Annotated in this window: 92 protein-coding genes, 1 tRNA gene and 1 pseudogene (1 of these 94 cut by a window edge); 40 read left to right on the top strand and 54 right to left on the bottom strand. The window is 43.5% G+C overall.

Going from position 1 to position 115343, the window contains the following annotated elements; translation table 11 throughout:
• Window positions 1-244, top strand: partial view of a hypothetical protein gene (locus MKX41_RS26110; RefSeq protein WP_042184178.1) — the 3' end only. Its footprint begins 590 nt before the window's first position; 244 of the gene's 834 nt are visible here — the last part of the coding sequence; its start codon lies beyond the left edge, outside the window; the stop codon is at window positions 242-244.
• A gap of 75 nt (window positions 245-319) precedes the next feature.
• On the opposite strand, the gene MKX41_RS26105 is transcribed toward MKX41_RS26110, so the two are convergent.
• The 6 genes from MKX41_RS26105 to MKX41_RS26080 all read right to left on the bottom strand — a co-directional run bounded on the left by MKX41_RS26105 (window position 320) and on the right by MKX41_RS26080 (window position 6241).
• A complete protein-coding gene (locus MKX41_RS26105) occupies window positions 320-775 on the bottom strand; it encodes a hypothetical protein (RefSeq protein ID WP_339268269.1) in 456 nt (151 codons plus the stop codon).
• 34 nt (window positions 776-809) lie between these two features.
• Window positions 810-1730 (bottom strand): ABC transporter ATP-binding protein, encoded by a 921-nt coding sequence (locus tag MKX41_RS26100; RefSeq protein ID WP_143759515.1) that lies wholly within the window; start codon window positions 1728-1730, stop codon window positions 810-812.
• A complete protein-coding gene (locus MKX41_RS26095; RefSeq protein WP_340973768.1) occupies window positions 1720-2739 on the bottom strand; it encodes an ABC transporter ATP-binding protein in 1020 nt (339 codons plus the stop codon). Before MKX41_RS26095 ends, MKX41_RS26100 begins: the two co-directional genes overlap by 11 nt.
• 15 nt (window positions 2740-2754) lie before the next feature.
• Complete coding sequence (locus tag MKX41_RS26090; RefSeq protein WP_042184173.1) at window positions 2755-3600, bottom strand: ABC transporter permease; 846 nt, start codon at window positions 3598-3600, stop codon at window positions 2755-2757.
• A gap of 4 nt (window positions 3601-3604) precedes the next feature.
• A complete protein-coding gene (locus tag MKX41_RS26085; RefSeq protein WP_042123467.1) occupies window positions 3605-4555 on the bottom strand; it encodes an ABC transporter permease in 951 nt (316 codons plus the stop codon).
• 69 nt (window positions 4556-4624) lie between these two features.
• Entirely contained in the window at window positions 4625-6241 is a 1617-nt protein-coding gene (locus tag MKX41_RS26080) for an ABC transporter substrate-binding protein (RefSeq protein WP_076299927.1), read from the bottom strand.
• Between the two features lie 328 nt (window positions 6242-6569).
• Between MKX41_RS26080 and MKX41_RS26075 the strand changes: the two genes are divergently transcribed.
• Window positions 6570-8210 carry a glycosyltransferase family 2 protein gene (locus MKX41_RS26075; protein WP_340973766.1) on the top strand — a complete coding sequence of 547 codons (1641 nt, stop codon included), beginning with the start codon at window positions 6570-6572 and terminating at the stop codon, window positions 8208-8210.
• Between the two features lie 91 nt (window positions 8211-8301).
• On the opposite strand, the gene clpB is transcribed toward MKX41_RS26075, so the two are convergent.
• Entirely contained in the window at window positions 8302-10944 is a 2643-nt protein-coding gene (clpB, locus tag MKX41_RS26070) for an ATP-dependent chaperone ClpB (protein WP_340973764.1), read from the bottom strand.
• Between the two features lie 109 nt (window positions 10945-11053).
• Here clpB and MKX41_RS26065 point away from each other — a divergent pair, with 109 nt between their 5' ends.
• Entirely contained in the window at window positions 11054-11485 is a 432-nt protein-coding gene (locus tag MKX41_RS26065) for a hypothetical protein (RefSeq protein ID WP_340973763.1), read from the top strand.
• Between the two features lie 59 nt (window positions 11486-11544).
• On the opposite strand, the gene MKX41_RS26060 is transcribed toward MKX41_RS26065, so the two are convergent.
• Complete coding sequence (locus MKX41_RS26060; RefSeq protein ID WP_340973762.1) at window positions 11545-12543, bottom strand: J domain-containing protein; 999 nt, start codon at window positions 12541-12543, stop codon at window positions 11545-11547.
• A 175-nt stretch (window positions 12544-12718) separates the two neighbouring features.
• Window positions 12719-13186, bottom strand: coding sequence for an Hsp20/alpha crystallin family protein (locus MKX41_RS26055; protein ID WP_076299931.1), 468 nt, complete (start codon window positions 13184-13186; stop codon window positions 12719-12721).
• Between the two features lie 342 nt (window positions 13187-13528).
• Here MKX41_RS26055 and MKX41_RS26050 point away from each other — a divergent pair, with 342 nt between their 5' ends.
• Together MKX41_RS26050 and MKX41_RS26045 are read left to right on the top strand one after the other, a co-directional pair.
• The gene (locus MKX41_RS26050; protein ID WP_340973760.1) at window positions 13529-15172 is read left to right on the top strand and encodes an SWIM zinc finger family protein; all 1644 of its coding nucleotides are present in this window, start codon (window positions 13529-13531) and stop codon (window positions 15170-15172) included.
• The gene (locus MKX41_RS26045) at window positions 15169-18189 is read left to right on the top strand and encodes a DEAD/DEAH box helicase (protein WP_340973759.1); all 3021 of its coding nucleotides are present in this window, start codon (window positions 15169-15171) and stop codon (window positions 18187-18189) included. The genes MKX41_RS26050 and MKX41_RS26045 overlap by 4 nt, the downstream gene beginning before the upstream one ends.
• Window positions 18190-18291: 102 nt before the next feature.
• Here MKX41_RS26045 and MKX41_RS26040 read toward each other — a convergent pair whose 3' ends face one another.
• Window positions 18292-19095, bottom strand: coding sequence for a hypothetical protein (locus MKX41_RS26040; RefSeq protein WP_340973757.1), 804 nt, complete (start codon window positions 19093-19095; stop codon window positions 18292-18294).
• A 590-nt stretch (window positions 19096-19685) separates the two neighbouring features.
• On the opposite strand from MKX41_RS26040, the gene hflX reads away from it, so the two are divergent.
• On the top strand, window positions 19686-20951 hold the full coding sequence (gene hflX / locus MKX41_RS26035) for a GTPase HflX (protein WP_340973755.1): 1266 nt from the start codon (window positions 19686-19688) through the stop codon (window positions 20949-20951).
• Window positions 20952-21063: 112 nt separating this feature from the next.
• Here the strand turns inward: hflX and MKX41_RS26030 are convergent, their stop codons facing one another.
• The 3 genes from MKX41_RS26030 to MKX41_RS26020 form a co-directional block, all read right to left on the bottom strand.
• A complete protein-coding gene (locus tag MKX41_RS26030) occupies window positions 21064-24861 on the bottom strand; it encodes an S-layer homology domain-containing protein (RefSeq protein WP_340973754.1) in 3798 nt (1265 codons plus the stop codon).
• A 391-nt stretch (window positions 24862-25252) separates the two neighbouring features.
• Window positions 25253-25981 (bottom strand): protein-glutamine gamma-glutamyltransferase, encoded by a 729-nt coding sequence (locus MKX41_RS26025; RefSeq protein WP_340973753.1) that lies wholly within the window; start codon window positions 25979-25981, stop codon window positions 25253-25255.
• Between the two features lie 78 nt (window positions 25982-26059).
• Window positions 26060-27319, bottom strand: a complete 1260-nt coding sequence (locus MKX41_RS26020; RefSeq protein ID WP_340973752.1) for a PucR family transcriptional regulator — start codon at window positions 27317-27319, stop codon at window positions 26060-26062.
• 154 nt (window positions 27320-27473) lie between these two features.
• Here MKX41_RS26020 and MKX41_RS26015 point away from each other — a divergent pair, with 154 nt between their 5' ends.
• Complete coding sequence (locus MKX41_RS26015; protein WP_340973750.1) at window positions 27474-27614, top strand: hypothetical protein; 141 nt, start codon at window positions 27474-27476, stop codon at window positions 27612-27614.
• A 508-nt stretch (window positions 27615-28122) separates the two neighbouring features.
• Here the strand turns inward: MKX41_RS26015 and ald are convergent.
• Window positions 28123-29256, bottom strand: coding sequence for an alanine dehydrogenase (gene ald, locus MKX41_RS26010; protein ID WP_042184149.1), 1134 nt, complete (start codon window positions 29254-29256; stop codon window positions 28123-28125).
• Window positions 29257-29537: 281 nt separating this feature from the next.
• Window positions 29538-30764, bottom strand: coding sequence for a Zn-dependent hydrolase (locus tag MKX41_RS26005; RefSeq protein ID WP_340975085.1), 1227 nt, complete (start codon window positions 30762-30764; stop codon window positions 29538-29540).
• 227 nt (window positions 30765-30991) lie between these two features.
• On the opposite strand from MKX41_RS26005, the gene MKX41_RS26000 reads away from it, so the two are divergent.
• Genes MKX41_RS26000 through MKX41_RS25985 form a run of 4 tightly spaced genes read left to right on the top strand, consistent with a single transcriptional unit; the run spans window position 30992 to window position 36005 of the window.
• Window positions 30992-32023 carry a glycosyltransferase family 2 protein gene (locus tag MKX41_RS26000; RefSeq protein ID WP_340973748.1) on the top strand — a complete coding sequence of 344 codons (1032 nt, stop codon included), beginning with the start codon at window positions 30992-30994 and terminating at the stop codon, window positions 32021-32023.
• Window positions 32020-33147: a polysaccharide pyruvyl transferase family protein gene (locus MKX41_RS25995; protein ID WP_340973747.1), complete on the top strand. Its 1128-nt coding sequence runs from the start codon at window positions 32020-32022 to the stop codon at window positions 33145-33147. Before MKX41_RS26000 ends, MKX41_RS25995 begins: the two co-directional genes overlap by 4 nt.
• The gene (locus MKX41_RS25990) at window positions 33122-34669 is read left to right on the top strand and encodes a sugar isomerase (protein WP_340973746.1); all 1548 of its coding nucleotides are present in this window, start codon (window positions 33122-33124) and stop codon (window positions 34667-34669) included. The genes MKX41_RS25995 and MKX41_RS25990 overlap by 26 nt, the downstream gene beginning before the upstream one ends.
• 19 nt (window positions 34670-34688) lie before the next feature.
• Window positions 34689-36005, top strand: coding sequence for a glycosyltransferase family A protein (locus MKX41_RS25985; protein WP_340973745.1), 1317 nt, complete (start codon window positions 34689-34691; stop codon window positions 36003-36005).
• Here the strand turns inward: MKX41_RS25985 and MKX41_RS25980 are convergent.
• Window positions 35979-37091, bottom strand: coding sequence for a threonine aldolase family protein (locus MKX41_RS25980; RefSeq protein WP_340973744.1), 1113 nt, complete (start codon window positions 37089-37091; stop codon window positions 35979-35981). The genes MKX41_RS25985 and MKX41_RS25980 overlap by 27 nt on opposite strands.
• 157 nt (window positions 37092-37248) lie before the next feature.
• Here MKX41_RS25980 and udk point away from each other — a divergent pair, with 157 nt between their 5' ends.
• From udk to MKX41_RS25950, 6 genes are all read left to right on the top strand, one after another.
• Complete coding sequence (udk, locus tag MKX41_RS25975) at window positions 37249-37875, top strand: uridine kinase (RefSeq protein WP_042123429.1); 627 nt, start codon at window positions 37249-37251, stop codon at window positions 37873-37875.
• 160 nt (window positions 37876-38035) lie between these two features.
• Window positions 38036-39628, top strand: a complete 1593-nt coding sequence (locus MKX41_RS25970; RefSeq protein ID WP_340973743.1) for a spore germination protein — start codon at window positions 38036-38038, stop codon at window positions 39626-39628.
• A 97-nt stretch (window positions 39629-39725) separates the two neighbouring features.
• Complete coding sequence (locus MKX41_RS25965; protein ID WP_340973741.1) at window positions 39726-40838, top strand: GerAB/ArcD/ProY family transporter; 1113 nt, start codon at window positions 39726-39728, stop codon at window positions 40836-40838.
• Between the two features lie 24 nt (window positions 40839-40862).
• Window positions 40863-41093: a hypothetical protein gene (locus MKX41_RS25960; RefSeq protein ID WP_340973739.1), complete on the top strand. Its 231-nt coding sequence runs from the start codon at window positions 40863-40865 to the stop codon at window positions 41091-41093.
• Between the two features lie 44 nt (window positions 41094-41137).
• Window positions 41138-42343 (top strand): Ger(x)C family spore germination protein, encoded by a 1206-nt coding sequence (locus MKX41_RS25955; RefSeq protein WP_076286655.1) that lies wholly within the window; start codon window positions 41138-41140, stop codon window positions 42341-42343.
• A gap of 21 nt (window positions 42344-42364) precedes the next feature.
• Entirely contained in the window at window positions 42365-43477 is a 1113-nt protein-coding gene (locus MKX41_RS25950) for a GerAB/ArcD/ProY family transporter (RefSeq protein ID WP_076286656.1), read from the top strand.
• A gap of 164 nt (window positions 43478-43641) precedes the next feature.
• Here MKX41_RS25950 and MKX41_RS25945 read toward each other — a convergent pair whose 3' ends face one another.
• The 4 genes from MKX41_RS25945 to MKX41_RS25930 all read right to left on the bottom strand — a co-directional run bounded on the left by MKX41_RS25945 (window position 43642) and on the right by MKX41_RS25930 (window position 47988).
• Window positions 43642-44673 carry a LacI family DNA-binding transcriptional regulator gene (locus MKX41_RS25945; RefSeq protein WP_076286657.1) on the bottom strand — a complete coding sequence of 344 codons (1032 nt, stop codon included), beginning with the start codon at window positions 44671-44673 and terminating at the stop codon, window positions 43642-43644.
• Window positions 44674-44773: 100 nt separating this feature from the next.
• Complete coding sequence (locus MKX41_RS25940; RefSeq protein WP_042184128.1) at window positions 44774-45607, bottom strand: carbohydrate ABC transporter permease; 834 nt, start codon at window positions 45605-45607, stop codon at window positions 44774-44776.
• A complete protein-coding gene (locus MKX41_RS25935) occupies window positions 45607-46449 on the bottom strand; it encodes a carbohydrate ABC transporter permease (protein ID WP_042184126.1) in 843 nt (280 codons plus the stop codon). Before MKX41_RS25935 ends, MKX41_RS25940 begins: the two co-directional genes overlap by 1 nt.
• A 156-nt stretch (window positions 46450-46605) precedes the next feature.
• Window positions 46606-47988: an ABC transporter substrate-binding protein gene (locus MKX41_RS25930; protein WP_076286658.1), complete on the bottom strand. Its 1383-nt coding sequence runs from the start codon at window positions 47986-47988 to the stop codon at window positions 46606-46608.
• 286 nt (window positions 47989-48274) lie between these two features.
• Here MKX41_RS25930 and MKX41_RS25925 point away from each other — a divergent pair, with 286 nt between their 5' ends.
• The 3 genes from MKX41_RS25925 (at window position 48275) to MKX41_RS25915 (ending at window position 51403) form a co-directional block, all read left to right on the top strand.
• Window positions 48275-48925: a hypothetical protein gene (locus tag MKX41_RS25925; RefSeq protein ID WP_340973737.1), complete on the top strand. Its 651-nt coding sequence runs from the start codon at window positions 48275-48277 to the stop codon at window positions 48923-48925.
• Window positions 48926-48992: 67 nt separating this feature from the next.
• Complete coding sequence (locus MKX41_RS25920) at window positions 48993-50039, top strand: hypothetical protein (protein ID WP_340973736.1); 1047 nt, start codon at window positions 48993-48995, stop codon at window positions 50037-50039.
• A 14-nt stretch (window positions 50040-50053) separates the two neighbouring features.
• Window positions 50054-51403: a bifunctional folylpolyglutamate synthase/dihydrofolate synthase gene (locus MKX41_RS25915; protein WP_340973735.1), complete on the top strand. Its 1350-nt coding sequence runs from the start codon at window positions 50054-50056 to the stop codon at window positions 51401-51403.
• Here MKX41_RS25915 and MKX41_RS25910 read toward each other — a convergent pair.
• Window positions 51398-52195 (bottom strand): ATP-grasp domain-containing protein, encoded by a 798-nt coding sequence (locus MKX41_RS25910; RefSeq protein ID WP_340973733.1) that lies wholly within the window; start codon window positions 52193-52195, stop codon window positions 51398-51400. The genes MKX41_RS25915 and MKX41_RS25910 overlap by 6 nt on opposite strands.
• 360 nt (window positions 52196-52555) lie before the next feature.
• Here MKX41_RS25910 and MKX41_RS25905 point away from each other — a divergent pair, with 360 nt between their 5' ends.
• From MKX41_RS25905 to MKX41_RS25870, 8 genes are all read left to right on the top strand, one after another.
• Window positions 52556-53449 (top strand): carbohydrate ABC transporter permease, encoded by an 894-nt coding sequence (locus tag MKX41_RS25905; RefSeq protein WP_042184117.1) that lies wholly within the window; start codon window positions 52556-52558, stop codon window positions 53447-53449.
• Window positions 53446-54324, top strand: a complete 879-nt coding sequence (locus MKX41_RS25900) for a carbohydrate ABC transporter permease (protein ID WP_340973732.1) — start codon at window positions 53446-53448, stop codon at window positions 54322-54324. Before MKX41_RS25905 ends, MKX41_RS25900 begins: the two co-directional genes overlap by 4 nt.
• A gap of 53 nt (window positions 54325-54377) precedes the next feature.
• Window positions 54378-55763 (top strand): ABC transporter substrate-binding protein, encoded by a 1386-nt coding sequence (locus tag MKX41_RS25895; protein ID WP_340973730.1) that lies wholly within the window; start codon window positions 54378-54380, stop codon window positions 55761-55763.
• Between the two features lie 133 nt (window positions 55764-55896).
• On the top strand, window positions 55897-56886 hold the full coding sequence (locus tag MKX41_RS25890) for a LacI family DNA-binding transcriptional regulator (RefSeq protein WP_042184112.1): 990 nt from the start codon (window positions 55897-55899) through the stop codon (window positions 56884-56886).
• Between the two features lie 30 nt (window positions 56887-56916).
• A complete protein-coding gene (locus tag MKX41_RS25885; RefSeq protein WP_339268219.1) occupies window positions 56917-57930 on the top strand; it encodes an N-acetylglucosamine kinase in 1014 nt (337 codons plus the stop codon).
• A complete protein-coding gene (locus MKX41_RS25880) occupies window positions 57878-59224 on the top strand; it encodes a 6-phospho-beta-glucosidase (protein WP_042184108.1) in 1347 nt (448 codons plus the stop codon). The genes MKX41_RS25885 and MKX41_RS25880 overlap by 53 nt, the downstream gene beginning before the upstream one ends.
• Before the next feature lie 21 nt (window positions 59225-59245).
• Entirely contained in the window at window positions 59246-60343 is a 1098-nt protein-coding gene (locus MKX41_RS25875; protein WP_340973727.1) for a polysaccharide deacetylase family protein, read from the top strand.
• A gap of 224 nt (window positions 60344-60567) precedes the next feature.
• The gene (locus tag MKX41_RS25870; protein ID WP_262495650.1) at window positions 60568-61542 is read left to right on the top strand and encodes a MerR family transcriptional regulator; all 975 of its coding nucleotides are present in this window, start codon (window positions 60568-60570) and stop codon (window positions 61540-61542) included.
• Here the strand turns inward: MKX41_RS25870 and MKX41_RS25865 are convergent.
• Window positions 61524-63002, bottom strand: coding sequence for an alpha/beta hydrolase (locus MKX41_RS25865; RefSeq protein WP_340973725.1), 1479 nt, complete (start codon window positions 63000-63002; stop codon window positions 61524-61526). The two genes, MKX41_RS25870 and MKX41_RS25865, sit on opposite strands and share 19 nt — an antisense overlap.
• A 230-nt stretch (window positions 63003-63232) precedes the next feature.
• Window positions 63233-64576 (bottom strand): aminotransferase-like domain-containing protein, encoded by a 1344-nt coding sequence (locus MKX41_RS25860; protein WP_339271447.1) that lies wholly within the window; start codon window positions 64574-64576, stop codon window positions 63233-63235.
• 140 nt (window positions 64577-64716) lie between these two features.
• Here MKX41_RS25860 and MKX41_RS25855 point away from each other — a divergent pair, with 140 nt between their 5' ends.
• Complete coding sequence (locus MKX41_RS25855) at window positions 64717-65655, top strand: DMT family transporter (RefSeq protein ID WP_042184104.1); 939 nt, start codon at window positions 64717-64719, stop codon at window positions 65653-65655.
• Between the two features lie 94 nt (window positions 65656-65749).
• Here the strand turns inward: MKX41_RS25855 and MKX41_RS25850 are convergent, their stop codons facing one another.
• A complete protein-coding gene (locus tag MKX41_RS25850; RefSeq protein WP_340973724.1) occupies window positions 65750-66412 on the bottom strand; it encodes a hypothetical protein in 663 nt (220 codons plus the stop codon).
• Window positions 66413-66570: 158 nt separating this feature from the next.
• Here MKX41_RS25850 and MKX41_RS25845 point away from each other — a divergent pair, with 158 nt between their 5' ends.
• The 4 genes from MKX41_RS25845 (at window position 66571) to MKX41_RS25830 (ending at window position 70232) form a co-directional block, all read left to right on the top strand.
• A complete protein-coding gene (locus tag MKX41_RS25845; protein WP_339244313.1) occupies window positions 66571-67311 on the top strand; it encodes a response regulator transcription factor in 741 nt (246 codons plus the stop codon).
• Window positions 67289-68656, top strand: coding sequence for a sensor histidine kinase (locus MKX41_RS25840; RefSeq protein ID WP_340973722.1), 1368 nt, complete (start codon window positions 67289-67291; stop codon window positions 68654-68656). The genes MKX41_RS25845 and MKX41_RS25840 overlap by 23 nt, the downstream gene beginning before the upstream one ends.
• A gap of 234 nt (window positions 68657-68890) precedes the next feature.
• Complete coding sequence (locus tag MKX41_RS25835; RefSeq protein ID WP_340973721.1) at window positions 68891-69727, top strand: FAD-dependent oxidoreductase; 837 nt, start codon at window positions 68891-68893, stop codon at window positions 69725-69727.
• Between the two features lies 1 nt (window position 69728).
• A complete protein-coding gene (locus MKX41_RS25830; protein WP_340973719.1) occupies window positions 69729-70232 on the top strand; it encodes a hypothetical protein in 504 nt (167 codons plus the stop codon).
• A 54-nt stretch (window positions 70233-70286) separates the two neighbouring features.
• Here the strand turns inward: MKX41_RS25830 and MKX41_RS25825 are convergent, their stop codons facing one another.
• The 4 genes from MKX41_RS25825 to MKX41_RS25810 all read right to left on the bottom strand — a co-directional run bounded on the left by MKX41_RS25825 (window position 70287) and on the right by MKX41_RS25810 (window position 76984).
• Window positions 70287-71681 carry an MATE family efflux transporter gene (locus MKX41_RS25825; RefSeq protein WP_042184093.1) on the bottom strand — a complete coding sequence of 465 codons (1395 nt, stop codon included), beginning with the start codon at window positions 71679-71681 and terminating at the stop codon, window positions 70287-70289.
• A gap of 120 nt (window positions 71682-71801) precedes the next feature.
• A tRNA-Leu gene (locus MKX41_RS25820) sits at window positions 71802-71885 on the bottom strand.
• 138 nt (window positions 71886-72023) lie between these two features.
• Window positions 72024-76343, bottom strand: a complete 4320-nt coding sequence (locus tag MKX41_RS25815; RefSeq protein WP_340973717.1) for a bifunctional 2',3'-cyclic-nucleotide 2'-phosphodiesterase/3'-nucleotidase — start codon at window positions 76341-76343, stop codon at window positions 72024-72026.
• Window positions 76344-76606: 263 nt separating this feature from the next.
• A complete protein-coding gene (locus tag MKX41_RS25810) occupies window positions 76607-76984 on the bottom strand; it encodes a hypothetical protein (RefSeq protein WP_339799725.1) in 378 nt (125 codons plus the stop codon).
• A gap of 225 nt (window positions 76985-77209) precedes the next feature.
• Between MKX41_RS25810 and MKX41_RS25805 the strand changes: the two genes are divergently transcribed.
• Window positions 77210-77629: a hypothetical protein gene (locus MKX41_RS25805; protein ID WP_042184087.1), complete on the top strand. Its 420-nt coding sequence runs from the start codon at window positions 77210-77212 to the stop codon at window positions 77627-77629.
• A 37-nt stretch (window positions 77630-77666) separates the two neighbouring features.
• On the opposite strand, the gene MKX41_RS25800 is transcribed toward MKX41_RS25805, so the two are convergent.
• The 8 genes from MKX41_RS25800 to MKX41_RS25765 all read right to left on the bottom strand — a co-directional run bounded on the left by MKX41_RS25800 (window position 77667) and on the right by MKX41_RS25765 (window position 86186).
• The gene (locus MKX41_RS25800; RefSeq protein ID WP_340973714.1) at window positions 77667-78581 is read right to left on the bottom strand and encodes a polysaccharide deacetylase family protein; all 915 of its coding nucleotides are present in this window, start codon (window positions 78579-78581) and stop codon (window positions 77667-77669) included.
• Window positions 78553-79875, bottom strand: a complete 1323-nt coding sequence (locus tag MKX41_RS25795) for an MFS transporter (RefSeq protein ID WP_076286677.1) — start codon at window positions 79873-79875, stop codon at window positions 78553-78555. The genes MKX41_RS25800 and MKX41_RS25795 overlap by 29 nt, the downstream gene beginning before the upstream one ends.
• Window positions 79876-80064: 189 nt before the next feature.
• Window positions 80065-81480, bottom strand: coding sequence for a C4-dicarboxylate transporter DcuC (gene dcuC / locus MKX41_RS25790; RefSeq protein ID WP_340973713.1), 1416 nt, complete (start codon window positions 81478-81480; stop codon window positions 80065-80067).
• A 33-nt stretch (window positions 81481-81513) separates the two neighbouring features.
• Entirely contained in the window at window positions 81514-82434 is a 921-nt protein-coding gene (gene rihC, locus MKX41_RS25785) for a ribonucleoside hydrolase RihC (RefSeq protein ID WP_340973712.1), read from the bottom strand.
• 1 nt (window position 82435) lies between these two features.
• Complete coding sequence (locus MKX41_RS25780; protein ID WP_076286680.1) at window positions 82436-82882, bottom strand: GNAT family N-acetyltransferase; 447 nt, start codon at window positions 82880-82882, stop codon at window positions 82436-82438.
• A gap of 51 nt (window positions 82883-82933) precedes the next feature.
• On the bottom strand, window positions 82934-83278 hold the full coding sequence (locus tag MKX41_RS25775) for a PfkB family carbohydrate kinase (RefSeq protein ID WP_340973710.1): 345 nt from the start codon (window positions 83276-83278) through the stop codon (window positions 82934-82936).
• 99 nt (window positions 83279-83377) lie between these two features.
• Entirely contained in the window at window positions 83378-85759 is a 2382-nt protein-coding gene (locus MKX41_RS25770; protein ID WP_340973708.1) for a phosphoketolase family protein, read from the bottom strand.
• Window positions 85760-85997: 238 nt separating this feature from the next.
• Entirely contained in the window at window positions 85998-86186 is a 189-nt protein-coding gene (locus tag MKX41_RS25765) for a hypothetical protein (RefSeq protein WP_042184077.1), read from the bottom strand.
• 234 nt (window positions 86187-86420) lie between these two features.
• Here MKX41_RS25765 and guaD point away from each other — a divergent pair, with 234 nt between their 5' ends.
• Entirely contained in the window at window positions 86421-87785 is a 1365-nt protein-coding gene (gene guaD / locus MKX41_RS25760; RefSeq protein WP_340973706.1) for a guanine deaminase, read from the top strand.
• A gap of 38 nt (window positions 87786-87823) precedes the next feature.
• On the top strand, window positions 87824-89176 hold the full coding sequence (locus tag MKX41_RS25755) for a uracil-xanthine permease family protein (RefSeq protein ID WP_076286682.1): 1353 nt from the start codon (window positions 87824-87826) through the stop codon (window positions 89174-89176).
• A 52-nt stretch (window positions 89177-89228) separates the two neighbouring features.
• On the opposite strand, the gene MKX41_RS25750 is transcribed toward MKX41_RS25755, so the two are convergent.
• The gene (locus tag MKX41_RS25750; RefSeq protein ID WP_076299956.1) at window positions 89229-89570 is read right to left on the bottom strand and encodes a nitrous oxide-stimulated promoter family protein; all 342 of its coding nucleotides are present in this window, start codon (window positions 89568-89570) and stop codon (window positions 89229-89231) included.
• Between the two features lie 196 nt (window positions 89571-89766).
• Between MKX41_RS25750 and MKX41_RS25745 the strand changes: the two genes are divergently transcribed.
• Both MKX41_RS25745 and MKX41_RS25740 read left to right on the top strand, forming a co-directional pair.
• Window positions 89767-90249 carry an RNA polymerase sigma factor gene (locus MKX41_RS25745; protein WP_042184069.1) on the top strand — a complete coding sequence of 161 codons (483 nt, stop codon included), beginning with the start codon at window positions 89767-89769 and terminating at the stop codon, window positions 90247-90249.
• Window positions 90246-90854, top strand: a complete 609-nt coding sequence (locus MKX41_RS25740) for a zf-HC2 domain-containing protein (RefSeq protein ID WP_340973705.1) — start codon at window positions 90246-90248, stop codon at window positions 90852-90854. Before MKX41_RS25745 ends, MKX41_RS25740 begins: the two co-directional genes overlap by 4 nt.
• A gap of 81 nt (window positions 90855-90935) precedes the next feature.
• Here MKX41_RS25740 and MKX41_RS25735 read toward each other — a convergent pair whose 3' ends face one another.
• The 3 genes from MKX41_RS25735 to MKX41_RS25725 all read right to left on the bottom strand — a co-directional run bounded on the left by MKX41_RS25735 (window position 90936) and on the right by MKX41_RS25725 (window position 94186).
• Window positions 90936-91592, bottom strand: a complete 657-nt coding sequence (locus tag MKX41_RS25735; protein ID WP_445671348.1) for a 2OG-Fe(II) oxygenase — start codon at window positions 91590-91592, stop codon at window positions 90936-90938.
• 104 nt (window positions 91593-91696) lie between these two features.
• The gene (locus MKX41_RS25730) at window positions 91697-92584 is read right to left on the bottom strand and encodes a DMT family transporter (RefSeq protein WP_340973702.1); all 888 of its coding nucleotides are present in this window, start codon (window positions 92582-92584) and stop codon (window positions 91697-91699) included.
• A 213-nt stretch (window positions 92585-92797) separates the two neighbouring features.
• The gene (locus tag MKX41_RS25725; RefSeq protein ID WP_340973700.1) at window positions 92798-94186 is read right to left on the bottom strand and encodes an MFS transporter; all 1389 of its coding nucleotides are present in this window, start codon (window positions 94184-94186) and stop codon (window positions 92798-92800) included.
• 263 nt (window positions 94187-94449) lie between these two features.
• Here MKX41_RS25725 and MKX41_RS25720 point away from each other — a divergent pair, with 263 nt between their 5' ends.
• A complete protein-coding gene (locus tag MKX41_RS25720; protein WP_076286808.1) occupies window positions 94450-94920 on the top strand; it encodes a MarR family winged helix-turn-helix transcriptional regulator in 471 nt (156 codons plus the stop codon).
• A 19-nt stretch (window positions 94921-94939) separates the two neighbouring features.
• Window positions 94940-95242: pseudogene (locus MKX41_RS25715) on the top strand (hypothetical protein); the annotation flags it as partial.
• Between the two features lie 3 nt (window positions 95243-95245).
• On the opposite strand, the gene MKX41_RS25710 reads toward MKX41_RS25715, so the two are convergent.
• The 14 genes from MKX41_RS25710 to MKX41_RS25645 form a co-directional block, all read right to left on the bottom strand.
• Complete coding sequence (locus MKX41_RS25710) at window positions 95246-97066, bottom strand: cyclic nucleotide-binding domain-containing protein (RefSeq protein WP_340973698.1); 1821 nt, start codon at window positions 97064-97066, stop codon at window positions 95246-95248.
• A 12-nt stretch (window positions 97067-97078) separates the two neighbouring features.
• Window positions 97079-97702: a hypothetical protein gene (locus MKX41_RS25705; RefSeq protein WP_340973696.1), complete on the bottom strand. Its 624-nt coding sequence runs from the start codon at window positions 97700-97702 to the stop codon at window positions 97079-97081.
• Window positions 97703-97846: 144 nt separating this feature from the next.
• Complete coding sequence (locus MKX41_RS25700; RefSeq protein WP_042184055.1) at window positions 97847-98530, bottom strand: Crp/Fnr family transcriptional regulator; 684 nt, start codon at window positions 98528-98530, stop codon at window positions 97847-97849.
• A 324-nt stretch (window positions 98531-98854) separates the two neighbouring features.
• Window positions 98855-100396, bottom strand: a complete 1542-nt coding sequence (locus MKX41_RS25695; RefSeq protein WP_339244288.1) for a glycosyltransferase family 39 protein — start codon at window positions 100394-100396, stop codon at window positions 98855-98857.
• Window positions 100397-100425: 29 nt separating this feature from the next.
• The gene (locus MKX41_RS25690) at window positions 100426-102486 is read right to left on the bottom strand and encodes a glycosyltransferase family 2 protein (protein WP_340973695.1); all 2061 of its coding nucleotides are present in this window, start codon (window positions 102484-102486) and stop codon (window positions 100426-100428) included.
• Window positions 102483-103871: a sugar phosphate nucleotidyltransferase gene (locus tag MKX41_RS25685; protein ID WP_340973694.1), complete on the bottom strand. Its 1389-nt coding sequence runs from the start codon at window positions 103869-103871 to the stop codon at window positions 102483-102485. The genes MKX41_RS25690 and MKX41_RS25685 overlap by 4 nt, the downstream gene beginning before the upstream one ends.
• A 425-nt stretch (window positions 103872-104296) precedes the next feature.
• On the bottom strand, window positions 104297-105802 hold the full coding sequence (locus MKX41_RS25680) for a CehA/McbA family metallohydrolase (RefSeq protein WP_340973693.1): 1506 nt from the start codon (window positions 105800-105802) through the stop codon (window positions 104297-104299).
• A gap of 46 nt (window positions 105803-105848) precedes the next feature.
• Window positions 105849-106706, bottom strand: a complete 858-nt coding sequence (locus MKX41_RS25675; protein ID WP_340973691.1) for a DMT family transporter — start codon at window positions 106704-106706, stop codon at window positions 105849-105851.
• Between the two features lie 7 nt (window positions 106707-106713).
• Complete coding sequence (locus tag MKX41_RS25670) at window positions 106714-107859, bottom strand: glycoside hydrolase family 88 protein (RefSeq protein WP_339248371.1); 1146 nt, start codon at window positions 107857-107859, stop codon at window positions 106714-106716.
• Window positions 107860-108091: 232 nt separating this feature from the next.
• Window positions 108092-109849: a glycoside hydrolase family 35 protein gene (locus tag MKX41_RS25665; RefSeq protein WP_340973689.1), complete on the bottom strand. Its 1758-nt coding sequence runs from the start codon at window positions 109847-109849 to the stop codon at window positions 108092-108094.
• 54 nt (window positions 109850-109903) lie between these two features.
• Entirely contained in the window at window positions 109904-111571 is a 1668-nt protein-coding gene (locus MKX41_RS25660; RefSeq protein WP_340975083.1) for a DUF4091 domain-containing protein, read from the bottom strand.
• Window positions 111572-111667: 96 nt separating this feature from the next.
• Window positions 111668-113185, bottom strand: coding sequence for an extracellular solute-binding protein (locus MKX41_RS25655; protein WP_340973687.1), 1518 nt, complete (start codon window positions 113183-113185; stop codon window positions 111668-111670).
• Window positions 113186-113240: 55 nt separating this feature from the next.
• Window positions 113241-114122 carry a carbohydrate ABC transporter permease gene (locus MKX41_RS25650; protein ID WP_339244278.1) on the bottom strand — a complete coding sequence of 294 codons (882 nt, stop codon included), beginning with the start codon at window positions 114120-114122 and terminating at the stop codon, window positions 113241-113243.
• Window positions 114122-115117, bottom strand: coding sequence for an ABC transporter permease (locus tag MKX41_RS25645; protein WP_445253164.1), 996 nt, complete (start codon window positions 115115-115117; stop codon window positions 114122-114124). Before MKX41_RS25645 ends, MKX41_RS25650 begins: the two co-directional genes overlap by 1 nt.
• Window positions 115118-115343 lie beyond the last annotated feature (226 nt).

The following is a 115343-nucleotide window of genomic DNA, read 5'->3' as shown; positions in this document are numbered from 1 at the left end:
CCCAGAACTCTACATCATTGCGCGGGTCTATACATTAGCGGCACATTTACTTCTACGCGCCTGCTTCGTTAGCCTGTTCCCGACACTAATGGATGCTTCATCGTGGTACAATGCAGACGTCATGAACTATTGGGGAATCATCAACTTTATTATGATTGTTCCGTTTGTATTCTGGCATATGTGGCAGCTGCACACCGGCAAAGCAGAAATCAGCTTCCGGCGTGGCCGGATTGAAGTGAACTAACCAAGAACGCCCTTATCCTTTCCATGAGGAAAAGGTAAGGGCGTTCTTTCTTTATTTCTTCTCTGCTTGGAGAGGTTATCGTTGAATCGGCTCGATCCGGTAGCTTGCGTTAGCGCTGGAATCGTCTTCCACGCCGGCTCCACCGTGAATCTGCCAGCCGAATGACAGCACAGATTCCAGCCGGTTCTTCTCGGCTGTCGTCAATACTATTTCTATGGCTTCTTTACCCTCTTCAAGCTCCAACTCTGCCTCTTTACCAAGAACAACCCATATCCAGCTACGAATGCCACGAATCGTGTTGTACTTGATCTGATAGCCTGTCTTCACCGCTTGCTCGAACAATTCTGGCTGCTCCGCTTGTAAAGTGGTCAACTGCTTATAATCAAATTCGTATTCACTCTCGTCAACGGGCAAATCGCCCTCCGCCACTTTACGAAGAATATCCTCATTGGACCAGCCCAAAGCGCGAAGTGATTCTACCAGTAAAGCATCCCACTGGGATAACTTTACCCGGTTCAAATTGTCTGACATCCTGATTCCCCCCATACCTGTATATAGATTCTACTTATTCCGTGAAATCATAAGCAACATAATGACCCGGACTAACTTCCTGCAATGTAGAGGTCTCAGCCCTGCCGTACTCTGCCGAATATCCATCTAAAATAATTCTCTGATTAGCCCGCTTAGGGTCTGTCTCCAAAATCGAAGATAGCAGCGCCTTCGTATAAGGATGAATAGGATTCTCGTATAGTTCGTCACTTTCGGCTACCTCTACGAGACGACCGCCATACATCACGCCAATCCGGTCCGAAATATGCCGTACCATCGACAGATCGTGCGCAACAAAGAGGTAGGTCAACCCAAATTCCGACTGCAAATCCTCCAGCATATTCACTACCTGAGCCTGAACAGATACATCCAGCGCTGAGATTGGTTCATCGCACACTACGAATTCAGGTTTCACAGATAATGCTCGAGCAATCGAAATCCGTTGGCGTTGCCCACCACTGAATTCATGAGGAAAGCGATAAAGATGCTCTCTTTTTAAACCCACCTTATCCAGCAGTGCCGCAACAGCCTCTATACGCTCGTCGCCTTCGTGGATCCCGTGGATTTTCATAGGCTCACTGATCAGATCAAGTACATTCAGGCTTGGATTCAACGAGGAATATGGATCTTGAAAGATCGATTGAATCCGTCTGCGAAAAGGCTTAAGCTGCTTCTCTCCAAGCTTGCTCAGCGGCTGCCCGTCAAAAGACACTTCACCATCTGTATAGTCATACAATCGCAGCAAGCAGCGTCCAACCGTGGACTTGCCGCTCCCCGACTCTCCGACCAGTCCAAAGGTCTCCCCCTGACGAATCTGAAAGCTTACGCCATCTACCGCCTTAAGCACAGATGTATTACGTCCCCATATATCCTTGCCTTTGGAGAAATGTTTCTTCAGATTATTTACGTCCACTAGAATCTTATTATCACTCAACAGAACCGCTCCCTTCAACACCAGCTACGGCTGGAGTCTCCTGCACACCGTCTGCCAGCCAGCACATCGAACGATGGCCAGGCGATAATTCGATGACCGGAGGACGTTCGCTGCAACGGGCAAAAGCATTAGGGCAACGTTCCATAAATGGACAGCCCGAAGGAGGATCCAGCAAATCCGGAGGTGTGCCTTCGATAGGGACAAGGCGTTCCCGCGACTTGCCGTCACGTTTTGGAATCGAGCGAAGCAGACCTTTCGTGTAAGGATGCTGTGGGCGATAAAAGATATCCTCTACCGTGCCCTCCTCCATCACAAGTCCACCATACATTACGATAACCCGTGTACATACCTGTGCTACCACACCCAAGTCATGGGTAATGAGCGCTACAGCTGTACTGGTATTATTTTTCAACTCTTTAAAAAGATCGAGAATTTGCGCCTGTATTGTTACATCGAGCGCAGTTGTCGGCTCATCCGCAATCAATAGCTCTGGCTTACAGGAAAGAGCCATGGCGATCATGACCCGCTGGCGCATCCCGCCGCTGAATTCATGCGGATATTGCTGCAGCCGCTGTTCAGGATTATTAATTCCTACCTGACGCAAGATGCTTGCTGCCTCTTTAAGCGCTTCTTGTTTATTTAAACCCCGATGCCGACGGATGACTTCCGTAAGCTGCTGGCCGATTTTTTTTACAGGATTAAGAGAGGTCATGGGGTCCTGAAACACCATTGCTATACGATTGCCGCGTAGCTTTCTCCACTCTTTTTCCGAAAGGTTCGATAAATTCTTTCCACGAAAATTAATATTTCCACCGATAATTTTACCCGGAGGTGTAATTAACGACATAATCGCCTTGGCAGTTACACTCTTCCCACTACCAGATTCTCCGACGATTCCTACCGTCTCACCAGCATCTATATGAAAGCTAACGCCGCGAACTGCTTGATTCTCTCCGTCCCTTGTATGGAACGAAACCTTCAAATCCTCGACAGACAATAGCCGTTCCGTCATGATGTCTTCACACTCCTATCTTCGGATCAGCTTCGGTTCAAAGCCTACCCGCAAAATATCACCCAAAACATTAAAGCTAAGTACCGTTAATAGTATCAATAATCCAGGGAATAAAGCCAGATATGGCGCTTGAGCGATATATCCCTGCGCATTGTTAAGCATACTGCCCCAAGTCGCATTCGGAGGCTGTACCCCGAACCCGAGGAAACTTAGGGACGACTCCATCATTATCGCCGAAGCGATATTATTCGTCGCACCTACAATGACAACAGGCACTAGCCCCGGAAGAATATGACGCCAAATAATTCCGAAATTGCTCTGTCCGGAGGCTTTTGCATAGAGTACATATTCGCGTTCCTTAATCGTCATCGTCTCTGCCCGAATGACACGGGCGATATTCATCCACATTAATAGAGCAATAATAATGATGATATTCCCAACACTCGGCTTCAGAAATACGCTAAGCAGCAGCAGAACTAAGAAAGAAGGAATGGACAGCACTACATCAAGCATCCGCATGAGAAGATTATCGACCCATCCGCCAAAGAATCCACTGATTACGCCCACCGTAACACCTATGCCTGTAGCAATGATCATTGAAGCAAAGCCAACTAGCAGTGATACCCGGCCACCATATAATGCGCGGGCAAAATAATCCCGGCCATAGTCATCCGTCCCGAACCAGTGATCGGCTCCCGGCGATTTCAGACGTGCCAGAACATCCATCGCATTCGGATCATGTCCAGATAAAAAAGCAAATATAGAGCCCAGTGAGAAGATGATTAAAGTAATGAGGGCTGCGACGCCCAATTTATTCGTAAATAGCTCATCTCCAACACTTTTCCATTTACTGCGATTCATGAGGTCACCTCGTTAATTTAATTCGTGGGTCCACGAAGCTATATAGAATATCCGCGACCAGATTACCGATGATCAGCATTAAAGAGGAGAATAGAGTAATTCCCATAATCACGGGGTAATCCATCCCTTTAACTGCAGTCATCCCCAAAGAGCCAATACCTGGCCATGAAAATACTGTTTCTGTAACAATTGCGCCTGCCACCAGATCACCCATAGACATCCCGAGCAATGTAATTACAGGAAGCAACACATGCTTCATTACATGACGGAACAGAATCGTTGTCTTGTTAGATCCAAAAGCATATTGAATCTGCACGTACTCTTCTTTTAGCTGTCCAATGGTACTAGAGCGAATGTATCGCACATAACCAGCCAAGAATCCAAAAGCAAGCACGGTGCAAGGCAGGATACCATGCTTGAATACATCAAACGCCGATTCCACACCAATCGTTCGCATCCCCATAATAGGAAGCAGATGCAGCTTAATCGCGAATAAGTACATTAGTAAGATGGCAAGCCAAAACAAAGGCACGGATATTCCGACATAGGATAAGAAATTAATCAGCTTATCTACCCAGCGGTTCCGGTTTGCTCCAGCAATAAGACCGAGTGGAATCGCCAGCAAAACAGCGAGACCGATCGCAGAACCCATCAAACCTGCCGTTGCAGGCAGGCGTTCTAGAATTTGATCCAATACTGGCTGATGATTCACTAGGGAATAACCGAAATTCCCCTGCAATATTTCTTTAATCCAGATTAAATATTGAATGTAGGCTGGCTTATCCAGCCCAAGGTTATGCCGGATACGCTCAATATCATCTGCGTGCATATTCGGCGTAACGAAGGATAATACCGGATCCCCCGGAGCCAGCTTAATCATCGCAAAGCACACAACCGAAACAAAAAACAACATCGGCAGGGTTTGCAGTAATCTTCGGACGATAAGTTGTCTCATACGTTTATTCTCCCAGTTCTGTATCGGTAAAAAAGTAAGCTGGATAACCCAGCTTACTTTTTCCCGTTTTTATTTAAGGTAGATTTTCGATAAATCTTCAAAAATAACGACAGGCTTCAAGACTGCTTCTTCCAGACCGCCGTAGTTCTTGGAGACAGCTACAATAGTCTTAGTATTAGCAATTGGATAAATCGGTGCATCGTCAGCAATGATCTCTTGGATCTTCTTATAGATCTCACCACGTTTAGTCACATCTGCTTCTCCTGCACCTTCATTGAACAACTTATCGACTTCAGCATTATTATAATGCGAGTAGTTAGAGTCAGCAGTAGAAGTATACAAAATTCTGTAAGCATCAGGATCGTAACCCATAATATAACCTGCAATCGCAAGTTCAAAATCTGTTGAATTCATATCACTGAACTTCTGGCCATATGCCGAGGCATCCATATTTTGCAGTTCAACTTCAGCGCCAATGGCCTTTAGCTTTTGCTGCACGTATAGTGAAATAGCTTCCTGAGCTTTATTACCGCTCGATACAATCAATCTCAATTTCAGATCGCTAACCCCTGCCGATTGCAGAAGCTCTTTCGCTTTTTCCACATCATTATCGAAAGAAGGTACGTCATTAGTATAGAACAATGCATCCGGAGTCAAGAATGACTTCGCCGGGTCAGCATACTCGCTAGAGGAATAAGCAGCCTGAATGATTTCATCACGGCTTAGTGCTAGAGACAAGGCTTGACGAACTTCTTTTTTAGCAAGAGCACCTCTATCGCTGTTCGCGTTGAACAACAGGTACGACAATCGGCCTTCACTATAAGGAAGAATTTCGAAATTGTTCGAAGCTTCAATCGTTCCAACATCCTGTGGATCTAGATATTTAATGTTGATCTCACCACTCTGAAGTGCGAGGTTCGCAGCATTCGTATCTTTAGCAATCCGGTACGTAACAGAATCAAGATGTGGCTTGCCGCCAAAGTAGTTATCAAATCTTTCTAATGTAACATATTCGCCCGCTTTATATTCTTTAAATTTAAATGGTCCAGATCCAACAGGATTAGCATTCTTGGTGCTTTTCTCTAGATCCGTCTCATTTTCAAAAATATGCTTTGGAATCGGAAATACTTGCACTAGTGTAGCTTCAAAAGCTGGGCTGACCTGCGGAAGCTTGAACTCTACGGTCAGATCATCCACCTTAACGGCCTTAACGGGTTTATCACCGATGAATAAGTTCGCTCTCAACATGCTGTTTTGCTTCTCATCGAGGATGCTATCAATCGTGAACACGACATCGTCAGCAGTAAGCTTTTCTCCGTCATGCCATGTCAGTCCGCTTTTCAGCTTCAACGTATAAGTCAGGTTATCTTCTGAAAGGGTCAGGCTGTCTGCCAAGTAGAAGGTCTTCTTACCATCATTTACTTGGAACAGTGGAGCATAGAGCGCTTGGTCAATCGTAAGACTGACACGGTCACCCGCGTAGTTCGGATTTAGAATAACAGGGTCAGCAGCGACTCCAATAATCAAGTTGCCTCCATCTTTTATCTCAGTGCTTGCTGTCGTTCCATCATTAGTAGCAGGTGTCTGATTTGTATTTGTAGAAGTGGCGGTGTTCCCTCCGGAGCACGCACTAATCAAAAATGTTAACAAAATCAAAGTAATAACTCCAGATAATCCTTTACGCATAAGTTTCTCCCCCGTATTCTATGTTCTGCGTTGCTTGTGTTTTTTATATTGTATATCGGAATACTAGGAATTACAATGGATAGCATTTCACATTAATGTAATATTGAGGGAATCGATTGATGGTTTATCCATAGCGCTCATCCTTTGCTGTTCATATTGTCATCTAATTATTCGGTTATTGTACAGCAGATCGTTACGAATTAATACATCTAATACTCATTTACTTTACAGAACTTTGAAAAATAAGGATTATTGCCGCTCTCCTGTAAATATATTGAGAACATAAGGATCATCCAAGGAAAGAGGGGCGTTCCCCAAGGAGGCGGCAATGACGGAAAACAAGATTCGCGTATTGATTGGCAGTCCAATCCACCAGAAGCCTATGGTTTTAAAAGAATTTCTGAATTCCCTGCTTCGTCTGAATATTGCCGATATTGAGCTGGATTTCCATCTAGTTGATGATAATGATGATGAGGAATCAAGTCGGCTGCTCCAGGAATTCCAAAGCATGGGTGATCATATTTATCTTCAGAGCTCCGGCTTTCACGATGCGTATATTCGCAATGATACTACCCACTTTTGGAATACCAACTTAGTCTGGAAAGTAGCCAATTTTAAGAACCTCATGATCAACCGCGCCCAAACCTTGAACTATGATTATTTATTCCTTATAGACTCTGATCTCATCCTCCATCCTGATACCCTCAGACATCTAATAGGTACGAACAAGGATATTATTTCAGAGGTGTTCTGGACACAGTGGCAGCCAGAGACTATGTTTCAGCCGCAGGTATGGATGCACGACGAATACAATCAGTGGGAGCTACTGCCCGGTGAAAAACTGCAACCAGAGGAGATTAATCGCAGATTTCATGAATTTATAGCAAAGATGCGGATTCCCGGAATCTATGAGGTGGGCGGACTCGGGGCTTGTACACTGATTAGTCAGCATGCGATAAAAACCGGAGTTAGCTATAATCAAATTCGCAACATTTCATACTGGGGAGAAGACCGTCATTTCTGCATTCGTGCCGCAGCCCTTGGCATCCCCTTGTTCGTCGATACCCATTATCCGGCGCTACACTTGTATAGAGACAGTGATTTGAGTAAAGTTGAGGATTTCATCAAAGAAACTACGGAGACCAAAGATGAAGCCACTGATACTGAGAACAGTTCATCTACGGACGAAGTACCTGCATCAGTAATGCCGACACCCACCAGAGACAACCCAGACAACGAAAGCTCAAAGGAGACAGTCCCCCCAGCCAGAAAACGGCCCAAGCTAACCCTCACCATGGTTGTGAAAAATGAAAGTGGACGCTTTCTGCGGCAGGTTCTGGAAGAGCATCGCAGATACATCGACGAGGCTGTCATTATCGATGATGGCAGCACCGATAATTCAGCAGCTATCTGCCTGGAGGTGCTTGAAGGCATTCCCGTTCATCTCGTGCACAATACCATATCCAAATTCAGTAATGAAATTGAGCTGCGAAAGCAGCAATGGGAAGAGGTTCTGAAGACGAAGCCCGAGTGGATTCTGAGTCTGGACGCAGACGAAATCTTTGAAGCGAGCTTCGCGGCAAATATCGAACCCCTGCTGTACGCTGAAGAGGTCGATTTATTCTGTTTCCGTCTCTATGATTTATGGAACGCCACCCATTACAGAGAAGATATTTACTGGCGCTCTCATTTGAATTACCGTCCTTTTTTGCTTCGTTATAAAGAAGACTTCAACTATGTATGGAATGAATCTCCACAGCACTGTGGGCGATTCCCGGAGAATGTCTTCGAGCTTCCCCACCAGCTAAGCAACTTGCGACTCAAGCATCTAGGCTGGTCGAAGGCAGAATTCCGCTTAGAAAAATATCTGCGTTACATGCTCCTTGATCCCGATGGCCAATACGGCTGGAAGGAGCAATACCTGTCCATTCTGGATGAACACCCTCATTTAATACCTTGGGTGGAATGAGGGTAATCATAAAAAGGACGTCCACAAAACCTTAATGGCTTTGTGGACGCCTTTATTTTTACATAGTACGATCCGTTTTGCTAACTTCTTCTTATTCAGTACGCTGTGGTTCATCGAGATCTGGTTTCATAATGCTCACCGTCAGGCCGCCGCCGGATTCGTCTACTTGAATCACCGTACCTTCTGCGGCTTCACCAGCAATGATCGCACGTGCCACACGGGTCTCCAGACTTCGCTGGATGAAGCGTTTCAGCGGTCTCGCCCCATACACTGGATCAAAACCTTCCTTAGCGATAAAACGTACCGCGGGTTCAGTTAACTCAAGACCAATCTCCCGGTCAGCAAGACGTAAACGTAATCCGTCCACCAGTTTGTCCACGATTTTCTCGATCTCGCCCAGGGTCAACGGCTTGAACATCACAATATCGTCAACCCGGTTCAGGAACTCTGGACGGAAATGACCAGTTAGTTCCTTCATTACGCTATCCTTGGCAGCCTCCGTAAGCTGACCCTTCTCATCGGTGCCTTGAATCAGATGTGGTGAACCGATATTTGAGGTCATAATAATGATCGTGTTCTTGAAGTCGACCATCCGGCCCTGCGAATCGGTCAGCCGTCCATCATCAAGCAACTGCAGTAGAATATTAAATACATCGGGATGGGCCTTCTCCACTTCATCGAGCAGCACTACTGTATAAGGCTGACGCCGTACAGCTTCTGTAAGTTGGCCGCCCTCCTCATATCCAACGTATCCCGGAGGTGCACCGACTAGGCGAGAAACACTGTGTTTCTCCATATACTCCGACATATCGATACGGATCATGCCATCTTCGCGATCAAAGAGAGAAACCGCGAGTGATTTAGCCAACTCTGTCTTCCCTACCCCAGTCGGACCGAGGAACAGGAAGGAACCGATCGGCCGATTTGGATCTTTGATCCCGGCTCTTGCCCGAAGCACGGCATCGGCCACCAAGCTGACAGCTTCATCTTGGCCCACAACTCGTTCATGCAGCGTTTCTTCCAGACGCAGCAGCTTATCCCGTTCGCCTTCAACCAGTCGGCTAACCGGCACACCCGTCCAGCGCGATACAATATCTGCGATCTCCTCCTCGGTTACAGCTTCGCGCAATAATCTTGTATCCTGATCCTGCTGTGCCGCTTCTTCCGCTGCTTTCAATTGCCGCTCCAGATCAGGAATGATGCCGTAGCTCAATTCGGCTGATTTATTAAGATCGTATTCCTCCTGTGCATCGACCAAATCCTTACGGGCTTGCTCCAGCCGTTTTTTGAGGTCGCGGATGCCTTGAATCGCTGACTTTTCCTTCTCCCAACGCGCCGTCATCCCAAGCTGCTTCTCCTTGAGATCGGCGAGTTCACGTTGTAAGATTTCCAGACGGCGTTTGCTGGCGTCATCGGTTTCTTTTTTGAGCGCCGCTTCTTCAATCTCCATCTGCATCAAACGACGGGTCACTTCATCCATCTCACCCGGCATGGAATCAATCTCTGTACGGATCATGGCACAAGCTTCATCTACTAAGTCGATCGCTTTATCCGGCAAAAAACGATCCGTAATGTAGCGGTTAGACAGAACACCTGCAGCGACGAGGGCGCTGTCATGGATTTTGACTCCATGATGGACTTCGAACCGTTCCTTCAGACCGCGTAGAATGGAGATCGTGTCCTCTACATCCGGTTCGCTGACTAGCACCTGTTGGAAACGACGCTCCAGCGCAGGGTCCTTCTCAATATACTTGCGATATTCATCGAGCGTTGTGGCACCAATACAGTGCAGTTCGCCGCGAGCCAGCATCGGCTTCAGCATATTGCCCGCATCCATCGAGCCTTCGGTTTTACCTGCGCCTACAATCGTGTGCAGCTCATCAATAAAAAGAATAATACGGCCGTTACTTTCACGAACTTCCCTAAGTACCGCCTGCAAGCGTTCCTCGAATTCACCTCGGAACTTCGCGCCTGCTACAAGGGAACTCATATCCAGCGAGAAAATCGTCTTGTCCTTCAGCCCCTCCGGCACGTCTTTGCGTACAATCCGGTGAGCCAAGCCTTCCACAATCGCTGTTTTACCTACACCTGGCTCACCGATCAGCACAGGGTTATTCTTCGTTTTACGGGACAGAATTCGGATCACACGACGTATCTCAGCGTCACGTCCGATGACTGGATCGATCTTACCCGCGCGAACCTCTGCTACAAGATCACGTCCGTATTTCTCCAGCACCTCATAAGTAGCCTCCGGCTCCCGACTCGTTACACGCTGATGTCCACGAATCTCAGCAAGTATAGACATCAGCTTCTCGCGTGTTAATCCACGACTGACAAAAAGATCACGCAGCTCACGGTTATCCCTGCTCGAATCCGACACCATGGCCAGCACGGCATGCTCCACCGAAACAAACTCGTCTTGCATCTTCGCCGCTTCTTTCTCCGCCTGTTCCAGCAGATGGATCAGCGATTGCGAGGCATAACGCCGTACTGTGCTTGCTCCTGATCCGCTTATGCTCGGCTTGCGCCCAAGCAGTTCATCCGTGCTGCGCAGCAGCTCAGCTACGGGGACGTTCATCTTTTGCAGCAATCTTGGCAGCAAGCCTTCTTGCTGCTGGAGTAACGCTTTTAAAAGATGGAGATTATCGATCTCCTGATGTCCGCTTTCTGAAGCCAGCGACTGCGCCGCAGCCACTGCTTCCTGCAGCTTTTGAGTAAGTTTATTGAAATCCATAGCTCTCTCACCTTTCTATTTAAGACTGATATATAGGATCGGCCGTTTTGGCCGGGATAGATTAATTTAGCGGGATTAATACCGCTGAATTGGGGCGGATGAGCCACATTTGGTGATATCTGCGGGATTAATACCGTTCATTTGGACGGATGAGCCGCATTTGGCGCTATCTGCGGGATTAATACCGTTCATTTGGACGGATGAGCCGCATTTGGCGCTATCTACGGGATTAATACCGTTCATTTGGACGGATGAGCCGCATTTGGCGCTATCTGCGGGATTAATACCGTACATTTCGAGTGATCAGCCAAATTCGGCCCATTCTGGGGTATTTTTACCCCTCTTTTCACTCATCGAGCCCAATACGACTCATTCTGGGGCATTTTTACCCCTCTTTTCGCTCATCGAGCCGAAATTGGCGCAGTCTGGGGTACTTTTACCCCTCTTTTCGCTCATCGAGCCGAAATCGGCACCTTTAGAACACTTTTACCCTTCCTTTTCCCGACACTTCTCACAGGTCTCTACTATAGTTAGTTTCTAATTAAGTTACTTTTCTACTACTAGCACTCTATTCATACAAAGTTACCTCTACCTACCTATTTAATTACCCACTTTTGCCTTCGGGCGCTGCGCACTAGCGCTTTGACGTTTAGCTCTAGCCTCGAAATGGCTGGATTCAGCCAGTTTACGGTACAAATTCTTCTCCGCTTCGCTGGTTGGCTCAGGGACAACAATCTCAATACCAAATAAAATATCACCGTTCGCACCATTCTCACGCTTCAAACCTTTGCCTGGGATGCGCAGCGTTTTACCACTTTGAATTCCTGCAGGAATCTTCAATTTCACGGCACCGCCACCCGGTAATGGAACCTTCACCTCACCACCCAATACCGCTTGCCATGGAGCAACTTCGACTACACCGTATAAATCGCCAGCACGAAGCTCGTATATATCATGAGGAAGAATATGAAGTGCCAGCAGTATATCGCCACCTGGAGCTATAGTGGTTCCTGCGATTTTTAAAATCATACCTTCACTAGAACCCGGGGGAACTTGAACGTCCACAGTTTTATCACCGATCTGCACTCTTACAGTTGCTCCCTTATAAGCCTGCTCCAACGTAATATCCAGCTGCGCCTGCGTCGAACTACGCGCCTCACCCCATGGATTGCCGTTCGAACGCCCACTACCACTACTAGAAAAGAAATCAAAGCCAGCGCGATCCGCCGATCCCCGATTCCCAAAAAACATTCCGAACAAATCTTCCTCCGAAATGCCAGAACCTCCTGCAGAATAAGTTCCGCCGCTCCAGCTTCCACCATAGTTTGAATCCCACGAAGAGGCTCCGCTCGACGCACCTCCACCAGCTCTACCACGCTGAGCCCCATAAAGCAGCTCCTCATCGTAAAGCTTGCGTTTCTCCTCATTGCCCAGCACTTCATAGGCTTCAGCCGCTTCTTTGAATTTCGCCTCTGCCTCAGAGGCTTTGTTCACATCGGGATGCCACTTCTTGGCCAGCTTTTGATAAGCCTTTTTAATTTCCTGTTTAGTTGCTGTTTTGCTCACGCCCAAAGCATCATAATAGCTTTTTTTAGCCACTCGGATTCCTCCTTTCAACGCTTTATTAAATACAACCCATCGTACGATTCCGAGAAAAGACGCACCATAGCCGGAATCCTCCACTACAATGCGCCTTTTATTCATAACACTATATTAAAAGCTCGCTGCCTATTTCTAAGATGCTAAGCGGAAACTATTACCGCCTAAATTATACTTATTCAGACTGCGAAGCGCTAGAATCTCCGTCTTGAATCTCAATGCGTTTCCCTTGTGGTTTTTGCTGTTTTGGAACTTCCAGCTTCAGTAATCCGTCTTTCAAAGACGCGCGAATCTCTTCCACTGCAATATCCTGAACATAGAATCTGCGAACATATTCACCATATCGACGTTCTCTACGTACAATTTGATGATCCTTGTTCTCCTCCGCATTCTCTTCCTTCCGCACCGCTTTAATCGTCAAGTAAGGGCTGGCATAATCAATGTCGATTTCTTCTTTTTTAAAGCCAGGAAGTTCAGCTTCAATCAGGTAAGCCTGCTCACTCTCGCGAATATCCGTTCTGAAGGACATCGTCGAGCTCTTGATCGGTGCAAAAAAATCATCATTAAAAACATCATTTAAAGACTTAGCCAGCATACCAAAAGCATCATCTCTACGTTTACCAAAAGGAACCAAATCAAACATTATCCATTCTCCTCTCATTGACTTTGACTTTATTTGACCTATGACCTTATTATAGTCCCCTATCAGAGGAATGACAAAACCGATTTAAGCCAATTTTCGGTCAAATTCAGGCAAATCAGCTGATTTAATGCTACAAATTTTAATGTTTTTAATGTTTTGACCTTTTTTGACCTTTGTTTGATCTATACTTCAATTTTCAGCACGATTAGTATATGTTTAGGCCCCACGTTCCATACAAGCCAGCATTTTTGCTTTCATTACAACGCCAAAACATCCTACTCAAAAAGAAATGATATAATGAAGGTCAAATAACGACCATTTTTCTTACGGGAGACCAATTGTATGCAACCAACCTATACTATGGATGATACGCAGTGGAGTAAGCTCATCCAGAATGTCGCCTATTATTTCGATGACCTCACCCTCAAACGAGGGTTCCAATATTATAAGCAAAGCCGTATTCGTTCGTTCACTATGACGGAGCCATCTAAGATCAATGCCCTTGTTGAAGGTAGAGAGGATTACCGCGTTACTATTGATTTGGACAGCTTCACGCGGTGCCATTGCAACTGCCCAGTTTCAGGACATTGCAAGCATATGGCCGCCGTGCTGCTCAGTTTTGCTGAACAACAGAATAGGTCTGTACAAGTTCTAGCTAACGCCAAAGCCGCATCTTTTCTCCCAAAAACATCTAGTAGTTCACCTGTCGGAACCGATGGAAAGCACCAGCAGCAGCTAAAAGAACATGCCAGCCGGATCGCTGACGGAGGCATCACGGAGTGGCGCGAGTATTTTGCGTTCTGCATCACGCCTCTGGCACATACCACTCGGAATCCTGAATATGTGGATCGGGCATTGTCTTCCATTACTAAATTTAAGCCGAAGTTATCACCGGAAATGGACAAGTTATTTACCCTGCATGCCCATCTTTTTCTTCTAGAAAAGCTGGCTAAGCCTTCCGCCAATCTACCCGGTCAGGTCGCCTTCACCTCATCACTCGGCTATTACACGCAAGTAGCGGTCTCTGAGCTACAGGAAGCAATCACACGTCTGTTAAAAAGCACACTCCCGCTGTCTCCCGAGCAAGAGCAGGAATACGATCTGTGGCCGCATATCGTCGAGACCCTCTCCTACTTGCGGCGTGAGATGTTGACGGAGTCGCGCGATCGCTTGCGGGATCAGCCCTCTTTTTCACTGTGCTATGACCTGCTGTGGAGAAACTGGATTTATCCGAATACCGGTGGAACTAAGCTTTATCTGGATGAAATCAAACAGCTTCAGCAGGCAGAAAGTGAATTAGGCGCTTCCCTGTCACGCCATGCGTGGCTGTTAGCCCAGAGCCGCATGTATTTTTATCTGAAAGATGACCCAAAGGCTTGGGAATTACTGAATAAGGCTGCCGAGCGCCCAGGTCTCCATCCTGATGAGCTTATGAGCTTCACCTCCCCGCTTCTGGATGCAGGTGAATGGTCACGCTTGGTAGGTTGGCTTGTTCAGATCGGTCCACTGCTGAGCAGCAGACTCTACAATCTGAATAACTATTCGAACAGATGGGAAGAGGCCGTTCGCCACCTTCCTGAAGCTGAGCCGCAGATGTGGAATACATTAGCCACCATGTTACCTATCTCTGGAGAAGTATACGAAGAGAAGTTAATTACCTATGAAAAATGGCAGACATGGATGGATTATCAACTGTCCATCGGTAAGCAGCCTTCCGAATTTCGTGTTACAGACCTCCAGCCTATGGAGAAAAACGCACCCGAAGTTCTGCTCCCCTTCTACCATCAGGCCGTCGAAAGATTTGTGCTGGATAAGAATAGACATAGCTACAAGGCGGCTGTGAAACTATTGAAGCGATTATCCAAGTTGTATAAAAAAATGAAACAAGAAGAACGGTGGGAAGAGTTCCTCATTGCCTTCACCACAAAGCACAGCAGACTCCGTGCGCTGCAAGAGGAGCTTCGGAAAGGAAAGCTAATACCATGAACATGCATTTGCGCACGCTGACCATCCGGCTTGCATTAAGCCAGTATGGCGACGCTTTAATATACGGAATGAATGAAAGAGAAGATCTCTTGCCCGGTTTGCAGCTTAAACAGCGGTTATTCGCCTGGCATGAGGCGTCTTTTTATGGAACGGAGTTAACGGTTCAATCAGCTGGCGAAGGTGTAGAGCTAGTGATTCTACCTGCAGAGCAGGTCATCCCTTTCTTTACAGAGCAGAAGCTGCTGGCGCATATCGAATGGAACTGGGAGGGCGATGCGGCTCACCTGACTGAACTGGCGCCACTTCTGACTATATGTCTGGAGAACAAACAGTATATTCCAGATATCTCCGCTTATCGCGCCGGGAGGTTGCAATGGACCTGGGATGAGGGCGCTTTGGCGCAGGTGGCAGTGGAGAATGACACTGCCAAAGGGGCTCTTGAGGCGCTAAATGGCGGCAGCGAATTTAGCCGTGGGCTATGCGCGGCGTTCTCCGCCGCCGTATCGCAGAGGTATTACAGCACGGAGGCCGAGGCAGGCGACCTCCGGAGCGAATTCCCGCTTCTATTCGATAGAAGCGGGGCCCTTGCAGCGGGCATGGATACCGCTGCATGGCTTATCGCCATTGGCTGGAAGGCGGATACCGCGCCTTTCCGGCCTGCACTTCAGCTGCTGGAGCCGGAAGGGGATGAATCCCCTTGGCGGCTGCAGCTGATCCTTCAGGACAAGCGCGATGAATCCGCGCTTGTTCCCATCAGGCTCGCCGATGATGGCGAGCCGCACGGCTTGTGGCCAACAGCATGGTCGGCCCACGTGCACGAACGGGCCGCGGGATGGCTGGAGCGCCTCCGCGGCAGTCTGCCGCCCGAGCGCTTCGCGGTGGGCGGCGACGTGCTGGCCGAACCGCTCAGCGATGCCATCGCTTGGCGGTTCTTAACCGCCGAGAGCCAGCGGCTGCTGGAAGCAGGCTGGCAAGTGCTGCTGCCGGCGTGGTGGGAAGCCGCCAGCCGGAAAAAACCGCGCCTGCGCGCCAAGATCAGCTCCGGCGAGGACAAACGCAGCGGCGGCGAGTCGCTCTTCGGCCTCGATTCGATCATCGATTTCGATTGGCGAATCTCCATCGGCGACGTCGACCTCACCGAAGCTGAATTTGCCGAGCTGGTCGCAAGAGGAGAACGACTCGTCCGCTTCAAAGGCAAATGGGTCTCGCTCGATCCCGCGCTGCTGGCGCAAATCCAAAGAGCCATGGCTGGTATGGACAAGTCGCAAGGCTTGTCTTTCCAAGATGTGCTTCAGCTTCATTTGCTACAAGCGAGTGAGGAAGCTGAGGCTGAGGCTACAGAAGAGCAGCTTCAAGAGGATGCTGCGCGCCTGCGGCTCGAGGTAGAGCTAAACGAGCATTTGATCAGTCTCATTGGTCAGCTCGGCCAGCGCTCACAATGGCCGAAGCCTCCAGTGCCCGCAGGACTCCAGGCAGAGCTACGCACCTATCAGCATGAAGGATATGCTTGGCTGACTTTCCTGCGTCAATTCGGTTTGGGGGCTTGTCTAGCCGATGATATGGGGCTTGGCAAGACCGTCCAACTCATCGCATATTTACTTCATATCAAAGAAAATACCGATCCTAGCTCATCCCGTCGCCAGACCGACCCTCCGGGTTGGCCTGCTCTGATCATCTGCCCTACCTCCGTGCTGGGCAACTGGCAGAAGGAATTGCAGCGCTTCGCGCCTTCTTTGAATGTGATGCTTCACTACGGAAGTCGCCGTTTGGACGCAGGATTCTTCTATGGCGCTGCGTCGCAAGCTGACGTGGTACTCACCTCTTATGCGACTGCAGCGCTTGATCAGGAGTTGCTGAAGGAATTCACTTGGGCGGCGATTTGTCTGGACGAAGCACAGAACATCAAGAATGCTCAAACGAAGCAGTCGGTAGCTGTGCGCAGCTTCCCCGCTTTACACCGGATTGCGCTGACAGGAACACCTATAGAGAACAGATTATCCGAGCTGTGGTCCATTTATGATTTTATAACCCCAGGTTATCTGGGTAGTGCCAAAGCCTTTAACGACCGATTCAGTAATGCCATTGAGAAGGAACGTGACGAGAAACGTACAGCGGACCTACAGAATCTCGTGAAGCCGTTCATGCTACGCCGTAAGAAAAAGGATCCTAACATTCAGCTCGATCTTCCAGATAAAAACGAGATGAAGACCTATGTCCATCTGACAGCTGAACAAGCTGCGCTCTATGACCAGACCGTAAACGGACTGCTCGACCGTATGCAGAAGTTGGAAGGTATTGAGCGTAAGGGCGCCATTCTTGGGGCTTTGACCGGACTTAAGCAGCTATGTGATCACCCGATGCTTGTAACTAAGGAGGCCCTCCCTGAAACGGATTCGGACAACAAACTGGATACCAGTCTACTCATTAACCGCTCCTCTAAACTTGAAAGACTGCTGGATATGGTTAAGGAACTGCGTGCAGAGGATGAGCGCTGTCTCATCTTTACGCAATATGTCGGGATGGGAAAAATGCTTCAGGCTGTTCTACAGCAGGAGCTTGGGGAGCCTGTCCTTTATTTGAACGGAAGCACCTCCAAACAGGCGCGCGACCGAATGATTGAGCGATTCCAGATGCCTACACCTTCCGTGGACGAAGGGTCCAGACGTCCAGATGCACCACCGTCTGATCAGCCGAATGTATTCATCCTTTCTCTCAAAGCCGGAGGTGTCGGTCTGAACTTAACCGCAGCCAATCACGTATTCCACTTCGATCGCTGGTGGAATCCGGCCGTTGAGAATCAGGCGACGGACCGCGCCTATCGGATGGGCCAGACGCGTGATGTACAGGTGCATAAGTTCATCGCTCTCGGGACGCTCGAAGAAAAGATTGATGAGATGCTGGAGAGTAAGCAGCAGCTAAGCGATAATGTCATCTCCAGCTCCGAAGGCTGGATTACCGAGCTGTCTACTGAGGCTTTGAAAGACCTATTTACATTACGGAGAGGCTTAACAGACTAATCTTAACGCTTGCAACGACCATCAAAAGGAACATTCGCATCAACGCGGATGTCCCTTTTTTCAATCACTAGAGTTTATCTTCAGTACTGGATTAAAGAACGCTCACCATTGCTCGGACATCTTAAAGGTGACTGCGAGATCATCATCACCTGAAAGTGAGTTAACCACCAAAGTAACCGGCTCATTCAAAAGCTCGTAAGAGAGTCGCTCGTTAAGCAAATTAACAGCCAAATTCGCATAAGCACCGGAGATTCCCGATCCTGTACCTTGCATAATCACCTTTCCACCCGTGACCGTAGTGCAGGTGTAATTCACCAGCAGTGCCGTGTCCGTGACAGGAATATCCGTAGTTGGCGTTGGGAAATTTTCGAATGTCCCATCCAAAGTACCACCTGCGACGACCATATATCGCACAGGTCTTTTGGATAGAATATCTAAAGCCGCCGGTCTAATCTCAGCCGCAAGACCTTGTGGAATAGTAAAGGCAGAACTCCTCATAAAGCTAATTGCCGCGAAGTCAGTCGATGTAACCGATACGTTATCACGGATTTCCGAGGTTATACGGCTTACTGGAAACACTTCCAGATTAACAGCCGTCCAGACACCGTTCACATCCACAAGAAAAACCTGAATCTTCAATTGTTCCTGTGAATACACAAAATTAAATTGGAATAAATCCTCTACAATCGTGTAGGTCTTGCTTGACGTTTCCTGATATTGCAGCTCAAATAATTCTTCAATAAAGACTGTCTGAGGACTTGCACTATTGGCTAAACCCGTTAAATAACAAGCCGCGCCAGCTAATCCATTGTTAACCACTTTGATCACAACTTGATCTATTGGACGAGTACCGTCGACAGGTAAATTAATGATGGTGTTTGTAGAGAGGACAGGCAATGTCTTCACACCTCCTATTCATATCAAATTATATATATATGGTATGCAATCATTTTTTAGAATTCTTGGATTGATATTAAAATAGAGATGTGCTCCACCGAGCATAAAATACAGATTTGCCACCAAATAAAGGATGTGGTAAACTCGACTTAACTTTTTATGAACGGAGGGTTACGTGTGATAGACTTTATCCGAGTTAGAACTTTGCGCGGCTAATTGAATAGCGCTAAAGCTCTGCCCATGTGCAGAGGACTCAGGATAGGTCTACCCATTTAACTCCATAGAAGCCAACAAACTAAAACGCCTTCGGCGTCCTTATAAGGACGGTAGCGTTTATGTGAGAATTATAAGGATAAAGTATATCGTGAAACTTATACTTTCTTATAATTTAAACCAACTGCTGCTCGTAAGGGATTAGGTTATCATTTCCCTACGCCCCAGCCGTTGTTTAATTCGATATATCTATGGAAGACCCTAATGTCGTAATGGAGATTTCTCCTTACACATTTGTTCTGACGTCCTCTAACGAACCGTAAGCACAGGCAGATATCCTGTGTTTTTTTGCGTTTACTATTTACTATTGGAGGATGAATAAATATATGGAACAACTACGAGAAAAAGCTATTATAGTCGGTGTTCAGCTACAAAACGAAACAAACTTCGATTATTCGATGGAAGAACTCACTAATCTGGCAGCTGCCTGTGACCTAGAAGTTGTCGGAGAACTTAGTCAGAAGGCAAGCCGGATTAACCCTTCCCACTATATCGGCACAGGCAAAATTCAAGAATTATCTGCGCTCTTAGAAGCGCATGATGCTCCTATTGTTATTTTTAATGATGAGCTGTCTCCTTCACAGATTCGCAATTTGGAGTCTTCTCTAGGCCGTCAGGTCATTGATCGAACGATTCTGATCTTGAATATTTTCGCAGAAAGAGCGAAGACCAAAGAAGCACAACTGCAAGTAGAAGTAGCCAAGCTGCAGTATATGCTGCCCCGCCTGACAGGTCTCCGAGAATCCCTCGGAAGACAAGGCGGTGGTGCTGGGCTGAAGAACAGAGGCGCTGGTGAAACAAAGCTGGAGCTGGATCGCAGAAGAATTGAAGAACGTATTTCAGCGTTACAAGTTGAGCTTCAACAGCAAGTAGCAAGGCGCCAAATTCAGCGGAAGCAGCGGCATAAGAATGAGGTTCCGGTCGTCTGTCTCGTCGGCTATACGAATACCGGCAAGTCCAGCTTAATGAATGTGATCGTGGAGACGTATCATCCCGGCTCTAATAAGCAAGTGTTCGCCAAGGATATGTTATTCGCTACGCTGGAGACATCCGTTCGGAGCATTGAGCTACCGGATCACAAAACCTTTTTATTAACAGATACCGTTGGATTCGTCAGCCAGCTTCCCCATCATCTGGTCAAAGCCTTCCGCTCCACGCTCGAAGAGGTGACCGAAGCTGACTTATTGATTCACGTAGTCGATATTTCCGATCCGCAGCATGAGCAGCATATAGCCGTCACTGAAGAGACTTTGAAAGCGCTCGGCGCGGACCAAATTCCAACGGTTTATGCCTACAACAAGGCTGACCTAACTGACTTGCCTTACCCTCACCTTGAGGGTGACAATGTCTATCTCTCTGCCAAACAAAATAGCGGGATAGCTGAACTTACAGATCTGATTCGCAGCCATGTGTTTACGGATTATGTACAGTGTGAAATTCTGATTCCATTTGATCGCGGCAATGTGGTCTCCTATTTCAACGAGCATGCCCATGTTCAATCCACTAGCTATGAAGAAACAGGCACACGGCTTGCGCTAGAATGTAGAAAATCTGATTTCGAGAAATTCCGCAACGACTTTGTTGAGCTTTAGGCTATTAGACACAGCAAAGGGGCTGTCCCATAAGTCATAAATGACTCAGGGACAGCCCCTTCTTTTTCTTATTGGTGGAGCTGAATCCGGTTAACTACCCGAAACATTTCACTTAGTGTGCAAGTAATTTATCCAACAAACGAATGATCATCACAACCGACTCCGCACGGGATGCAGCATCATTTGGTTTGAACAATTCGTTGCCTTTACCAGTTACTATGCCAGCAGTTGCAAAAGCATTGATTTGTTCTGAAGCCCAGTTCGTAGCTACATCCAAAAATAGATTGGATGCGTTAGGAACATAGTTTGTCAGCCGAGCAAGCATTGCAACGATCTCAGCGCGGGAAATTTCTTGATTCGGATGGAAAGAACCATCACTATAACCCGTAATTACCCCTTTAGCTTGTAATGCTGCAATCGATTCTGAAGCCCAATGCCCTTGCGTGTCAGAGAAAGATGAACCGCTTGAATTCGGTAGACCAAAAGCTTTTGCTAACATTGTGGCGAACTCGGCGCGAGTTACCTTTTGATTCGGATGGTAAGAACCATCACTATAACCCGTTACAATCCCCATCTTAGCTGCACGCTCCACTACAGAGGCACTCCACGAAGATGCCGGAACATCCGTAAAGTTTATAGCGGGAGCAGACTTCTCTTTTTCCACGATAGCTTTAACTGCATCTACATTTACCTTGTCGTTGAATACCGGCTTCGACGCTGTTGGCTTCGGTGTTGATGTTGGTGGTGTTAGCATTGCTGTTGGCTTTAGTGTAGATGTTGGTGGCGTTGATGTTGAATTCGGTGTTGGTGGCGTTGATGTTGGTGTTGGTGTCGGTGTTGGCGTTGGTGTTGAATTCGGTGTTGGTGGCGTTGATGTTGGTGTTGGTGTCGGTGTTGGCGTTGGTGTTGGTGTTGGTGTTGGTGTTGGTGTTGGTGTTGGTGTTGGTGTCTCAGTTTCCGTTGTTTTCTTAACAGAAAACTCATCGATTAATGCACCCGCACTTGTACGTGCCTCCACATGAATCGCATCCTCAGTAATTTTAATAGCGGAGTATACAGGAACGTCTTCATCAAAAATATAATTCAAATAATTATATTGGGTGCCATCATAGAATTTCCAGCCTGAAGCACCACCATCAAGGTATACAGTACCCTCATTGGTAGCTTTATTTGGCTTTCCATCCATCATTGGATAGGTGCGCGCATATACATGATCATGACCAACCAGAACCAAATCGACTTTTTTCTTTTCTAATATGGGTGCAAAATAGGTTTGGGTGTACTCAACAAGGGATTCTCGGCCATTCTCTGTATGATAAGCTGGACGGTGGAACATAACGACAGTCCATTTTTTATCATTCTGATCCAAATCGTCCTTTAACCATGCTGCTTGATCAACCATCTGTTCCTCTGTGCCTTCTGAGTTCAATACGACAAAATGAGTATCATCGACTTCATAGGAGTAAGCATATTGCAGTTGGGATTCTGGTCCGTTTTCCGGGAAATTCGCACCTTTGGTGAACACATCCTTCCCTTCACTCTTCACATCATGGTTGCCCAGTGTTAGTGCAGTCGGGAGTTTTGTTGCATAAACAGAAGATGCTAGCCAGAACTTTTGCCATTCTTCGAATGCGCCGCCCACATCAACCATATCTCCACCATGCATAATAAACTGTGTTGATGGATATTGTGTCAAAGCGTTAGTCATTAGCTCTTGATAGATTTGTAATCCTGGTAGTTGATTCGTATGGGAATCCGTAATAAACAAGAATGAGGTCGGTGTTGATTTATCCTGATCGACAGTAGAATATTCATGCCACTCCGACCATTGGTCTTCATAGCCTACACGATATTTGTAAGTGGTATCTGCTTTCAAGCCCTTAACCAGAACATTATGAAACCGGATTTCACCCTTCGTTCCATTTTCCTTCATACTAAGCACCTGCAGCTCACTCTCAGCTTGCTGTTGCTTTACTTTATTGTTGTCTGGGCTTGCACCTGCTCCCCATTCACCAGTTTCGATGTATTGAATATACGTAGAGGTTTGATCTGGTTTTGTTTGCCAGGCAGCACTCAGTTGTGAAGACATATCCTCTGCGACATAGGTTTGAATATATTGCGGTTCATTCATACCATACTGCTCTACAACTTCATAATTGACAACCTTACTGTTCTGATCACCGATGACTGCTTGTACCTGATAGGTTCCAAGTGCCAATGTAGTGAGGTCTGTTATTAACTGTCCTTTAGCATCTGTTTTACCAAGGCTGCCGCTCAATAACTGACTACTAACATCAGCTTCAGAGATATAACCTGTTGTTTGTCCGTCTGCGAGAATAACCTCGTAAAACCCATTCTTAGCTGCTGTTGAAGCATAGTAACGTTCACCATCATTTGCAACCATGATTACATTAGAAGATGTATCATCATCCTCATATACACTAGACGTAACAGTGTTAACTGTAGCGACTGAGCTTTGCTTTAATAATCCAGTGAAAACAATATCCGCACCTTCAAACGGCTTGCCTCCATGGTCTAACACTGTAAAGGTAGAAGGTGTACCCAAACCAACTCCCGTCATTTTCAGCTGATAGGGGAAACCGATTGTATAATGAATAGGCGCAGCTAATGGTGTACTCGTCTGAACGCCGCCAGCAGTAAGACTCGCATTACTCATTGTTATGGTTTTATACGCTTCGCCACGCTCTAAGACGGCATGAGAGCTCACTCTGAAGTTAACAGTAACGACATTTTGAGCTGCTGCTATTACGTTATCAAGTGCTACTTGAACCATGCCGTGCTCATTATCAATATCTGAGGTTAGGGAGACTCCAGCCGCCTGAGTAATGCTTTCAACTTGAAGGGTGCTTGCATCATAATTTAAGCTGAATTTTGCCTGCTCTGCTTTCAAGTAATCTTTAATATTAATATGAACAGGATAGATTTCATTACTTATTGCTTCTTCGTCTGCAGTCATGAACAAACGCTCTCCTGCATTTATTGTGAAGGTGAGTTTTTTGGCTGCCGGGTTACCATTCTTGTCCTTCACTTCAATCACAAGCTCATGATAACCGCCATCTACATATTCTCCTGGGTAAGTTAATACATTTGTATCTGGAGAATAGTGCACTTCATCCGTGATATCCGTTCCATCTAACTGAACAGATAAGGTACCCAAATCCAGACCTGATCCGTTATCGGTCAGCTCAACCTTCAATTCATCAAGTGGAGTGTTTAAGACTTCATTTTCAACAGGGGCTTTAGGTTTAATGGCAGGAATGTCCTTATCCTCATCAACTTCATCATAGATAAAGGTAATATCATCTACCCAAATAGAGCCCTTGTTTTTCTTGATCATATTCGATTGTTTCAATTGGAAAAACAATTCAAGAACAATCGGACCCGGTTTACCCTGCGGAATATCTGCCTCGATATATTTCCAGCCGGACCAGTTGATACCCACTTGATTTACATCATAAAATTCTGCCTGGAAAGAAGATCCACCTATATCTCTAAATTTTGTCGTCAGCAAATGTCCTTCATTGTTTGCATAAACCCACATGCCTACTTTAGTAGGGTAACCTGTAACTGGGATATTCCCCGTTTTATACCCGACTTCAATTTGAGAGGGGTTATCTACTATGCCGATCATATCGTAATCAATTCTAGCCGAATATTGCCCATTTCTTACAAGCTTCTTGTTATCTTCCAAATGCAGCGTAGCATTATACATACGTTTAGGATTAAATTTCACATCATTGATTCCATCTTCAAAATCTTCGACCAGGATGGATGGCGTAGTATCATCTGCTGCGTAGACATAATTATTTTGACTAAAGCCTGTATTAAACCCTCCTCCTAGCAACGTTATCGCTGATGCAATCACTATTGTCTTACGTAATGTATTCATGCGCTTATCCTTCCCCCCTGTTAGTAAAGCATTGATCAATGAGTACTATAACAGTTCAATGTAAAATTAAACCTTTGCTATTATTAAAGATTTAAATTGTATGCATGACGTAATATGCAAGAGTCACAAAGAGGTGCAATACAGCTGCTCAAGCTTTAATGACTACGAACTAGAACTATTGAATCCACACGAAAAAAAGACACCCTAGATGGTGTCTTTACTGAAACTACGTATGACGGACAAACGGATGGTGAAGTGATTCCAGAACACCACCTCGTTCGTGTTATGGACAACTGAAGAATAACCGGGGCTGTTTCTTTTGTAGAACATCTACTTATGAGACAGCCCCTTTTTTTCAGGAAGATTACTCTTCTTGGGACCCTCTTAGCTGTTAAATCTTATAAATGTAGCTTCTAGTCCCTATTCTTGAAAACACAGTGCACTCAGAGCCTCTATTTTCCGCCATGGGTAAGACAGAACCTGTAGATAGTCGCTGTAAATAATTAAAATCAGGATGTATCGACTCATTCGTAAGAAAAGCTGAGGTATTGCTTCCGGGCGATCTTTCCTCATTAAGAGAGGCTATGATGACTTCTGCAGTGGTTATCCCAATGCCGTGGCCATAATACAGGTCTTCTTCAAGCTTAACAGCATTCTCACCCTGCCACTCTGGCTTGCTAGGCGCATGATCTGGATTCCTGAAATACACAATATCTCCCCGCAGCATCTGATCCTTATTATAGTTCGTAACTAAGCGCAGATTCTCGTCGTAGTTCCAATCCCATAAGAATAAATCCGTAAAATACCTATTAAAGGCTTCTTCACCTATAGCTTCAATTGTCGCCCTGTACATAACAATGACCATCGCTGTCGCACATTCGAAGGCATATAAATGTCCGTTCTGAAAAATGTCTTTAATCCCCACCGAAGGCGCCACACCAGCGTTCAGCTGTAGTCCTCCAATATCTGTACGCGTCCAAAACTGCGGGTTGCAGCGCGACTCATCAAATGTTGCAAAATCCGCTCCACTGTTATTTAAAGCTTCCGCCGATTCCACGATGCTGTCTCTCATTTTCCGTTCAAAGTCAAGGGCATCGGGTGAACGAACTTCCTTCACCATGCTTAGTCCCTCCAATATTATAGGTTCTAAATATAGGTTATTGTACGTGTTCGCTGCCCAGTTGGTGCTTAATTCATTTTATTCCCCCGACTCAAGAAACCACTGATTGAGCTGCCTGGTCTCTTCCGTCAAAATATCCAAATATATAGAAGTGCGGTATCCCGTATCCTTTAAGCTTTTTCCCGTAATCTCTGCTATGCGATTTAATCTGTACAGCAATGTGTTGGTATGAATATGTAAAAAAGCGGCGGATTCCTTCAAGTTTCCACTGAGTGATAAATAAACGGCAATGGTTTTTAGAAAATCACTTTTATGCTCGCGATCATGCTCTTTTAGGGGATACAGTAAAGGACTTTTACGGGTCCGACTACGTTTTTGCTCTATAATAGCCGGAACATACGCCCAAAATCCAATATCCTCATACAATAGTAACTCTCGGCCATGAAAAGGCAGCAGCTTCTTGATTTCCAGAATGGAACCCGCTTCCCAGTACGCAATGGCTGCCGACATATATTCAGTGTAATCCAGGCTACAGCCTGCAGCCAGCATACAGCTCTCACTCTTACGCATATCCTCGATAATTTTGTGCATGAACGAATACAGACCACCCGTCCCTTCCATGCGAAAGCTGAATGAAAACAATATAATTAACCGATTGTGCTCAGCAGTAAGAAACAATAATTTCAGCCCCGGATAGGAGGTCATAGTTTGCCGAAACCGAAGTACGAAGTGGTCATTGATGACCTTGTCACTCTCAAACACGCTAATATAATATTTGTCCGGCAAAAGAATCGACCAAACTTCCGCATCCTGCTTGATATTCGCTTCATTGTCATAATGGGAGGTAAGCAGCTTCCAGAAAAAATCCTCCTGCGTTTTCTCCTGCTTCGTCTTCCAACCCCGTTGCTTCAATATATAACGACCAACGATGGCCGCCGCTTTCTCTACAATATTCTCTGCGTGTCCTTCAACTAGATTGCCTGCATCCACTACCCATATGTACCCGAGTATTTCCTTCTGATGTTTGATGCAAATAGCGAGTCGGGGGCCAAGACCTACCTCCATGACCGCAGGAATCCGAATCGGACGTGTAGCGCTCTCAAGCTGCTGCATAATCCCCTTCTTGCGTAAGCCAATAATGACAGCGTTAGGTACACGCTTTCCAATAATGGTCGAAATTCTCGCGGAATCACTCTCAAATTGATGGGAGCTGTATCCGATCACATGGTGATTGCTGTCCTCAATCGTAACTTGGGATTGAAGAGATTCACTAATCGCATCCGCCAACGATTCCATACTATCGAAGAAACGATCAAACAATGGATCCTTTTCCGTCACTAGCCCCACCCCTGCCTGAAAAAATAGCCGAACCTTGTACTCTAGAGTGATTTTATTATAGTATGCGTGCTCCCAGCTGACTATAAGATAATGGGATGGGGCGAGATGGCGGGACCTTGAGATCGCCGGGTGGAGGAGTTACGAGGTTATAGAGTTGCGTGGGGGCGTATTTGCTGAGTACAGGTTACGTTGGTTGCGAAATGGCGGGGTTATGGAGTGGCGTGGGACGGAGTTGCAGGTTACGTTGCTGCGGATTACTGGAAGCGAGGTGACAGAGTGGCGCGACAACACTTAAACCGCTACTTGATAGAGCCCCTTTAGAGTTTTTAGGGAATTCCTCCCTAAAATTCTGTATTTTAGGCTTGGTTTACTACTAATCAGGGAAAAACTCCCTAATATTCAACCGATCAGGTTATTATTGGGCATATTCTTCGTATTTTTAGGGAGAAATTCCCTAATTATAGCGTTTCAAGCTATTTTCGCGTAATTTTTAGGGAGGATTTCCCTAAAAATCATCACCAACACACATCCACCCGATCCAACGATCTTCATAACGCAGTCCTACAGCCTTTAACACCGAACTAGTAGATCTCTGCTGGATCTAGCACACTGAGGCCACTCCTAGCTACCTCCTAGATCAAACTAGCAGACTTCTGCCAGATCCTCCCCACATCGAACTGAGCCGAAAATATTACTCCCAGAAACAACAAACAGCAAACTCCCAAAGCGGGAATTCGCTGTCTATTGTCCCTAAATATCACCACTCATTTGGAACGCATCTATTCATCTCAATTTAGCTCTATTTAGCTCATCGTGAACGTCTGCTCCATAGCTTGTTCTACCGTAAAATGTTTCTCGCCAAGTGCTTCAGCCACGGCTTGGCAGGTGATTTTACCGTTGGCGACATTTACGCCGCTTCTTAGGCCGGCATTATCCTGAATCGCCTTAATCACGCCTTTATTGGCAATTTGCAGGGCGTATGGAACGGTGACATTGGTTAAAGCGATCGTCGAAGTTTTGGCCACAGCGCCCGGCATATTAGCAACAGAATAATGCAGCACGCCGTGCTTGATAAATACAGGATTATCATGTGTTGTCACTCTGTCGATCGTCTCTACGATACCACCTTGGTCAATGGCCACATCGACAATCACTGATCCCGGCTTCATGGTCTTGACCATTTCTTCTGTAACCAGCTTCGGTGCTTTCGCACCCGGAATCAACACCGCACCTACCAGCAGATCTGCCTCAGCTACCACTTTGGCAATATTGTAAGGGTTAGAGATCAGCGTATTGATCTGTGCCCCAAAAATATCATCTAATTGACGCAATCTTTCTGCACTGAGGTCAACAATTGTAACATCAGCACCCAAACCGATAGCCATTTTTGCAGCGTTTGTACCTACTACTCCACCGCCGATAATGCTAACTTTGCCACGACTAACCCCGGGAACACCGGAGAGAAGAATCCCTTGTCCGCCATAGTTTTTTTGCAAGAACTGAGCGCCAAGCTGAACAGACATCCGGCCCGCCACTTCACTCATCGGTGTTAATAACGGCAAGGTACGTTCATGAACAACCGTCTCATACCCGATGGCAAAGACACCTTTGTCTTTGAGCGCAGCGGCCAGAGAAGGTTCAGGCGCAAGATGCAGATACGTGAACAAAATAAGGCCTGGACGGAAATAAGGGTACTCGCTTTCCAGCGGTTCTTTCACTTTCATCACCATTTCGGCAGAGCTCCAGACCGTAGCTGCGTCCTGAATCAGCTTCGCTCCGGCAGAAGCATACTCTTCGTTCGGAAATCCACTTCCCACACCAGCCCCAGCTTCCACCAGCACTTGATGTCCTTCTTTAATAAGGCTAACTACACCCGCAGGCGTTATGGCTACACGATTCTCATTATTTTTAATTTCTTTAGGCACTCCGATAATCATCATTCATCTCTCCCGTCTAATGTAGATCCCTTATGTAAAGAATGATAACATACGTTTAGTATTCCCAATTTGGTAAAAAATTAAAATATTATCTATCATCATTGTGTTTTTACACAAAGGATTCGACTTAAACCGCCCAGTAACTTTATGTCATTTGGTACCCAACACAACCCTAATCATTATCTCATAAAAAAAGACACTGCTTAAAGTGTCTTTTTGACGATTTTGTATGAAATTAAAGCACTACTTCCATAATGGAATGTTATGTTTAGTGACGCGCATTACTTTGACAGTAATAACAACACCGTTTCTAGGATTACATTTACCCCTTTTTCACAGTCTTCATAGGAGGTAAACTCCTCTTCACAATGACTTTTTCCCTTCACACTAGGTACAAACACCATCGCGGATGGCAGAAAGCTGGCTACGAACTGAGCATCATGCCCTGCGCCACTTGCGATCTTCCGTTTAGAATAACCCAAGGCTTCTGCCGCTTGCTCTACTAAATCACATATCCCCCGGTCAAACCAAACAGTCTCTCTACCCCAAAGCTTGGTCTTACTTACTCCGCAGTCCAGTAGCATCTCCGGCAAGCTATGAATAATAGCTTCCACCTCACGAACAATCTCCATATCTTTATGTCTAGCCTCAATGGTGAAGATCACTTTATTGGGAATGACGGTATGAATATTAGGAAACACATTCATTCTGCCCATGGTATACACCAGTTCAGAATCGAGTCCACTAAGCTTGTTTCTAAGCTCCGTGATCAAATCCGTGGCAGCGAACAAGGCATCCTTGCGCATTGCCATAGGCGTGGTGCCCGCATGATCCGATTCCCCCGTCGCCTCAATCTCATAACAGGCCATGCCAACTACACAGTCCACCAGACCAATCGACAGTTCTTCTTGTTCTAGCACGGGACCTTGCTCGATGTGAAGCTCCAAATAAGCAGTGGCTTCGGTAATACGATTGCTCGCGTCTCCCTCATATCCACTCTCCTCCAGCGCTTCGCCAAAGGTAATGCCCTCCGGATCTTTTTTATTCAACATTTCTGCCTTGTCGAACTTACCGGCCAGCACACCAGAAGCCATCATCGAAGGCTCAAAGCGAGCCCCTTCTTCATTTGTGAAATTCATAATGGTCACCGATAGCTTCGGTTTTATCCCGTGATCCACGAGTGTGCGAACTACCTCTAGTCCAGCGATTACCCCAAGGATACCATCGAATCTGCCGCCTTTTTTCACAGTATCCATATGCGAACCAATCACAATAGGAGGCCCAGACTCTACACCCGCAAGCGTAGCGTACATCGTGCCCATATCATCCACCTTCACAGACATCCCCAATTCTTCACAACAGGATCGAAAATAATCCCGAACCTTAAGATCCTCTTCCGTCAGCGATAACCGGGTCACGCCGTTGTTATCTGTACGCCCATAATCCGCAAATGCCTCAATCGTATTCTTTAATCTCTCACCGTTCACGAATATTTTTTGCAGCTGCATCATAGGTCCCTCCGCTTCGAGCGTTCATGATTTTATAGACTTTCTATATATGTTATACCAATCGATATGATTGTCATTTTACATACTGTAATAATTATTATTCGCGTAATGTTACAACAAAATAGAGGTAGCAATAAGTAAACTAAAGTAGTATATACAATCTTTTGAGACGGAGGGTAAGCTTAAGATAGCTATTTATCCAGTTCTACCAAGGAAAGGAGCAGCACATGAATCTAAGCATTGTGGTCCCAGTATACAATATAGAACATTATATAACCCCTATGTTTAATTCACTCCTTACCCAAAGTGAACCGCATTTCGAGGTTATTATCGTGGATGACGGATCTACGGATAACACTTACAACGTTATAGCAAATATTCTCGCACTTCACCCCACCCTTTCCTGCAAAGTCATTCGAACAGAGAATCAGGGGGTTAGTTCGGCTAGAAATAGAGGCCTAGCAGAAGCCACAGGGAATTATGTGTTGTTTCTGGATGGAGATGATTATATTTCTGCAGACTTAGTGCGGACCATTCATACCTATATCCATGACGCTGGCCCCGAGATTATCTGCTGGGGTTATAACCATGTTTCAGAGGATGGAGTCACTACTTTGAGTTATACATCCGCTTATAGCGACATAACAGGCAGTGAAGCGCTGACTCATATTTTTGTGAACAAAAGCTTGCGAATATGGACAGGGAGCATAGCGTATAACCGGGAATTATTGCTCCTTCATGGGCTCCAATATACGGAACGCTGTGTGAATGGAGAAGATCAGGAATTTATCTACAAAGCCTTATCCAGAGCCGCTACAGTCATCACATTGCCGGATATATTATCGTTTTATTTACAAAGAAACACGTCGATTTCCAACAGCTATAATGTGAAAAAATTTGATGTCGTTGGTGTATTCAAACGGGTAGATGCTTATTTCGAGGCCCATCCCTTTGAGAAGCTGGATATGATATCTCCTTATATAAGAAATCGCGAATTGATCGAGAATTACTTTTTCAACCTAAAAACCTGTCTAAATGGGACAGAAGGCGTAAGCATTCATAAGTTACTTCGCGACATCGATCATACCTATCCGGAACTAAACCAAGAAATGTATGAACTCATAAGACGTTATAGAGGGAATGATCGAAGATTAGCCCTTTATATCCGAGCATTCTTAATCTCCCCGCTTCTATATCACAGATTCATTTCTGTGGAGAGAAGCTTATCCAGGTTCAAGCGAAAGGAATCTAGAATATGAAGAAGATGCTGATCTATGCCTATACCGAATTTAATTTGGGCGATGATTTATTCATAAAGGTGCTATGTGAAAGGTATCCGGATACCGAATTCAGAATCTGTGCTCCACGCCTATACAAGCTATGCTTCAAAGAGATCAGGAACCTCAAAGTGTATCCTTCCGATTCCATTTTCTTAAGAGGCATTGCCTTTATTTGCAGAAGGTTAAAGATACATAATCTGGCGCAAAAATTCATGGCAAATCGTTCCGATGGTGTTGTTCATATCGGCGGCTCGATCTTTATGCAGGCAGAGCATTGGGAGGAGCATTTTAAGAACGCAGAAGCCATCCGGAATAAGAACAAGCCCTACTATTTATTAGGATCGAATTTCGGCCCTTACACAGATAAAGAATATTATGAGGAACACAGGCGGGTTTTTAAGGACTATACAGATATCTGCTTTAGAGAAAAGTACTCTTATGATTTATTTGAGGATCTGGATCATGTCCGTTTAGCACCCGATATTATTTTTCAGCTTAACCCGTCAGATCTTCAAACCGAACCAGAGGATTATATCGTCTTATCCGTCATTAAGCCTTCTGCTAAAGGTCTGAACGGTTTTGACAACCTCTATTATGAAAAAATGAAAGAACTCGCAATTTATTTCATTGAAAAAGGCTACGCTGTTCATTTTATGTCATTTTGTGAACACGAAGGCGATCAGCTGGCGATTGAGGAAATCCGGAATCTTATGGGCCACTCCTATGAGGATGCCACCCAAGTGCATTTATATAAAACGAATATGGAAGAGGTCTTGGCCGTTCTAGCCCATTCCAGCTTTATCGTAGCTTCAAGATTCCATGCGATGATCCTCGGCTGGGTTTTGGGTAAACCAGTGTTTCCCGTCGCTTACAGCAAAAAAATGATCAATGTAATGGAAGATGCCCAGTTCAAAGGGCTATATACCGATTTCACTACACTGGAGCAGCTCCAGCCTGCGCAGGTTTTTGAAAGTATGACTACTCACTATATGGATGTCACGCCGCAAGCCAAACATGCCGAAAGGCATTTCGAGCATCTGGATACGTATTTATCGCTTTACGAAAGGAGGATACGTCATGAGAGCCAAGCGGAGCATTCTTAACTTATCTTTTGGACTTGGGAGTCAGCTCATTACGATCATCCTCGGTTTTTTTATCCCCCGGCTGATTATGGTCAACTATGGCTCAGAGGCCAATGGTTTAATCGCTTCTATTGTACAAATTATTAGTTATTTGGCACTGCTGGAAGCCGGCGTAGGCGCCGCTTCGATCCAAGCCCTATATAAGCCAGTAGCTTCGGATGATAAGAACCACATCAACTCTATTTTGGCCGCCACCTCTAGCTATTATAAAAAAACAGGCATTTATTATTTCTTCGCCGTCCTTCTAATCGCCACCGTGTATCCATTAGTGATCACTTCTGACATCGATCGATTATCGATTATGCTCATTATTTTACTCACAGGAATGGGCGGAGCGATCAATTATTATTTCCAAGGGAAATTCAAAGTGCTTCTCGCTGCAGAGGGAAAAAGCTATGTAGAGACTTCTATAGTCACCGTAGCTAATATTCTGAACAATGTAATTCGGATTCTGTTATTACTTCAAGGCGTTAACATCATTGCTGTGCAAGCTTCCTATTTCATATTGACCATACTTCAAATCGTCGTCTTCTATATTTATATCAATAAGCATTACAAATGGATCAACCTAAATCTCAAACCAGACTATGAAGCCATTGGGCAAAAAAATTCCGTGCTAGTCCATGAGATCTCCTACTTAGTGTTTAGAAATACCGACGTGCTGATCCTGACTATATTTACGAACTTAAAGATCGTCAGCATTTATGTCATGTACAACATGATTTTTACGATTGTAGATAACATCGTCCAAACCATAAACGGAAGCGTGAAGGCTGCTCTCGGTCAGAGCTTTCATGAGAGTAAAGAAGCCTTTATTAAATTTTATGATGCTTACGAAGTATATTTTATGGGGCTCATTTTCTCGATTCTAACGGTAGCTTACATTCTAATTGTACCTTTTATGAAACTGTATACTGCTGGGGTAAATGACGTGAATTATATCGATATGTGGCTGCCGATCCTGTTCGTAGTCATCAAATTATTAACCAATGCCAGAGCTTCCTCCAATAATGTGATTACGATCGCCGGACATTTCAAGAACACACAGAACCGTTCCATTTTAGAATCCGCTATCAATCTAGTCGCTTCTATTGTCTTCGTTATCTTTATGGGAATTTACGGTGTATTGATGGGGACGATAGCCGCTCTCTTGTATCGTTCCATAGATATCGTGGTCTATGCTAGCAGACATCTGCTGGATCGGAGCCCTTGGGTCACTTTTAGAAGATGGCTAACGAATGCAGTAGTTTTTGTGGGCATTATTCTGGTCTCCAGCGCCATCGACATCCCTATCCATTCCTATGCAGGAATTATGTTGTGGGGTGCACTGCTAGGACTTGTGATCTTGCCTGTCTATTTCGTAATCGCCTCCTTGATGGAACGGGAAGTATTCCTGTATACGTGGGGGCATCTCAAAATATACCGAACTAAGCTCAAAAATAAGGTTATTGCTAGACCTGAGGTAAGTAGTTTATCCAAATAACACATCAGGAGGACCCCAAATGGATCATAGCGAGGTTTTGCAGCAAGCCTGTTACGTCTTTTTAAATGACCTTAATGATGAAATCAACCATTCATCTGCCCTTCAATTGGATGATCAAGAGATATTCCAACGATGCCGCCTGATCATAGATAAAGAACAAAATCCGCAAGTTAAAACCTATCTAGAAATCTTATCTGAGGTGATCCGTGCTTATCTCACAGGCAGAGCTTCAGAAGATGCATTAAGGTTCTATCTGTCAGAGCAATTCAGTATTGTGAACGAAGAAATTGACGGGTTAATCCATGGGATCGTTGCAATCAAACATCAGTCCTCCCATACGGATACTTCACACTCAGCACTCCTTTCCTTTGCCGATTATCCCAAGGTTAGTGTCATTATCACTACTTACAATAGAAAGGCATTTCTATATCAAGCGATCCAAAGCATCTTAAAGCAAGACTATCCTTATATAGAGATCACAGTTATTGATGATTGCTCTACAGATGGCACGGAAGAGTTAATGCATCAAAGCTTCGGAAGCGAGTCACGGGTAATATATATGCGGAACGAAAAGAATAGCGGGCCGGGAAATAATCGCCGTAAGGCTTTTGCTGCTCATGGTGATGGGGAGTACGTTCTTTTTCTCGATGATGATGACTATCTGATTGATATGAATTATTTAAGTAAGGCTGTCGACTTTCACAATCACCATCCCGAAATATCATTTGTGGCTGCTAATGTGTTTCTTGAATTTTCAAAGGCCAAGCAACTGAAGATCAGTAGCCTACAGCTAAGCAGGATTATTAAGAAGCAGGATTATTTCATGAATTTCGAGAAAAAAGGATATCCGAAGCCCTCCTCCACCTTAACAACTGTCTTTAAGCGTGAGGCTTTAATGGCTATGGATATCCTGAATATGAACATGGTTAACGATGCTTCTATTTATCTGCGTTCCTTGCTCATCGGTGATGCTGGCTTCATTGATACCCTTGCCGGTGTGTACAGATTACACGGGGACAACATTACTTTTAATTTGAGTCAGCGATTCTTAATTGAGAATCTGGAGGAGAAGCTGTTAATTAAGAATATGGCCGTTCAGAAATATGGCTATCACGAGCAGGAAATGACGGAATGGTTTAACCATAATGCATATGATACGATCTCATACTATTTATTAAATTCTGCGAAAGACGCCACAGACTTTAAATTCATGTATCATTGGGCCCTTAACCATTGCCCGCCGATCTACAATCAATTAAGAAATGAATTCCGTACAAAGCTTATTAAAAAACAATTATTACGGATCTCGTTACTTCGAACGCTGCTCGGAAGATGATTCACGCATTAGCTTATCGAGCAGCAGTAAGAATCCTTTTACCTCTTCTTTAGGAATGTCGGCGTACTTGTCTCCAATACTGATCTCACAATAAGAACTATGTTCTCCCGTTGGTCTTATCGCTGCGCTTAAACCGATTCCTGTTGCCTCATATGCAGAAGACAGGATCGGTTCAATGCTCTCCCTAGACATTTGAAAATGCATATGAAACATGTTGGAGACAGGCTCAGCAGGTAACGTAGTCACCGCATGACATTGATTAACTAAAGCAGCAAGCTCTTTAGCCCCTTCATAATACTGCTGCATCTTTTCTACTCTTTGCTGGTAGTAATAATCAGAGGAAATAATGTATGGATACAGACTGATTAGGTCGCCACCATGCCGCCGTTTCCATATCTTCGATTGCTTCGTAAACTCCTCACCGCCTGCAAGAATCGCGCCAGCAATTCCTCCGATTCCTTTATACAGTGAGATATAGACACTATCAAAGAGGGCGCAGATCTCAGCAGCTGTCTTTCCATAATAGGGAAGCGTCTCAAGCAATCTTGCGCCATCCAAATGCAGCTTAATTCCCCGAGCACGGCAATGTGCAGAAATCGCTTCAAGCTCCTGATACTCTGGTAACTGTCCGCCAATCTCACGCTGTGGCAATTCAAGCAGCAGACAAGCAATATCATCCTTCATTTGTAATACATCATCCAAGGTAATTAGTCGATTCTTATCCGCAAGTAGGACAGGCTCGATATGATGCAATTCCTTCAACCCATCCTGCTCATGGATCTCTAAATGACATAAAGGGTGATAGGCGACGCTCTTGAGTCCTTTTTCATCACACCATATTCTTAAAGCGATTTGCTGTGCCATCGTTCCACTCGGAAAGAAGACTGCTGTTTCTTTTCCCAAAAGCTTCGCCATTTCCGACTGGAAATCCTCAATCACCTTTCCCGATCCATAAATATCAGATGGTGTACTATTCTCTACAGCTTCAAAGGCTTCCTTCAAGACTTGAACATCTCGATCCCCATGTCCTACGATTCGATAAGTCGTTTCATTAAACGCCTCTTGCACTGATTTTTTTCCGTTCATTGGTAGAATTGCCCCTTCCGTGTTTGCCTTGTCCCTAATATAGACGAATTTCAAAAAATCCCATCTTAATTTTACCCGATCTAAGGTGAAAAAACATGAGCGCTGTGCTACAATATTGGAATTGCAACGGCAATCTTAGGGAGGGTTATTGAATCACATGCTCATCATTGGTATCGCCGGCGGCACCGGCTCGGGAAAAACAACCGTAGCCCGCTCCGTCATTGACCGTCTTGGAACGGGAAAGGTAACTTTCATATCTCAAGATAACTACTATAAAGATCATTCACACCTCAGCTTCGCTGAACGTGAATCCATCAATTACGATCATCCTTTCGCTTTCGATAACGAGCTGCTTATTGAGCATCTTAAATGTCTGCGAGAAGATAGGGCCGCATATGCACCGGTGTATGACTTCACAGTTCATGCCCGCTCCACTACGGAGACTGTAGAACTGAAACCCAACAATATTGTAATCATCGAGGGACTCCATGTTCTATCCGACGAGAACCTCCGCGATATGCTTGATATCAAAGTCTTTGTTGATGCTGATCCTGATGTACGCATCCTCCGCCGGGTACTCCGCGATATCGAGGAACGTGGTCGGAGCATTCAATCGATCCATCACCAATATTTGAGCACGGTTAAACCGATGCACGAAGCTTTTATTGAGCCATCCAAAAAATACGCCGATTTGATCATCCCTGAAGGTGGCCATAATGAGGTCGGTATCCAGTTGTTGTCCATCCTAACTGAGAAACATTTATATAACGACTGGACGTCCTAAAGTTCTTAAATACCTAGTTCTAACCCTAGCTGTCGAGATTCTCTCGACGGCTTTTTTGCATGTTCATCCCCAAACCTGCAGTTGACTATTCAAAGAATAATCCCACCGCATTTTGGTAATAGCTAATTTCACAGCAGTTTGCGGAAGAGGGATAACAACTATGGGATTTCTAAACAGAACAATAACTAAAATATTCAAAAACCCTACATTAGGGCACCCCAACCCCACTAGAGAATTACCTAAAGAACCTCTCAAAGAAAACCTTCAAGATAATATTGAACATATAAAAAAGACGCTCGGCAATAGCACAGACCTTGTGGTCAGAGATTTCTTCATTGGCTCCAAACATAAGATTAAAGCCGCTATTTTCTATACGGATGGACTTGCTGACAGTAAAGCTATTCAGGATTTCATTCTGGAGTCTCTTGTCTTAGAAATTCCAGATTTGAGCTTAGTACCTGAGAATGACAACTATTCCTTATTAAAAAATCACATGCTTACCGTAGGTGATATCAAAGATGCGACCGAGTTCCATTCTTTGTTAACCTCCTTATTATCCGGAGATGTGATCCTTTTACTAGATGGATACGCTAAGGGTTTCACGATTGGCATGCGTGGATGGAAAGATCGAGGTGTATCAGAAAGTGCCACCGAAACGGTGATCCGCGGACCTAAGGAAGCCTTCACAGAAAGCTTGCGTACCAACACTGCATTAATCCGGCGGAAAATAAAAGATCCAAATCTGTGGTTAGAAACACAACAAATCGGACGTATGACCCAAACCGATGTATCCATTATGTATATCAAAGGAATTGTAGATGATGGGATTGTACAAGAAGTACATACACGTTTAGATCGAATCGACATCGATGGCATCTTGGAGAGTGGTTATATCGAGGAATTAATCGAGGATGAAACCTATACTCCATTTCCAACGATCCATCATACCGAACGACCTGATGTTATTGCAGCTGCGCTAATGGAAGGAAAAGTAGCTATTTTAGTAGATGGAACGCCTATAGTCATGACGGTTCCTACTACATTCGTTTCCTTCATGCAGACCGCTGAGGATTACTACCAACGTGCAGATGTTGGTACCTTAGTTCGGATGCTCCGTTATTTCTGTATATTCATTTCATTATTAGCCCCATCTTTATATGTAGCTATTACTACCTTCCATCAAGAGATGTTGCCCACAACGCTACTCATTAGTTTAGCTGCTCAACGGGAAGGCGTGCCGCTTCCAGCGTTTATTGAAGCCCTCTTAATGGAGCTTGCTTTTGAGATTCTAAGAGAAGCCAGTGTGCGTATGCCTCAAACCATAGCCCAATCTGTCTCTATAGTAGGAACGCTAGTCATTGGAACGGCTGCAGTAGATGCTGGCATTGTTTCTGCCGCCATGCTCATTGTCGTAGCTGTCACGGCAATCTCCAGCTTTGTACTACCAGCCTTTGATCTCGCCTTGACGGTCAGAATGCTTCGTTTCCCAATGATGTTTCTAGCGGCTTCCTTTGGATTGTTCGGGATCATTATCGGGATTATTGCGATTGTTCTGCACATGTGCAGTTTACGTTCCTTTGGAGTTCCTTATATGAGCCCGCTAGCTCCGTTTAATCTTGTTGATCAAAAGGACACCTTTTTTCGAATGCCTCGTTGGGCTATGTTTACCCGTCCTAAGCTAATTAATCAAAAAAATCTCGTTCGGGAAAAGAGTACACCGCCGGAAAAACCGGGAGATCTGACGGAGGAATAAATCTTGAAACGAAAATCTTTGTTAAATTCGCTTGTTTGGGAAAGTAACTAACTCTTTCTTGGAAGAAATGAAGTAATCATTAGGAGTGAACGAAACCATGTTAGAAAAGGGAAAAATAAGTGCCCGTCAGCTAACCATTCTTGTCATGCTCCTTACTATTGGCGATTCTATCCTTATAATTCCCTCTTCCACTACAGCATACGCCAGACAAAATGCCTGGATTTCCACTTTAATTGGGATGGTAGCAGGTTTATTAGCAGTCTATATGTACAGCAAGTTCGCAAAGTCATATCCCAATTTAACGCTTATTCAAGTGATTCAAAAGGCTTTTGGAAAATGGATAGGAACTATTATATCCCTTACATTTTTAATCTATTTTCTTATGGTTTCCGTTGGAAGTATGCGAGAAATCGGTGATTTTGTGACCTCTGAAATGTTACCTGGAACCCCTATTCCGGCCACTCTAATCTTGTTTATACTGATTATGATTATGGCAATACGACTCGGTATTGAGGTTATAGGGAGAGCTAGCGAGCTCTTCATTCCTATGTTCATTGTCTTATTCCTAATCCAGACGATTGCTATTATTCCCCAGATGGAAATTGTCAGAATACTGCCCGTATTGGAGGATGGAATAAAGCCTGTTCTAAGAGGGGCTATCTCCATCACTACTTACACCTTTTTAGAAACAGTTGTCTTTCTCATGATACTTCCTTATGTAAATCAACAAAAAATGATAACAAAGAGTTTCTTACTGGGTACGCTTCTAGGCGGTATTGTAATTTTTATTACGCTCACCGTCTCCATCCTGGTGTTAGGTCCGGATCTGACGACTAGAGATATCTATCCCAGTTATAACATCGCAAGGCGTATATCAGTTGGCGGATTCTTCGAACGGGTTGAAGCCATGATAGCTCTACAATGGATGTTAACTTTGTTTATAAAAGTAACTTTGTACTTCTATGCTTTCGTTCTGGGGTTGTCCCAATTATTAAAATTAAAAGATTATCGCGTGTTATCCTTACCCACAGGGATGATTTTAGTGGCACTCGCTCCAATCATTGCTCCGAATTTCACTTATTATAACGCTATTTTTGATAATTATTGGGTGTACTATGTTATAACCTTCGGGATTTTTGTACCGTTTGTGTTATTAAGTATGGGCATATTTCGTAGAGCACTCAGCAAAAACTTAACATCTCGGAACTAAAGATTGTTTGGGAGGTTGTGAACATTGGGTATAGTAGTGATCCTCATCATTGTAGCCGTTATTATAGCCATCGAAGTGCCTCTTATGCTGAGGAAAAATTTAATTAAGGAATTTTGGGTTTTTTTATTTCTTCTGTTGCTGGGAACTTTTTTTAGTCTGATTTACGTCATGAATATCTCGATCTCAGACCCGCTAGCCTGGATGGTGTTCATCTATAAACCTATAGCCGACATGGTAAATGCCTGGTTATCTTAAAAATAATGGGACTAAATTCGAGAGATCTAACGGAGGAATACACCATGAAACGAAGATCACTTCTACTTTGTCTTCTTGTTCTCATACAAATTGGGTTAACTGGTTGCTGGAGTCGACAGGAAATGAATGATCTCGCGATTGCCGTAGGGATCGGCATCGATAAGATCGGAGATCAATATCAAGTTTCTGCACAAGTGGTTTTACCCAGTCAAATCGCTGGCTCAAAAGGGGGAAGTCCTCAATCACCCGTTAACCTTTACAAAGAGACAGGAAATACTGTATATGAAGCGCTTAGGAAGATCACAACCATTAGTCCACGTAAAATTTACATCTCTCATCTGCGGATCTTAGTCCTTAGCGAGGCTCTGGCTAAAGAGGGAATCAATGACGTTCTTGATTTCATGTCAAGAGATACCGAAGCGCGAAATGATTACTTTATTGTGGTGGCAAAGGATGCCCGGGCAGAAGATACTTTGAAAATATTAACTAGCCTCGAAAAGATTCCTGCTGTGCGATTGTTTTCCAGCCTAGAAACATCGGAGAAAAAATGGGCACCTACATCTACTGTGACATTAGGAACACTGATTACAGAACTTGTAAGTAAGGGTAAGAATCCAGTCTTAACAGGGGTTGTCATCAATGGAAATGTAGATGCAGGAGAAACTCCGAAGAATGTAGAAACCGTAGATTCTCCAACAGAATTGAAATACTCTGGATTGGCCGTATTCAAAGAGGACAAATTGATCGGTTGGCTAAACCAAGAGGAATCAAAAGTGTATAACTATTTAACGAATAAGGTAAAGAGTACGATTTCCTTCATTAATTGTCCCCAAGATAAAGATAAAAAGATATCTCTTGATATATTTAAGGCCGAATCAAAAGTAAAAGGCAGCATGAATGGCAACAACCCAGAAATCAGTATCGAGCAACATATAGAAACAGATTTAGGAGAAGTTCAATGTAGAAATCTAGACCTCACCAATCCAAAGACCATCACCGAATTAGAACAAATCGCTAACGTGAAAGTAGAGCATTTATTCCAGACTACGATTAAAAAAGTACAACAAGAATACAAATCCGATATTTTTGGATTTGGCGAGGTCATCCATCGCTCTAACCCACAGGCGTGGAAAAAACTGAAGGATAATTGGGATCAAACCTTTGTTAACTTACCAGTAAACGTAAAGATGAACATAGAGATTCGCCAGTTAGGGAAAGTAACTAACTCTTTCTTGGAAGAGACGAAGTGATAAATTGGAGGGAACAAAGCCATGCTCGAAAAGGGTAAAATAAGTATTCGTCAACTTACCATTCTTGTTATGCTTCTTACCATTGGGGATTCCATTCTTGTAATCCCCCCTTCCACTACACACTACGCCAAACAAAATGCCTGGATTTCCTCCTTAATTGGAATGATCGTAGGTTTACTAGCCATTTTTTTGTACAGCAAATTCGCAAAGTTATACCCCAACCTAACGCTTATCCAAGTGATTCAAAAGGTTTTTGGAAAATGGATAGGGACTATTATATCTCTTTTGACCTTAATGTATTTTCTCATCGTTACCGTAGGAAGTATGCGGGAAGTCGCTGATTTCGTGACCTCGGAAATGTTACCCGGAACCCCCATTCCGGCCATTCTAATCTTATTTATACTGATTGTCATTATGGCAACACGACTCGGTATTGAGGTTATCGGACGAACGGGTGAGATCTTTACTCCCATGGTTATAATCCTATTTCTAATCCTAACGGTCGCCATTATTCCTCAGATGGAAATAGTCAGAATGCTGCCCATATTGGAGGACGGAATAAAGCCAGTGCTAAGAGGGTCCATCTCCATTTCGGCTTACACCTTCTTAGAACCCGTTGTCTTTCTAATGTTCCTCCCTTATGTAAATCAACAAAAAAAAATAACAAAAGCCTTATTACAGGGCTGTTTCCTAGGTGGGATTATCATCTTCCTGACAGTCACTGTTTCCGTATTAGTACTAGGTCCGGATTTAACGACCAGAGATATATATCCCAGTTATAACATAGCAAGACGCATATCGGTTGGTGGGATCTTTGAGCGGGTTGAAGCCATGATAGCTCTAATGTGGATGTTAACCTTGTTTATAGAAGTAACATTATACTTCTATGCTTTCGTCCTAGGGTTATCCCAATTATTAAACTTAAAAGAGTTTCGGGTGCTAACTCTGCCTACTGGGATGATCCTAATCGCACTAGCACCTCTCATTGCTCCGAATTACACCTATTACAATGCGGTGTTTGATAATTATTGGGTGTACTACATTATAACCTTCGGGTTATTTCTACCCTTGGTATTGTTAAGTGTGGGGATGTTTCGAAGTGCACTGAGCAAAGACTTGAAATTTCGGAATTAAATAGGAGCGGCCTTTTCTACCTAATAACAATCCGAATCCGAGTAGGGTCACCGAATGCGGTGAGAAACCGTGTGATGCTGCTGATATCATTAAGTTTAATCTCTTGCGGTTCTATCTCCCCACCCCGATTCGTAAATAAGCTTAAACATATGAACTTTTTGAAACTACAAAATAGACCTCGTAGATTCTCTAACGATTAATTCTGCAGGGAAAATCTGATGCGCATGATTGACCTTCTTATTAATGAGATCAAACAAAATCTTAATCGACGCTTCCGCAATTTCTACTACTGGCTGTTTGATGGTAGTGATAGAAGGATTATAATAGAAGGAAATATCCAGTCCGTCATAACCTGCCACAGAGTAATCTTCAGGAACTCGCTTGCCTGCTTCAAATATGGCTTTACAAGCGCCGATGGCCATACTATCTGATAAGGTGAAAATAGCGGTAAACTCTTCCCCTGACTCCAGCAGTTCTTTTGTAACCGCATATCCATTTTCCATACTATAGCTGTCAATATCTTCTTTCATCCGCCGTACTAGCCGTTCATTATAAGCTATTCCATGATCAGAAAGAGCCTTTTTATATCCTTCATATCTTAATTTACCGATACTCACATCATCTTCAGGCGCGGTAATGACTGCGATTTTTTCATGTCCCAGATTACATAAATAGTCTACAATTTTATAGCTCTCATTAAAGTCATCTACAGATACAGAAGAATAGTTACTTAGATCAAACTCTTCCGTCATCCCAATCGTGCTGAGGACAAATGGAACCGTCAATTGCTGTAATTTTTCTTGAGAGTGTGAGAATAATCCCCCCAGGAACACAATTCCCTTCAGGCGCTTTTCTTTCTCCAGCTCAATTGCCACTTCAATCTCATCTTGATTCTCATCGACTCGCTGTAGGATAAAGGAGTACTTCTTTCGCTGGATCTCTTTTTCAAATACTTTAATCATCGGGCTGAAAAATGGATTTGATATCCCTTTGATCAATACTGCAATCGTTTTCGAATCGGAACGTTTTAAATTTCTGGCACTGTTATTCGGTACATAATGGTTTTCTTTGATGACCTTCATAACCATCGCTTTTGTTTCTTCATTAATATCCGGATGATTATTTATAGCTCTAGATACTGTAGTCACGCCAACCCCACATAATTTGGCGATATCTATGATAGTCAATCTCTCCATTTCTACCTTTCCTTTACACGTTAAATAAGAAAGTAGGGGATTCTTGAAGAGAAGACTCAACAAGAAAAGCACCCTACTCGCTTCTACATACATATTCTATTTAACCCTTAACGGCTCCTGCAACGACACCTTCGATAATATATTTTTGGCAGGTGAGGTAGAAAATAATGATGGGTACAATAGCTAGAACTAGCATCGCCATCATAGCTCCCATATCAATCGATCCGTATCCACCTTTTAGGTACTGTATCGCAATAGGAATGGTTTTGTATTCAGTACCGATCAGTAGGTCAGGCAACAGGAAGTCATTCCATACCCACATTACATTAAGAATCGCTACGGTTACAGCTATAGGCTTAAGGATGGGCAATACCACTTTAAAGAACGCCTGCGGTGGATTGCATCCATCAATCATAACCGCCTCTTCAACCTCCAGTGGGATGGACTTCACAAATCCACTAAACATAAATACCGATAGCCCTGATCCAAATCCCAGATAGATCAAGATTATCCCAATCGGATTGTCGAGATGCAGTACATTGGCTGTCTTAGTCATTGTGAACATAACCATTTGGAACGGTACGATCATCGAGAACACAAATGCGTAATACATCAAGTTCGTGAATTTTGATTTCACCCGAGTAATATACCATGCGGTCATGGAAGTGAATAACACGATTACAGCAACCGAACACACCGTGATAAACAAGGACATTCCAAAAGCACTGAAGAAATCAATCTTCGCTATACCGCTAGTATAGTTCTTCAAACCAACAAAAGTAGTTCCATTAGGGAATAAGAAAGGTGTATCACTAATGTAGAACTTACCTTTAAAGGAGTTCATCAGAACAATAAAGATCGGAGATAAGAACGCAATGGCCAAGACCAACAAAATAGTGAATATGGAATAGTCTTTTGCTCTAGTCTGTTGCATTAGTTCTCAACCTCCTTTCTTCTAGTAATGACAAGTTGTACTAAGGCGATTAAGGCTACCAGTGCAAAGAATACGACGGCTTTCGCTTGACCCACACCTTCCCATCCTGTTTTTCCGTAGAAGGTATTGTAGATATCCAGTGCTAACATCGAGGTCTGCTTAGAAGGAGCACCAGCGGTCAACGCTAGGTTTTGGTCAAACAATTTGAATGAATTCGATAACGTTAAGAATAAACAAATGGTAATGGATGGCATTACGAGTGGAATCGTCACATTACGTAAAATCTTTGAACGTGAAGCTCCATCAATTCTTGCGGCTTCTACTATATCCTTAGGCACATTTTGAATACCTGCAACATAGATAATCATCATGTAACCTATCAATTGCCAATTCATAAGGATAATTAATCCCCAAAATCCATAAGTTGCGTCAGAGGTCAAAGTAACTCCAAATTTATACAGGATTCCATTAAAGATCAGCTGCCAGATGTATCCTAATACGATACCGCCTATCAAGTTAGGCATGAAAAAAATAGTTCTAAATACGTTAGTCCCTTTTAGCTTTCTAGTTAACAACATCGCCAGTATGAAGGCGAATACATTAATCGTAAGAACAGATAGAACTGTAAACTTAACAGTAAAGCCTAGTGCATTTAGAAATTCTTGATTTGAAAATGCTTTAATGTAATTGCCAAACCCTATCCATTTTGCATCATTGACGGTAGTAAACTCTGTAAAGGATAAATATATACCTAGCAGAAAAGGTACAACAAATGCGATCCCAAAGGCTATTATGGTCGGTAATGCAAAAAGAGCAAAATATTTTCTTATCGATTTTTCCATGGAGTCTTCTCCTATCTCAGTATGGAAAATGATGAAATAGATGAATTCACTCGAATTGTTGCTTAGTGCCACTGAAATTCCAAAGGGAATCCAGTGGCACTAAGCTTTTATCTTTATAACAAACGAGAGTTATTCAATCATTTTTCCATGCATTTATTATTTTGCCTTTTCAGCCTTCCAAGTGTCCTTAAAGATGGTTACAACTTCATCCCAGGTTTTATTGCCTTGAGCGTATTGCAAGAGCGCATCACCAAAGACATTTTTGAACTCTTCACTTGGGAATGCCGCAAATGTCCAAGCTACAGAAGTCAGATCTTTTTCCATCCAAGCGGATACTTCTTTAGCAAGTGGATCTGCTGGTTTTTCGCTGTCTTCAAACGTATTGAATGGAGCGATGAAACCTAAGTCGTTCGTTACATAAGCTTTACCTTTTTCACTGGAGAACAACCATTCCAAAAATGCGATAGAAGCTTGTTGGTTCTCAGCAGAGGCTTTGCTGTTGATTGCCAAATAGTTTTCTGTACCTACAGCCAGACCTTGTTTTTCTTCGCCTTCCATACCTGTGTAGATAGGCAAGAATTTGATGTCCTCAGCTTTAACTACGTTACCATCTACATCATTGATTTGTGACCAAGCCCAGTTACCGTTTTGAACCATTGCTGCGTTACCCAGTGCGAATTCAGCCATGGAGTCCGCTACAGATTTACTACCCAGAAGGGATTCTTTAGTCACAGAGTTTTTGATGTAAAGATCAAAGATGTTTTTGAATTTATCGTTATATTTGAATTCAACTTCCTTAGAAGCTAGACCGGCAAGAACTGTGTTATCAAACTCAGTGTTGTCTTTGAATTCATAGTACAGTGGCAAGTTAGCCAAGTGAGTCTGCCATCTCCATTGTTCACCAGCAGCGAGGGAAGTCGAGGCGAATACACCTTTGATACCCAGTTGATCTTTTTTAGCGGTCATATCTTCTACTACTGCTTTCAAAGTCTCGAAATTATTGATTTCAGTTGTGGAAGAGATCGAAACAGCTTTGTCAGCTAAAGCAAAGTATTTCTTCATAATGGCGTCGTTGTAGATAATACCGTATCCTTCAACTACGTAAGGGATACCATACACGCCTTCGCCTTCAGTTACAGCCAAGCTTTTGTCGGACAAGTAGCTGTATAGCTTAGTATCTTTCAAATCCAAGGTGTAATCTTTCCACGCTTGGAAACCAACAGGTCCATTAATTTGGAAGATCGTAGGTGCATCGGACTTAGAAATTTCGGATTTCAATTTGGTTTCGTAAGTACCTGCTGCAGCTGTTACGACTTTTACTTTAACGCCTGTCTCCGCTTCGTAATCCTTAGCGATTTTTTCATATATTTCTGCAATTTCAGGCTTGAAGTTTAAAAAGTAAACCGATCCATTTTTACCAGATGAAGCGTTTCCACCATTGGTTGCTGTGTTGTTCTCTTTATTCCCACACCCTGCTGCCAAGACTACAACCATAGACATTACCAACATGAGCCCTAGATATTTTTTAATATTCTTCATTTTTCTTCCCCCTCGAACTTTTTATTAAATTACTTCTCTTAAAGACGTCTCCGAGCTTGCTCACCGAGAATAATGTCAGCGTTTTCATTTCACTTAAATATTCTCCGCTTTTTTTCCGGTATCCTTATCGGTAACGTTTTCAATTGAAATATTAGCACACCGTTTGGAACATTTCAATAACCATTTTATTGCAGAAACTCGCCATTACAAATCTTCAAACGTTATAATAGACAAGTATAAACGCCTTCGACTTTCTTATATTTTTAAAATAACTATGAATAGGTGATTGCATATCTTATCTCTGATCGAAAAGTATGAGTTACAATTCTCTAATAATAATTATTTTGGCGATATCGAGGTAGAGCCCTCTTACTCCATTGTAGAAGGTACTCTTCCTGTCCTTGTGTCTGCTCCGCATGCCATTAACCACTATAGAGAACATGCTGTAAAACCTGCAGATATGTATACAGGCTCTCTTGCGCTGCTATTACAAAAACTCACCAGTTGCTACTGTATCTATTCCAATAGCTTCTCCAAAGAAGACCCCAATTACATCCTTGTCGGAGAATATAAAGCTGCACTTGGAACAATTGTCAAAGAACATCAAATTAACTTTGTTATAGACTTGCATGGTGCCTCTAAGGATAGGGAATTTGATATTGATTTAGGTACATTACACGGAACTTCCATACAAGAAAATAATATAAATGAAGTCATACGTATTTTTTTCAATAATGGTATTACCAATGTTCATCAAAACCATACATTTTCTGCATCTCATCCGGGAACGGTCACATCGTATTCCGCCAAAGAGCTGTTAGTTCAAAGTATTCAAATTGAAATTAATCGAAATTATCGTAACCCGAAATCATTTGATTTATTCCAAAAAACCATTCATTCCCTCGAACAAATCATCAATCAATTGGGAGGTGCCTAACATAAATATCGAGCAGACCTTCACCCTATTGGACAAACAAAGCTATACTGCCCGGGAAGAACTCACGATGAACCCCGATGAGCTGGCTGAATTAGGCTTAGTCCACCATATCTTTGTCGAGCTTAAAGCAGAGAATGATGCTCAGGTTAGCTGTTTGCTTTTATCTAAAAGTGATATCCCTAGAGGCAGTATTCAATTATCTAAAAGAGCAAAGGACAAGCTAGGAGATTGCCCCATAACAGGATTAACCATTACTAAACCTGAGTACAACACGATTCTTCGGGGAATTCCTAAAGTGGACGAGATTGCCAAACCTTATGTCAAAGCTTGTCCAACGCTCGTCCGCAAATATTCGAACCATGTAGAGCTGATTAATCCTAAGAATGGCTTTCGGGTAAACTTAACGTTAAAAGAGGATGACACAGCCAAGCCGAATGCACTATATTTCAACAGATATATCATGTTGTTACTTGAGACTCATGCCACTGAGGATGATCAACTAATTATTACCCGTGCAAGAACAAGTCCTCAGTCCAAGCCAGGCATACATAAACTTATACATATGGGAATCAAACATCCCTTAACCGCATTAGGAAATCTTTTTATTGGCAAAAGAGAGCTTACGCTAAGAGTAGGACATCCCTACCCTTTTGATGAGCACCAAAATCTATGCCGAATTCACCCCAATGTTAGAAAGCTGCTGGGCATGGAAGAGACCGATAAAATCGTCATCACCTATAACAACAAAGAAATCACCGTCCCCATCTTAGATATAGATACTGAGCATATTGCCCAGTTGATCAAGCTAAATGAGGAGGATGATCAGCTCAAATTTAACGACAGCCACTTATTTATCGGAATCACCGCTTTGTCACGAAATGAACTAGAAATCCCCAGTATCGGCACATCGGTTACCGTAAAGAGAAGCATGAACTCCCTATTCTTAAAACACTTAAATAAGCTGGTCTTGCCTGTAATTGCTCTATTGTTTACAGTAGTACAGCTGTATAAGGATTTGAACTGGAGCATCGCTCTGACCGTTGCTATTTCTCTGATACTACTTCCGATAATCATCTACACGACACTATCTGAAGAACGAGCAAAAATTAACTAAATGGAGCGATGATCGTGGAATTCAATTCACAAGCCCAGGTAGAAGATATGATCTACAGCTCTTATCTAAGAGCCATTAACAACATCACAGAAACTTTGGATGGACAAGTTAGACGACCGGAATTAACCAGAGCATTGCTGGAACTAGTCGGAAATCCGGATCGAGATCAACAATACATACTAGTCACAGGCAGTAAAGGTAAGGGCTCCACCTCAAGGTTTATCTCTTCTTTGTTAAGTCACCTAGGCTATAAAGTGGGCTTGTTTACCTCCCCTCATCTGGTGGATTTCAACGAAAGAATACGGATTGACGGGCGGGCCATATCCAAAGAGGATTTTATACGATTAGGAAATGTGGTTCGCGAGGGATTTCAAACGATTGAAGATCAGCTTGCCGCTGATGAGTATCAGGGTCCTGTTGGGGTGGGTCTGGCGATTGCGACGTTGTACTTCAAGGAGAATCATACCGATTTCAATGTAATTGAATGTGGAAGAGGCGGAAGGTTTGATGACACGAATGTCCTGAAGAATGATTGGGCTGTCATTACTCCGATTATGGAGGAACATGTAGCTAATTTGGGACCTGACCTGAACAGCATTACACTACATAAACTGGGCATCGTCAAAAACAAGGCTACTAACGTCTATATCAGCAAACAGAAATCGAGCGTACTTGCGACTATAAAAGCGAACCTCACTTCCAACACTGTCCAGTATTATGAGGAGCAGTTCTGGGCTGACTCTATTGCAATAACACCCGTTGGAACTACTTTTAATGTTCAGACAAATCAAGCGGGTTACCCGTCCTTAACGATTCCGTTATTGGGGCAATTTCAAGCTCTAAATGCAGCCACTGCAGTCGCACTATGTGAGGATATCACAAGTGGTCCTCTGAATAGGGAACTCGTTCTCAAATGCTTTGCACAATTGCAATGGCCGGGTCGCTGTGAAGTGATCTGCCATGATCCATTAACGATAATTGACGGAGCAATTCATAAAGAGTCGGCAGGCTATTTGGCTGAGCTTATTCAACTTGTGAATCCTGACCGCAGCCGAGCTGTAACTTCAATTATCGGTGTCCCAAAAGATAAAGATTACCCAGGAGTTATCGAAGTGATGAGTTCGGTCTCGGATCAATTAATCATCACAAAGCCCGATATTAGTCATCTTTCTTTTCCTACAGATGCACTCCATGTTGCCAACCGATTTATCGAACAAAGTTACGAGTTCCCCTATTTAGAGGACGCTCTAACGCACATACAAACTCGCTCGTCTTCCGAGATTATTGTAATTGTCGGCACGCAAACCTTTATCGGAAATGCCAAAAGATTATTCGGACAATCGCTGCTCGATATCGGCTTATAGCTTCTCAAAGCGCTGGAGAATGACTTCCTGATAAAGATCAGATAGAGCTGGCACTTCACTTGGATTCTGCTTACAATACTCATCTAGCATAACCTTATGATTCACTTCGATCACCCTGAGGCCTTGATCTGTCTCCAAAATATCCACGGAGCAAAAATCAAGGCCCATCGCTTTGGAGGTCTCGGAAGCAAGCGCCGCAAGCGCCGCTCGTTTGGCCTGATCGCTAACCTCAATAGCAATAGCCCCGTTTATCAAATTGTGCTTCCAAGAGCGAACTCTTTTTTTGCCAAGGAATACACGCGCCTGGTGATTAAAAGTTACGATTCTATACTCAATCTCTGCTTCATAATAGGGACCTATTGCCCCATTAAGCTGTAAAGAAAATAATAAATCCAGCTTTTCGTGCAGATCGGCTATCTCATTAATTTTGTACACATGATTTCCCTGCGCCCCGTTATCCTGCTTCATAACTACCACCCCATTGAGCGTTTGGAAATAACGTTCAGCCAATGAATAAGGATTCAAGTTGTTAAATTTGGAGTCAGGATGTGGCAAATAGATATGTTCTACCGCGGGGATATTCGCCTTATACAAAACGTCATAAGTTAGAGATTTACTCATAGCAATGATCGTAGAAGCACTGTTGTTTAGTCCGATCTCAGCGTCTACCATCACAAATGATTTCAATCCATCCGTAGCTCTATATACGAAATTCGGTGTAACTTCCTCAAAGGTAATCCCTGAGGTTGTAACAGAATGCTGGATCATTTTTAAGTAAGGTCTAGTCGTCATTCAGTTTCCTCATTTCTAACAAAATATGACCAAACCTAATCATAGCATGAGAAATATCAATCGAAAATAACATTCATACGTTATAATTACTATCATCAAAACCTTAGAAATCTTTTTCGAGGGACTTTCCAAAAAAAATAACAAGGTTAATGTTATGTTTAATGACTGATAGCGCTCTTATAGTTAAAAATAAGTATTGATTATTTAGTGATCATCCTCTATGATAGGCTTATCAAGCGAACCAAAAAGTTAAAGCGGTTAAACTTTAATACCCAGGTATCTATTATTATTGCTACTTAATAGTATTAGTACGACCAAAAGTTAAAGCGCTTATACTTTAAAATGAGAGGTTGGTGTGTCATGATCAATCGCGAGAACAGGCGGCAGACTTTCTACATGTATCTGTTCATTTCTCCTTGGATTATCGGCTTCCTAGTATTCGCCCTTTATCCTATCTTATCATCGCTTTACTTCAGCTTTACTGATTATGACATCATACACCCGCCTAAGTTTATCGGGCTCGCTAACTACACAGAGATGTTTCACAATGACCTATTCTGGAAATCGGTGGTTGTCACACTGAGATATACCTTCATCGGTGTACCTATCCAGCTTGTTCTCGGTCTTGGATTTGCGCTATTGCTTCACCAGACCATTCCCCTGCGCGGCTTTTTCCGAACGGCCATGTATTTTCCAAGCATGGTATCCGGCGTGGCCATGTCCCTCCTATGGTACTGGATCTTCAACCCGCAGATCGGGCTCTTCAATTATATCCTTTCCTGGTTCGGTATTCATGGACCGGCTTGGCTGATGAACCCGGACACTGCACTATATGCCTTGATCATCATGACCTTCTGGACAGCAGGCTCAGGAATGATTTTATTCCTCGCAGGTCTGCAAGGCGTACCGGCTAGCTTGATCGAAGCCGCTAACCTTGACGGTGCCGGACGCTTCAGAATTTTCTTGAACATTACCTTACCGATGATCTCTCCCGTGCTGCTTTTTCAACTAATAATGGGACTAATCGATTCCTTCCAAGTCTTTACCCAAGCTTTTGTCATGACTCAAGGAGGTCCAAATTACTCTACCTGGTTCTATGTTTATAATCTCTACACCAGTGCTTTCAAAGAATATCGTGCCGGTTATTCCTCAGCCCTGGCATGGGTGCTCCTCATCGTAGTTATGCTGTGCACCGCACTAATTATGAAATTGTCTAACCGTTATGTTCACTACGAAGGAGGCGGACGCAAATGAGTACAGTCAGAGCGCTAAGCCCCCACACTAAAGGAACCAAACGCCGCCGGAAAGTGGAGCCTGTTAAGATTTTTAGCTTTATTACTTTAGTAGTTACAACATTTCTGATGCTGCTTCCTTTGTTCTTCATGGTCTCCACTTCACTTAAGTCCAAACGTGAGATGCTGAAGTTCCCACCCACCTTTCTTCCAGAGAGCTGGCAGTGGAGCAATTACACAGAAATATTTGATACCCTGCAGTTCGGTACGCTTTACAAAAATAGTTTAATTATCGCCGGTCTCAGCGTTGTAGGCACCTTGATTTCTTCAGCGCTGGTCGCCTATGGATTCGCCAGATTCAGAGGTAGAGGGAATCAGATATGGTTCGTCCTATTGTTGAGCACAATGATGTTGCCTTATCCAGCCATTATGATTCCGCAATTCGTACTCTTTTCACAAATGAACTGGATCGACACCTTCCTCCCCTTGATTGTGCCTGCTTTTTTCGGCTCAGCTTATAACATTTTCCTGCTGCGCCAATTCTTCTCCACGTTGCCTGAAGAGCTGTTTGATGCCGGACGCATTGATGGATGCGGCGAAATACGGATGTGGGCTACTATAGCACTCCCACTCTCCAAACCCGCACTTGCAACTGTAGCTATCTTTGCTTTTATCTACAACTGGAACGATCTGCTTACACCGGTGCTTTACCTAAGCTCGTCAGAGAAGTTCACGCTACCCGTCGGGATGGCTTCTCTCACCTCATCGAGATTCCGCATTCCACCTTGGCATTTGCTGATGGTCGCTTCGGTTCTAGCTATGGTTCCTATCGTAACGCTGTTTGCTGTAGCACAGAAACAGTTCGTCGAAGGGATTGTACTTACAGGGATTAAGTAATAATCCGCCATCCGGGCGGCCAAATATACTTGAAATCATGGAGGGTTTAGCTAATGAACAAGAACAGGAAAAGTAGTGCGCTTTTACTTGCAACAACCATGCTTGTTGTTCTGGCATTGTCAGGCTGTAGCGGCGGCAAATCGGCGGGTAACACTCTATCTGAAGGAAATGGTGGCTCGACCAATTCAGGAGACAAAGCAGAAACGGTAACCATCACCCATTACACAATAGATTCAGAAGACCGGACTTTTGTTGAGAAATTAATTCCTGATTTCGAAAAGCAGCACCCGAACATTAAAGTAAAAGTGGAAAAAGCACCTTATGAGCAGTTCGACAGCAAGCTGCAAACACTAATTGCCGGTGGCAAATCACCCGATGTGACAAGTCACTGGGGTTATGGAGGTTTCGCAGAATACTACAACAAGGATATGCTGCTCGATTTGACCGACCTTTTAAAAGAGGATGGCTTCAAGGCAGCCGATTACAACATCCCAGAGAACCTGATGAACATTTATAAGGTTAAAGATCACACATATGGTATCCCAGTTAATATGTATGTCACCTTGATGCTCTATAACAAAGACATGTTTGATGCTGCCAAACTGACTTATCCAACAAGCGATTATGAAGATAAGAGCTGGACGTTTGAAAAGATGGTCGACCAGGCTAAACAAATGACTCTCGTCTCCGATGATATTGCCAAAACACAATATGGCGTAGACTTCACCTGGTCTGAACGCGATATGCGGCCATTATATTTTGGAGCGCAGCCTTATTCAGAGGATACATGGACTAATGGCGGCGTGCCTTCCGAGACTTATTTTGATTCCCCTGAAGTGATTGCTGCCTACAACAAACTCTTTGATCTCGTCTTCAAAGATAAAGTCTCTCCTTCCTCCGAGTGGAGCAAAAGCGTAGCCGGACAGAACGGTGATCCCTTTGTTGCAGGCAAAATCGGGATGTCTATCGGTGGCTCATGGAACCTTGCAGGTGCGAATGACTTTCCCTTCAAAATCGGCGTAGCCGCTGTACCATGGGGAGGCAACGATAAGGTCCGCAGCACACTTTACGTCGATCCGCTGCTGATCTTGAAGGACTCCAAACATCCGAAGGAAGCTTTGGAATGGATCAAATATTTGATCACTACCGAAGTGCAGGAGAAATCCATTGAGCTTAGTGGCGGTAACCCGCCAGTCAACACCGAAGCTGCTGAAGCTTACTATAAACATTTTGACGGCATCGATCCACAAGATATCAAAAATGTCTACGAGGGTGCTGTGAACTATGGCTTCGAATCCTACAACCATTTGATCACCAACTACTCGCAAATTAATGACATGTTCATTAATGAATTGCAGCCAGTAGAAACTGGACATAAGACGGTGGAAGAGGTGATGACGACGATTCAGAAAAAAGTTACGGAGATCATTCATCGTTAATATTTGGCAGATATGCCGTCCCTTTAGGGACGGTATACCTGTTTGAAATCATACGTTTAGCGGACAGTCTGCCAACCCTGTATACTAAAGGTAGAAAACAGGATCGGAAAATCTGCCGCGAGGAGAACTAGAGATGAAAGTGAGTATTTTTGATGTAGCCAAAAAATCAGGATTATCGGTTGTAACCGTATCCCGGGTCTTAAATGGGGCCGAATCGGTACGCGAGAATAATCGCCAGAAGGTGCTTGAGGCCATTAAAGAGCTGGATTATCGCCCTAATGCAGCTGCACGCAGTCTGGCAAGCGGTAAGACGGGAATTATCGGGATTATTGTCACGACCCTGCAGGATTCTTTTTTTGACGCAGTGGTCAAAGAGCTGAATGAAGTCTTAGCGATGCATGGTTATTTTTTGGCCATCTCCATCTCAGCAGGCATCGAATCGGATGATAGTCATTATTTAATCCAGGAGGATCGTGTAGACGGTTTGTTTCTACTCTCTCCGATGGAAGAGGATAATTATATTGTGGAATTAAAACGGCGCGGCATCCCCTATGTGCTGATTGATAACCAAAAGCCCGAGAATGACACCTACTCTATCACGATTGATAACTTCAAAGGTGGCTACATGGCTACCAGTCATCTGTTAGCGCTCGGTCATACGTCAATTGCTCATCTATGTGGACAGGAGATGTTCCGTAGTACGCGGGAGCGGCGTGCCGGATTCCTACAAGCGCTTGAGGAAAAAGGTCTTACTCCATTTGAGATTGTACATGGTGATTTCGAAATTGGAATGGGATACGAAACCTGCAAGCGTTGGCTGAACGAAGGACAATTACCTACTGCGGTATTCGCTGGCGATGACAATATCGCCCTTGGAGTCATCAACGCGTTAATGGAAGCTGGCATTCGGGTACCCGAACAAGTAGCTGTGATTGGCTATGATGATCATTATATTGCTTCACAGCTTCATCCATATTTAACAACGATCCGTCAGCCTTCGGACAAAATTGGATTAGCAGCTGCCGAAATGCTCTTAAAACGTATCTCTGGAAAGATGAAGCGCGGAGCTGGAGTAAAGATTGACCCAGAGTTAATTGTACGGGAATCTACCACTTCCAATTAATTAAATCATATAAACAAGGAGTGACAACCATTGACTTACTACTTGGGGATCGATGGTGGAGGCACCAAAACCTATGCTCTGCTATGCGATGAACATGGCAATGTTCTCGGTAAGGGCAGGAGCGGTAACGGCAACCACCAGACAGGCGCACTTGAGGCAGCCAACAGCATTCGAGAGGCCACATTCGGGGCACTAGATGAGGCTGGACTCCGATTGGAGGACATCCAACATACCTATCTTGGGCTTGCCGGTGCTGACCGAGAGGCCGATTATCTCATTCTCCATCCAATGATTCGCGAGATCGGATTTATCAATTACACCATTAACTGTGACACCATGATCGGATTACGTGCAGGGACGACTCGCCCTTATGGAGTTGCACTAATCTGCGGCACAGGCACCAATTCGGCAGGCAGAAACACGCAAGGAGAGCACTATCAGTGTGGTGGCTTTGACTACATGTACGGTGACTTCGGTGGTGGCGGTGCTCTCAACATTGAAGTCTTTCGTTCTGTCATAAGAGCTTGGGATGGACGGGAGCAACCTACCCTCTTGACCGGACTTCTACTCAACTTGCTAGGTTATGAGGAAGTTGCAGATATGTTTAATGATTTCCTCAATCATTGGAAAAGGGTCCCTGTTCATGCTGCTCGTTTGCTTTTCGAAGCAGCAGCTGAAGGAGATGCTGTAGCCTTAGAGATTCTAAATCGGCAAGGCGTTGAGTTAGGGAAGTCCGCTGCTGCAGTCATCCACAAGCTTGGGATGGAGCAGGACACCTTCGATGTGGTTCTGGCGGGAAGTCTGCTAACCCGTGGGGATCGCGGCTGGATTCGCGGACCTATTGAGAAAGCTGTACAAGCCGCAGCTCCACAAGCAACTGTGGTGACTCTTGCCACAGAGCCTGTAGTAGGTGCCGTATGGTCCGCGATGGATCAAGATGGTTTGACCCTTAGTAATGAAGCGTATGAGACCATGCGGCAATTTCAAGATTATGAATCGATCCAACAAACAAAAAAGACAGGAGTGGTTGATCTTGGCAACTAATCAAGGATTAAAGATCGCAGTTATCGGTGGGGGTTCTTCGTATACACCCGAATTGGTAGAGGGATTTATTCTTCATTACAAGGAGCTTCCTGTTCGTGAACTATGGCTCGTAGACATCGAACCTGGACTTCGCAAGCTGAATATCGTTGGAAATCTCGCTAAACGCATGGTTGAGAAATCCGGGCTTCCGATTGAAGTTCATCTTACAACAGACCGCCGGAAGGCTATCGAAGGTGCAGACTTTGTCAGCACTCAGATGCGTGTCGGTATGCTTGACGCCCGCGCACGTGATGAATCGATTCCTCTTAAATATGGTGTCATTGGTCAAGAAACGACAGGTCCTGGCGGAATGATGAAAGCACTGCGTACGATCCCTGTCATTCTGGATGTATGCCGGGATATCGAAGAGCTGGCTCCTAACGCATGGCTGCTCAATTTCACCAATCCTGCAGGAATGGTCACTGAGGCTGTTCTGAAATACTCCAAAGTAAAGAGTATCGGTCTCTGTAATGCACCTATCGGTCTGATCAAACAAGTATCCGCCAAATATAACGTAGCTGCCGACCGTGTTTATGCCGAATTCGTTGGTCTGAATCACTTACACTGGATTACTCGAATCGACGTTGAAGGTGAAGATAAGCTGGATGATATGCTCACAGAGGGCTACAGTGCCAAGAACGTGCCAGCCCGAGAGTGGAATCCAGAATTCCTAAAATCTCTTCGCGCCGTGCCTTCCTACTATTTGAAATATTTCTATATGACGGATGCCATGCTCGAAGAGCAGATGGAATCGTTTAAGCAAGGTATCAACCGTGCTGAAGTCGTCAAACGCGTAGAAGAAGAGCTATTTGAGCTATACGCCAACTTAGAGCTGAGTGAGAAACCGAAACAGCTAGAACAACGCGGTGGTGCTTTCTATTCAGAAGCAGCAGTTAATCTCATGAGATCGCTCTATAACGGTTCAAACGACATCCAGACCTTGAATGTTGCTAACCGTGGCATACTGGACTTCTTGCCAGATGATGCAAGCATTGAAGTGAACTGTGTTGTCACCAAGAACGGACCACTACCTCTACCACTGACTAAGATTCCACCGATGGCCAAAGGGCTTATTCATGCTGTCAAAACCTACGAGCAGCTAGCCATTGATGCCGCTGTGACCGGTGATCGTGCGCTTGCTCTTCAGGCAATGGTGCATCATCCACTCGTTCCATCTGTAGATGTGGCGGTTCGTATGCTGGATGAAATGCTGGAAGCCAATAAAGAGTTCTTGCCGAACTTTTTTACTAAATAACCATAGAGATGAGGCGTCAATATGTCAGCTAAAGCGGTTTGGAAAGGCGATGTGAACCAAGCCATCTGCGCGTTTACATTTGATGATGGGCCTTCCCAGCTTCCCGTTGAATTATGGCTTGATGTTTTGGAGGAGGAAGGTGCTGTCGGCACCTTTTTCTTCACTGGGGAATGGATGGATCGCTATCCAGAGAAGGCGAGATTGATCCTGTCCCGTGGTCATGTGCTTGCTCCGCATACGTACCATCATCGGCGAATGGCCCAAGTGCCAAAGGCGGTATTCTTAGAGCAATTGAAGCTGACTGAGCTGGCCTATCAGGACGCAACGGGTCTCCCTTCTCCCAATTTCATGCGTTTTCCGTATTGCTCATTCCGGGAAGAAAATCTCGAGTGGCTGACAGAATGGGGCGATTATCTAGATATTGAAGGCGTTGACTGCGGAGATTGGTCTGGTATTTCTGCTGAAGAGATCGTTGCCAGAGTTGAACCTACGCTTGAGAATGGAACCATTATAGTCATGCATAGTAATGATGTTGCAAAAGGTTCACCGGATGCACTGAGAGCACTTATTCGGATCGCCAAGCAAAGAGGCTTGGAAAGTGTCGGCGTACCTGAGATCCTTGGGTCCATTGGCGTAGAAGTAAACCACAGACCCTGGAAAATAGTCGTAGACGTTCCCGCAGAGTTAGATCATCCCTTGGAAAATTGGATCCCTTTAGAAAATAGTAAGCAGCTTGCCGACCTCGCGACCCAGACAACTGAGTGGAACATTCCGCAATATACACTACATTTCACTTCTGAAAAGGAGTGGCTGGAGCATCTGGAGAGTCCACTAGAAGAGGTTGGAGTGACAGAGGATCGCGAGTTGTTTACCGTACGGCAATTTGATGGCAGCTATTGGGGATATGTACGCGCCGGTGTCGTAGACAATACCCTTGTATTATTAGATTATGCGGCTAAAGAAGCGCAGGCTGATACCTTGGTGTACTTACTTCGCTGGGCTGCGGATACTTCGATCAGATTGGGACTAACCAAGATTGAAGCCAGACTCAATATTCGTAAAATGAGCGAGATGTGCAGACAGTTAAGCTGGCAGTCAGAGATAGTAGAAGATCAATAAGAGACATCATCTATACTGATAAATAGTTGCGGTAAAAAACAGCGCTCCCCCGTTTTTGGTGGATCGCTGTTTTGCGTTATGGGAATGGTAAACATCCCAGCAGTAAACGCCGTAATCCCAGTTTGCTCTACTATCATCCAAATGTAAGCTCTAATTGAAAGCTGTTGTTCCTTTCGGTACAATCAATTGCAACATCGTATTATTCCATCAGAAGGGGTGATTTCTTGCGTAAAGATACCAAAACCATCGGCGAGGTGGCTAAGCTGCTGGGCACAACCATTAAAACCATCCGTTATTATGACGACATTGATCTTTTGAAACCATCGAGTCACAGCGAAGGTGGACACCGGTTATATACTCCCGAAGATATTTCCCGCCTGCGGCTGATCACAACACTGCGTTATTTGGACTTTGGCATTGACGAGATCCGCCAAGTCATCGCTGGAGAGATTCAGCTCAATACAGCACTCAACTGGCAAATCGAAGCACTGGAGACGCAGGTTAATACGCTGACTAATATGATTTCGATTCTGCGCCAAGCCCAAGCGCATGATTCATCAGGCAATTCCATGGATTACATGAATGAGCTGGCTGACTCCTTGTCCATGAATACCGCTAAACGAAACGAGTTCATCTCCAGCAAAATAGAAGAAATGCAACCGTTCAGCCAATTGCCATCCGAATGGCAGAATACTTTTTTATATTTGTTCAATAAATATATTATCAATGAAGTCAAAGTGACAGCTGGGCAAACCGTAGCTTGGAATGAGCTGCAAGCGCTAATGAATGATGCGCAATACATGGAGGAGCTTGTCCGATTCGAACTGCCCTTCCTCAATATGGTCAGACACCCTCGTGTTCCCGCTGCGTCCTGGATCAGAACGCTGGAGAGTATCCGAGTCCGGGTGGAAGCAGCCCTGCAACACAAATTATCAGCAGACAGCGCTGTTGTACAGGCTATTGTTGAAGATTTTGTGATGCTGTATGCAGATCCAGAGCAGTTCCGCGATAAAGCTGCCTTTTTCCGTCAATATGCTCAATGCATGCACACTGCTCCTACCGAACGGATAGAACGCTTTAATAAACTGTGCTTGCTTCTCAATCCCAAATGGGATGTTATTGTAGAAGGAAATACCTTGCTGATGCAAGGATTACAATGGAAACTCGGGCAGGAGAACTCTCACTCTGCGCCTTGTTGAAGTGTGAACTTCGGATGGTCTCCCAGGTTGATGTTCAAATATTGCAAGGGCTGCCCTTTTAAATAATGGTCAAAAAAATCAAGCGTGTACTCATTAATCAGCTCATGCGTTCCGCTCACATCCACACCCTCCATCCATTTAAACAACGGGGTGAGCAGATATAGATCGGAGAAGCTCATATGAGTGCTTTTTTTGAATGTCATCCAATAGTTTCCACCTGCGGTTACCGGCTCATAACGGGCAAACAGCTCATTATAGTAGGCTGTAATTTCTTCTCTGTTCGTCCCAAGCGCGGTGATTTCTGCATCAGTGGTTTGGTCTACTCCTTTTAATGTGTCATCGGCACTCATGAGCAGAAAAGGCTTCTTTAGGCCGTCTGTAGGAATCCGCTTTTCACCGTAAAGTACCCCATCCATATCGATGCCTGCTTGTATTCTCTGATCATCCAGCAGCATTTGCACCGTCGTGGCTCCCCCAAAGGAATGCCCGAACATGCCCATATGTTCAAGATCGATCCGGTCAGTAAACAGACCACTAGGGTCGTTCGCAGACAAGGCCTCCATTCGATCAAGCACAAACTTCGCATCTTCTACCCAAACTTCATTACGCCGATCCATAAAAGAATACTTCATTTGCTCATAGCCCATTTTTCCTTCTGAATCAAACTTCACCACAGGCTTATCTGGAAATACCGAAGCCACGCTGCTATAAGCATGTTCAATCCCTACGACAATATAGCCGTGACTTGCCAATTGCTCGACTTGAAACATGTTCTGATTCTTGTAGCCCATAAATCCATGCGAAAATAGAAGCACAGGATATTTAGATTCTGTATCCGCTAATCCGGCATTCGCAATAGCATGGGTGTTGACCAGCTTAAACCCTGAGAATAAAAACTCCGGCAGGTGCAAAAATTCATGCAATCCCTCTATATAAGGAGCAGGATCAGATAAATAGGGCGCCTTTTTTCCAGTAGCCTCCGAACTTGCCGGATACCAGATTTGCACCGCTAATTCGCGGGAATCACCGGATGTTTTCGTAAATTTTTCTTCTCTTGCAGAATCGGTCCAATGGTAGGTAATGGTTCCTATCTTGTAAGGACCTGTGGGCTCCGCAAAAGAAAATACAGGGAATAGGAGCGGCAGCGCAATGGACACAGCAGCATAAACCACTCCAACTCCTCCAATAATTAGTGTCTTCCAGCGCTGTCGCGACTTTCTTTCTATCCTTGCTGTGGATCGTAAGAAAGGTCTTACCCCTCCTACAATCGCCCATAGTGTGACCAGATACATTGGGATCATCGGCCACCGCAATCCTTCCACGAAAGCGTGGACAAGCAGTAAAACAGCAGAAATTCCGCCGCCTATCAGCCACCCGCGTTGTGATTTAGGGCGTCCTAGCATTAACCCACCCAACATCCATACATTAAATAAGACAAGCATGATCTCAATCCATCTCATAATCTATAATCCTCCTTGGATTTCTCTTCTGGCCGCCGACCTGAACCAAGTATAAAACCTCCTGTTAGAGGAGAATCAAACACCTATTTAATTCACTGAATGGAGGATAGAGAAAAACTATGGGTTACGAGAAATGAGGATTGGGGCATAATTGAGGGGAAGATAACAGCTTGGAGGTCGCCTCTCAACTGATGGATCTTATTAAGATAGAACATTCATAAGATGCTACTTCAGCGTATTTCTCGAATCACCTGTGCAATGCCAGAAGAAATATCAGGCTCTTTTACACTAGATACATTGAGCTTTAGAATTCTCTCTTTTTTCGCAAAATAGGGAAGGTAACCGCTATCCGCCATCTCCACTCGAATGAACTTTTTTTGCAGCCGTTTGATCATCTGCTCTGCTCTAAAGTTATCCTCCAATTTCAGATACGTATGCACACCTAGCTGACTGGCAGGAACATAGGAATAATGCTCTTCAGATGCTGCATTTGCCTCCCTCATAATCGAATCATGGAGGAGCATGGATCTTTTTCCGTAGCAGGAACGCATCTTTTTTCGGTGGCGCTCGAACATTCCACTTTTTAAATACAACTCCAAGGCAGCTTGTGACAGCATAGAACTATCTATATCCATCAGTCTTTTGAATCGGTTAAAGGACTCACAGAGCACCTCAGGAAGTACAGCCACACCAACGCGCAGACCTGGGAATATAATCTTGGAGAAGCTTTTTAAATAGATAACGTGTGATGTATTGTCATAGGCATAAATCGGATCTTGCTTCGTATCCTGCTCCAGATCTGCCATGTAGTCATCCTCAACGATATACACATCGTATTTAGCTGCAAGCTGGGCAATCGCCTTCTTCTGGTTGCGGGTATAGGAAACGCCAAGCGGATTATGAAACCGTGGAACGGTATAGAAGAACTTGAACTGGCCCGTCTTAAATAACCGCTCTAATTCATTCAAGTCCACCCCGTCATCCGAACGCTGTATCCCCTCTGTCTCGATGTCGTACGTCTTCAAATACTCCATAAACAGTGGGTAACTCGGCTGTTCAATCAACACACGCTCCCTGCTATTTGGAAAAGGAATACGGGTTAAGAGTCCAAGTGCTTGCTGCACACCAGAGGTGATAAAAATCTGTTTGGAATCAGCAAATACCTGATAAGAGGCCAGTTGCCGCTGCATTTCACGGATCAGAGACGGCAGCCCTTGCGGCGTTCCATAGATAAACAAATCCTTACGGTACATATCGATCGCCTTATTAATACAATGTTGAAAATCTAGATACGGAAAAATATCCGGGTCCGGTGCAGATGCTGTAAAATCAATCCAGTGCGCCCCCTCTTCTTTTCGCTCCCCACTGCGTTTCATGACATAATATCCACTCTTTGACGCGGCATAGATTAGATGTTTGTCCTGAAGGTCTTGGAGTGCTCGAATAACCGTGCTCTTATTGCAATCATAACGTAGCGCTAGCTCTCGAATAGAAGGTAACTTGTCGCCCTCACGATATGTATCTTCAGCGATTTGTAATTCCAGATCGTTGATTAACTCCGAATACTTATATATGCCCTTCACCTACCTCCGAGTCTATTTTGTACCGGTACAGATGAACAATAATTACATTGTAGCATAGCTGTTCTAGCCTTAGAATAAAGAGCATAACAGGACCGGTCCTAAATGCGCGCAACACTTTGGAGGTCTTATAGATGAATACATCTTCTACTCAAAAAGCGATAGTAGCTGCTGTCTTGAATGCTATTATTGTCGGGTTTTCTTTTATATTTGTAAAAATGGCTTTAACCGTCTCGGACCCATTCGATACGTTAGCTCACCGCTTCACGTTATCTTTCCTTGCCGCTTCATTATTTACTTTTCCAGGATGGGGGCGGGTGAAGTTTGGTATTTCCAAGGCAGCAGTGGTAATCCCACTTGCTCTACTATACCCATCGTTGTACTTTACACTTCAAGCCTTTGGACTTCTGCATACAACATCTGCTGTAGCGGGTATTATTCAGGCGACCATGCCCATCTTTACCATCATTTTAGCAGCGATGTTCTTGAAAGAAACTACAAGCGGATTCCAGAAGATCTCCACCTTAATCTCGGTTGCAGGCATCATTCTTATCTTTGCCATTCCGGGCGTGAGTATTTCTTCCTCTAGTCTGTGGGGCGTCTTACTCATCCTTATCTCAGCGCTATCCCTTGCCGGCTATAATGTTGCGGCCCGAAAGCTGACACGAACTTGGAGTCCTAAAGAGCTCACTTATATGATTACTTTATTTGGATTTATATTTTTTAATGGATTGTCGATCATTAAACATGGTTCGGCAGGAACCTTGAATCAATATTTCACACCTTTTCAGGAGCCAAAGTTCATATTCTCCATGATTTATCTCGGTGTGCTATCTTCCCTCGTGACCTCCTTCCTCTCCAACTATGCTTTATCCCGAATGGAGGCTTCACGCGTGAGTATCTTCGGCAGTCTTTCGACAGTTGTCTCTATTCTTGGTGGTGTACTCCTACTGAATGAACAGCTGGAATGGTATCATTGGACCGGCACGGTGATGATCATTGCCGGGGTGATCGGAGTGAATTGGCGGAAAAGAGCAAGGGTTCAAGCAAAAAGCGAGATTGGGTTGGACTAGATACATTTACGTAACAAAAAGACACCCCTCGAGGTGTCTTTTTGCTTTTACCTTTTCATTCTCTCTATTCTGTATCAAGCTGCGGTTATCACTGTTACTTCGACGTTTCTAACGCCTTGATTTTCTCTTTATATTGATCCAATAGTTTAGTTAAAGCTTCCTTAATCACAGTGGAATCTTTGGTTTTAGCCGCGCTATTCAGATCCTCTTGGGCTTTGAAGAAGGCTTTATCAGCCTCACTAAGTTCTTGAATTGAAATCGTAGCTCCAGTCGCTTCTACAGCCGCAATTGCCGCTACACCTTTAATTGAAGTAGAGACAACACTCTCCATCTTCTGAGCTTCAGGTAATTGGATATCAACGCTGCGACCCGCTTCAATGTAACTCACGGGCAGAGCTTCAGCTGATCCAATCTCTTTCGATAATTTAACTCCCTCCGCCTGCTCAGAAGGTACAAGCTCAGAAACTGCGGTAATGCTAAATCCAGCAGCCTTATAATATTGATCCAAGGTCTTCTTCCAGTCTTCCAGGGTATTAGGTGCGTATGTTTTAGCCAGTTCCAGGGGATCTACCCAATCAAAGCTTATTAAGCTTGCAGAAAGTGATCCACTATTTGCTGGAGTAACCACGGCTGCTGCTGTTGTCTTCGCACTTTGATCGTTTGCTCCACTAGCTGCGTTCACTGCAGTCGGTGCGGCAACTGCGGACACTAGTAGGGCGGACAACGCTAACTTTTTAAATATCATCTGTTGATTCATAAATACAACACTCCTCGTCGATTTGAATGATCTTACAAGTCCAAGCTTACAAAATGGGTGTGGCATAACATTGGTTAATTTGTGGAAAAACGATGGCAGACCCCTATACCCACCTATGGATTGATATAATTGCAGAAGAATACTCTGGAGGTAACGAAATGAATACCAACTATCTCATTGCCGTAGTAGACGATGATCAGCATATACGTAATCTTGTAGAAGCCTATTTACAAAAAGAAAATTACCGCACGATCGGCCTTGGCAGCGCTGAGGAAGCATGGACCTTATGGCAGACAAGCCCACCCGATATGTGGGTGCTCGACGTAATGTTGCCTGGCATGGACGGGTACGAGTTTTGTCGGCGGATTCGCAATGAAGCCGAGGTACCGATTATTATGATCTCTGCAAGAGATAATGAAGTGGATAAAATATTAGGCTTAGAGCTTGGCAGTGATGATTATCTGGTCAAGCCATTTAGCCCCCGGGAGCTAGTTGCTCGCATTAAACGCCAGTTACAACGCTGGTATAAAATGAGTAATCCCGTGGAACCCGCAATTAGTACCCCACACCCATCGACGCAAATTGAAGTTAGCCACCTACAGTTATTATTGGAGGAAAGACGTGTGTTCTGGCACGGAAATGAGATTGAACTTACCAGCAAAGAATTCACCCTTCTAAAAGTTTTTGCAGCTTCTCCAAACCGCGCATTTACAAGAGATGAGCTGTTAACCTATGTTTGGGGAGATGACTATTTCGGGAGCGACCGCGCCGTGGACCATTTAATTAAACGAATGCGGAAAAAACTAGACCTGCTGCCGATTGAAGCCGTTTGGGGACATGGCTATCGTATGCGTATTGAGGAGGGAATGGAGATCAATGAAGCTAGCACATCAGATTAATATAGCCTTTAGCATCGTATTGGTACTGCTCCTGTCTATTACCGCTGTCGTGATCCACTTTGTACTGCTCAATCATTTTGTCGGTACACAAAAGGCAGAATTGCGAACCATTAGCTCTGCCATGTCAGCCACTATGATTGAGGGAAGCACGTACAAGGGCGACATGGGGACTGAACTCCATGCGTTACCCGTGATCATGCCTTCTACTGTTGGTACTGCAGGCGTCGAGGCCATTCTTAGCGATGAGACAGGAAAAGTATTGTCCACCTCATCGAACATGAGTTCAATCGCGGTAAACTCCAATACGCAGTTTGTCGCAGGTCAAACCTCGGATCTCCAGAACATATGGAATGGAACAGATGCAAGATATATAACGGAAGTGAAGTCCACCCCGATAGGCACGCTAACTCTGCTTACACCTATGAGCACAGTTACAACAATTGAACAAGCTCTGCTCAAAAGACTTCTAATCGTTTTCGGTGCAGCAGGGGCATTCATGCTCCTATTTGGCCTGTTTATCACGAAAAAGCTAATCCAACCTCTAATGAAGCTGCAGCAAGAGCTGAAAAAGGTAAAGGAACGCCACTTTTCGGATGTTAAGCTAATCAAAGCTGGCGGAGAGATTGGCGCTGTCGCTAAGTCGGTATATGACATGGCTGGCGAATTGAATCGTTTTAACCACGTACAGAAGCAATTTTTCCAGAATGCCTCACACGAATTAAAGACCCCACTAATGTCTATCTCTGGGTATGCTGAAGGGATTAAGGATGGTATCTTCGAGGGGGAAGGGATCGATAAAGGTCTGGATATTATTATGAGTGAGAGTAGTCGTCTGAAGAAGCTCGTTACTGAAATGACCCTGCTTGCGAAGCTGGATAGTGAGGAGGATATATTTAGAACTAGCGAGCTTTCTCTGGACGATTTAGTCGTAGAAACAATTGAACGCATGAACCCCCTTTTGATGAAAAAGGGACTGACCCTACATGTATCCTACGATGACTGCGAGCCACTTACGATCCGGGCCGATAGAGATAAGCTATTACAGGCGCTGCTTAATGTAGTTTCCAATGCAACTCGTTATGCCAACCAGCATATCTACATTCATGCTTCGGTTAAAGATGGTCAGGTTCTGCTCTCCGTTAGTGATGATGGCCCTGGCATATCAGAAGATCTGCTTCCATACCTGTTCCACCGATTTGTAAAAGGAAAAGATGGCGAATCAGGGCTAGGACTAGCCATATCCCGTGCGATCGTTGAGCGCTCCGGAGGTCTGATTTCGGCAGGGAACCGTAAGGATGGCGGTGCAGTGATCACCATGGGATTCCCTACACTCTCCCCTACCTAGACAGTTTTATGTCGAGCGGAACACCAAAAAGCGATCCTCCTGAGTACCTCGAACTCAGTTCTTTCATTGTTAAAGAAGGCGCCAAGGTAGCTATATTGACCATCAAGAGATTTCCTTTAGAGGAGATCTCTTTTTCGTCTTCAAATCTCTTTATCGTTCGTTTAATGGCCTTCGGATTTAGGGTAATAATAAATGCATAAACTAAAATATCCTGTGTGACCCGGAGGTATTAAAATGAACAAGTTCGACGCTATTATTATTGGTTTCGGTAAAGGCGGAAAGACCCTTGCCACAGAACTAGCTAATCGAAAATGGAAAGTAGCCGTGATTGAACGCTCTAAGAAAATGTACGGTGGAACTTGCATTAACATCGCCTGTATCCCTACGAAATCCTTAGCTTATCAAGCCCATCAAGGGGAAGATTATATAGAAGCGGTCCATAATAAGGATCAACTTATTTCAAGTCTACGCCAAAAAAATTACGATAATCTAAATCAGAACGAGGATATAGAAGTTATCAATGGTGAAGCTTCCTTCTTATCGGATCACGAAGTCCAAGTAAAGGATGCCGGTGAGACGAAAATCTTAACCGCCGATAAAATCTTCATTAATACGGGCGCTGAAACCATCATTCCTACTATTGATGGGATACAAGATAGTAAGTTCGTATATACCAGCACATCCATTATGGATCTTAAGGAGCTCCCAACTAAACTAGCCATCATTGGTGGTGGTTATATTGGATTGGAATTCGCGTCGATCTACAGTCAATTCGGCTCACAGGTTACGGTGCTGGAGGGTTCCTCGAAATTCATTCCTAAAGAAGACCGCGATGTCGCGGACGCCATCCTCCAAACCTTTACCAAGAAGAACATTGAGGTCAAACTGAATGCAAAGGTTATAGGACTGAAGGATGTTAAAGATGGAGCAGTTATCTCCTTTTCGATAGATGGTGCTATTCAAGAATTGAAAGTCGATGCTGTTCTGGTTGCGACAGGTAGAAAACCAAACATTGAGGGATTAAATTTTAGAAGCAGCCGGTGTAGAAGTTACAGATCGGGGTGCTATTAAGGTGGACCCTTCCCTAAAAACCACCGTTCCCCATATATGGGCCCTCGGAGATGTCAAAGGCGGATTACAGTTTACCTACATCTCATTAGATGATTATAGAATTGTACGAAATGATCTCTTCGGCGATCATTCCCATACCACAAATGACCGTGACGTTGTTCCATACAGTGTATTTATTGATCCCCCGCTATCCAGAGTAGGAATAAGTGAAGAAGCAGCCGTCGAACAAGGACTTGAAATTAAAGTCGCTAAGTTGCCTGCAGCAGCTATTCCACGTGCTCGCTTAATTAACGAAACCGAGGGCTTCCTAAAAGCAATTGTGGATGCAAAAACCAATAAAATCCTAGGAGCTACATTGTTCTGTGCGGAATCTAGCGAAGTGATTAATATCGTGAGCATGGCAATACAAACAGGGCAAGATTTTACCTTTTTGAGAGATCATATCTTTACTCACCCTACAATGAGTGAAGCTTTGAATGATTTGTTCTCACAGATCAAAGAATAATACTACATGCATGGCAAACAAAAAGACACCCACACGGGGTGTCTTTTACTTTTACTATATAACACGATGCTGAACCCACTTCTTACCCATGAAGCGCCGTAGAAATATGAATCCTCTTATTCCCCACTCACAGTTCATAGCTAACCAAACCCCAAGTAGACCGAAATCGAGAACAATACCTAAGATGTATCCGAGTACTACACGGAACAACCACATACTTAACATAGACACCATGGATGTGAACTTGGAATCACCCGCCGCTCTAAGCGCTGACGGTGTTATGAAACTAACAGACCACAACGGTATTTGTACGATTGTATTGATAAGTACAATTATGAAAATATCCCTCACAATCTCCGCAGGTGGATGAAACATCGACACTAGCGGATGGAAGAAAGGCATAACTAACAATCCCATCACCACAAAGGAAAGGGAAGATGCTACGAGAAACGATTTAATAAATTTCCGAGCATCCTTAACATTATTGCTTCCCATACATTGTCCGACCACTGTAATAATCGTCAAAGACAACGCATTACCCGGAATTTGCATAATCCCCGCAAAGGAAGAGGCGATAGCATTTGTAGCAAGCGCGTAAGTACCGAGACTGACGATAAAGACTTGCGTCAGAATCTTACCACCATTAAAGAACATCTGCTCCGCCGCAAACGGCATACCGATGAACATTATTTTTTTGAGCATGGAGAATTGAACCACCAGTAAGTCACGAATTCGAATATGCAGTTCATTGTCCATCCGGAACAGATAATACAGAGCGCATATCGCGCCCAAATATCGAGCTATATTTATAGAAATGGTCATTCCTAGAACGCCCATATGCAAAAGGTTAATAAATACGAGATTCAAGAGGACGTAAACTAAATTCATAATGAGCGATAGCGCAAGCGAGGCTCTCGTCCTTCCGATTCCCCGAAGAGCACCACACACCGCCTCTACCACAGCTATACCAAGATAGGAGATACAGCTCCCAATCAAATAGATTCGGGCGTTGTGCATTACCTCGGGTGAAGCTGCTCCAAATAGTAAGTTCAACAGCGGATTATGAAAAAGAATACCAAACATACCAATAACAAAAGCCATAAGGGAAACCGATGAAGTGGCGCCTGCGGTAGCTTTTGATACCATAAGACTATTACCGCTTCCTTTATACTGCGCTACGACAACCGTACCACCTGTTGATACCGCGATAAACACACTAATGAGAAAAAGATTAAGAGAATCAATCATGTTCACCGCACTGATAGCTGCCACACCGGACGAACTGATCATAGCCGTATTCACTAGATTTAGCCCCACTATAAAGGCTTGATCTACCAGAATAGGGATAAATAAAGCAATCATATGGCGATAATCTAACGATTCTCCTGAAAAATATTTTTCAAGAAACCTCACACTTCGCTTCGTATTGACATTTACATTAGGTTCCATCTTCGCTTCACTTCTTTTACATTAGAGTTATCCAAATCTGAAATATCCTTATAAATAGAAAAAGGCTCTTCAGGTTGAAGAGCAATTCAAAAGTACAGCTAATTTATAAGCACTTAGGTATGCGGTCGAGAGGACTCGAACCTCCACGGGGATTAACCCACACGGACCTGAACCGTGCGCGTCTGCCAATTCCGCCACGACCGCACAAAATATAAAAGAATCATGCAGTGCAGAACTAAATTATCATATATTAGCGCAAAGGGCAATACCTAATGTAAAAAGAAAAAGTGTACCGAGTCCCTATTAGGGATCATCGATACACTTTTTAGAAGAACTATCGGATTATGAAGCTTGTTCAAGCATACGGTAGATAATGACTGCCGCTTGAGCGCGGTTAGCTATGCCCTTAGGTGCAAATTTACCACCCTCAACACCGTTAACAATCCCCAATTGGGTCAGTTGTGCTATAGCGTCCTGTGCGTAAGGAGCAATACTGGACTTGTCTGCAAACTTGCCCAGCGCTGCATTCTTATCAATCGGCTGTAGTTTATCTTTCAATGCATTAGCAATCATAATAGCCATTTCTTCACGAGTCACTTCACGACCCGGTTCGAATTTACCATTTCCAGAGCCTTGTACAAGTCCGGCCTTCACCGCAAGGGCGATAGAATCCGTGTACCAAACTCCTTGCTTAACATCGCTGAATGAACTGGTTGTTGCCGAACCCGTCAGATTCAGTGCGCGTACCAGCATTGTAATAAATTCTGCTCTAGTCACTGTTTTAGTTGGCGCAAAAGTATTTGCATCCAATCCTTTTATAATGCCCTTAGCAGCCAATGCTTGAATAGCTTCTTGCGCCCAAGCTACCTTACCCAGATCTTTGAAGCTTGCTGCTGGAGCAGTAGTTGGTGCTGGAGTAGCCGATGGAGCTGGCGTTGCTGATGGTTTCACGGTTGGAGTAGGTGTTGGAGTTACAACATTAGAACTTCCATCGCCACTGCCCGATCCCGTATCAGCCTTCTCTTTGTTCGTAATACGACCTTCAATGGCTGCCTTGATCTCTTTGCGATCAAACGTCTTCACAATGTAATCGTAGAATACATCCAAATCAATCGGACCAGCCAATGAATTCTTACCTTCAGTCAGAACCTTGTAGTTATCCCCACCAGCAGCCATAAAGTTATTCACGACTGCCGTATATTCCTGCTTAGGATTAATTGGTGTTCCGTTAGTCAGCGTAAGATTGGCTACGCGATCCTCTACTGGAAGATACATATTCGCTGTATATTTCAGTCCAGAAATTTGCAGTGTTTTGATATCTGGTGATTTGTCAGCTTTCACGCCCCATTGCTGCTGAAGCAACGTTTTGATCTGATCTCCAGTTAGTGTCAGCTTCACAAGTGTGTTGCCGAACGGCTGAACTTTAGCCAAATCGCCAAAGGTTACATCACCCTTCGGAAGATCCGCACGGATACCACCCGGATTCATAAAGGCAAAATCAGCAGCCTTTGCGCCATCACCAAAATCAGCAGCACGCATAGAATCAGCAATTAGGTTACCAAGGGCAGCTTCTTTGGTATAAGCATCAGTACGAGTTACGGTTCCATCAGTTGTACCCACTGGTTGGGTAAGTTCAGGATGCTTCTCAAGGTAAGCATTTACCAGTGCCACACTTTCCGGATCTGGTGTTACACCATCATGGAAGGTGGAAGTTACCACAGCAGACTTACTCTTCACATCTCCTGTTTTATGGTCAATGACCAATTTGATATCTTCAAATGCTGTACCGTAAGAGTACGCCTGTACAATCAACTTGCCGTTTACCGTTCCGTTTGCCAGTGCATGGTTATCACCAGCAACGATAACGTCAACTGGGGAGTCCGCAGGAAGCGCATTGGCCAGATCAGCCGCTTCACCTGTAGTTACACCGTCTTTAGTTGTTGCCGGATCATGTGCAAGCACGATGATTGTTTCTACGCCCTTCTCTTGCAGCTCTTTGGCATATCTCTCAACAGCCGCTACTTCTTTATCCGCCGAGAGGAACTGTACCCCAACTGTACCGGAAGGTGCAACTTTACTTGGTGTAGATTTGGTTACAAGACCTATAAACCCGATCTTCACACCACCGACTTCTTTGATTACATAAGGATTGATAATGGGTTCGCCGTTTTTGGCATACACTGCATTGGCATTCACATAATCAAAATCAGATCCAGCATGGATAATTTTTTTGTTCTTTGGATCAGCACCACCATAAAGCTGTGTCATTAGCGCATCAACACCTTGGTCGAACTCATGGTTACCCAAGGAACCTACATCAAATTTCATCATATTCATCCAAGCATGAGTCGGCTCATCGCGTTCAAGCGAGGATACAGGTGCCGATGCTCCTACGGAGTCACCGTTATGGAAGAGCAAGGAGTTCTCGTACTTTGCACGAGCCTGTTTCAAGTAAGTCGCGAGGTAAGCTGCTGTGCCTACAGACTTATTGCTCACTGTAGAAACTGTGTCTAGTTGACCATGGAAGTCATTAATTCCAATAAGGTGAACTTCAACATCTGCAGTTGGCGCAGGAGTTTTCACACTTAGATCCAGTTCGAAAATTCCGAAGCCTTTATCATTTTGCTGACGCGTATCGGATATGTTCGCCGGAAGTACACTTGCTGCTTTAGGCGTTGTAGTGAACGTTACTTTCACACTACCCTTAATAGGTGCCAAGGACCAGTTGCCATCAGCAGTAGGATCAATCGTTCCAGCTTCACTGATATAGTCCATCAAGACCTGACGATTCTCATCTTGAGAGTCCACTACCAACTCTGATCCTTTAACACCCGGGAAGTTACCGCCACCGCTTGCACGGTAATTGTTAGTGACAACAATGAAATCCTGATCAAGATCTAAAGGCTGATCATTGTAAGTCACTTCCGTCACACGACTCGACGAAGCATCATTAATGGAGCCATCCGGATTGTACTTCGCGTTTTTTGTTACATCAATTTTATATTGAATCCCATCGATGACATCAAAGTTAAAGACTTGGAATTTCGGGTTCAACAGAGGCTGCGGAGTCGAGATTCCAAGTTTGATGCGGTTAAATGCACCTGCACTCATTTCCAGCCATTCCTTTACAACAGAACCATTAACCTTGATTGCTTTAAGCGTGTTGTCGTATAGATAGAGGTCGCTTGCGCTACGAATAGTCAAGTTCCCTTTATCAATACTAGTGTATTCTTCCGGACCGTTACGTCCTGCTTTAAAAGGAGCACCAACACTCAGAATTGGAAGGTCCTTATATTGAGGAACATTGACATCAATATACTTCTGAACATACCACTTCTGTGCATACGTCACGAGCTGAACTGTAGGATCATCCTGAACCATTGCAAAATAGCTGTTCATCGGAGCTGTTGTAACACCCAGCTTCTGTTCAGTATAAGCAATTGTAGCGTTATGCGCTGCCGCAACAGCAGCATCTACAGCCGGATCAGGCTCGACCGTTGGAATGTTTACTTTATCCTCTGTCTTATAGATAGAACGAGCTAAAGCTTTCGAGCTTTGCTTATCTACATCCCAGCCGTTACTACCGTATACAATATCCAGATCAATTAGACCTAGATAAGCACCGCCATAGCCAGCTTGTACAGCAGGCGTACCGTTAATGTGACCATTCACATTATCGATCTTAGCTTTTTCATTCGCATAAGGCTGTTTAGTTTCCGGGTCTATGAACGAAGCATCCAGTGTACTGTCATTTCCCGTTGGGAATACTTTATGGGTATGTGAGAACGTGATCGCATCAATGCCCGGAACCTTGCTCAAGGCATTAATATCATTCTCCGAACCATCACCTATAACAGCATTGACGTCAAACCCAGTATGGGCCATAGCGACAATGACATCTGCTCCCTCATCTTGCATTTGAGGAACAAACTTCGCAGCCGTTGCGGCAATATCTTCTACGGTGACTTTGCCCTCCAGATTAACCTTGTCCCACTCCATAATCTGTGGAGTGACCAGACCGATCAGACCGACTTTAATTGTTTGTTCTTGACCATTACTATCTTTTACTTTTTTATTAAGAATAACATAAGGAGTAAAGGCATTAGTGCCATCTGGTTTATATATGTTCGCATTCACATAATCAAAATTGGCACCGGTAGTCGACTTATTACCAACGCTACCATTTATAGTACGATCTAAAAATTGCAATCCATAATTGAATTCATGATTTCCAAAAGTCGCAGCGTTATATCCCATAGCATTCATAGCCGCAATCATCGGATGAATCTCATTCGGATCTTTCAGTTCCGATTTCTTCGCCACGTACGTACCAAGAGGGGTTCCTTGGATCAAATCCCCATTATCAAGAAGGAGGTTGTTCGGTTGTTCACCTCTCGCTTGTTTCACCAGAGTTGCTGTGCGGTCAAGACCGACGGTTACAGATGGTGCACCCTTAAAATAATCCCAACCATACACATTAGTGTGCACATCCGTTGTGCTCATCAAACGGAGCTCAACCTTGGCTCCAGAAGCAGGTGCAGCAGCTACTTTGTCCGGACTCCAAACCGTACCCAAAACGACTCCACCTAGTACCTGTGCTGAAAGCACTGCAGTTGCTAGTACAGAAGCGAGAGGCTTGTTCCATCGTGTCTTCCATCCCATAAAGATTTATTCCCCCTAGTAATTTTTACATAATTTCGGTGATATTATATCACACAAACATGACGAAAAAGTATAGGATTGTAAAATTAATATAAATTCGTGTCAAATATATTAACGTGTGAAGAAAGACCTAGGTCACATTGTTATTTTATTAGATCAAGAGTCTCTAGACATACAAAAAAACACACCTTATACAGATGTGTCCTAAGAAAGCGCATACATAAGATCAAAACACGTCGAATCTTTATCTGATAATAACTCTCTCAAGACCCACTCATGATGGCAGTAAACCCAAAGCAAATTGCCGTGATTAAAGACAAAGGTGTCATCACAAGTCTTTCTTTTTTACTCTTCGATAATATATTCATTACGGTATTGAGAATTAGATAGACTGTAAAAAAGTAACATACGCCTCTATCAAAAGGTAATCCAATAGAAATCACGTTGCCTGCCTGCAACAAGTACAAGATTGCAATCAGTTGTATAACAACTGAGATCGCACACGCAATCCTCATCTGTGAGGGCATGATTCTATGATTGCCCCCCATTGCAAATTCACCATAAGGTAATCCTAAAGACAGTAATATGTAAAGAATCGCCGCTCCCGCAAAAGTAATACTCCCAATCCATGCAGATAACATCCTTCCACCTCCTTCACTAATTGGTATTCGAATCTTATAAGCGGAAGAACACCTTTATAAATGCAATGGGCTTTCACGAGAGATACTTGGAAATCGATATTTATGTATAACGTTTCCTCATCCAATTTTTTGGACTTTCTTTTCATATTAATGATGAACCCGCACAAGCAACACCGGAATATCTGAGTAATATATAATTAAATAGACCAATGAGGTGATCCACAAATGTCAAACAGAGCAAAAATTCGCAAGCGAGCTGAACAGCTCAAGGGTAGACCTGTGTGCGTTACGCTTCATGATGGACGTACGTATGTAGGATGGATAACTGGCCTCGATAAGGATGGATTGACCCTATCCAAACCACGTAAAAATAAAAATAAAAACAAAAAATCAAAAAAACACTCTTCTTCCCGCTCCCGGAAAGCGAACGTATCAGGACTCATGCCATTATTCGGCTCACTTTTCGGAATGGGAGGAGGAGCTGCAGGGGCTGCCGAGTCTGCAAGTTCAGGCGCTTCAGGATTCGGTGGAATTATGGGCTTCGTAGGGATGATCCAAAGAACAATGCCGGTTGTGAAAATGGGCTACAATATGATTAAATCTATTTCCCCATTTTTGAATGGACTGAAGGGTTTAATGGGATAGTCAAAAGACACCCCTCAAGGTGTCTTTTTATTTTTCCTCATGAACTTATCAGTTTCTTCAACAGTCTCCCCGCAGATTTTACCCGTGGGCGCTTTAAATGCTCCTGTACATAGCGATAGTCTGTTAATTCAACACTAGCATCACGAATCGCATAGGTAAAATCATCATCAAAGGGTAGACGATATTCCCAGACTCGCTTCTCCCAATGTGGTATATTTGCAAGCATCCACGGATCGTCGATTCCGGGATGAATATAGGTTTCACTAACACCATCGGGTAGCGAATACATCTTGGCGATAATGGATTGTTTGAAACGATCGTACGTCTCACCCTCTTCCACACCAAAAGGATGCGACAACAAGTAATCAGGAATCGGGACTCCAAGTGTATCGGCCAGCCCGGATCCAAGTGCAACAGGACGTTCAATATTTTTCAGCGATCCCAGAAGAGGATCCTCTGGATGGATGTATCGAAAGAACCGTGATGGCAATTTCCAGCGCGAAATTCTCCACAACGTCTGCGGGAGCAAGCTGCGTCCCGTTTCCATGCCATATAAACTTCCCATATGGTTGTCTACATGACTAATCACTATTCCGGATTGTTTCACTCTCTCATACTGCGCAACAATCTCCTTCAGCACAGCTTTTGTCTGTGCCCCCTGCTCAAACTCTTTTACCGTCTTATATTGATGCCCACCATCGTCATGTAGTGAAGAGTCCCACGTCAGGCTGCTCCAGCGTAAAGCCTCAAACTCACTAGTCATCGTCAAATGAAGGCCCACATTTCGTTGTTGCCTACGGCTACACCATCTAGCCGCCTCCTCGAATCCAGGGGCCACCGCCATTATCGTCGCTGAAGATACTTTTCCCTCTTCTAATAGATGCATAATCGCCTGATTCATGGCAGGGCTTTGCCCAAAATCATCACAATTGATGATTAATCTTTTGCTCATAGTCAGCATCACCTCTCAATTGCCCCGTAAATGTAAACTTAATAGTAAAAGATATGACAACAGATATCGCTAGCAGACATAACGGCACCACGCTTATTAAATACCTGAACGTTGCTTCTGGATCAGACCCTGGGTCATCGCCACCCTTGTAACCAAAGATCATCCCTACAATGAAAAAAGCCAGCGCCGAGATTAATCCGCTCGAGCGAGTGATGAATCCACTTACCGCGGTATAGATGCCTTCTCTTCTCAGACCTGTCTTCTCCGCATCCTCATCAATAATTTTGCCACCTACGATTGCCGGGGTTACTAGAAATCCTGCTAGTCCGAAACCGACAACGATGCCAGCGGCCACACCACTTACAAGATCATACCCGAACCATAGCGGAATGACAGATAAAGCATATAGGATAAGCGATAGCCGCCATGCCTTGACCCCATCCATCTTACGAATGATCCAGTACCACACAAACACTAGCGGAATGACCGAGACAAAGACAGCTGCGAGCATGATAGACACCTGTGCTTCTGAGATATGTAGTACATATTTTGCATAAAAAGGAATCATCGAGCTTACAAGTCCGTTAACCGTTTGGGCAAAAGAGTTCGAAATATTAAACACCCAGAACTTCTTATTCCGAATCGTCTCCCGAAAAGCCGGGATGAGCTTCAACGGTTCAGTCTTAGTGGTCTCTTTCTTCTCTTGGACATTCATCATACATAAAAACATAAACACGCCGAAGACACAGGCATACACAATAGCCATATTAGAGAAGTTAATTGCTGCGAAAAGTTTTGGCGTTAGAGCCGTACCGATTAACAGAGCAACCACTTGATACCCTTGCTGAATCACCGAGGCTTTTGCCCGAATACGATCTCCACGGAAGAGCTCCGGAAGCAGTGCGCCATAGTTCACCCACAAGACCGTAGCGACAGCCTCATAGAAAATAAGTGTCACTAGAAACCAAGTGAAGAGTCCATTTTCAGATAATCCGCCGGGTGGAGAGAACACCAGCACAAACGCCAGCATAAATAGCGGAATCGAGCCGAACACCCAGGGTCTACGCCGACCATAGCGGGTATTTGTGCGGTCTGACCAGTATCCAAACAGCGGATTATTCACCGCATCCCAGATCAGAAAGATTGTTCTGGCCAGTGTAGCAAGTCCAATGCCCAAGCCCAATTTCTCCACATAAAAATAACTGTAAAAAGAACTAAAAGCCTGACTGGGAACCATCATCGCAAACATCCCTAAAGCAAAGGTGTACGGCGAGTTCATCCATTTATGCTTCACTCACATACCTCCCATATGGTAATCGTCTAATTGTAATATATTACCACATTCTCTGGGAGTGTAGGGATAAAAAGTCTAAGAAATAGCGAAAGGGGATGTCCTAATAGCCATGAACATTGGCTATGGAACATCCCCTTCTGAATACTTAATGGAGCCAGAACAGCAGCTATGCTACGCCGGATATCCTAGTTATAAAAATACGATCATGGACAGGATGAACATAAAGACTACACCCACAAGCATTGGCACAGATGTGCGTTTTACAATCTCAATCGGATTCTTCTTAACGGAGCCAGCTACAATAAGAACAACGGCCGCGACTGGAGAAACTGCTCTAAACAGGTTACCTGCAAGACCCATTGGCACTGTAACTGCAATTGGGTTAATACCCGCAGCGTTAGCAAGAGGAACCAATAAAGGAATCATCGAATAGAAGAGCGCCGTACCGCTACCGCTCAAAATAACGATTAGAGCAGTCAAGGCAACGAGAATGAGTGGAAGAATAAATCCAAGGCTGGAACCGTGAATACCAGTCATCGCTGTTTCCAAGGATTCAATAAGTCCAATTGATTTCAATCCAGTAACGAATACAGAAGCCGCAACCAGCAGAACAACAATTGGAACCGCGCTGCCCATGCCTTTAAAGAAATGCTCTGTACCATCTAACACTTGCTTTGCATTCCTTTTACGGATTAATTCACAAACAATCGCAATAGCGAAAGATAATAAGGCAACTACCTCAACGCTTATATTAATAGTCATACTAGATGCAGATTGAAGTATAAATACTACGATCAAGAACAGGATAGGAAGCACTGGCAACAAAGCGTAAACCGTTGTAAACAGCTTTCCACCTTCCACTAGCTTAACATCCCTTAGTTCAACTTCTGCGTGTTCTGTGTCGACGCCCATCTTTTTATCCATACGTTTTTGCCAGAAATAATGTACACCAGCCATTACTAATAATGTAGGGATGGAGACTAACGCGTGGTAACGGAATACATAATCTGTTACGGTCAAACCTGCATACTCAGCATATTGTGCTAATTCAGTTGCAATTGCCACGTTATCCCCGCCCATTGGCGTTGGTACGATGGTCGCAGATGTTGCAATAATCGCAGCTGCGGATAACGTTGACATTCCAGCTTTTTTCAACACAGGGAATAATGTTGCAAGTAAGATTATAGCCAGGTTTGAGGCACTAGGTATTACAAGAGACAACAAATTTCCTAGCAAAAAGACTACTGGCACAAGAATATATACCGATTTAATTTTACCTAGTGGTTTCGTTAATACATTGACGGTCACATCATTCGCATTAATATAGGACATGTATGCTGTATATCCACCAAGAATAAGAATGATAAAACCAGCAGATGTGAGTGACGATTTAAACTGGTCCGCTATGGCTACCAATGGATCTAACCATACAGCACCCGAAGATTCAAACCCTTTAGCACTTATTCCATTACCCATTAGTATTCCAATGAACATTAGAACAATACCAATGAAGAATAGTGTAATCTTAATATCCATCTGCTTTATTAACATATATACAATAATAACAATCGCCAGAATCGCAGAGCCGTACATGATTATGTCCATCGCGCTGTCCCCCATTTAGTTGGTGTTAGTTCGTTAGTTGCACTTTCTCAAGCTATCTAATAGCCATTCTCGAAATAATTGCTGATCGATATCAAGACACACTTTGGCATTATTAGGTCTACCTAAATATCCTTTCAAATCAACGATTGTAGTTCCTGCTGTCATACTGCCGTTCAGTTCGATATCCACGTGAGCCTCAACCGTTTCAAACATTTCTGGTTTTAACAAATAGGCAATGGCACAGCTATCATACATTTTTAACCCGGTCTTCATGCTGCCGCCACGGTACCGCTGAAAGAGGCTGTGAATCATTTTCCCAACATCGTTCATGTTTTCTAATTGGGCAGAGTCTTCTGGTAATACAAGCGCTTTCCATCCAACGTCTAAACCAGCCATAACAATCGGAAGTCCACTATCAAACACAATTTTTGCAGCTTCCGGATCCACATGAATATTAAATTCAGACATTACCCCCATATTTCCTCTGGAGGCTGATCCCCCCATTAGAACGATATCTTGAATGTTATTTTTTACCTCGGGATAAATTTTCAACAATAATGCAATATTCGTAAGCGGTCCAATCGGAACAAGCGTAATCGGGGTTGTACTTTCTTTAATCACCTTATACATGGCATTAACTGCATTCTCTTCAAGCAAAAGATCATTTGTAGGTTCTTCAAAATCAAAACCTTCCATTCCGCTAACACCATGCACATTACTCGCATCTTGAGGTGTTCTAATCAGCGGGGCAGCCGCACCCATGGCAACGGGAACTTCCTTTTTAAAATATTTCAGCAGCTTTAATGCATTGTTTGTTACTTTGTCTACGCCCACATTCCCTGCTACAGTTGTGATTAGCTTGACATCAAGTTCTTCACTATACAAAGCAATAGCTATAGCTACTGCGTCATCAATCCCAGGATCTGTATCAATTATAATTGGTCTTTTTAACATATTATTTATCCTCCATCGGGTTATCAATTTTATATGATTTATCTACAAATTTAACCATTCCGTGGCCAAAATCCTGATTAGGACGTTGAATAAATCCGAATTTCTCGTAGAATTTCTCTGTATTCGGCGTAGCCATTAAACCTATATATGCGTTCTCGCACGCTTTTTCCTGAATGTAATTCATTAAGGAATGCATAATAGTATATCCAATTGATTGCTTCTGGTATTCAGGATCAACTACTACATCCTTAATGAAGAACACAATTCTATCGTCACCGACAATTCGACCAATACCAATTGGTTTATGATCATCGAATATAACAACTGAAAATAGCGTCTTCTCTAAGGCCTGTGCGACATCTTCTAATGAATATTCTTGAAAATCTACTTTTCGGCGAAGCTCAGCATACATCTGTGGTGTTAATGCGTTTGGTTCTTTTCTTAGCATTAAAGAATCGCCTCCTAGTATACCCTCAGCCCATGAATTGTTTCAGCTCTTTTAATAAAGGCATCCCTCCTTGAGCACCGACCCTGCACCCATGGTATCTACTGTTTGAACCTCTGGCGCTTTGATGAAAATATTTTCTCCATTTTTGTAATAAATAATTCCATCTTTTCCGTTTGTGACAATTAGCTTTTCTTTGTACTTTTCGCGAAAACCAAGGGACTTCATAAGCATTTCTGCTTCTTGCTCGTTTGGAGAAATAATGACGGATGAGACTCCTGTTGAGGTATGTGGAACCGGTTCCACATTCTTAAAAAAAATATGATTCCTCTTTAAGATGCGACAAGTATATGTGATTTTATGATTGTCCAAATCTAGGTAACCGGTTACATATATCATATGAAATCGCATTCATTCTGTCAAAGGTAAAAATTATCATAAAAAGTAAAAGACACCCTAAGATGTCTTTTACTTCACTACACCCGTTACACCATGTTTTTATTTCAGTGGCTTCCACACCCAGTTCTCTATTTCTGGTAAATCATTTCCCTCTTCACGAATGTATTGATGATGTTTCTTAAGGATCGCATCCATTTCATCCAAGATGGTCTTATGTTCATCCGCATCAGACAAGCTGAGAATAGTCTCCTTCGTCAGGTCAAAGCGATCCATCTGATTCAATACACGCATATCGAATGGAGTTGTAATGTCCCCATTCTCACGGTATCCATGTACATGCAGGTTATGGTTATGACGCTCAAAGAAAAAGTCTCTAATCAGACCTTCATAACCGTGGAAAGCGAAGATAACAGGTTTGTCTTTTGTAAAAAACTGATCAAACTCTTCGTCAGATAAGCCACGAGGATCCTGTTTTCGACTTCTTAGTTTTAATAAGTCCACCACGTTGATATATCGAATCTTAAGTTCAGGCAGTTTCTCATGCAGTATGGAGATTGCTGCCAAGCTTTCAATTGTTGGTTCTGTACCTGCAGAAGCAATGACAACATCCGGCTCTCCACCTTGATCGGTGCTTGCCCAATCAATAATCTTCAGGCCTTTTCCAACCAATTCTTGTGCTTCGTCAGCACTAAACCACTGTAGTCGCGGTTGTTTGGACGTAACGATTAGGTTTATTTTTTGACGGTCGTTTAAGACAGTATCAAAGACAGCCAGCAAGGAGTTCGCATCCGCAGGTAAATACTCACGGATAAATTCAGACTTCTTGTCAGCTAAGTGACCTAATATCCCTGGATCTTGGTGAGTGTAACCATTGTGGTCTTGTTGGAATACGGTTGAAGTTGCCACCACATTTAAGGATGGGATATCTGCACGCCAGCTTTGATCCTTTGCCTTACGCAGCCATTTGAAATGTTGAGTAATCATAGAATCGACCACACGCAAGAAAGCTTCATAACTTGCAAAGAAACCATGACGGCCAGTCAACACATACCCTTCAAGAAAACCTTCTGCCTGATGCTCGGACAATTGAGAATCGATAACACGTCCATAAGATGAGAGAAATTCATCATTTGGTTCCTTAATTTGATCCAGCCATTGCCGGTTGGTTACTTCAAAGATAGGTCCCAGACGATTAGACATCGTTTCATCCGGTCCGAAAATTCTGAAATTGCGATTTCCTTCGTTAAGAGTAATAACTTCCTTCAGGTATTTACCCAGAACAGACATATCTTGTGCAATAACTTGACCTGGTACGGAATTATCAAGCGCAAAGTTGCGGTAATCTGGCAAATGCAGGTCTTTAATCAGGTTGCCGGCGTTAGTTACAGGATTCATTGCCATACGGCTGTCTCCTGAAGGCAGGATCTCGGCAATTTCAGCTTTCAAACGGCCATTGTCGTCGAATAACTCTTCCGGTCTATAGCTGTTCAGCCACTCCAGCAACGCTGGCGCGTATTTCATATTTTTTTGGTCAACCGGAATTGGCACTTGATGGGCACGGAACGAATTATTAATGGGCACACCTTCCCATTGTTCTGGACCTGTCCAACCCTTAGGAGAGCGGAAGACCAGCATTGGCCAGACCGGACGAGTAAGATCATTGTTCTCACGCGCATTTTTTTGAATCTCTTCAATTCTTTCGACGATAGTATCGAGCACCTTGGCCATTTCTGGATGCATTAGATCAGGATCTTCACCTTCAATAAAGAATGGTTGCCACCCCATACCTTTAAAGTAGGCGGTAATTTCTTCTTTCGATTGACGAGATAAGATCGTTGGGTTACTGATTTTGAATCCATTCAAGTGCAAGATCGGCAGGACCGCACCATCGGTAACTGGGTTGATGAATCTGTTGGAGAACCATGAAGTAGCTAGTGGTCCAGTTTCAGCCTCGCCATCGCCAATCACAACAGCCGATATCAAATCAGGATTATCCAGTATGGCACCGACAACATGAGAAAGAGAATAACCTAATTCGCCGCCCTCATGAATAGAGCCAGGTGTTTCAGGAGCGGCATGTGAAGCAATCCCACCTGGGAATGAGAATTGTTTGAACAATTTCTTCATACCTGTGATATCATGCTTAATCTCAGGATAAATTTCCGTGTAACTACCATCCAGATAGGAATTTGAAACCATAACCTGACCACCGTGACCAGGACCTTCAATATAGAACATGTTCAAATCATATTTAGTAATTACACGGTTCAAATGGGCATAAATAAAATTTTGGCCTGGAATAGTGCCCCAGTGTCCGATGGGCTTAATCTTTAAATCTGCATCCTTCATCGGCTCCTTTAACAACGGGTTATCTTTCAAATACAGTTGACCTACGGAAACATAGTTGGTAGCACGCCAATAGGCATTGAGTTTTTCTAAATAAACTTTTGATGAGTAATCACATTCCATGGATAATACCATTTTTCCACTCCCAAAATTTTATTATTTTTGCTTTTACTTTGCCGTATTTTAAATATCATTAAAAATATAGAGACACTTTTTTCGATAAGGTTATGCTTGATCGCTTAACTCTATTTTGTACAAAACAAAAAAAATAAGACCGAGAAAAATTCCCCAGTCTTACTCTTAGTCACCGATATCTATAATGGAATTAGGGCATAATTTCAACCGGATGGATCGGATTCTAGAAATTTATTCGTTATTTTCGACGACGAATGTTCATGCGATTATACATCACTAAACCGGCGATGACCATCCCCAGCGTACCTATACTACTCGCTACTTCAGTCTGCATACCAAACAAAATACATACGTTAGTCACCAGGCTTCTCGTAAGCAACGCGACAATAATTAGCATGATCGGACGCCAAAAGTTATATCTTCTCATTTCAGTAACACTCCTAATCCATTTTTCTTAAGCGCTTAACCTAATTTGTCTATATGTATTATAGCATAAGTAAGTAACCGCATACATTTTACGTAATCCTAACAATTTTGATCTAATCAGAGCATAATTCAGCGCCCAACCCCTTTGTTCGTTCGACTTTAGGTATAGACTTATCATTTTTTACGGATTATAATAACAAACGAACACCAAAAGACGAACATTAAGGCGGAAATCATGACTGAATATATGCAAATATTCCTAGGCACTTCATTTTCAAGCAAATCACCAAAGGAAATTCAAATTTTAAAAGACCATCTCTACTGCATTAATACAGATGGAATGATAGAAAAGATCGTTTCACCAGAAGAACCCGACTATCAAACTTTACTAGCTACTTATCAAGACCAAGACAACTTCCATCGATTAGCTGAAGGTCAGTATTTGTTGCCTGGCTTTATCGACTTGCATGTTCACGCCCCGCAGTGGGCTCAATCTGGAACTGCATTAGATATTCCACTCTATGATTGGTTAAATACGTACACCTTCCCACTGGAGTCTAAGTTTTCGGACCTGGATTTTGCTAAAAAGGTCTACTCTGATGTGGTTGATACTTTACTCGCGAACGGAACTACTACAGCCCTTTATTTTGCAACGGTGCATAAAGAAGCCAGTTTACTATTAGCCCAAATATGTGCGGATAAAGGGCAACGCGGACTCGTTGGAAAAGTGGTAATGGACGACCCTCAAGGAAATCCAGAATACTATCGCGACACTGACACCGGCACCGCAATTAAAGATACAGAAGAATTTATACTAGCGGTAAAAGAACTAGCCAAATCTACTAAGCAAGGCGTTTATCCAGTAGTGACACCTAGGTTCATTCCTAGCTGTACAAATGAGGCTTTGCAAGGTTTAGGAGACTTAGCCGCCAAATATGATACTCATATTCAATCGCACTGTAGTGAAAGTGATTGGGCACATGGTTATGTACAAGAACGATTCCAGAAGAACGATGCTTTTGCCTTGCATGATTTCGGTCTACTCCGTGATAAATCTGTAATGGCACATTGTAATTTTTTAGAAGAAGAAGATGTAGAGTTATTTGCGGAGACAGGAACGGCTATTGCGCATTGTCCAATATCAAACGCTTATTTTGCCAATAGTGTCATCCCTATCGCTCATTTCCACTCCAAAGGTGTAGAGATTGGTTTAGGGTCTGATATTTCTGGCGGTTTTTCACCTAGTCTCTTCGATAACATAAGACAAGCTGTAATGTCTTCAAGAATGCTAGAGGATGGCGTTAATCCTTCCCTTCCTGCACAAGAGCGTGGATTATTAGGATCACGGATTAAGATTGATGAAGCTTTCTATCTTGCTACTGCTGGCGGTGGTAAAAGTTTAAGCTTACCTATCGGTCGGATACTAGAAGGCTATACATGGGATGTTCAAATTATTGATACGAAATTACCATCGGCTAGATTGCCTATTTTTGATGGGAATGAAGATTTAGAGGACGTGTTTCAAAAGATGATGTATTTAGCTCGACCTGAGAATATCCGTGAAGTCTGGGTACAGGGTGAAAAGGTTCATTCACGTTAAGGATCGATAAAACTAGAAAATATAAGGTGGGCATCTGAGTGGAAACACAAGCAAACGTACAAGATCAAGCGCCATTGAAGTCACAACTATTAACCGTTCTACCCGATGAAAAAGTTTCCTTCGGTAAATCCATCATCCTAGGCTTTCAACATGTATTGGCAATGGACGTTTATGTAGTTCCTTTCCTGATTGCAATGTTAATCGGCTTACAACCGAATCAGTCAAGCGCGTTGATTCAATCTACCTTTATTGCTGCTGGACTTGCAACGATTGTGCAGACTTATTTCTGTATGAAGCTTCCTATCGCGCAAGGTCCATCTTATGTTCCGCTTGGTGCGATTGTCAGTATTTATGCCGCTAGTGGCGGCGGGGAGCTGGGTTGGAGTTCCGTGTTAGGTGCCAGCTTAATCGGTGCGGTTCTAGTTATTATTTTGGGCTATGTCGGGATCTTTAATAAAATCGTTAAGAACTTTATCCCACCCATTGTAGGTGGTACGATCATATTCATAGTTGGTCTTTCTTTATTACCTGTTGCTATAAGAGACAATATCTATGGAGCTTCAGGCGCTTCAATCAATCAGAACGTTTTGTTAGCCCTTATTTCAGCAGGTACACTCCTTTTATTCGTGATTCTCGGTTCTATGTTCCGTAATAAAGGATCGATCTTCCGAATTATTTCCGTCATGATGGCGTTAGTAGTTGGATGTATCTCTGCTAACATGATGGGTGTGTTAGATTTCTCAGCGATTAGCAAAGCGAACTGGTTTAGCATGCCGCGTATCGCTTTTGTAGATTTCGGATTCTCGTTCAACTTTTCGGCTATTATCACCATGGTTATTATTTATCTCGTACTGCTAGCTGAAACAACAGGTACCTGGTTTGCTGTCAGCAACGTAATCAATAAACCTTTAACAGACGAACATATTAATAAAGGGGTTATCGGTGAGGGGATTGGCTGTCTTATTGCTTCTGCACTCGGTTCAACACCTGTTACAGGCTATTCTACCAATGCGGGCATTATCTCCATCACAGGTGTTGCCTCCCGCCGGGTTTTCCTCGCAGTAGGAGGATGGTTTGTCCTCTTCGGTTGTTCTGGTAAATTAGCTGCTCTGATCTCTTCCATACCATCCGCTGTAATCGGCGGCGTCTTCGCTATCGTCTGCGGGATCATTGCAATTAATGGTGTGCAGGTGATGAAGAACGTAACCATTGGCGAGAAAGAAATGTACATTATCGCAATACCGATGATTATCACGTTAGCTTTGGTACTCATTCCTGGCGACTACTTGCATTCCTTACCTTCATTCGTGCAATATTTATTGGGCTCACCTATACTAGCGGCTTCATTGGCTGCGATCTTATTGAATAAATTATTGCCTAGTGGAAAATAGAACGTAAAATGCTAGATCTTAAAACGGGCATCAAATGATGTCCGTTTTTTACTTATTTCCTCAGCTTATTGGGTAATGGAATATGCCTAATTGACTCAATGGGATGATACAGTAACATCCATGGACCTGAAAAACGCATAACCCCTTTTATTCTTTGACGATACTCCGGTTTATAACAATGAATAGGGCATTTAGCACAAGCCGTTTTCACTTCCCCGAACTTACAATAAGCTAACCTCTTCAGAGCATAATCGTTTAGATCCTGACATTCGTTGCAAAGCCCCTTATGGTGATGTTTTTTCTTACAATATATACGAATCATTTTCGTGACAATATCTTGTTCTTTTTGAATTTTAGGACCTTCATTTAACTGTCGGTTCACCTTTATTGTCATTTATGAGCCCCCTTGTAACTTATACAATAAGATCTCATCTAATTATAGAGGAAAAGCAGTCCTTCTTTTTTTACATTTCTAAGGATTTTTATCATACTACACACCCGAGGCGTTATTTCGTTATACTCATAATTATTTTAGAAAGGCTGTAACGTTTATAGCTTTTTACGGATATATAAAGTGAGGAGGTGAACGGATGCAGGACAACGAGGAATTATACAGGGAATATTCAACCCAAGTATATAAATTCGTATTTAGTTTTTGTCATAATCACTTACTGGCAGAAGAAATCACCCAAGAAACCTTTTATAGAGCTATAAAGTCCATACACAAATACGATGGAACCTGCAAAGTATATGTATGGCTTTGTCAGATTGCTAAGCATGTGTGGTATCAGGAACTGGACAAGCAGAACAAAAGGAAGACTTGTGAATTAGAAGACCCTCCTTTTTCTAACGCAAATTCAACAGAAACTGAGTTCATTTTAGCTCAAGACAAAATGGAGTTATTTAAACAGCTTCATTTACTTGATCCAAATACCAAGGAAGTATTGTATCTGCGTTTGACCGGAGAGTTCAGCTTTCGGGAAATTGGCGAAATTCTCGGAAGGGATGAAACCTGGGCAAGAGTTACCTTTTACCGTGGAAAACAAAAATTAATGAAAGGAAGATCTTCATGAAATGCGAGATCATTCAGGATTTATTGCCCTCCTATATCGAAAAGCTAACCTCTTTACATAGCAACGAAGAGATTGAAAAACATCTGCAAACCTGCGAAAGCTGCCTTCAGTCATATCATGAAATGACCGCAACAGCAAATCTAAACGTGCCTATTGTTGATAAAGAAGAGGTTAACAATCTTAATTATTTTAAAAAGGTGAAATCAAAAAACATAAAGGTAATCGTCCTTTCCATCTTATCGGTAATCATACTGGCTGCAGCTCTTATTGGACTTTTTGTGATTGGCTTCCCTGTGTCCTCTAAAGATGTGACTATCGATTATCAGAAGACAAAGACTCATTTGGAGGTTCATCTGACTTTGGAAAACGGCAAGGACTTGGTGTTCTCAGGAAAAACTAAATTTATCCGCGATGAAAATAATAATGTGATCGGTTCCGAAACTAAATATACCCCTAGAGGCTTGATTCATAATCCCTTTGATGATGTAGGAAAAAAAGTTATGTTGGGGACGGAGATTCAAACCGATCTGGATTTTCCAAACAAATTTATCCTTGAATTCAAAGATAAAACTATGACGTTTATTAATGGCGTTTTGGTGGAGTAGACATTGCCGTTAAACGAAAAAGACACCCTTTAAGGTGTCTTTTCTAATACTCCATATGGAACTTAGTACATGTTCATACCTCTATGATGAGCGAAGGACTTGTCTTCTCATCCACATTGTTGCAACCCACTTTTCGCCTTTGATCACCGGCGTACCTGCATGCAAGGTGGACTGGTTTAATTCATGATTATCGTAAAAATATTCAAAGTAGACCGCCATACCTTTATTAGGACTCACTGTTAAATTAAGCATAGGGAAAGCTGTTTCTCCACCTTCCTCCACATCATTCAAATACATCACGAGCGTACTAATTCGATTATTGCTACTTGCTCGACTCGTTTGTGTGAAGAAATCATGATGGGGTAAATACTCTTGGCCAGGGATATACAGCAGAACTTGCAAGCCATCACCATGCTCGATAGGAATATTCATAATTTGAGAGAATCGTTTCTCGATTCTTGTAACCGTCTCATTCTCCTCACAGAACACACCACTGCTCGTTCTAATTGGATTGACCGCATGGTCTTCACCAACTCTTGAACGTTGCAATCGTTGCCTAGAATATTCAATTAACTCATTACACTCCTCATCGCTAAGCACATTTCCTAGCAAGACAACCAGCGGTTCCTCATACTTGGCAAGAATTCGAATCTCTCGATCTTCTGTCTTAATCGTATTTCCAGCATGATCAAATATCGTCCGTTCTTTGTCTGTCGCATTCCCTGTCGTATTCCCTATCATCCTTATGCAGCTCCCAAGTTATAACATCCATCGCAAAAAAACATACCATAAAATGGTTTTATTTGCTTGATTAACTTCAGAACATCAAAAGGCTTAGAAAATCAGCCTATTGTTTGCTTATATCGCATTTTTCGTTGATACGTAGATAGCATAACTCCTGCTAGAATGAACAAAGACCCTAATATTTCTACACCTGTAATAGGTTTGGACAATAATATCAATCCCATGATCATAGCTACAAAAGGTTCTAAATTAGATAATACAGACGCTTTTGAAGCATCAACATGGCGAATATTGTTATTCCAAACCAGTGTAGCTACACCATGTACAACAACAGCGGTTCCGATCAGAAGAGCCCAATCCGTAATATTCGAGCTCATTCGTACAGGTGTATCTAGCGAGAAGGCAAATGGGATCGATACAATAAAGCCCACCAGATTCGAATATAAAGTAATCGTGAACGGATCTATTCTTTGTGAGAGTACCCTAGTCATAATAATCATAATGGCGAAGGTTATCATCGTTACAACAATCCACAGTAGTCCTTTATCAAAATGCAAAGAGGAGGATCCCCCTTTTACAACGACAAAATAAATGCCTATGATCGCTAGAATAGACCCCATCAACATACGGATCGTTAATCTTTCCTTTAAAAAAACTGCCGCTAATAAACCAGTTAAAATAGGAGTCATAGCTAAAATGATTGCAGATGTTGTTGGATCAGCTGTTTGCAGCCCTTTAAAAAAGGACCATTGATTAATAAACACACCAATAACACCTAGAGATAAAATTAGGAATACATCCGATATACTCACCAGCTTAAAATTCTTTTTGTAAGCCGTTATTCCTACTAGACATAACACTATAAATAAAAGTCTCAGTGAAGTTAATAGACCGGGGGAGAAGTCCTCAACTAAGATCTTTCCAAACACAAAATTACTGCCCCATACGACTACACAAAAAGTGAGCCAACCATAAGCTTTTAACATTTAAATCACCTTTCAATAATACCGACTCCACAATTTTCCCATTACAGCCTTACGCCAAAAAAAATAGACCCCACCCATCGTAAGATACGGGGTCTATTGTACTGTTGGTTATTAAGCATCGGTTCTTCTTTGTATCAATTATAACCTCCATGGGTTTTTCATGCGCTTAATTTATAGAGGGAATAATATCCATAAGGCGCTGAATGCGGCATATTAAACCTCCATTTTTTTCTTAATACTCATCGACTCGGGAGCACCCGTACCAAAGTGATAACGGTAAATCACAACTACCGCAATAATCACTAGGGACATGACGAGAAAAATATTACTATACACATGGGCAGTAGCATTAGTATTCAAAGGATTGAACTGCACAACAGCAGTACCCTTGTCGAGCATTTTCCCGACTACACTCATGGCCATCGCGCCAGAGATAAAATTGATCATGGAGAGTAATCCCATACCCACTCCTGTTTCCTCTTTTGGCAGTGTCCGCGAAATCGTATTGGACATCGAGATTTGCATGAAAGTCTGGCCCACGTTCCCTAATATTAAAATAATGGTAATGAAATATGCCGATAATCCAATAAAAGTAGAGAGTAGGGAGAAAGCAAGAAATAACAATACCGAAGCGACGAACACAAGCACGAAATTACCACGATCATCAGCCAACCTGCCTCCCTTGCGTCCCATGATAGCCGAAGCAATAGCAGCTGGTACTAACACGAAACCAATGGTCGAAGGGGACAAACCATTCACTGTCGCTAGAAATTGTGGTGTCATGAATGTCATGCTAAAGCTCATAGCTGTCGTCGTAAAAGCAAGCAACAACCCAATCGAATAGGTTTTGTTACGGAACAAAACGGGTTTAATAAAGGGCTCCTCAGCTTTCCGAATCCGAATGATAAATAAGGCTAGCAAGACAAGGCCCCCGAGGAACAACCACAGTTGCATCTGTGTGATGGCAAGCAAGAAGATTGCGACTGCTGCAGCTAGTAACCCGCCACCAAGGACATCAATACTTCCTGCCTTCCCTCTCGCATTATCTAAATACTTTCGGAAGAAAGGAAGCGTCAGTAGCGGAAGCAAGGAAAGGACGAACATGAGTCTCCAGCTTCCAAAGCTGGTGATAAGGCCTGCAGCGACCGGTCCCAAAGCATTACCAAGCGCTAACCCAACCGCAGAAGTCCCAAGTGCTCTCCCCCTCTTCTCGGGAGCAAAATACCGGATTGGAATGATCATTGCTGTTGCAGGAAGTACGGAAGCACCGGCAGCTTGAATTACACGGCCCAGAATAATAATCCAAAACTCACTAGCAAGCAGACCTATTAATGAACCGAGAGCGAATATAAGCAGTCCATACGTTAACAAATCTTTCAACCGATATTTATCCGCCAATTTCCCCATGACGATGGAACCTACCGCGTAAACCACCATATAACTGGTCATAATCCAACTAACCTGCGATGGAACGAGATTAAACTCTTTGCCGATCTCAGGGAGAGCTACATTGAACATCGTACCGTTCATAACCGAGAATATTAAGGTAACTACAAGTATTTTCAGCAGCTTATCTGCATTTTGTGATGATGTATCCGTCATGATCTAAACCTCTTTTCTGATTAAATTCATAATGAACTATAAGTAAAAAGATAAATAATGAGTATCCTCAGTATTATATATTACTGAGGATACTCATTATTTTCTTGCGTGTCAAGTTATATCATTTACATGGAAGAATAGCTGGATGCGCCTTATAAGAGTATAATATAAAGAGTGTACTCATTAAGAGTGCACACATATTCGCCGTTTCCATGAAATTTAGTATGAAAAATTGACAATAAAGTCAAGGAGGCACTACATCCATGAACACAGATCATCCCAAGGCGATAGACGTCATTCACATATTAATGAGATCAACCAACTACATTAAAACAGAATTTCAATCCCAGTTATTAGCGCTTAATACGCCTTATCATCTCTCCGGTCCCAGGTTACGCCTGCTTTCAGTCGTTGCCGAAACAGGCAATATCCGTATGAATGAGTTAGCTGTTAAGTTAGGGATCAAAGCACGCACCGTTACCGATTTTGTTGATGCACTCGAGCAGGATAAGCTCCTCGTTCGAATTCCTGACCCAACCGACCGACGAGCTACACTGATCCAGCTTACGGAGCTTGCACAATCCACGATTGAGGAAGTTCTTACTTTCCAGGATACAGTCGCTGACAACATGCTGGAGAATCTTTCAATGGAGCAAAGAAAGCAATTCTATGACCTTCTATTGCAACTAACCAAAAACAAAGCAATCTCCGATTTATGTGAAGAAGCTAAGTGAGTCGCAGCCATATCGAGGACAGGAACTCACGGCACCCAGCTCACCTCCCCCGGAACTCATCCCTCAGCAATCTGCGGTTTCACCCTTGGCTGTCGATCCGGGAGCAATTGCTGGTTGTTTGTTTCGGAATACGTACGTTTAGCTCGTGAATAGAAATCAATTCTGGTTTTTCCCGGTGTTCGTAGGACGCACCTCGGTTGCGGGGTTTCAGTGGAACGGAAGATTTTGGGTCTACACTGGAATCCTTCACATGCTTCTAAATAAACACGTAAAAAACTCCGTTCTGCTAGGAACGGAGCTTTTGGATCTACGTCAGAGTTAATTATCATTTAACCCTTAATGCTTGGCCACAGCGAGCACAGTAGCGGGTACCCTGAGGAGACAATGACCCGCAGCCTTCACAGTAAAGCTCCTGCGTCATGGGCTTCACTTGATCGTCATGCCTTATCGCCTCATGCGTGGTTGGATTCATCATATTCAATGCATGGAACTCCTCTTTTCTTCCCCTACGAATAAGTGAGAATAATAAATAGAGCCCTATAAACCCGACTACAGCCATAGCTCCCGCCTTCATCAGACCCGATTCAAAGTGATAATTCCATAGTGCATGCATCACGACTGCTGCCAAAAACATCCCCATTGCACGTAGCCCTCTCGTCCACGGTCTACCGTCCCCCAAATTCGAGTGCTTATGCATACTGCTTGCATACCAGATACCCACAGTTGCAATCGCAGTCCATGTTCCATGACCGAACGGCGATAATAATGCTCTCATCCATAGGACGGCGAGCATCCCAAGTGAAGAGGCTTCGTCTATATGCACCCATCCATAAATAATACTTTCCACTGCAGCGAATCCCATTCCTGCTGCGGCACCAAACACCACTGCATCCATCAGAAAATGGATTTTTCGCGTTCGAACGAGCATCACACAGACTAATAATTTTGCAGTTTCTTCTATTAGAGCTACAGACAAAGGTACGTAAAACTGCGAAAAGTCAAAGGAACTTGCTTTTGCTTCAAAAAGCCAAATCCGCTCTAAATACCAAGCCAGAGGGATAGCGACAATTCCGGTAGACGCAAAAACTAGACCAAGCCTCCTCTGACGAAAGCCTATTAACTGCTGATTTCTCACAAAAGTTACGAATGCTAGGGGACCCACCACACCTCCAACAATTAAGGCGGCGATCTTCCACCATTGGCTATGAAGGAACAGTGCCAAGAAGGATAAGACAAGGAATCCACCGATCAACCATAGCAACTGGTTAATCCAATTGTCTTTGGCTTTAGGTAGCAATTCATTATCCTCGATAATAGACTCCTCGCCAAAAGCAATTGTAACTCTCTCCATCAGATGGGGTGTTCGCATATTTAGAAACTCAATGAGTTGTTGACGAACCGGAGCGTAATAATCGAGTATAGTTAAGAATTCTAACTTGCCCATGATTAGCAATTCACTATCTTCTATCGCGATCAACGTGTGTGAGGAAGCCGTGTCTGTTAGTAACTCTGTCTCTCCATAAAAATCCCCTTCACGAAGAACAGTCTTACGCCGCTTTCGGCTGCGAAGCTCGATGCTCCCGCTGCTAATCATGAGAAATTCATCAACAACCGTACCTTCCGCGATAATCTCTTCGCCCTTCGTTACTTTCTTAATCGTTGTAATCTCTGCAAGACCCCGAAGTTCAGCATCAGGTATGACCGACCAGATTGTCGCTTTGCGAAGCATACTATGGATCATTCGAATCCGTATGTTCACAAGCACACTCTCATAAAATAGCGGACTCAGGCTCGCCAAATATTCGAACGAGGAACGGTCTAGACGCAACGCTTGTACTGGCCCGATTGCCGTAACACTAGCTGATCTTTGTACGTTCCGAATAAGACCGATCTCTCCGACTAACTCTCCCGGTCCAAGTTCAGCCAAGAGCAGTGCCTGCCCAACTAAGTTAACCGAGGTGACTTGCACTTTTCCTTGCCATATAATGAAACAGTCCTTAGAGGTGGACTCTTCCATAAGAAGTCGTTGTCCATCCTCTAAAGACACAAGTTTTATAGCATTAATTACATTTCGTAGCTCATCATCAGGAATACCTCGTAATAACGGATGATCACGTAGAAAATCGACTGCAGCACTTGGTATCATAGGTTTAACTCATCACCGCATATTTCCAATAACACTACTTCTGGAATCTTGCATTTTTTTAATAAAATTTGTCATTGTATCAAAAGCTTCGTTACGTTTATTCGTTAGACTTTGCAGGCGCAGCATGTCCATTTGCTGACTATTACTTGCACTATCAATCTGTGATTTGATTTGTCCCAACAGATTCTCAAGTTGCCCTTTTGTTTGCGGTATAGCCATACTCATAGCAGTAAACATGGCCCCCTTGTCATCTGCCAGCTTTACAGCAGCGTTGGCCTCGGCACCTGAAGGAAACTTCGCTAGCTCTTCATTGATCACTCCTAGCAATTGATTCAGTTTTGAGATTGTTTCATTCTTGGCTTGTACGGATGCGATTTGATCTTTCAACTGATCCTCTAACATACTTGCACGATTATTCTGTACAGCCATCATTGCTGTTTCAAGATCCATACCCTGAATGTTAACCTGTGTCATACCACTCATATCAACGCTACCTACCGAATTTTGCGTGGCATTTCCATTCAGGGCATCCTTAACAGAGTTATACACCGAATTGTTATATAACAAAGCCCCTCCTACAATGATCCCCAGTACAAAAGTACCTGACATAGATAAAACTAATTTTTTCACGCTCATTTCATTTCCTCTTTTCATTTATGGATGATCATTGCGTCATTACGATTAACAAATCCAAATATGCGCTTTCTTTGTTAATATTGTTATATCATTTTGGGTAATTAATGGTCTGTAACCCCAATTACAATTTCCAAATACTCGAACTCAAATTACATCAAGTATATTTCTAAGTCTATCTATGTTGCACACGAGTATTTTCCTCTGATCAATACGTATTAACTGCTCATCCTGTAATCCAAGCAATGATTTTGTCACGGTCTCGCGCGCCGTTCCTGTCATATCTGCCAGGTGCTGATGCGTCAGCTTCAAATCGATTAGAACACCCTCATCAGAGGGCACTCCATGCTGTTCTGTTAGACGCAACAACACGCGAGCAATGCGCGTACGTACGTCAATAACGGTCAAGTCTGTTATTAATTTATTGGCATCACGTAGACGATCTAACGCTGTTTCCAAAATGCCGATTAGTATTTCCGGATTACTTTTTAATAAGGGTATGAAATCGCGTTTTTTCAGAATACATAAGGTGGATTTCTCAATGGTTCTTGCAGACGCAGAACGTGCTCTTTCATTTTGCAATAAAGCCATCTCTCCAAAGAAATCACCTTCTCTAAAAATAGAAAGGATTACATCCCTAGAGTGGTTATCTTGATAGATTTGAACAACTCCAGATATAACCAGATAGAGTTCCTCTCCCTCTTCACCTTCAAAAAAGATGGACTCTCCCTTTATATAAGTACGCTCGCTACATAACTTGGCAATTTCGGCTAAATATTCATCATCAAGATGTTCGAAGAACGGGAAGTCTCGTAACAGTTGTGGGTTCATCTTCAAGAGCAGCCTCCAGTGCATCATTTTATAATTTCTATTAGGCTTCAACTCTAGCAAAAGTTAAATCTTTAGGACCATCCTTTATTGTAATACTTTTAAATTAAGATAAATAGTGACTGTAGTCATCAAATTATCATATGACATCTTTACATTTTATGGATTAATAATCCTGGCAGGATATGCTTTTCTTCAAGTCTTTAGACAGGTCATAGAAAGCAAAAAACCACATCCTCATGCGGATGTGGTTTTGGGTAGAGGCGAGGGGATTTGTTGTTGATGATAGCTTAGGGCTTAGGAGGTGAAGGATTCATTATTTCAAGCCTACTTCACCTTATATAGTTTCCAATAACCATTAAACTCTTGATACAATGTAGTCCACTCTGCTCCATTTTCATAGAGATCCGGATACTTTTGGTTCACTCCATCTATGGACAAAACGGCTTTCGGGTTTGGAAGCAGGATAAAATCAATGTTATGCTCTGCAGGATTTTCAAGCGATTCTACAAAATCATCATCACTTGTTATAACGAAGTTTTTAGGATTGCTGCTGCCCATAATAATTCTAAAGCTGCTGAATGAGTCTGTAAGAATCATCTGGTTAGGCACATTTTTATTAATGAATGCTGTTACCGCTGCGCCAGCTTGTTGTTCTTCAAACAGCTTATTTTGACGGAAAGCCTCATATTCATCGGATGCGATTTTCGGATTATTCATCATCATACCCATGACTACTCCGCTTATAAGCATCCCAATAATGAGCAGGGTTGATCCTACTTTACGAAATCTCATTTTGCTAATCTCGTAAGGAATCCACGCAACAACGATCGGAAATACATACATGTAGTATCGAATCCACGCTGCAGTCCCTCCCCTTAGCAAAAGAATAACTTGCATCGAAGGTATTGAGAGTGCAAGTATAAGCAGCATGAGAAAATCCCATCTGAATATTCGCCGCTCTATGATACGCATCACAAATATGATAATGAGCGGTATACTGAAATACCATAAACGCTCCGCAACGAAAATTAAAGTAGAAATAGGGTTATTAACCAGCGAAGTAAATTTCTCATCTTCCATTAATAAGGTAGCTTGTCCTAAATTCCCGTAGCTGGATGTCAGAAAGTAAAATCCATCCCCCATAATTGTATAGTTGAAGAAAATCCATAACAATCCTGAGAAAACAACCGGTGTTAATAGAAGAATCCACGTTCCCTCGACTTGCTGCAACCGCTCCTTCATTAATTCTTTTTTGGTCTGCATTATCCAGATAAGGACCGCTACTGCTAGTGCTGCCCCAAAAAATACAGTTTCGTAACGTGTCCAAAAAGCAAATGCAATTGCAATGGCTGCTATGACCAAAGGTCTTGCACCATCTTTATGCATCCAGAGCAGCATTTGGATCACAGCTATGTTAATGAAATAAATGAAGATAACCTCTGTTAGTCCATTAGCTCCATAATAAAAAATATACGGATTAAAAGCGTAAAGCAGTGCAAAGATGATGCTTAACCATTTGTTCAAACCGAATTGCTTTCCAGCCTTTACTAATAACGCTACAGTTAGAGCAGCAAATAAGCTGGAAACGATAACGGCAGCTAATCCTTCTGATGCAAGTGCTGGGAATAGGGGATAAAAAACAAGTAAAATCATCTCCATAAAACTCGGGAGAGGATTCCAGACAAACCCAATATTTGCAAGGCTCGGCTCACGACTATAAAGGACATAGAAAGCATTAGCTACACGGCTTGAAGCGTCTCCCGACATAAATCCATAAATGGATGTTAGGTAATATCCTACCCCCAACTCTAGTAACAAAACCAAAAAAAAGATAATATATTTTGATCGTTTCCATGTAACTGACATTCAATTCACCTATCCATTTATTTGTTGGCCTACATCGATGTATCCATTTTTGAATTTGCATGATGTGTATCCATTGTAGCGTGTCCGTGAGTCGTTTTTTCCCAATAAAATGGCTTGGTGACGAGTTGGATTGCCGCCTTAATTGCTGCGATACTCATCAACACCCAATAAATCGGCGTCAACAATGTGTATTTGATAAGTGAAAATGAAAATACTTTATTTCCTTTATTATGTAAATCTCTTGTTACCCAGTAAATACCAACAGTAAGACTATATACAAAAATAAAATTGCCAATAAACAATTCAAATGCGGCAAAATAATAAATTGGACCTGGAAAAAATAGAGGTATGATTTCTACTTTCGCCAAATACCACAGCAACAGCATTGTCCAAAATATAGGGTTTAATAAGGGCAGCATGGGAGTTGCAAGCACCATCGCTTGAAAGCCGAAAAAGCCCTTTGTTCCGAGGTCACGCCAAAGCTGAACCGGATTACGCATATGGACAAGCCATGTTTGCATATAACCCTTAATCCACCTCGACCGCTGTCTAATCCAGTTGCCTACTCGGCTCGTTGCTTCTTCCCATGTTCTGGAGTCAACAATAGCCGTCTTGTATCCTTCTTTATATAGTCGAACTCCAAGGTCCGCGTCTTCCGTCACGTTGTACGGATCCCACGCATTAATTTTCTTCAATACATCCGTCTTAAAATGGTTTGAAGTGCCTCCCAAAGGTATTGGAATATCGAGTTGCATTACTCCTGGCAGAAGCAATTCAAACCACATGCTATATTCATGAGTGAACCAGCGGGTTAGTAGATTTTGATTGCTGTTGTAATAATTAAGCTTTGCCTGTATACAGCAAACATTTTCTTGACTCGCCTGAAAGGCAAGGTATACCTTTTTCAGTTGATCTGGATCGGGACGATCTTCCGCATCATAAATAACTACATATTCTCCTCTTGCCCGTATAAGACCGTAGTTGCAAGCTTTTGGTTTAGTCTTGGGCAAGCTGTGCGGCACAACAAGCACCGTAAAATAAGATGGAGGCTTGAACGTTCTCAGTAATTCCTGGGCTTCGACATCGTCCTCTTCAATTAGCAGCCTGACATCCAATTTCGATCTAGGATAATCTAAGTTTTCAATATTTCGAATAAGCTGTGGAATGATATTGCTTTCCTTATAGATAGGAACCAGTATGCTATATACCGGCAAGGATCTTTCATCTATAGCTGCAATTTCTTCCTCCGTGTACCTAAGCTGAGCTGATTCCTTTGCCCCGTAGATTAAAATGGAATATTTAAAGACCGACATCAATAAATATCCGATTTGAACAACGATGTTAAATATGATTAATGTCCATAGCCAATCCCATATCAAACCGCCCACAAATAATACACCGGATATAAGTAATCCAATGGTTTGTCTTTTCGTAAACGTAATATGTGCGGAATCTTCTGGTTTTTCGGCTATAAGCTTATCCGTACTTTCCAACATGAGCTCCTCGACGTAAACTTCTTTCCAGAATAATTCCATCTCGTCTCTAGTTGCCATTACTTGTTCAATCGGGCTGTCCAGGTATCTTTCTAGTTCCCTCACCTGTTCCTGAGATAGAATGCTACTCACCGCTACCAAGTACCGGTTGAAATCTCTATTTAAAATAATCGCATTATAAGCACGGGCCATCGTTTCTGGCAATTTATGCTCCTGCTCAAATGAAAACTCCACGCCGATACGACCCATATTATTCTGAGTGGCAATGGCCCGATATAGCTGATCAGGTTCAATAAAACGGAACGATAACAAAATATCTCCCAGAATACCTCCACTTTTCTGTTGAAACAAAAGAGCTTGATCCAGCTGTTCTTGCGTAATCTGCCCTGTATTCACCAGCATTTCGCCTAGTCGTCCTTTGCTTGGAAGCTGCTGAGTGAATAATTGAATCGCTTCGCGATCCACACCTTCTAGTTTCATAATAATATCGCCTAGGCGACCGCCAAATCTTGTCTGGTAATCGATAGCTTCTTGCAGCTGTTCGTTCGTAATTAAGCCTTTGCTCAACAGTGCATCCCCAATACGTACAGGCTTCATACGAATATTCTTCCTTTCCTTAGGAGCCTGTGCTCTTCCCAGTCGTAGTCATATCTTGTTATGTCTTCTTCACTAACTTCAACACCAATTTGAACCTCAATCAGGTCAAGGCCATCTATCGCCCTAATTGCATGTTTCGATCCACACTTAATATGAATCACATCGCCTGAACTCACGGTAAAGCGTTGCTCATCAACAACGACATCCCCATTTCCGCTAATAATCGTCCATATTTCTTCGCGCATCGTATGAATCTGGTAGCTAATATGTTTTCTAGCCCATACATGCACCCGCTTCGTAACTACGTGCTGGTCCATCTCGTTTTTCTCTATATCAATCACACGGTACCATCCATATAGGGTCTCTTCGTACATAGGCCTTGCTGAAATGGGCTTTATCAGTTCCTTTAGCTTGGGACTGAGTTTTTTATCCGCGAACAAAATCCCGTCTGGACTGGCCGCGATAATTGCATTGGAAATCCCCATCACAACGATTGGGATCTGCAATTCATTGACGATATGTGTATTTACACTATCCTCACTTAGAATACCTTTTCCATTCAAGTAACTTGGCATCGTGGTTGTCCATTCATCCCAAGTTCCCAGATCACTCCATTTTCCTTCATACGGTTTCACGACAACGTTTCTTTCCTTCTCAACCACTTCATAATCAAAGCTGATGGCAGGCATCGTGTGATATTGAGTAAGAAGCTCCTCGTATTGCCTAGGCCGTTGTGACGCATCCAATAATTGAAGTAGATAGCCTAAGCGGAAAACAAATACCCCGCAATTCCATAGCGCGCCCAAAGCAATCAATTGTGATGCTTCGTCTGAAGCAGGCTTTTCAACAAATCGGTCAATTGTTAACAAAGCTGCATTTTCATCTGAAGAATCAGGAAGAATATAACCGAACTTCTCTGAAGGATGTGTCGGTTTCAAGCCAATAAGCCCTATATTTGCTGTCGATGATTCAAATTCAAGCGCAAGCTGCCTAATAGCAGCAAAAAAGCCTTCATCCGCTTCAGCATCGACAGGCATGACTACAACTACCTCATCTTCGTTCACATTCCATTTTGTATGCAAAAAACTCGATGCCAGACATATTGCCGGGAAAGTATCCCTCTTAACGGGCTCGAGCACGAGAGTAACATCATCGCCAAGTTGAGATTCGATGACCTCTTGCTGCACCCTGCTTGCTGCAATGATCGCCGAAGAAGCAAGATCATACTTTTTTAAGTTGTTCCATACTCGTTGGATCATTGAAGTTTGACTTTCATTAATGCCATTATCACTATTCATTACCTTTATAAACTGTTTCGAACGATAGTCGTTTGACAACGGCCATAATCGCTTTCCAGATCCGCCAGATAAAAGTATTATTTTCATAGTATTCTCCTTCTAGCTATTAATGAAAGATCAAATATCTCAATGAAAGGAACCTAAAGGCAGCACTATTAATCTAGTTTATTTGACGATACTCATCCAAAATGGCAAATAGCCGTAATCACATCTAGATAATTCATACATAATCTAACATATTAACCTTCCAAATACTAGAATTCTACATTTTCCTTAAAAAAGGATCCTATTATACAAAAAAATATGGTCAAATTGTTACAAGGACCCTAGAGATTGTAAATAAAGCAAAAACCACATCCTCTTGCTGATGTGGTTTTACATGGCGGACCCGAATCGTAGCTATGTGAAATCACAATTCACCTGAGCTCAGAACCTGGGTAGCCTATTTACGTGTATACGGTTTGTAAAATTGTCTTATCCGCTAGCTTCAACAATAAATGCAGCATCTATTTTCACGTCAGGTTCGCACTTGCCAAGAGCTCGTTATAAGTTGTGATCTGCGGCTTCTTAGAACCATAATAAACTGGATTCGTAAAGGCGAGCAGCGTCCCCGCTTCATCACGAATGTCAAAGCGATACCAGTTATACGTTCCCTCTTCTAAAGCTATATTCCATTCCAGCACCTCAGGTACTTCTCCTGTGGCCGTTATAGATACATCCCTTACCGATTCAGCAATTCCGTTGTGGATCAGTGTCACTCGAGCGTTGACATCACTTGCTACGCTTAATGTGCAAGTCACCTCATGAGATGCTATTTCTCCTTGTTCCTGACTGAATGCAGCAGACAGGTCACAGCCGAAGCGATAAGTATTACCACCAGCTTGAATCGATGCATCAATCACTGGACCGCGCGATACATAAACATGCCCATTTCGCACACCTTCTAATACTGCATCTGCACTCAGATCATCACACCACACATACGTAGCAGGATCCCCGATTAAAGAAGGAATTGGGCTATCATCATAGCTCTCAGTTGGTAGCATATGTGAGTCAGAGCCGCCAATACCTGTAATGCGGTAGCCTTCATTCCAGCTTGCTGTCCATAACTGCAATGCTTTCTCGGTAGCTACATTGTTAGGAGAAAAGGTCGGGTCATTCCATATTTCCATGGAATGTACTCCCTCCAACTGCGTCTCTCCGTATAGCCAAGCCCATGGCGTCAGCATCGGATGATTAATTGAGCAAATCGCCCCCAGCTCTGCCGCCTCTTTCATCAATCGATCCATACCCTGCTGAGTGGTTAGGCCTCCATCCGGTGAGGTTGCTCGCCAATCGATCCATTTTCGAAGTCCAAGTGCATTCCAATGTCCGTCGCCAGCTGTTACCTCTACACCTGGAATGACGAGCGCATCTCCTTTAGCCCAAGATGTAGACATTACATTGTGATCTGTCGCTACAAAGAAATCCATACCTTGCTTCAGTGCCTGCTCACGATTCATAAGCTGAGTCATCTTGCCATCGGACAACACGGTATGCGTATGGAAATCCCCCTTGTACCAACGGCTTCCTGCCTGCCATATCTTCGCCCAGTCATAGTTTTCCATTATGAAGCCAGCATTCAGCTTGCCGCTGTTCCAATACTCACGTTCGCCCTGAATTTGCGCAGATACATACTCGTCTGGCAATGTGCCACAACCAAATTCCCACTCAGCTTCAAAAGTTCTGCCTTCTTCATTTGAAACTTCAAGCATCCATGTGCCGGTCATAATCGGCCCTGGCACCGCTATTGAACTCGTTAATTCTGGTTGGTTATGAACGACAATGAGCCGCTCGTTTCCACCATCCAGAAAGCAGAATCGAATATGTTTTTCCGAATCAAACAAATGTAATCGTCCCCACGACTTCTCCTTCTCATAAGTAAATCGAATCGCGAACCATTCGTACTCTTCTTCTGCCTCAATCGGGAAGTAGGTATTATTCTGTTCCAGCTTAACGGAAATTTGTCCTTTATTCATAGTTAGCCACCCTCCATATTCCAAGTTTAGTTGTACAATTCTTCATCTATCCAAGTGTTCCAATAATAATTATCCCTGTCGTAATCGCAATCGACATCATGACCCGCATTCTACCCTGCTGTTCCTTCAAGACTATTATGCCTAGCAGTGTCCCGAAGACGGTGCCTATCTCTCGGATCGGAGACAGATGTGCTAAAGGGCCTAGATTCATAGCAAATAAGAATAACAAGTAAGATCCTGGCGATAAAATGGAGCCGACTATAAGTGGCACCTTATTGATCTTCCACTCCGTCTTAACCGCTTTCGAGCGCAAGGCAGGCAATGTTAGAACAAGCATATAGCCAATGTTGCACAGGGCCAGTAATGCAAGCGGTGGCATGAATTCCAATATGTTCTTATCTGTCAGGGTATAGCCTGTTATGCATAAACCAACCCCAAGAGCATACATAAGACCCTTCATATACTTCTTATCTTGCAGCAATGTTCGATTCAGCTTAAAGCCACCGATGCGGATCATTCCATAAATAATAAGCATTAAACCTGCCCATCCGAAGATGGAAAGGGACTCGTTATACATAAGTACACTTAGGACAGGAACGAGCAGTGCTCCTGTCCCACGCATAATCGGGTAAACCTGCGAAATATCACCGAACTGATACGCCTTCGATAGTAGTATGAAATACCCGCTCTGCAGCATTATAGATAGCAGTATTAAGCCGTAAGCTTTCAATGGAATCGTATTGCTTACTAGCCATTCAATCAGATATGGAGTAAGCAGCAAAAAACACGGGATATTAATCATCCATAGGAACACATCTTTGTTCATGCTACGTTTCGCAAACAAATTCCATATTGAATGCGTAAAACCAGATGCTAACACGAGTATGAGTGCGATAGTTGTCATTGTTTAATCACCGAGTTTCTTGTAAAGGTTGTGACTCGTACCAGTATCCTTTTATTCCTTTTTCCAAACGTATCAGTGCTTCGAGGTAGAAATAATCGCCCCATATCATATAATCATCTGGAGCTACATTTCCTCGTACATAGTAGGACCCATGTTTTAATAATCCCTCGGCTCCTTCTTCGCCAATAGTTGAATAATGAAGCACGAGTGAGGTCATCGACAGCTCAAACTTCTCTTCAAACTCAGCGCGATCGGGATCTGTATCGTCAAGAAGACTTAGCATCTCGATCAAGCCAGCTGCGGCGATCGCTGAAGCGGAACTGTCTCGATACGTATTCGCATTAACCGGAGCATCAAAGTCCCAATAAGCCACATAATCTTCTGGCAGTTGCCCAATAAAATAGGATGCCATACGCTTCGCCGTGTCCAAGTAAACTTTATGTCCTGTGTAGCGATAGGCAAGGGAAAAGCCATAAATACCCCATGCTTGACCACGAGCCCATGTAGATCCGTTCGTAAATCCTTGATGAGTCGCTCCGCCAAGCGCTTCACCTGTTTCCGTATCAAACACAAACGTATGGTATGAGCTATCATCCCCACGCACAAGATATCGCTGGCTTTGATCAGCTTGCTTAATCGCAACCTGACGATAACGCTCTTCCCCTGTTTGTTGATAAGCCCAGAACAACAGCGGGAGATTCATGAGACAATCAATGATCATTCGTCCCCCATGCTGTGCATCACCAGACAGTCCCCAAGCTTGAATATACTGTCCATCCTCGCGCCAACGACGCATGAGTACATCTGCCGCTTGTAGTGTCAATTCTCTTGATTCCTCATCCTGCTCCACCACCCATTGCGCCTGCGAGGATAACGTATAGAGGAATCCAATGTCATGATGATCAAGAACGATGTTCTGTTCCATTCTCCGCTTGAAGCTTTTTACCGTAAGGCGTGCTGCCTCACGGTAAGCCTCGTCGCCAGAATACTCGTAGCACAGCCACAGCATTCCGCTCCAGAACCCGTTCGTCCAATCATCATTATTGTTCAATTCATACCTGCCGTTAACACTGACATGTGGGAAGCGATCACCGAAACGCTCCACATTATTTTTGATCTTCTCCATTGCATCTTCAATTGCATGTTTCCACATGTCCTTACACCCTTTCCACGATCCATTCATCTCAGCGAAGCATTCGTTGCAGAACTGCAGCAGCCTCACCAGATAGTCTACATCTTCCTTAGCCCAATGATTGTCCATATCCTTGAATGTCTTCACATGCTCAACCAAGATGTAGGTATGTCATACAGAATGCTACTATAATTGAAATCCGTCTCTTTCTGATGCCCATTCAAGGTCTCCTCCTACTGAACCCATAGTAATGTCACCCTAAGTCCGGTTGATCCTGAAGTGTAACTTGCAGGTCATTCGTACCATGCAATTCGAACACAACAATCTCATTCTCACCGGCATGCAGCAATGGCCCTGGAACATAAAGCGTCTTTTGCGGTCCCGCCTCCCAATAACGTCCGAGATTGAAGCCATTTACGAATACAATTCCCTTTGTCCAGCCCTCAAGTGCTAGGAAGGTGTCTGCGATATCTACCTCTTGCTCAATATGGAAGGAGCCTTTATAAAATACAGGGCCTTCTTTTCCTTCCTCAACATTAACAACAGGTTCATGTAGTAGATCGATATTGTCCATTGGTAGACTATGAATCGTCCAATCAAATAGGAACTGGAATCCCAATCTCGCACCCTCGGTAATTCCCTTACAATCTCTTAAATACGGTCCATAGTTTGTTCTGCCCATATTCTCGACTAGAATACGAAGCTCTGCTCCGCCCTCTGGTACATGGAACTCAATCGGCTGCGGATCCCAACGCTCAATAACTCCCTTATACTCTCCATCGAGAAATACGAGCGCACGATCATGTACCTCCTGCAAGACCAGTGAACAATTTTGTCTAGGACCGGAAACCTTCGTTGTATATAAAATGAAGCCATAATCCTGTCCAAGCTTCTCCATCGGCTCAGGGCAAGTCCTTTGCACAGGCGTCGACAGCACTGGCAGTAGGTCAAACAGCGGTGCTACTGGCTTCATCTGAACACTGCCATAATCCATCTTGCGAACAGGCTCAGGAAGCGGCATTAGCTCCGTATCGAGATATTTTGCAATAAGCTCCCTTAACAGAATGTACTTCTCCGTAACGTCCCCCCATTCTGTCAGTGGGCTGTCATAGTCGTAGCTAGTTACCGTTGGCTCATATATCCCGTGATTATTGGCACCATTGTAGAATCCAAAGTTTGTTCCGCCATGAAACATATAAAAGTTAACCGATCCGCCAGCCTTCAGCATATCCTCAAACACATGCACAGCATCCTGTGCATCTCGCGTATGATGTGGCTTGTTCCAATGATCGAACCACCCGTTCCAATACTCCATACACATTAGCGGCTTATCCGGCTGCACCTGCTTCAGACTATTAAAGGCTTCCTCGGTTCTCGAACCAAAATTAACGGTTTCTAGAACTCCTGGAACCATACCGCCTTGCAGCATGAAATCTTCTGGGCCATCTGAGGTGAACAGCAGGACGTCCATTCCACGTGAGACCATGCTTTCCTGTATATGTTCAAGATATTTCAGGTCATTGCCATAGCTTCCGTACTCGTTCTCTATCTGCATCGCGATGATCGGGCCGCCATTCGTACATAACAACGGCTTCAGCTTCGGCAACAGCACATCATAATAAGAATCTATCTTAGATAAAAATGCCTCGTCATAACAGCGCAAGCGCATCCCATCCTCGGCAAGCAGCCAGGCCGGCATTCCACCGAACTCCCACTCCGCACAGATGTAAGGACTTGGGCGTACGATAACATGCAAACCTAACTCTGCTGCTGTTTCGATAAATGTGACGATATCCGCCATACCCGTAAAACAGAACTTACCTTCCTGAGGCTCATGAATATTCCATGCAACGTACGTTTCTACCGTGTTAAAGCCGCAAGCCTTCAGCTTGCTCAATCGATCCTTCCAATACTCAGGAATTACGCGAAAATAGTGAATCGCTCCTGACACAAGCGTAAGGGGTGTACCCTCATAAAGAAATTGATCTCCTTGCACTGTGAATGATGCCATATTAGATACTCCTCTACTCATGAACTCGATATAGACTCCTTCTACCTGTCATTACTATTCTGAACAAGAATTCTCGCTAACCAGACGGTTAATCTCTTCACGCTTATGGATATACCATTCTGCCTCTTGTGGGTATACTTCAAGGGATAATTCTTGCTCCAAGCCATCTTCCAATAAGGCGATTACTGCCTCTCTTCCGACTTTCTGCTCGAGTAGCTCAAGTGCGCGTAAATCTTGCAGAGCTTCCGTAAGGACCTCCAGCCTGATCGACTCGATCGGCCCCTCAGCGCCTGGATATACCAAAAATGCATCGCCCGCTGGAAATCCACCTCCTGCATCCGTCACTTGAAATGGATCAATCGGATACTTCGAGAATTGTGCATACCAGAAGTTGTAACCCCAATGCAAAAACCCTTTAAGTTTTAGCTTATAAATTTGCATCCCGAGTACCCGATTACGTGATGACGGCATATGAAGAAAGCGATTAGATACGAGCTTGTATTGGGCACAGCAATAATAAGTCCATAGCCCCTCTACGCCATGATCCAGAAATGGTCGAATACCATTGCTCGCTGGAATCGGATGCTTAATTAAACCACTTTCATAAAATTCATACTCAGAGAGCGCATCAATGATCGGAAAACCTTCTAGAATTGGCCTAATAAGTTCACTCGCTGCACGATAAGTATCCATGTCCGCAAGATTCGGTTCATCCGATAGATGGAAATAAACTCGCTGTTCTAAATCATTTTCTTTAACAAACGCTAAAAGTTCTTGTAAAAATAACGTAAGGAATCCCGTGTACTCCGGATCTTTAGAATCGGTATCCCATCCAAATAGTTGCTTTAATTGACCATCAACCATAGCCATTACTTTTGGTGCATGCTTGGCACCCCATTGTGTAAATAGATGAGAGAACTCAAAATATTTCATTCCACTGCGGTCACACAGCTCTATCCAACGCTTTAATCGTTCAAAAGTGAAGTTATACTTCTCTCCTGTCCGTTCTACTTGAACAAGCTGTACGGTTGGGCGGTCTCCCCCGATCTCCGTGTCTAACGGAGGTGTAAACAAAGGGGTTAGAATCATATTCATTCCATGTTTCACCGCGGTGTGGATGTATTGCTCAATCAACTGCCAATGGTACTCGCTAAATATGTCCGTTTTATAGTAGGTAGCCAAGCAGTCTACATGGAACCATTCCGTATGTATAAGCGACTGCTCCGGCAATGTTGCCGCGATCACTTCCAGCGTAAATGTTTCCTCACTTACTAGTTCGCCGATATCATTTTCGATTTGGATACAAATATCAAATAAGCCCGCCTTAGCATTGAGCGGCACCTCAACAGTGATCCATATTGAGCGCCATTGATTCGGATAACCAGTTAAACCTCGATTTGTATCGAACGGAATTAACACATCTGGATAAAGACCTGGCGTGCTTCTTAAGACATGTTCATCTGCATCGTGATAGCTCACCATATTAGCAGGTACTAACTCTACAGTTCGCACAGTGATATTGGGCCCCAACTCGGATTGCTCGGCCCGAACTTGAAGCGACCGCATAAGTACATTTGCCCGATATGCAACCTGGAAAGAATAGAATTCACCAAGTAGTGCCGAGCCTCTAAGTTGAGCTGGCGCATGTAGTTCTTCATCGGCAAATACCTTGATTAATGAACTGATACATCTTGTTTCCATCCGTGCAGCTCTATTCAACATTTCCACTTCTTTTCCCCCCATATGAATTGGTAAAAAGGATAAGCCCGGCAAACTCGACTGACTATTCGAACTTACCGGGCTTATTTAATTACTTAATTACTTACTTGCTTTGTAAGCATCGCTAGTATCTTTGAGATGCTGCTGGAAGCTCGGGTCTGCTTTCAGTCCATTAATAAACTTGTCCCAATCCTCCAAGCTGGATTTTTTGATAACCACATTTGTATACATATCAACAAACTTCTTCTGCCAATCGCCGCCTTTTTCCATCCACGCTTCGGTATTTGGCAATCCTGCAGCAGGATTCTTAATCGAAGATTCTGAGATTGTGTCGATCAGCTTACGATTGTACTCTAATACTTCTGCTGGCATTCCAGGTCCTTCAGCACGTTGGTATTTATTGAAGAAACCAGAAATCCATTGTGCTGTTGTCGCTGTACCGTATCCTTGCTTCTTACCTTCATCTGTTTGAACAATAGAACCATCTTCAGAAACGGTATAATCCTTGTCTTTGATACCATAAGTCACGAGATTGTAGCCTTCTTGAGTAGCCGTTTCGTTGTAAACTTCAAGAATCTTCTTGAGCTTGTCTTCACTAACCGATTTGTTAACTAGGAACAATCCATAATAACCATAAGCTTGCTCATTGTATTTCTTGCCATCTTTCGCAGCTGGAATTTCATACGCCTTCAACTCAGCTTCAGGTTTAATCTTTTGCAACTCTTGGCCAAATATAAATGCTTCGTTAATATTACCGAATGAGATACCCGCCTTGCCTTGAATCATCATTTCTTTCACTTGGCTTGACTTCATAACTGGTAAGTCCGGTGTAATAAGACCATCACCATAAGCCTTGCTCCAGAATTCAAGCGCTTCTCTCGCTTCAGCTGTTAGCCAGTATGGCTCAAGACCGCCATCAGCTGTTTCCTTCCACGATGTACCTGCACCAAACATCGTCATCATATAAGGACTGACACTTGCCTGTACCATACCGTAAGTATCGTTTTTACCGTTTTTGTCCGGGTCATTCTTTGTAAAGGCCTCTAACACTTTGTAGAACTCTTCCATAGTAGTAGGAGCAGTCAATCCTACGTTTTTGAGCCAGTCTTCACGAATCAACAGCGACTCATGCCCGTCCAATGGACGAACGCGTGGAATACCATAAGATTTTCCTTTGAACTTAATATTGTTAATTGCATTCTCCGGATAGCCTGCTAGATTAGGATAGTCAGGCAGGAAAGGAGTCAAATCCCAGAATGCACCTTGATCTATTGCAGTTGAGAACGCAGGGTCATTAATATCCTCGATGAGAACGACATCTGGCAAACTCTTCGAAGCAAGCAATGCATTCAACTTTTCTTTATAGTTATTAATTGGATAGAAGTCGATCTGAAGCTTTACATTCAATTTTTCATTCAGCTGTAGAATGCTTTCAAGATCACTACTAGGGGATTCACCATAAGTCATCGTACCGATATTGATTTCAACTGGCTTTTGCTGCTCAGACTTGGAAGCATCTCCAGCAGAATTGGTCTCACCACCCTTTGCACAACCCACCAACATGCTTGTAGTGAGAACTAACACCAATAACATGGTCATCCAACTTCTTTTTTTCATTTGTAAAAGCCCTCCCTTTTATCTAATAAATTAATATATAAGCTTGGTTTACCCCTTAACCCTTTACGGAGCCAACCAACATACCCTTAACAAAGTACTTCTGAAGGAACGGGTAGACCATAATGATAGGTAGAGAAGCAACGACTACTGCAGCCATTTTAATCGTCTCTGGAGGAAGCATCTGCTCACTCTGTAGCATTGCAGCTACGGATGGATCTGCTATATTCGTTGAAGCTTGTATCAGCATCATCTGCAGCACAACCTGCATCGGCCGAAGTTCATCTGAGTTGATGTATAAAACGCCATTGAAGTACGTGTTCCAGAAACCTACTGCAAAGAATAGACCGAATGCAGCGACCGCTGACAGCGAGATCGGGAACATAATTTTGAAAAAGACTCCGATATCATTACATCCATCAATCTTCGCTGCTTCCTCTAGCTCCTCCGGCAGTTCCTGATAGAAGTTCTTCATCAAGAATACATACCATGCACTTGTAATTGCCGGTAATATCAACGACCAGATGGAGTCAATAAGACCTAATCCTTCAACTAACATGAAATTTGGAATCATTCCTGGGTTGAACAACATCGTCATTAGAATAGCAACTAGGAAAAACTTCTTCCCGAAGAATCGTTTCCGTGACAGAGAATACGCCAAGGCACTCGTCACCATGATACTAATCGCAGAGCCGACAATAGCTAAGAAGGCACTAACCCCTAATGAGCTCATAAACATCTTGGTTGATAGAATGTACTTATAGGAGGAAAGACTCCAGTTTTCCGGAATAATAATTAATGGCTTGCTCAAATATTCCGAAGGATCTGTAAAGGATACGATAATGACATAAAGAAAAGGTAGTAGTGTTACAAGCCCGATTAAACTGAGCACCGTATAAATGATGCCGTTTGTCACTTTATAGCCGAGGGACTTATTCATTAGTAAAGACCCTCCTCGCCGAATTTTTTAGCTAACTGATTGGCTGTTACTACAAGTACAAGACCAACAACCGACTTGAATACTCCAACGACTGTCGCATAACTGAAACGACCATTCTGTATCCCAGCCCGATACACATATGTATCAAAGACATCCGCAACATGCGCTACGGGAGAACTCATCATCAAGAAGATCTGTTCAAACCCTACCTCCATCACTTGACCGAGCCTGAGTATGAGCAACACGACGATTGTACTCCTGATGCAAGGCACTGTAATCTTCATAATCTGTTTCCAACGGTTCGCACCATCAATTTGAGCCGCCTCATACATTTCTTGATTGATACCTGCAATTGCAGCCAAGAAGATGATTGTACCCCACCCGGCTTCTTTCCATATGCTCTGCGCAGTTAACAAACCCCAGAAGTAATTCGGCTCTGTCAAGAAAGCGATTGGCTGACCGCCAAGCTCGACAATAATCTTGTTAACAATTCCATCGCTCTGTCCAAGAATAATAAAACAGATACCAGCAATGATTACCCAAGATAAAAAGTGAGGTAAATAAACTATCGTTTGTATTACTTTCTTAAATCTCATACTCCGAACCTCGTTAATGAGCAATGCAAGAACGATCGGAATCGGGAAGAAGAAGATGATATTTAGCAAGCTAATCGCCATCGTATTTCTAAATAAGAGAAAGAAGTCTGGATTCGTGAAAAACTCACGAAAATATTTGAATCCGACCCATTCGCTTTCCCAGAACCCTAGGTATGGAGAATAGTTTTTAAATGCTAAACCTAGCCCCCATAGCGGGAAGTACTTGAAGATTAAAAAGAAGAGAAGACCTGGAAGTGCTAGTAAGTACAAATATTTCTCTCGACCAAATATGACTTTGAATCGAGCCCATAGGGAGTCTTTCGGATTTAATCTTTGTCTGTCGGCTTCATATGCCTGTGATAAACTTGCGTTCGCTAATTTAAGATTAGATTGCGGCAAGGGTTTCACCACCTCCAACGATTTTGTTTGAACCTGGTTGACTGTAACGTTTCATGTCTGCATCTTACAAGCTGCAACGCCCATCAACAATGACCAATTTTTATTCGCCTGAGATCCTTGTGCAATAATTGCGAATAGCTTGATACTACTGGGTTTATGAACACTTCTAGTCTCAATAATTAACCTCATTAGCCCTGAGAGATTATAAATTTGCACCTCATAAAAA

Origin of the sequence: Paenibacillus sp. FSL R5-0475 (assembly GCF_038004585.1) — a bacterium.
In the GTDB taxonomy this organism is placed as follows: Bacteria; Bacillota; Bacilli; order Paenibacillales; family Paenibacillaceae; genus Paenibacillus_AQ.
Note: the sequence above shows the minus strand (reverse complement) of the source record. Positions and strands in the feature narration are given on the sequence as shown.

What these genes read in the sequence shown, in the direction of transcription:
- MKX41_RS25805 (WP_042184087.1), top strand. Translation starts at nt 77,210, where the DNA reads ATGTCAAACAGAGCAAAAATTCGCAAGCGAGCTGAACAGCTCAAGGGT.
- MKX41_RS26005 (WP_340975085.1), bottom strand. Translation starts at nt 30,764, where the DNA reads ATGCAGCTGCAAAAAATATTCGTGAACGGTGAGAGATTAAAGAATACG.
- MKX41_RS26085 (WP_042123467.1), bottom strand. Translation starts at nt 4,555, where the DNA reads ATGAGACAACTTATCGTCCGAAGATTACTGCAAACCCTGCCGATGTTG.
- MKX41_RS25995 (WP_340973747.1), top strand. Translation starts at nt 32,020, where the DNA reads ATGAAGAAGATGCTGATCTATGCCTATACCGAATTTAATTTGGGCGAT.
- MKX41_RS25665 (WP_340973689.1), bottom strand. Translation starts at nt 109,849, where the DNA reads ATGGCATCATTCACAGTGCAAGGAGATCAATTTCTTTATGAGGGTACA.
- MKX41_RS26055 (WP_076299931.1), bottom strand. Translation starts at nt 13,186, where the DNA reads ATGTTTGATTTGGTTCCTTTTGGTAAACGTAGAGATGATGCTTTTGGT.
- MKX41_RS25865 (WP_340973725.1), bottom strand. Translation starts at nt 63,002, where the DNA reads ATGAGATGGATTGAGATCATGCTTGTCTTATTTAATGTATGGATGTTG.
- MKX41_RS25825 (WP_042184093.1), bottom strand. Translation starts at nt 71,681, where the DNA reads ATGGAACCTAATGTAAATGTCAATACGAAGCGAAGTGTGAGGTTTCTT.
- MKX41_RS26000 (WP_340973748.1), top strand. Translation starts at nt 30,992, where the DNA reads ATGAATCTAAGCATTGTGGTCCCAGTATACAATATAGAACATTATATA.
- ald (WP_042184149.1), bottom strand. Translation starts at nt 29,256, where the DNA reads ATGATTATCGGAGTGCCTAAAGAAATTAAAAATAATGAGAATCGTGTA.
- MKX41_RS25690 (WP_340973695.1), bottom strand. Translation starts at nt 102,486, where the DNA reads ATGAAGCCTGTACGTATTGGGGATGCACTGTTGAGCAAAGGCTTAATT.
- MKX41_RS25655 (WP_340973687.1), bottom strand. Translation starts at nt 113,185, where the DNA reads ATGAAAAAAAGAAGTTGGATGACCATGTTATTGGTGTTAGTTCTCACT.
- MKX41_RS25940 (WP_042184128.1), bottom strand. Translation starts at nt 45,607, where the DNA reads ATGCAACAGACTAGAGCAAAAGACTATTCCATATTCACTATTTTGTTG.
- MKX41_RS26090 (WP_042184173.1), bottom strand. Translation starts at nt 3,600, where the DNA reads ATGAATCGCAGTAAATGGAAAAGTGTTGGAGATGAGCTATTTACGAAT.
- MKX41_RS25950 (WP_076286656.1), top strand. Translation starts at nt 42,365, where the DNA reads ATGCTCGAAAAGGGTAAAATAAGTATTCGTCAACTTACCATTCTTGTT.
- MKX41_RS25920 (WP_340973736.1), top strand. Translation starts at nt 48,993, where the DNA reads ATGAACCCCGATGAGCTGGCTGAATTAGGCTTAGTCCACCATATCTTT.
- MKX41_RS25810 (WP_339799725.1), bottom strand. Translation starts at nt 76,984, where the DNA reads ATGTTATCTGCATGGATTGGGAGTATTACTTTTGCGGGAGCGGCGATT.
- MKX41_RS25905 (WP_042184117.1), top strand. Translation starts at nt 52,556, where the DNA reads ATGATCAATCGCGAGAACAGGCGGCAGACTTTCTACATGTATCTGTTC.
- MKX41_RS25945 (WP_076286657.1), bottom strand. Translation starts at nt 44,673, where the DNA reads ATGGAGAGATTGACTATCATAGATATCGCCAAATTATGTGGGGTTGGC.
- clpB (WP_340973764.1), bottom strand. Translation starts at nt 10,944, where the DNA reads ATGGATTTCAATAAACTTACTCAAAAGCTGCAGGAAGCAGTGGCTGCG.
- MKX41_RS25890 (WP_042184112.1), top strand. Translation starts at nt 55,897, where the DNA reads ATGAAAGTGAGTATTTTTGATGTAGCCAAAAAATCAGGATTATCGGTT.
- MKX41_RS25680 (WP_340973693.1), bottom strand. Translation starts at nt 105,802, where the DNA reads ATGAATAAAGGACAAATTTCCGTTAAGCTGGAACAGAATAATACCTAC.
- MKX41_RS25970 (WP_340973743.1), top strand. Translation starts at nt 38,036, where the DNA reads ATGGGATTTCTAAACAGAACAATAACTAAAATATTCAAAAACCCTACA.
- MKX41_RS25660 (WP_340975083.1), bottom strand. Translation starts at nt 111,571, where the DNA reads ATGTTGAATAGAGCTGCACGGATGGAAACAAGATGTATCAGTTCATTA.
- MKX41_RS26095 (WP_340973768.1), bottom strand. Translation starts at nt 2,739, where the DNA reads ATGACGGAACGGCTATTGTCTGTCGAGGATTTGAAGGTTTCGTTCCAT.
- MKX41_RS25800 (WP_340973714.1), bottom strand. Translation starts at nt 78,581, where the DNA reads ATGAGCAAAAGATTAATCATCAATTGTGATGATTTTGGGCAAAGCCCT.
- MKX41_RS25900 (WP_340973732.1), top strand. Translation starts at nt 53,446, where the DNA reads ATGAGTACAGTCAGAGCGCTAAGCCCCCACACTAAAGGAACCAAACGC.
- MKX41_RS25775 (WP_340973710.1), bottom strand. Translation starts at nt 83,278, where the DNA reads ATGATATATGTAACCGGTTACCTAGATTTGGACAATCATAAAATCACA.
- MKX41_RS25765 (WP_042184077.1), bottom strand. Translation starts at nt 86,186, where the DNA reads ATGAGAAGATATAACTTTTGGCGTCCGATCATGCTAATTATTGTCGCG.
- MKX41_RS26045 (WP_340973759.1), top strand. Translation starts at nt 15,169, where the DNA reads ATGAACATGCATTTGCGCACGCTGACCATCCGGCTTGCATTAAGCCAG.
- MKX41_RS26080 (WP_076299927.1), bottom strand. Translation starts at nt 6,241, where the DNA reads ATGCGTAAAGGATTATCTGGAGTTATTACTTTGATTTTGTTAACATTT.
- MKX41_RS25720 (WP_076286808.1), top strand. Translation starts at nt 94,450, where the DNA reads ATGAACACAGATCATCCCAAGGCGATAGACGTCATTCACATATTAATG.
- MKX41_RS25845 (WP_339244313.1), top strand. Translation starts at nt 66,571, where the DNA reads ATGAATACCAACTATCTCATTGCCGTAGTAGACGATGATCAGCATATA.
- MKX41_RS25700 (WP_042184055.1), bottom strand. Translation starts at nt 98,530, where the DNA reads ATGAACCCACAACTGTTACGAGACTTCCCGTTCTTCGAACATCTTGAT.
- MKX41_RS26075 (WP_340973766.1), top strand. Translation starts at nt 6,570, where the DNA reads ATGACGGAAAACAAGATTCGCGTATTGATTGGCAGTCCAATCCACCAG.
- MKX41_RS25880 (WP_042184108.1), top strand. Translation starts at nt 57,878, where the DNA reads ATGAATCGATCCAACAAACAAAAAAGACAGGAGTGGTTGATCTTGGCA.
- MKX41_RS25985 (WP_340973745.1), top strand. Translation starts at nt 34,689, where the DNA reads ATGGATCATAGCGAGGTTTTGCAGCAAGCCTGTTACGTCTTTTTAAAT.
- MKX41_RS25840 (WP_340973722.1), top strand. Translation starts at nt 67,289, where the DNA reads ATGAAGCTAGCACATCAGATTAATATAGCCTTTAGCATCGTATTGGTA.
- MKX41_RS25910 (WP_340973733.1), bottom strand. Translation starts at nt 52,195, where the DNA reads ATGACGACTAGACCTTACTTAAAAATGATCCAGCATTCTGTTACAACC.
- MKX41_RS25725 (WP_340973700.1), bottom strand. Translation starts at nt 94,186, where the DNA reads ATGACGGATACATCATCACAAAATGCAGATAAGCTGCTGAAAATACTT.
- MKX41_RS25835 (WP_340973721.1), top strand. Translation starts at nt 68,891, where the DNA reads ATGAACAAGTTCGACGCTATTATTATTGGTTTCGGTAAAGGCGGAAAG.
- MKX41_RS25965 (WP_340973741.1), top strand. Translation starts at nt 39,726, where the DNA reads ATGTTAGAAAAGGGAAAAATAAGTGCCCGTCAGCTAACCATTCTTGTC.
- MKX41_RS25730 (WP_340973702.1), bottom strand. Translation starts at nt 92,584, where the DNA reads ATGTTAAAAGCTTATGGTTGGCTCACTTTTTGTGTAGTCGTATGGGGC.
- hflX (WP_340973755.1), top strand. Translation starts at nt 19,686, where the DNA reads ATGGAACAACTACGAGAAAAAGCTATTATAGTCGGTGTTCAGCTACAA.
- MKX41_RS25815 (WP_340973717.1), bottom strand. Translation starts at nt 76,343, where the DNA reads ATGGGATGGAAGACACGATGGAACAAGCCTCTCGCTTCTGTACTAGCA.
- MKX41_RS25675 (WP_340973691.1), bottom strand. Translation starts at nt 106,706, where the DNA reads ATGACAACTATCGCACTCATACTCGTGTTAGCATCTGGTTTTACGCAT.
- MKX41_RS25855 (WP_042184104.1), top strand. Translation starts at nt 64,717, where the DNA reads ATGAATACATCTTCTACTCAAAAAGCGATAGTAGCTGCTGTCTTGAAT.
- MKX41_RS25685 (WP_340973694.1), bottom strand. Translation starts at nt 103,871, where the DNA reads ATGAAAATAATACTTTTATCTGGCGGATCTGGAAAGCGATTATGGCCG.
- MKX41_RS25740 (WP_340973705.1), top strand. Translation starts at nt 90,246, where the DNA reads ATGAAATGCGAGATCATTCAGGATTTATTGCCCTCCTATATCGAAAAG.
- MKX41_RS25990 (WP_340973746.1), top strand. Translation starts at nt 33,122, where the DNA reads ATGAGAGCCAAGCGGAGCATTCTTAACTTATCTTTTGGACTTGGGAGT.
- MKX41_RS25695 (WP_339244288.1), bottom strand. Translation starts at nt 100,396, where the DNA reads ATGTCAGTTACATGGAAACGATCAAAATATATTATCTTTTTTTTGGTT.
- guaD (WP_340973706.1), top strand. Translation starts at nt 86,421, where the DNA reads ATGACTGAATATATGCAAATATTCCTAGGCACTTCATTTTCAAGCAAA.
- MKX41_RS26050 (WP_340973760.1), top strand. Translation starts at nt 13,529, where the DNA reads ATGCAACCAACCTATACTATGGATGATACGCAGTGGAGTAAGCTCATC.
- MKX41_RS25650 (WP_339244278.1), bottom strand. Translation starts at nt 114,122, where the DNA reads ATGAATAAGTCCCTCGGCTATAAAGTGACAAACGGCATCATTTATACG.
- udk (WP_042123429.1), top strand. Translation starts at nt 37,249, where the DNA reads ATGCTCATCATTGGTATCGCCGGCGGCACCGGCTCGGGAAAAACAACC.
- MKX41_RS25935 (WP_042184126.1), bottom strand. Translation starts at nt 46,449, where the DNA reads ATGGAAAAATCGATAAGAAAATATTTTGCTCTTTTTGCATTACCGACC.
- MKX41_RS25780 (WP_076286680.1), bottom strand. Translation starts at nt 82,882, where the DNA reads ATGCTAAGAAAAGAACCAAACGCATTAACACCACAGATGTATGCTGAG.
- MKX41_RS26030 (WP_340973754.1), bottom strand. Translation starts at nt 24,861, where the DNA reads ATGAATACATTACGTAAGACAATAGTGATTGCATCAGCGATAACGTTG.
- MKX41_RS25750 (WP_076299956.1), bottom strand. Translation starts at nt 89,570, where the DNA reads ATGACAATAAAGGTGAACCGACAGTTAAATGAAGGTCCTAAAATTCAA.
- MKX41_RS26105 (WP_339268269.1), bottom strand. Translation starts at nt 775, where the DNA reads ATGTCAGACAATTTGAACCGGGTAAAGTTATCCCAGTGGGATGCTTTA.
- rihC (WP_340973712.1), bottom strand. Translation starts at nt 82,434, where the DNA reads ATGTTAAAAAGACCAATTATAATTGATACAGATCCTGGGATTGATGAC.
- MKX41_RS25710 (WP_340973698.1), bottom strand. Translation starts at nt 97,066, where the DNA reads ATGATACCAAGTGCTGCAGTCGATTTTCTACGTGATCATCCGTTATTA.
- MKX41_RS25930 (WP_076286658.1), bottom strand. Translation starts at nt 47,988, where the DNA reads ATGAAGAATATTAAAAAATATCTAGGGCTCATGTTGGTAATGTCTATG.
- MKX41_RS25745 (WP_042184069.1), top strand. Translation starts at nt 89,767, where the DNA reads ATGCAGGACAACGAGGAATTATACAGGGAATATTCAACCCAAGTATAT.
- MKX41_RS25770 (WP_340973708.1), bottom strand. Translation starts at nt 85,759, where the DNA reads ATGGTATTATCCATGGAATGTGATTACTCATCAAAAGTTTATTTAGAA.
- MKX41_RS25895 (WP_340973730.1), top strand. Translation starts at nt 54,378, where the DNA reads ATGAACAAGAACAGGAAAAGTAGTGCGCTTTTACTTGCAACAACCATG.
- MKX41_RS25705 (WP_340973696.1), bottom strand. Translation starts at nt 97,702, where the DNA reads ATGAGCGTGAAAAAATTAGTTTTATCTATGTCAGGTACTTTTGTACTG.
- dcuC (WP_340973713.1), bottom strand. Translation starts at nt 81,480, where the DNA reads ATGGACATAATCATGTACGGCTCTGCGATTCTGGCGATTGTTATTATT.
- MKX41_RS26025 (WP_340973753.1), bottom strand. Translation starts at nt 25,981, where the DNA reads ATGGTGAAGGAAGTTCGTTCACCCGATGCCCTTGACTTTGAACGGAAA.
- MKX41_RS25875 (WP_340973727.1), top strand. Translation starts at nt 59,246, where the DNA reads ATGTCAGCTAAAGCGGTTTGGAAAGGCGATGTGAACCAAGCCATCTGC.
- MKX41_RS25850 (WP_340973724.1), bottom strand. Translation starts at nt 66,412, where the DNA reads ATGAATCAACAGATGATATTTAAAAAGTTAGCGTTGTCCGCCCTACTA.
- MKX41_RS25980 (WP_340973744.1), bottom strand. Translation starts at nt 37,091, where the DNA reads ATGAACGGAAAAAAATCAGTGCAAGAGGCGTTTAATGAAACGACTTAT.
- MKX41_RS25955 (WP_076286655.1), top strand. Translation starts at nt 41,138, where the DNA reads ATGAAACGAAGATCACTTCTACTTTGTCTTCTTGTTCTCATACAAATT.
- MKX41_RS25670 (WP_339248371.1), bottom strand. Translation starts at nt 107,859, where the DNA reads ATGTGGAAACATGCAATTGAAGATGCAATGGAGAAGATCAAAAATAAT.